Genomic DNA, 115,343 nt, shown 5'->3' with positions numbered 1-115,343 from the left:
TTCCCTTCAAAACGAAGTAATTTTTAATTTAAAGGATGGGCGAGCACCCGTCCTTTTTTTTTGAATTTTGTTAGCGTTTCATTTCTTTGTTTTTAATTAGTATTGAGTTTATTGTTAAGTTTTTTTAAACTGGTTTACCAAATTGGTTCATCAAACTGGTTTACCAAATATATGTTATTATCTTGTTAAAAAAAATTACTTTGATAATTTAAGAGTGTTTTTGTTGTGATTTTGATAAATAAAATTTCAGAAATTACACTATTAACAATAAATAAAACCTAATTTGAGAATTTCATAAAGTTATACCTGTAGCCCGCTATCATTGCGATCACAACCATATAAAATATCGAATACTCAGTATCTATATTAAACAGCATCGCACACTATAATAAAGAAATAATAATTTGCAGCTATACTTCTTTTTTCAAAAAAAAGGAATAAAAATGCCAGTCAAAGGCAAGTTTTCATACTAGTAAAGTTTTATCTATTTTAAGAAAATTCATTAAAAACAGTAAAACTATTAGCAAAGTAAATTTCTTGCTTATACCTCTATTGAAGTGATCGAAAATTACACTTATAACCTAATTGTGAATTAAGTTGAGATAATTAAACAAGTTTCAGAATTGTTAATTGAGGTGATAAATAATATGATGTGTATTTCATTTTAGGAAAGACATAAAAACAAAAAAAGCTTTCATTTTCATGAAAGCTTTTTTACCTGTGGGCCCTACTGGATTCGAACCAGTGACCCCCTGCTTGTAAGGCAGGTGCTCTGAACCAACTGAGCTAAGAGCCCCAATGGGGGTGCAAATATATAATACTTTTACGTTTCACAAAAGAAAAATCAAAAAAAAAATTAAAGAACTTCAGCTACAACAAAATTACTTCCTCCAACATAAATAAAATCATTAGCATCAGCTTGTTTTTTAGCAGCTATAAGTGCCTTATTTACAGAATTATAAACATTACCCATATACCCTTTGTCAGAAAAAACCTTAAATAAAACTTTTTCATCGAGCCCTCTAAAATTTTTTGGGCTACAGAAGTAATATGTAGCATTTTTAGGAAATAAAGTTGAGATATTATCAATATCCTTATCTTTTACAAAACCTATAACTATATGTAATCTTTCAAATTTCTGCTTTTGTAATTGCTCTAAGACAATTGAAATACCTTCCTTGTTATGCGCTGTATCGCAAATAATTTTAGGGTCTGTACCAATTTGCTGCCAACGCCCCATTAATTGTGTATTTTCCACTACATTTTTCAAACCATTTATTATACTGGTTTCGTTCACCTCAAAGCCGCGTAATGTCTTTAAAGTAGCCAGTACTCCTTTTACATTCTTCTTTTGATACGCCCCTAATAACCCGATTTTATATTTGGAAAATTCAGATTCTTCAGCAAAGATAATTTCAGAACCTTTTTCTTTGGCGACATTTTTAAATATCACAGATGTTTCTTTATTGAATTCACTGATTACTACCGGAACCTTATTCTTAATGATTCCGGCTTTTTCCCTAGCTATCTTAGTAAGGGTGTCTCCTAGAATATCAGTGTGATCAAAACCAATATTTGTAATCAAACTCACTTCTGGTTCAATAATATTAGTAGAGTCTAGTCTTCCACCAAGACCCACTTCTATAATTGCAATATCTACCATTTCATCGGCAAAATATGAAAAAGCCATACCAACGGTCATCTCAAAAAAAGAAAGCTTCTTAGCAGATAAGAACGGCTTATTTTCCTGTATAAACCGAACTACCCAATTCTCACTTACTTTTTGCCCATTTATTCGTATTCGCTCCCTAAAGTCTTTTAAATGTGGCGATGTATATAAGCCGACTTTATAACCAGCCTCTTGAAGAACCGAAGCCAATAGATGACTACTAGAACCTTTTCCATTGGTACCGGCTACATGTATACTCTTAAATTGCGTGTGAGGATCGTTTAAATGCTTGGCAAATGAAGTAATACCATCTAGTTTTGAATTGAAGGCACTTTTACCTTTATTCTGATACATTGGAAGTTGGGCAAACATCCAATCTAATGTTTCTTTATAGATCACTCTCCTAGTTTGAAATTTACGACTACAAAACCTACTTGCTTACTTGGCGCATTGCCATCTAAATTCCATTTGTGCATGAATGCAGTTTTCTTTGCCGGATCCAACAAACAAGGGTCATTATTGGTAGTACCCTTTACACCGGGTTCTGCACTAATGACTTTTCCATTACGGTCAACAATTATCTTTACAACCACCCTACCAGACTGGTTACATTCTTGCTGTACTTTTCCTTTATTCACCAATGAACGTCCATTTAACCCGTAACCACCGGTTCCACTCCCACTGCCGGGGCTACCATAGTAACTTGTAGCATAAGGATCACCGTTTGGCTGCCCTTTATCTCCTGCTTTATTATCATCACCTTCACTGCCAGACGCCGTACCGTCAGACTTATTTAGACCACCCATCATAGCATCTAAAGCTTTTCTTTTAGCTTCTTGCTCTTTACGGGCTTTTTCATCTGCATCTTTCTTTTGTTTTGCAATTCTAGCTGCTTCTGCCTTTTTCTTGTTCTCTGCCGCTTCCGCCTTTCTCTTTGCATCGGCAGCTGCCTCATCAGCCTTTCTTTTAGCTTCTTTTGCTTGATTTATTTTTATAGACTCTTCGTTTTCTTGGGTTAAAACCTTTTCTGCAGGCGCTTCTTTCTCAACCACAGCTTCCTGAACTTCTTCTAAACGCTCTTCGACGGTTTCTGCAACTTCCTGTTCTGTAGGTTCAACTGGTGGAGTATCTAAAGGTTTTGATTGTATTTTCTCTTTGGGTTGTATTTTTCCACTACCAAACTCCATCGTACCAAAATTAACGGAGATTCCGTTCTCTTCTGGTGGATCCATATAATTTAGACCGATGTAAAACAAAAGCAATAAAAGTGCACTTAACAACAATGTGGTAAGTGTCAATGATTTCTTTTTATGTTTCGTATCTAAAAATGCCATTTAATTTGGGCGCACTGCCAAAATAACCTTATAATTATTTCTATTTGCGATGTCCATAACATTTACAGCTTCTTTAATCGCAACGCTTTCTTCAGCTCTAAGTATGATAGTAGGACTATCTTGACCTGCTAAAGCCTTTTTTAACTCGATTTCAACATACTCTCCATTAATACGTTCATCGTTAACAAAGTATTGAAGATTCTTATCTATACTTACAGATACATTTTGAGTATTCGTAGATTTCCCTTTCGCTTTAGGAAGCAATAAGTCTAAAGCATTGGGTGAATTTGCGGTTAGCATGAAAAACACCAATAACAAGAATACGATATCTGTCATTGATGACATGCTAAAGTCTGGACTGACTTTATTTCTTCCTTTTAATTTCATAGTAAAAAATTAAAGAGGTTCGTTTAATAAATCTAGAAATTCCACAGCATTGGCTTCCATTTTATGAACCACCTTATCAGTTCTGTTCACTAAATGATTATAGCCCACATAAGCTATAATACCAACTATAAGACCTGCAACCGTTGTTGTCATCGCCGTATAAATACCGGATGCCAATGAACCCATTTCTGCCTGACCACCACTACTTGCCATCTCATGAAAAGCAAGAATCATACCAATAACAGTTCCTAAAAAACCGATCATTGGGGCAGCACCGGCTACTGTTGCCAAAATACTTACATTTTTTTCTAGTTTATAAACTTCTAAAGTACCTGCGTTTTCTATTGCGGTATTTATATCATCTAAAGGCTTACCTATTCTTGAAACACCTTTCTCTGTTAATCTTGCTACAGGAGAGTCGGTTTGGGCACATAGAATCTTTGCAGCATCTAATTTGCCGGTCGTTACGTAGTCCCTGATTTGATTCATAAAATTCTTATCTATTTTAGAAGCCGCATTCACTGCCAACAAACGTTCAAAATAGATATAAAGGGCTACGCCCAACATTATAAATAAAACCGATATAATAATCACACTACCCGTACCGCCATTAAATATTAAATCTATGACCGAAAGTGTTTTTTCTTCAGATAATAATTCTTCGCTCGCATCTTGAGCCAAATCCTGGAATAATAACATAATATTCTTTAAGTATTGAATTTGCCTTTATAACGATGATTTGCGAATTAAATTATCCGTGAAGAACAAAATCTCTTAATAATATAAATACGATTGCACCACTAACAAAACCTACGAATGCCAACCATGCAATCTTTTTAAGATACCAGAAAAAATCAATTTTTTCCATACCCATTGCAACTACACCTGCCGCAGATCCTATTATCAACATACTACCGCCTGTACCGGCAGAGTAAGCTATAAAGTGCCAAAGAGGACTATCTAAAGGCTCACTAAACATACCCATACTTGCAGCCACCAATGGTACGTTGTCAATTACCGCAGAACCTATACCAAAAAGCATTACAACAATATCGGTATTAGGTATAGCCTCATTAAGGGCTCCAGCTGCATTAAACAATATACCTAATGACTCCATAGCTGCCACGGCCAATAAAATCCCCAAGAAGAACAATATACTTGGCAATTCAATTTTAGACAACGAATGATGCACAGGACTATGGTGCCCTTCACTATCTTGACCCTCTTGATCAACTGAAGAAATACTAAATTTCTTATTACTGTATATTTCAGCAAAAGTTGCTACCACAGCCAATGATAACATCATGCCCACATAAGGTGGCAAATGTGTTACGGTCTTAAAAATAGGCACGAATAAAATAGCCCCTAGCCCTAAGTACAACATTACCCCGCTGTACTTAGATTTAGAATTATCGCCATCTAATTCACCATCTATTAAACCTTTAAAAACTTTGAATCTACTAGCTATAATTACAGGAACCAGCATACATACTAACGAAGGCAACAATACGTGAAGTACTAACTGACCGGCACTTACCCTATTCGCAATCCATAACATCGTAGTGGTAACATCACCAATTGGAGACCATGCTCCACCTGCATTTGCCGTAATCACTATCATACCGGCAAACCATAATTTTGTCTCTCTATCCTTAATTACTTTCTGTAATATGGTAATCAATACAATCGTCGCAGTTAAGTTATCGATAATAGCAGATAATATGAATGCCAATATCGAAAATAACCAAAGTAACTTACTTTTTTGCTTTGTTTTTATAAAGCCCTTTATTGTTGCAAAACCATCGAAATAATCAATAATTTCTACAATGGTCATAGCCCCTAGAAGAAAGAATAGAATCTCTGCTGTCTTACCTAAATGATGCAAAAGAGACTCTTCCATCATATGCATCTTATCTAGATGGCCCATTTTACCAAAACCTTCTACAAGACTTTGATGAGCAGAATCGAACCAATTTTCATAGCCATCTATTCCAAGCGCAATAAGCGCCCAAAGTATAGCCATCATAGCTAATGCAGGAATTAATTTATCTATTTTAAGATTGTGTTCTAGGGTAATGGCAAGATATCCGGCCAAAAAAACAATAACAATGATGGTTTCCATATTCGCTGGTTTTTTGAGTAACTAGTTATTAGTTGTAAATATAGGTTGTAATTCTAAAATATAAATCTTCCAAATATATCTAAAATTGTCTGTGAAATCCTAATGAATTAACAATAATACCGAAGTTATCTGACATCCAAATACTTAAATCATTAGCAAATTAAATTTAACACGTTTTTGGCGACTATTTTTTAACGCATAAGAAAATGTTAAAAATGAACCATCATTATATCACCCAAATACAATTGTTATAAAATCGTTCAAAAGCACATACATAAGTACCATATTTAACTACTATATCTTTATCTTTGAGAAGTTAACCTTTATATATATTTAGATGGATTTTTCATTAAATGAAGAACAAAAACTTATACAAGAAGCTGCACGAGATTTTGCACAAACCGAGCTATTAGCCGAAGTGATCGAACGTGATGATGCCCAAAGATTCCCCACAGAAGAAATTAAAAAACTAGGAGAACTCGGTTTTTTAGGAATGATGGTAGATCCCAAGTATGGTGGTAGTGGTCTAGACACCCTTTCATATGTGTTGGCTATGGAAGAAATCTCTAAAATTGACGCATCAACTTCAGTAGTAATGTCAGTAAACAATTCTTTAGTATGCTGGGGATTGGAAAAATTCGGCTCTGAAGCTCAAAAAGATAAATACCTTACCAAGCTTACTACAGGAGAGCAAATTGGTGCTTTTTGTCTTTCAGAACCAGAAGCGGGAAGCGATGCCACTTCTCAAAAAACAACCGCTATTGACATGGGAGACCATTATATAGTCAATGGCACTAAAAACTGGATTACCAATGGTGGTACCGCAAGTACATATATCGTAATTGCCCAAACTGACAAGGATAAAAAACACAGAGGTATCAATGCCTTGATTATTGAAAAAGGTACTCCCGGATTTGAAATTGGACCCAAAGAAAATAAATTGGGTATTAGAGGTAGCGATACACATTCTTTAATCTTTAACGATGTTAAGGTTCCAAAAGAAAATAGAATTGGCGAAGATGGCTTCGGTTTTAAATTTGCTATGAAAACTTTGGCAGGTGGTCGTATCGGTATTGCAGCCCAAGCTTTAGGCATTGCCGCAGGTGCATATGAACTAGCTTTAAAATATTCAAAAGAACGTAAAGCTTTCGGTACTGAAATTAGCAACCACCAAGCTATCGCTTTTAAACTTGCAGATATGCACACCGATATCCAGGCGGCTCGACTATTGGTTTATCAATCTGCTTTAGATAAGGACAACGGTAATGATTATGACCTATCTGGCGCCATGGCCAAATTATACGCGTCAAAAGTAGCAATGGAAACTACGGTCGAAGCCGTTCAAATACACGGTGGAAACGGATTCGTAAAAGACTATCACGTAGAACGCTTAATGAGAGATGCAAAAATAACACAAATCTACGAAGGCACTTCTGAAATACAAAAAATTGTAATTTCAAGAAGTATTTTAAAGTAAATATTAGTTAATTTTCGATTCACCCCTATTTTTTATAGGGGTGAATTTAATTATTATACAATCTTAGTTTGTTAACCTCTCAATAAAGTTAACCTTTATTGTTAGAAAGTTGTAAAAATTAGACTTTACCCCCTACTTACTTCATCCCTTTATATAATTTTAACTTAAATTTATCAATCTGATAAATTGAAGGTTTTAAAAATCCATAATTATAGATTTTTTAAGCTTTTATTTATTTCGTTGAATTTTTTATTTGAATTTGTTCTAATCATTGAATATAATTCAAATAAATTGATATTTTTGAAGAAATACCACAAAGGATGACACTGAAGAAGCAAGGATTATATCTACCGGAATTTGAACATGATAACTGTGGGGCTGGTTTTATATGCAGTCTTAAAGGGAAAAAATCTAACGACATTATTCACAAAGCGTTAGAAATACTTGAACGTTTAGAACATAGAGGGGCAGTAAGTGCCGATGGTAAAACAGGAGATGGTGCTGGGATATTAATAGATATACCACATGATTTTTTTCAGGCCGTTTGCAACTTCGACCTTCCTAAGGCTGGTGATTATGCAGTTGGTAATATTTTCTTCCCTAGAAAAGAAAACCAAAGAGATTTTTGTATTTCGGTTTTTGAAGAAAACATCAAAAAGCAAGGTTTAAAATTATTAGGTTGGAGAGATGTACCGGTAAACAGATCTATACCAGGTAGAATTGCTGCTGAAACAGAACCTTTTGTCAAACAAATATTTGTTGCAAAAGAAAGTGACGATCAAGACTATTTTGATTTTAACTTAAAACTTTTTATCGCTAGAAAAGTAACCGAGCATACTATCATAAAATCTAAGCTATCCGAGAGCAAATTCTTTTATGTACCTAGCTTATCTACTAAGATAATTATATTTAAAGGGCTACTAATGCCTTTAGATATTAGCTTATACTATTCTGACCTTATGGACTCTAGAGTGGTTACTAGATTGGCATTGGTACACCAACGTTTCTCTACAAATACTTTCCCTACTTGGGATCTGGCACAACCATTTAGATACATGTGCCATAATGGTGAGATAAACACGCTAAGGGGTAATGTTACCCGCATGTTCTCTAGAGAAGAGTTGCTTAAGAGCGACATGTTCGGAGATGAAATAAAGAATGTTCTTCCTATTATACTACCGGGCAAGTCTGATTCTGCTACTATGGATATGGTTGTGGAACTTTTATTGATGACAGGTAGATCATTACCAGAGGTAATGATGATATTAGTTCCTGAAGCATGGGAGAAAAATACAGAAATGTCTGAAGCTAAAAGGTCATTTTACGAGTATCATTCATGTATGATGGAACCATGGGATGGACCAGCTTCTATACCATTTACAGACGGAAACTTTATTGGTGCGGTCTTGGATAGAAACGGACTAAGACCATCTAGATACACAGTAACTAAAGATGATTATGTAGTTATGTCATCTGAGACAGGTGTCGTAGATATTGCTCCAGACAATGTGGAATTCCACGGAAGGTTACAGCCAGGAAAAATGTTCTTGGTAAACATGGAAGAAGGAAGAATTGTTAACGATGAAGAAATTAAAGAGAACATCGCACAAAAATTCCCATACAAAAAATGGCTGAACGACAACTTGGTTCATCTAAAGGACATTCCTTATAATGATTGTCCATTATTTTTAGGCGAAGAAAGTTTAGAAAATAGAAAATCTGTCTTTGGGTACACTATAGAAGATATTAATACCATTGTACTTCCAATGGCGAAAGCCGGTAAAGAACCAATCGGCTCAATGGGGTCAGATACACCTATCGCTGTACTGTCTCAACGCCCTCAGTTAATTTACAATTATTTCAAGCAATTATTCGCTCAGGTAACCAATCCTCCTTTAGATGGTATTCGTGAAGAACTGATTACAGATATCAGTTTAACTTTAGGTAGCGATCATAACATATTTGAATTTTCAGAATTACATTGTAGAAAACTTAAAATTCAGAATCCTGTAATTTCTAAAGAGGATTTAGATAAAATTAAAAATTACGATGTAAGTCCAGATTACAAAGTTGTCTCAATATCTATGTTATATGCCATTGAAAAAGGACATAACGGATTAGAGGATGCTTTGCAATCGGTATTGAACCAAGCATCTAAAGCAGTTGATGACGGTGCCAATATCATTATACTTTCCGATCGAAATGTCTCAGAAGATTTAGCACCTATTCCAGCATTATTGGCTTGTTCATTTGTAAACAGTGGATTACAAAAATTAGGCAAACGCTCTAAACTAAGTGTAATCATAGAATCTGCAGAGCCACGTGAAGTACATCATTTTGCATTATTATTCGGTTTTGGCGCTAGTGCTATTAATCCGTACTTGGTTAATGAAATTATTGCAGAACAAATAGAAGAACATGATATTACAGAAATATCATTTGACGACGCCATCAAAAATTACAATAAAGCTGTTGGAAAAGGCATCTTAAAAGTGATGAACAAAATCGGTATTTCAACACTTAATTCTTACCGTGGTTCGCAACTTTTTGAATGTATTGGTATCAACACCAAAGTAGTTGAAAAATACTTCCCTAATACCCCTACTCGTATACAAGGTATTGGTCTATATCAAATTGAAAAAGAAATTTCTTTGCGCCATCATAAAACATTTAGTAAAAAACACATTGATGCTAGTTTAGATTTAGAAATTGGCGGTGAATATAGATGGCGAAGAGATGGTGAAAAACATATGTTTAACCCACTATCTATTGCAAAACTTCAAAAATCAGTTCGAAATAACGAGCCAGATACGTACAAAGAGTATTCTAGTATGGTTAATGAGCAATCAAAAAACCTTATGACAATAAGAGGTCTCTTTGAATTCTCTAACTATGACCCTATTCCTCTAGAAGATGTGGAACCATGGACTGAAATTGTAAAAAGGTTTAAAACCGGTGCAATGTCTTACGGATCAATTAGTAAAGAAGCTCATGAGAATTTAGCGATCGCCATGAACCGTATTGGCGGAAAGAGCAATTCTGGTGAAGGTGGAGAAGATCAAAATAGATTTTACAAAAATTCTACCGGTGACTGGAGAAACAGTGCAATAAAACAAGTTGCCTCAGGTAGGTTTGGTGTTACTTCGAACTACTTGACTAACGCAAAAGAAATTCAAATAAAAATGGCGCAAGGTGCCAAACCAGGTGAAGGTGGTCAATTACCAGGTCCTAAAGTAAATCCTGAAATTGCCAAAACAAGAAATTCTACTCCATATGTAGGTTTAATTTCTCCACCACCGCATCACGACATCTATTCTATTGAAGATTTATCTCAGCTTATATATGATTTAAAATCTGCAAACAGAAAGGCAAGAGTTAATGTAAAATTAGTTTCTGAAGTAGGTGTAGGTACCGTTGCAGCAGGTGTTGCAAAAGCAAAAGCTGATGTTGTTCTGGTTTCCGGTTTTGATGGTGGTACTGGAGCTTCTCCTCTGACATCACTGAAACATTGTGGTTTACCATGGGAACTTGGTATTGCAGAGGCACAACAAACACTTGTTTTAAATGATTTGAGAAACCGTATAGTTCTTGAATGTGACGGCCAATTGAAAACCGGTAGAGATGTTGCCGTTGCCTGTCTATTAGGTGCAGAAGAATTTGGTTTCGCAACTGCCCCTCTAGTAGCTTCAGGTTGTATAATGATGCGTGTATGCCACTTAAACACTTGTCCTGTTGGTATTGCAACTCAAAATCCTGAATTGAGAAAGAAATTTAAGGGTAAACCTGAACATGTAGTTAACTACATGTATTTTGTAGCACAAGAGTTACGTGAAATTATGGCACAACTTGGCTTTAAGACCATTAATGAAATGGTAGGTCAGGTTCAAAAATTAGATCGTAAGAAAGCTATTGATCACTATAAAGCTGCTGGTATAGATTTAACGCCAATTTTACATCAAGTAGATGTGCCTAAAGGAACTAAATTTTATAATACGGAAAAACAAAAACACGATATAGACAAATCAATAGAGTTTGATATTATAGCAAAAGCTAATCCATCATTATTCAGAAAAGAGAAATTAACTTTAGATTACCCAATTTGTAATACCGATCGTGCAGTTGGTGCAATTATCAGTAATGAAATCTCTAAAACATACGGTGCAGAAGGATTACCAATTAACACGTTGAGATTGAATTTTACAGGTTCTGCCGGTCAAAGTTTTGGTGCATTTGCGACTAGAGGTCTAACAATGATCGTTAATGGAAATACCAATGATTATTTAGGAAAAGGACTTTCTGGTGCCAAATTAGTTATCAAAGTACCTGAAAATTCTACAATAGTACCTGAAGATAATGTAATTACAGGTAACGTTACCTTATACGGAGCTACCGCCGGTAGAGCATATATTAATGGTAAAGCTGGTGAACGTTTTTGTGTTCGTAACTCAGGAGCCAAAGCTGTCGTTGAAGGAATCGGAGATCACGGTTGTGAATATATGACGGGTGGTGTTGCTGTTATTCTTGGTGAAGTCGGAAGAAATTTTGGAGCTGGTATGAGTGGAGGTATCGCTTATGTATTAGACAACAATAAAACCTTTAAAGAGAGATGTAGCACAGAAGGTCTAAACCTTTTAGAGGTTACCGAGAATAATGATATTAAACAGTTAAAAGATTTAATTGAGAGTCATTACAACTCTACATCAAGTCCATTAGCGCAACGTATTTTAGAGAATTGGGAATCATACTTACCTAAATTCGTTAAGGTTTTGCCGGAAGAATACAGACAAGCTTTAATTAGATTAGAGCAAGAAAATTTACAAACTATTTAAGATCGGAAAATGGGAAAGATAACAGGATTTTTGGAATTTGACAGAAAAATCGAAGCATACGAACCGGTTGAGGAGCGTTTAAAAAATTATAAAGAATTTACAGTGCCGCTTCCTGAAAAGGAACTGAAAGAACAAGGTGCTCGTTGCATGGATTGTGGTATTCCTTTTTGCCATAGCGGTTGTCCTCTAGGGAATTTAATTCCTGATTTTAATGACGCCGTTTATCGTGGAAAATGGGAAAAAGCAAGTGAGATTTTACACTCTACGAATAATTTTCCTGAATTTACTGGAAGATTGTGTCCAGCACCATGTGAAGAAGCATGTGTTCTTGGTATAAATGAAGATCCAGTTTCAATAGAAAATATAGAAAAGAACATTGTAGAGACCGCTTTTAAGAAAGGATGGATTACTGCAAAACTACCTTTAAATAAAACCGGAAAAAAAGTTGCAATTGTAGGTTCGGGACCTGCAGGTCTAGCTACTGCACAACAACTGAACAGAGCAGGGCATGATGTTACTGTATTCGAAAGAGATGAAAAACCTGGTGGATTATTGCGTTACGGAATTCCAGATTTTAAAATGGAGAAAAACGTAATCGATAGACGTTTAGATGTTTTAAAGGAAGAAGGAATTACTTTCAAATGTGGAGTTCATATCGGTATAGATATTAAAGCCGATACACTTAAAGAAGAATATGACGCTATCGTATTAACGGGAGGTGCAACTATTAGAAGAAATTTACCTATTGAAGGCTCCGACTTAAAAGGTGTTGTTCAAGCAATGGATTTTTTAGGTCAAAATAACAGACGTGTAGACGGTATTACAGAATTAGGCGAAGAAATTAAAGCTACAGGTAAAGACGTGGTCGTTATTGGTGGTGGTGATACTGGTTCAGATTGTATAGGTACTTCTTTTCGTCATGGCGCAACATCAGTTTCAAATTTTGAAATTATGCCAATGTCAACCACTGAAAGACCAGAAGGTCAGCCTTGGCCTTTTTGGCCGATGAGACTAAGGACCAGTTCTTCTCATAAAGAAGGTGCTGAACGTTTCTTCAGTATTTCTACGAAAAAATTTCTTGGTGACGGTAATGGTAATTTAAAAGGATTAATAACTTCTGAAGTTGAATGGATTAAAACTCCGGGTGAACACCCAAAACTTAAAGAAGTACCTGGTACTGAAAAAGAATGGAAATGTGAACTGGCATTATTAGCTTTAGGCTTTACAGGTTCTGAAAATACCGTTGCTAGCCAGTTAGGTTTAGAAATGGATGCGAGAACAAATATCAAAGCATCTGAAAATGATTATAAAACAAATGTTGCAGGCGTGTTTGCTGCTGGTGACCAAAGAAGAGGTCAATCTCTTATAGTCTGGGCAATATCCGAAGGTAGACAAGCTGCACATCATGTAGATAAATACTTAATGGGCGAAACTGCATTACCTCTTAAAGGCGAAGGAGATTTACCTAGAGTGTAATAATACCTTATTATATCATAAAAGTCCACAACTATATATTATAGTTGTGGACTTTTTATTTTATGACATTACCTCTATCGTATACATTCATCACTAGTATATTTTAACCTCATTTACCGCATACTTTACTCTGGTTTTAAACTACTATTAGATTCTTCTCAATCATGTTAAATCTATATCCTTTTATCTAAGATATTTCAACTGTTTAAAACAACCCATTCCTTTATAGACTCTGATAAAATTTTAAGGTCATTAGATAGAGACAAGATTAATTTCCGCACAGAAAATGGAATATTCTTTTATTAACGTTAAAAAGATTATTTCTAAACCGTGAGATAGCTATTTCTATCATAATGTAATATATAGTAGTAACTTTATTCCCAGTGATCATTTTCCTTGGTATTCCAAGGTTATTTCTCTTTTAAACCTCGATTTTATTCCATAAAAAAAGCCCCTTACATTACTGTAAAGGGCTTTCGAAAAAGGCGGCTACCTACTCTCCCACTTGGTATAGCAGTACCATCGGCGCAAACGGTCTTAACTTCCCTGTTCGGAATGGTAAGGGGTGGGCCCCGTCGCCATGGCCACCTAAGTTTTGAATCGGGTTTTCCCGACCGCGGCCTTCGCCGCAATATCGTTGACATGAATGGAACAGGATCCTATAAAGGAAAGAAGCACTTATAATATAAAGTATGTTTCGGTATAAAAAGAAAGAGGTTAAAGATCGTCGTCCGCCCCTCCGCAAGGGAAGGGCGTACGTATGCGCAAGCCTGACGGGCAATTAGTACTACTCGGCTACGGACATTACTGCCCTTCTACCTATAGCCTATCAACGTGGTCATCTCCCACGGCCCTTTAAAGAAATCTCATCTTGTGGCCGGTTTCGCGCTTATATGCTTTCAGCGCTTATCCGATCCCGACATAGCTACCCAGCGATGCTCCTGGCGGAACAACTGGTGCACCAGCGGTCAGTCCAACTCGGTCCTCTCGTACTAGAGTCAGATCCACTCAAATTTCTAACGCCCGCAGTAGATAGAGACCGAACTGTCTCACGACGTTCTGAACCCAGCTCGCGTGCCACTTTAATGGGCGAACAGCCCAACCCTTGGGACCTTCTCCAGCCCCAGGATGTGACGAGCCGACATCGAGGTGCCAAACCCCCCCGTCGATATGAGCTCTTGGGGGAGATCAGCCTGTTATCCCCGGCGTACCTTTTATCCTTTGAGCGATGGCCCTTCCATGCGGAACCACCGGATCACTATGCTCTTGTTTCCAACCTGATCGACCTGTATGTCTCTCAGTCAAGCGCCCTTGTGCCATTGCACTCTACACACGATTGCCAACCGTATTGAGGGCACCTTTAGAAGCCTCCGTTACTCTTTTGGAGGCGACCACCCCAGTCAAACTACCCACCACGCACTGTTCTCTCATTGAGAGTTAGGCCCCGGACAAGCAAAGGCTGGTATTTCAACAATGACTCCACCACACCTGGCGATGCAGCTTCAAAGTCTCCCAGCTATCCTACACATTGCTTGACCAAGGTCAATACGAAGCTATAGTAAAGGTGCACGGGGTCTTTTCGTCCCACTGCGGGTAACCGGCATCTTCACCGATACTACAATTTCACCGAGCTCATGGCCGAGACAGTGTCCAGATCGTTGCACCATTCGTGCAGGTCGGAACTTACCCGACAAGGAATTTCGCTACCTTAGGACCGTTATAGTTACGGCCGCCGTTTACTGGGGCTTCAATTCAATGCTTCGCCGAAGCTGACATCTCCTCTTAACCTTCCAGCACCGGGCAGGTGTCAGGCCCTATACTTCATCTTTCGATTTTGCAGAGCCCTGTGTTTTTGATAAACAGTCGCCTGGACCTCTTCACTGCGGCCCCCCATAAGGGGGCGACCCTTCTCCCGAAGTTACGGGTCTATTTTGCCTAGTTCCTTAGCCATGAATCTCTCGAGCGCCTTAGAATACTCATCCCAACCACCTGTGTCGGTTTACGGTACGGGCTGCTTCACTCGCTTTTCTTGGAAGTCGATATGCTGGATTATCACCTTGACCGTGGTCTCGGTGTACTATCGGGGCGTTACCGCTCCCTTCAACGTACAATTCCGTCTGTACGCACCAACTTCTCGCCTCCGTCACTTTTAGCGTGAGCAGGTACAGAAATATTAATCTGTTGTCCATCCACTATCCCCTTCGGGTTCGCGTTAGGTCCCGACTGACCCCCAGCTGATTAGCATAGCTGGGGAAACCTTGGTCTTTCGGCGTGCGGGTTTCTCGCCCGCATTATCGTTACTTATGCCTACATTTTCGTTTGTAACCGCTCCAGCATCCCTCGCAGGTACGCCTTCGACGCAGTTACAATGCTCCCCTACCCCTCATATAAATATGAAGTCACGGCTTCGGTGATATACTTATGCCCGATTATTATCCATGCGGAACCGCTCGACCAGTGAGCTGTTACGCACTCTTTAAATGAATGGCTGCTTCCAAGCCAACATCCTGGCTGTCAATGCAGTTCCACCGCGTTATATCAACTTAGTATATACTTTGGGACCTTAGCCGGTGATCCGGGTTCTTTCCCTCTCGGACATGGACCTTAGCACCCATGCCCTCACTGCGCAGAAACATTTTATAGCATTCGGAGTTTGTCAGGAATTGGTAGGCGGTGAAGCCCCCGCATCCAATCAGTAGCTCTACCTCTATAAAACTATCTACACGCTGCACCTAAATGCATTTCGGGGAGTACGAGCTATTTCCGAGCTTGATTGGCCTTTCACCCCTACCCACAGGTCATCCCAAGACTTTTCAACGTCAACGGGTTCGGTCCTCCACTATGTGTTACCACAGCTTCAACCTGCCCATGGGTAGATCGCACGGTTTCGCGTCTACTACTACTGACTATGGCGCCCTATTAAGACTCGCTTTCGCTACGGCTCCGTTCCTGAAGAACTTAACCTTGCCAGTAAAAGTAACTCGTAGGCTCATTATGCAAAAGGCACGCCGTCACCCATATGGGCTCCGACCGCTTGTAAGCGTATGGTTTCAGGATCTATTTCACTCCGTTATTCACGGTTCTTTTCACCTTTCCCTCACGGTACTGGTTCACTATCGGTCTCTCAGGAGTATTTAGTCTTGGCGGATGGTCCCGCCGGATTCATACAGGGTTTCACGTGCCCCGCACTACTCAGGATACCACTATCTAAATGCTCTTTGCCTATACGGGACTATCACCCTCTATGGTCGCTATTTCCAAAGCGTTCTAGTTCATCACATCTCGAATGTCGTGGTCCTACAACCCCGCACATGCCGGAACATGTACGGTTTGGACTAATCCGATTTCGCTCGCCGCTACTATCGGAATCACTTTTGTTTTCTCCTCCTCCGGGTACTTAGATGTTTCAGTTCCCCGGGTTTACCTCCATTACTGGATGACATATCTTCAATATGCCGGGTTGCCCCATTCGGATATCTACGGATCATATCGTGTGTGCCGATCCCCGTAGCTTTTCGCAGCTTATCACGTCCTTCTTCGCCTCTGAGAGCCTAGGCATTCCCCATACGCCCTTTTCCAGCTTGTCGCCAGATCTTTAATCTATTATATCTTATTCGTACTCTTTACTTAATAAAGATTCGTGTTTCTTTCTTTTTTAGTCGATAATACACCTAAATGTATTACCTCCTGTTCCAATATGTCAATGAACGTTGAACAGTTAACAATTACCAGTCAACAATGAACAATCTAAAATTGTTTATCGTTAATTGAACATTGTCAATTGTAATGTGGAGAATATCGGAGTCGAACCGATGACCTCCTGCGTGCAAGGCAGGCGCTCTAGCCAGCTGAGCTAATCCCCCATTCTATAAGTCGGCAGTTGCCAGTTTACAGTTGACAGGTAGCACAACTTCTAAAATTTCCTTCAATATTTCAATATATGAACGTTTCGCTTATCTCTAAACGAATTCCTTTTTTGTAGTCCCAGGCAGACTCGAACTGCCGACCTCTACATTATCAGTGTAGCGCTCTAACCAGCTGAGCTATGGGACTGTCCCTACTCTTTCCTCTTAGTATAAATACCTTTTTTGGAAAAAGCAATTACTTATATATCATAATTATGGAGATTATTTTTTTCGAACAATTCTTAAAGCGAAAACATTATTAAATCAAAAGACCGGGACCGTTATTCCGATTCTTTACTTCGTCAGGGACCGTCCTTAAAGGACAATCTCTAGAAAGGAGGTGTTCCAGCCGCACCTTCCGGTACGGCTACCTTGTTACGACTTAGCCCTAGTTACCGATCTTGCCCTAGGCCGCTCCTTACGGTGACGGACTTCAGGCACTCCCGGCTTCCATGGCTTGACGGGCGGTGTGTACAAGGCCCGGGAACGTATTCACCGGATCATGGCTGATATCCGATTACTAGCGATTCCAGCTTCACGGGGTCGAGTTGCAGACCCCGATCCGAACTGTGATAGGTTTTATAGATTCGCTCCGCCTTGCGACGTGGCTGCTCTCTGTACCTACCATTGTAGCACGTGTGTGGCCCAGGACGTAAGGGCCGTGATGATTTGACGTCATCCCCACCTTCCTCACGGTTTGCACCGGCAGTCCCGTTAGAGTCCCCATCATGACATGCTGGCAACTAACGGTAGGGGTTGCGCTCGTTATAGGACTTAACCTGACACCTCACGGCACGAGCTGACGACAACCATGCAGCACCTTGCAAATTGCCCGAAGGAAAATCTATCTCTAGACCTGTCAATATGCATTTAAGCCCTGGTAAGGTTCCTCGCGTATCATCGAATTAAACCACATGCTCCACCGCTTGTGCGGGCCCCCGTCAATTCCTTTGAGTTTCATTCTTGCGAACGTACTCCCCAGGTGGGATACTTATCACTTTCGCTTGGCCGCCCAAGACTCAAGGCCCCGAACAGCTAGTATCCATCGTTTACGGCGTGGACTACCAGGGTATCTAATCCTGTTCGCTCCCCACGCTTTCGTCCATCAGCGTCAGTATATAGTTAGTCACCTGCCTTCGCAATCGGTGTTCTATGTAATATCTATGCATTTCACCGCTACACTACATATTCCGGCAACTTCACTATAACTCAAGACCAACAGTATCAAAGGCAATTTTACAGTTGAGCTGCAAACTTTCACCCCTGACTTATCGGCCCGCCTACGGACCCTTTAAACCCAATAATTCCGGATAACGCTCGGACCCTCCGTATTACCGCGGCTGCTGGCACGGAGTTAGCCGGTCCTTATTCTTACGGTACCGTCAGTAGAGTACACGTACTCTTTTTTCTTCCCGTATAAAAGCAGTTTACTACCCATAGGGCATTCTTCCTGCACGCGGCATGGCTGGATCAGAGTCTCCTCCATTGTCCAATATTCCTCACTGCTGCCTCCCGTAGGAGTCTGGTCCGTGTCTCAGTACCAGTGTGGGGGATCCCCCTCTCAGGGCCCCTACCCATCGTAGCCTTGGTAAGCCGTTACCTTACCAACTAGCTAATGGGACGCATGGCCATCTTATACCGCCCGAAGGCTTTAACCGTATCCCGATGCCGGGTCACGGTACTACGGGACATTAATCCAAGTTTCCCTGGGCTATTCCCCTGTACAAGGCAGGTTCCATACGCGGTGCGCACCCGTGCGCCGGTCGTCATCTTGTGCAAGCACAAATGTTACCCCTCGACTTGCATGTGTTAGGCCTGCCGCTAGCGTTCATCCTGAGCCAGGATCAAACTCTTCATCGTTGTTTTGTAAATATTCGTCCCAACGAAGTCCAAATCAATCCCGGCCCCGACTCTCGATTCAATTCCTTATATATACCCTTGGGCATATACTGAATTTTCATGTTTCCTTAATTCTTGTTCCTCTCATCCAGGTCCTCACCTGAACTCGATTCTTATCTCCACAATATTTCAATGAACTTCTATCCACTCCGCCCTCAAATCCCATGACTTTCCGACTTCGTTTCCCTTAGGTGTTTCCCTAAGCGGCTGCAAATATACAACTGTTTTTTAACCTGACAACTTTTATCGAAAAAAAATTATTTTCTTTTTTTTCGCCAGACCTAAACAACATATCCAAGAACCTTTTTCCTACTCCCGTTTCCGAAATCATCTTCCTCGTTTGCGGGGTGCAAATGTACACACTATTATTAATTACACAACCATTTTTTAAAATAAAAAACGAAAGTTTTTTCACCAAAACATAACTGCATGATTTTGATTAGGTTACTATATAAATAAAATCATTAAAAGTTAAGGTTTTGATAACCAATAAGTTAACCAAAAGCACTCTTTCAACACCCATATTTTCAATGCATTACAGACTAGAGTACAAAGATTAAGAAAAGAAATTCCACACTAAACCAAAGCGTATAACAAAATCGCGGTATGGATAATTTGGTGCCGCATAATAGTCATACCCGGAAAAAGCAGCATTAAAGTGTTCTGCCTTCAAATAAACCCTGGTTTGTTTTATACGGGCATTAATAAAGAAATCCAATAAAGGATACCCACCTAACTCTTCTTTATTCTGTACATAGAACTCACCAAGTATAGGATTGTAACCATTCATGTTATAACTGGAGAAATATTTAAAGGTAATACCGGTTTGCAAGTACATTGCTTTCTTAAATACATCTGAAGAAAAATATAGGGTATTTCTTGTTACCAATTGAGGCACATTTAATACTTGGGTATCTTGAGTTACATTCTGATACATAACGGTATTGTTCAATGCAAACATACCTACCTTGAATTCTTTTTCGTACTTCACCTTTAAATGCGAAACGGCACTGCCCTCTTGTAAAGGTTTTACGAATGCATTTTCCATATCATCATCAATAGTGGCATCCGAAACCGGTGCGAAATAGGTATAGTTATCTAAATTACTATACTTAACCATAAGATTACCCCAAGTTTTGGAAAGCAATTCCCCTTTTAAACTGCTAGCACGTTCTTTTTCGAACACTTCACTATTGTTCCAATTATAATTGAGATATTCACTTTGGTATAATAGATAATTGAAATTTGGCATTCTACTAGAGGTATGCAAAGAGAATCTTAATTTATTCTTCTTATTAATGGCGTACGATGCCGAGACGTTAAAAAGGTTTCCTGCTAATTCTCCTGAAATATTATACTTTAAATCCGCTTTAAAATCGAATTCCCCTATTCGCTTTTCATACTTACCAACTATCCCAAACTCTGATCCATTTAATCTACTTGGTATAACGGTACCATCTTCTTGTGTAAGTCGACTATTAAAATAATAATCATAATTATATACATTAACACCCCCTGTAAGCCTACCTAATGTTTTATTATAGAATTCAGCATTAACTTCATTATAAAAGGTTTTTAGAATTGCCTTATCATCAATAGTGCTTAAAATAGCATCACCAAACAAAGTGTCACTAGCTGTTTCCACAAATTGATAATATTTAGTTTCATAATCAAAGGTATGACCTAAAGACAAGGATGTTTTTTCGAAACGAGTAGAATCTAACTGAGTTCTCACTAATTTGTAAGTATGGTCCAAGTAATATCTTTTACCTAATATTTTATTACTTGCATCATCTAAATAAACATCTACCCTTGGTCTATTAATAAAATCCTCATCACCAGATTCAAACTGTTCTTCTTTATCGGACAGACCGCCATTTTCCTCAGAAAAAATATTCTGAGCAGCTATATGCGCCCTTAATGCATATCTTCCGTTTTTAGACAAGTAATTTGCTGTCGTAATAAAATTTCCAGATTCTATTTGAATATCATTATACTTACCAAGCGAACGAAAACCAGTATACCCTATGGAGAAATTTAACCTTCTGGAGGTATTAAATGTCAAATTCGCATCTAAGAGCTGACCTTGTTCCAAGGTTGTTTTAAAAAACAACTCGGTCATTGGCGTGGCAACATTATAATAATTAATCTGCTCTTTCTCTAAATACTTTCTATCTTTTGCCTTCGCTCCTAAACTTGGATAACTCGCTACCCTTTCAAAATCAACACCCAATTCATTGTATGCTTGACCAATATTACCAAATGGCATTAGCTCAAAATCATCCTCTCGCAAATAATTATACTTGTATTCTTTATGAATAGTTAAGGTGGTGTCTAGATATGTAGTATCTCTTTCAAAGGAAATAATTTTATAATCTTCAATAGACAAGATTATCGAATCCACTTCTATTTTATCCTTAGGGCTTAATGGTTTTGTTTTTTTATCCAAAGAAAGTGAATCATTCTTTTTTTCTGGTCTTTTAAGAGGATTTTGCCCAAATATAATTGCGGTAGTCAAAAACAATAAAACTAAAAGTATATATTTCATGAAGAGTTATTACCCTTGCAAAGTTAATTTTTTTGTTGCTAAGTAAATGTGAAAGTTTACCATAAAAAAAGCCCCTATTAGAAATAGGGGCTTTCATCAATTTAACAGATAAAGTTTATTCAAAAGGAACTACTTGATCAGATGTTTTATTTGCAACAAGAATATCATTTAAATCTATTACAGTAGTAGCTACCCCTGTAGCCGCATCGTAAGTAATCGCATCTAAATCTGCAACAACTGCAGAAATAAAAGAAGGAACAACCGGAGTTGTACCCAAATCACCTTCGTTGATATTTTCATTAATCAAAATTTCATTTTCATCGATAACAAGTTTTACACCCATATCTACCATACGTAACCCTTCAGCAATAAAAACCTCTTGCCTAGTTCTATATACTAAAGACAAGCCTTCATCATCATCTTGCATAGCCGCAATATCTTCTGCGGTTAATGACGTACCAGAAACCGAGGGCACATCAATATCACCTAATTGACGGTCCAAAACAAGACCTGCTCTACCATTTACCACTACAGCGGAATTATCAGGTCGAGAACCTTCGTCTACCTGAGAACGTTGCTCAATAGAATCATCAATACTACGCACTTCCCTTGTAGATATTAAATTTAAAAGAGCCGTCAAATTTGTTCTTGCACCAGCAATATCATCATCAGAAAGATTCGCTTCAGCTAATATCAAATAAGCTTCTTCCGCTTTTAAATAATGAACAGGTGCATCCTCGTTCGGATCTAAAAATGAATACTTAGGATCTACAAAATCAAGCGTTGGAAGAGGCTGAAGATCGTCAAACGTAGCTCTCTCGTATAATGCATCTTCAAAAGTATTACTCGGACCATTTGATTCGTCAAACATAGCCACTCTATCAAAAGAACCATCTAAAGATAATGCCGCCGTAGCTGCGGTAACAGCTTCGGACTTATTACCTAAATAATAGTTAGCTCTTGCTTTAGCCAAATAATATTCTGGCTTTGCATTTAAAGCTATTGCCGCATCCAAAGAGGTAATTGCATTTACATAATGCTCATTGGAAGTAACAGGCACACCTACTGGCTCTTGAGGCAATGCAGAAAAATACATTCCAGAAAACAAATAAGATATTCCTTCAAAATAATTAAACTCAGCCTCTATTTCAGCATTATAATTAGGATCACCTGGACCAACTTGCCCAATACCAAATACCGCTAATTCTCTTAAGCGCTGAATTTGTCTCTGAGTATCTCTCATATCTGGATCGGTAATCTGAATTAACAATCCATCCATAAACTGATTAAAAAAGGTCTGGGTATTTACATAATTATCTGAACCCAATTCTGAAAGCACCAAAGTCTCATTAAAGACATTTGCCAACTGCCTTTCAAGACCAGTAAGCCAAATCGAAGCTGAATTAGGCTGACCAACAACCGAAGCCTCTGATAAATTAGGATTCTCAACTTCTTTATAATCAACAACGTCGCCGAAGTCTCCTGTACAGCCAAATACTAAGATGGCTGTAGAAATTATTATTAATTTTTTCATTTTTACAATATTTTTTTTTAAAATTCAAATCTTAAAGAAGCTATATATGTTCTTGGAGCAGATTCTGTACCATAGGCAAACCCTCCACTAGCAAAACCATTTTGTGCCGCAATACCAGAACCTGTAGTTTCTGGATCAAAATTACCTGCTGTCCAATTAAATGGATTCGTTACGGTAACACCTAATCTGATATTACTAAACAAAGGCTTCGCAATATCTCCAAAATTATAAGAAGCACCAATATTTCTCACCTTCAAGAAATCATTGTCAAACACGAAGAAATTAACATAGTTAAAAGGAGAAGTTGTTCCAATCAATTCTTCAGGAATACCAGTATCATCCGTTCCTCTCAAATGTCTTAACAAGAAACTTAAGTCTGTAATCTTGCCTCCAAATTGGTAGTCTGCAGTTGCAAAGAAATTAAAATCACCATAGGTATAATTTAATCCCATTGACCCAAAATTAGGAGCGAAAGTATCCCCTAAAGCAGTATTAGCTTCAAATTCATAAGAACCATCATCTTGAAGTACAGCAGCCGTACCTCTTAAATAACCAAGGCTTTGCCCCTCTTCAACAACAGAACCCAATACCGTAAAACCACCGACAACAAATGGTGGGGCTCCTCCAGAATCGGTAACTAAGTTTTCATTTGTATTGTATGAGAGATTTAATGTAAGATTTTGTTTCTCCGTCTGAATAGGTGTTACCGTAAGTGCCAATTCATAACCCTTATTCTCAACCTCTCCAATATTTTGTATTTGATTCAATTGACCAGATGAAGGAGCCGATTGAGGCGTAAATAAAGCATCTTCGGTAATTCCAATATACCTTGTACCACTGAAAGTTAATCTATCTCTAAAAAAACCAAGTTCCAAACCAAATTCAGTTGTCTTAACTCTTTCCGAAACTAACTCGTCATTACCAGGATTATCGAATGTAAACGACGGACCACCCAAAAACGGATTTTGAGCAAATGTCCTATCTTGATCAAAAGGCTGTGCGAAATTAGTCGCTTCACCATAATTGGCTCTTAATTTAATCGTAGATATTGTATTACTAATAGCGGCATTCTGATAAAAATCATGGTCACTAAGGTTATACGTAAGACCTATTTTAGGCAATAGTAATGGATCAGTATTTTGTCCGGAAATGGTGTTCTTATCCAATCTACCACCAAACTCTAAAAAAGCAACATTATAAATACCAATATTTTCCAGAAAATACAAACCGTAATTAGCATTCTCCAATACAAAATCAGAAAAAGTCTGCTCAGAGAAATTGTTTAACGACCTTGTACCATCAACACCACCAGAACCATTTAATCTATTTTGCCTATCTGTAGTTCTAAAGAACTGTCCACCAAAAATACTTACAAAAGAAAAATTGTCTGTATATGCTTTATGAGTTAGATTTAAATCTGTCGTTAAAGTAAATGCCGACCTTAAAACTCTTGTAAGCTCACCTTGATCCGTTGTACCTTCGGCAACAGAACCAAGCTCTACTTGCAAAGCATTACTTAACAGCTCTTCCTGAACCGTATTTCTATTATCAATACCAATAGTTGCATTAACCTGAAAATTTTCATTAATATCGTAAATGAATTTATTTGAAGCTGTAATACGGTTGGTAGTACTTGATATATCTACTAACTGACCTATTCGGCTGTACCTTGCAAGCTCATCTTGCCATTCTGAATCCGTAAATTCATCCGTAGCACCTCTTGCAGACCCTTCTATACCAGAGAATCTAGAAAAACTTGTGTTGGCATTATAATCAAGATTAGACTCAAAATTCACATAAGAAAAAGAGCCTTGGTACCTTAATTTATCAGTTACTCGAGCAGTCAAACCAAAAGTAAATGTTCTTCTAATTTGCTCGTTAATATCATTATAGCTATCATCTTTATATAAACTTCCACCAAAATTGTATGAAAACTTATCAGACCCACCATTTAATCCAACCCTATATTGCTGTGACCAACCTGGTTGAAATATTGCTTCGGCAGTTCTATCATATCTCAAGTAATCTTCGGTCGCCTTAATAGCTCCAACACTACTTTCAAAGTAAGCAGAGCTTTTTCCATCCTTACCTTTTTTCGTTATAATCTGAATAATACCATTAGCAGCATCAGCACCGTACAAAGTAGTTGCCGCACCACCTTTAATATATTCAATTCTCTCAATTGATTCCATAGGAATATCCGCTAGAGCAGACACGTTGGCACCACCTGTAGCAATACCTAATTGCGGGTTTGAATTTAAGTTATCTACACGAATACCATCAATTATAACAACCGGTGTAGCCGATGAAGCTGCCGATATAGGTCCACGAGTACGAATAATGGCCGCTGTACCCGGTTGACCTGAACTCAACCTAACCTGTGCGCTTGGGGTCGTAGACTGTAACAACTGATCTATTTGATTCGCTGGCAACTTTTCGATTTCCTCAGAATCTAAAACATCAACGGTTGTTGACAGTTTTCTACGAGCAATACCCGAACCCTGACCTGTTACAATTACCTCTTCTAATGCTTCTGCATCTTCTTCCATTTGTACATTAATAGTACTGGACACACCAATTGTCATTGTTACTGTTTTCTGACCTAAGTAAGAAAATCTTAATTGTTCACCTTCGTTCGCATTAACGGCAAAATTACCATCAAAGTCTGTTTGAGACCCGTTAGTTGTTCCAACAACTACAACGGACACTCCCGGTAAAGGCAAACCGTTTTGATCGGTTACAACACCGGTCACTGTTTTTTCCTGTGCAAAGGAAAATGTCATGAAGAGCACCAACAAAGGTGTCAACATCCACGTCAACTTCTGTTTCATAAAATTTGTTTTTTGAATTAGCTTGCGCCAAAAGTCTTAAAATTTGCTTAGTATTCCAAAAGCTATATTAACCCAAAAAAAATATATGTTAAAAAAACACTTATTATTATTTTTTTTTCGAATAAATCGCGATTCTGTTGAAAATAAAACAATTAATTAACATTAATTTGTTATTGAAAATTCAATATTTTAAGTTAAAAAATTCTTAATGCTTCTTAAATTTTATAAAAATATTAACGAAACAGGAACTGATGAGGCTGGTAGAGGCTGCTTAGCGGGACCTGTGACCGCTGCAGCAATAATTCTGCCAGAATCTTTCCAGAATTCAATTTTAACAGATTCAAAACTTTTATCTGAACGAAAGAGAGAAATGCTCGAACCTTTGATAAAACAAGAAAGCACTTGTTTTGGAATAGTACATATTCAGCCTATAATAATAGACGAAATCAATATTTTAAACGCATCTATTTTGGGCATGCATCGGGCTATAGATCAATTGTCACAAAAACCTGAATATATAATTGTCGACGGCAATAGGTTCAAATCCTACAGAGACATTCAGCACTCTTGTATCATAAAAGGAGACTCAAAGTACTTAAGTATTGCCGCAGCTTCGGTACTGGCAAAAACAGCACGTGATGCCTACATGATAAAATTACACGAAGAATACCCTATGTACAATTGGAAGAAAAACAAAGGTTACCCTACCAAAGAACATAGAGCTGCCATTAAAAAATACGGTCCTACAAAATACCACAGAATGAGTTTTAAGCTTTTGGCAGACAACTAAAGTTTATTTAACAAATAGTATAACTTTGCATAAACTTTTCGCATGAGGCTTACTTTATTATATGCTTTAATTATTGTTTTAAGCTTATCCTGTACATCTAAAAAGCAATCTGAGAATTCTATCTTAGACCTAACTCCCAGTAACGCCACTTTAGTTCTGAAAATAAATGATTTTGAAACCCTTAGTAAAGAACTTTTTACGAATGAGATTTATAATTCTATTGAATCGCAAAAGCCGTTTGTAACTATAAAAAACATTTTATCTCCTATTTCTCATTTTTCAAATAAAACGAAAGGATTATTAGCCCTATCTGCCGATAGTACAAAAATAGATTTTACCTATATTTCAACAGATAGCCTAAATATTTCCAATCATGATAGCATAACCAACAAAAACATAGAAACGCTTTCTTTTAACGACTATAATGTCACCAGATACGAAATTGAAAAGGATACATTTTACAGTACATTTTTAGAAAAAAATTGGGTATTAAGCTCTTCTCAATCCTTACTAGAAAGCATAATAAATTCTCTTGACACTCCTTTGAAAAACGAATCCTTAAAAAGATTTTACGCTGTATCCGATGATGAAAAAGTCGCAAATATTTGGATAGATATTGAGAGAGGAAAATTGCTATTCAATAAATTACTTTCTGATAATAAAGACATTGCAGATTTCACAAGTTGGATAACCCTTGATCTAACTTTTAACGATACCGAAATTCTTCTAAATGGCGTAGCAGAATCAAATACAGACAAAAATCAGTTCCTCAATCTACTTAATGGTACTAAACCAATTCAAAATAATACATGGAACTTTACTCCCAGTAATGCAAACACATTTACATCTTTTGGATTAGATGATTTTACAAAATACACTCAAAACAAAACCCTAAACAACCATGCCACTACAAATTTAGATTCATTACTTAATACTGTAGAAGAAATTGGGATAACCAAATATGACAACGAATCTATTTTGTTTCTAAGAACATACGGTACCGCCACATTATTAGATTATATTAATGAAGAGAAGATTAGTACGGAGGAATTTAGCAGTAACGAAATCTGGGGGTTAAAATCTGATATTGAAATTTTTGACCCACTAACTCCCTTGATCGGAGAACAATCTTTTGAATACGCCAGTATTATAGAGAATACTTTTCTCTTTTCTAAATCACAGAGCACGCTAGAATCTGTTATTACCAAAATAAAAACAGAAGACACTTTTAACAACACCTCTTTATTCAAAAATGCCGAAAACAAACTGACCTCATCTGCCAGTGTATTGTCTATTTCTAATTTGAAAGGTTTTGTTTTCCTCTTAAATGAATCGGTATCCAAGACTTTAGGAGATTCTTTTGAACAGAGTAAACTGAACGACTATGTTTTTGGATCACAATTAATTGCTGATGCAGACTTTTTTCATATCAATTTTTTAATCAAAAAAAACACGAAAGAAGAGGAACAGAACTCGGTCTCTTCCGCATTTGAAGTTCAATTTGATACCGACTTGGCTACATTACCCCAATTTGTAACCAACCATAGCTCTGGCAGAAAAGAAATTATTGTTCAAGACCAAGAAAATACGCTCTACTTAATCTCAAGCAGCGGTAAAGTTCTTTGGAAAAAACAACTTAATGGAACTGTACAAGGTAAAATTCAACAGGTAGACCTTTTTAAAAATGGGAAGCTACAGTTTGCATTTACCACGAACAACGAGTTTTTAATCTTGGATAGAAATGGTAAAGAAGTTGCTCCGATTACTAAAAAATATTCCGGTGGCAATTTAAATTCTTTAGCAGTTTTTGACTACGAGGGTCGTAAAAATTACAGATTTGTAGTTACCCAAGGTAAAAAAGTTTTCATGTTTAACAGTAAAGGTGATATCGTCAAAGGCTTTACCTATAATACTGCAGAAGCCAATATTCTTGATGCCCCGCAACATTTTAGAATTGGTAATAAAGACTACCTCGTTTTTAAGCTTGAAAATGGTCAATTAAAAATTACAAATAGAGTTGGCAAAACACGAATTAACATAAAGGATAAATTCTCTTTCTCTGAAAATGAAATAAGGCTTTATCAAAATAAGTTCACTTTTACTTCTAATAATGGTATTCTATATCAAGTAGATTCTCAAGGAAAAATAAGTTCAAGTAACTTGAATCTTGCTAAAGACCATGGCATGGATGCTACTTCAAGAACTTTAGCAATAATGAACGACAATATTTTAAAGATTCGCAACAAGAAAATAGAGCTTGAACTAGGAGTATACACCAAACCCACTATTTTCTATCTTAACGATAAAATTTATGTCTCAGTAACCGATATTCAAAATCAGAAAATATATCTGTTCGATAGTCAAGCTGAGCCAATCCCTAGTTTTCCAGTATTTGGAAGTTCTGCAATTGATATGGCGGATATGAATTTAAACAAGAAGGTCGAATTCGTTTATAAGGACCAAGATAACAGCATTAAAGTTTTTAAAATACGATGACACGTTAGATTGCTTAATTTATAAATGTTTATTTGCAAACTACACACATTCCCTGAAAACACAATTTGAATTACGTATTTTTAAATAGTTATTAATCAGAACCTTAACTATATAAAAATGAAAATTAAATTACTGAACGTATTATTCTTTTTAATCGGAATCACATTCGTTACCGCACAAGACAACTGTAGCACGTTCTACCCTATGAACGAAGGTGTTTCGATGGAATACACCAATTACAATAAAAAGGGCAAAGTTGAAGGGGTTAGCACTTATAAGGTGACAGAAGCAAACCATGCTGGCGACACCACTACCGCTACCATGTCTATAAACTTAAAAGACAACAAAGGCAAAGATATTTATAGCACAAGCTACAATTTAACATGTACTGGCAATATGGTCACTTTAGATTACGAATCTCTACTACCTACTGAAATGATGGAACAGTATGGTGATATGGATATTGAGATATCCGGTAATGATATTGAAATACCCAATAAGCTAAGTGTAGGACAAAACCTTAAAGATGCCAATGTTGCCATGAAGATCAGTATGAGCGGTATTAATATGAACATGACCGTTGATATGACGAATAGAAAGGTTGAGGAAAAAGAAAGTGTAACTACTACTGCAGGCACATACGATTGTTTTGTTTTATATAGTGAAAACCGTTCTAAAATGATGATGGCTAACCAGGTTTATCCATCGAGAGTTTGGCTAGCAGAAGGTATTGGCATGGTTAAACAAGAAACCTACAAGAAAAACGGAGACGTTATGAGCAGCACGATGCTTACGGCACAAAGAAAATAATAACTTGACCAAATTCATAAAAAACCGAGGCTTACACCTCGGTTTTTTCATTTATTTCAGCTTCAAACAGTATTAGAAAATGCTTTAATAGCTTTTGTTTTACCTCATCTAAATCAACCTCCTTTTTACCTAATTCCACATTCAACGAAGTAACTGCCTTACCTTTTATTCCGCATGGGATCATCATATCAAAATAACCTAAATCGGCATTTACGTTCAATGCAAAACCATGCATGGTTACCCAGCGTGAAGCTCGTACACCCATAGCACAAATTTTACGAGCAAACGGAGTACCTACATCTAACCACACTCCGGTTTCACCTGGTGAACGTTCGGATTTTATTCCGTACTCCCCTAAGGTCAAGATGACCATTTCCTCTAGAAAACGAAGGTATTTATGAATATCTGTAAAGAAGTTATCTAAATCCAATATAGGGTAACCCACTATTTGCCCAGGACCATGATAGGTTATATCTCCTCCCCTATTTATTTTATAAAAAGTTGCTCCTTTGTCTTCTAATACTTTTTCATCTACTAGCAGATTAGAAATATCCCCACTTTTACCTAGTGTATAAACATGTGGGTGTTCTACAAAAAGAAAATGATTGGGAGTCTCTAGATTCAACTCTTCTCTTCTATTTCTTATTTTAAGATCAAGAGTTTCTTGAAACAGTTGTTCTTGGTAATCCCAAGTTTCTTTATAATCTTTAAGACCTAAATCTTGTACGCGCACCTTCTTATTCATCTTACAAAGATATGAAAAGCAAAAACCTATTTTTCTAACTCTACCTCGATGACCATAGACTCTGGATCCTTCATCATCTCCAAGAAGTTTACTTCATGAATCATAGTTTTTCCATCCATTGAGAATGTAGCTTCTTCAATATTGGTAGATTTCACTCTTCTTGGAAAATGATACTTAAATGTATATGTAGACCCAGATAAAAACATTTCGGCACTTGCCAAGCTGTCTATACTTTGTTCAAACAACTCTTGATTTAAGATAACGGTCTCACGCTTAAATGTATTTTTTTTAAAACTATAATTAACGGTAGTAGTTTCTTCTGTTGCACCACCGGGCATTGTCTTACCACCTGCAACCGGACCTATCGAACTTGCATTTTGGAAAGCATTGAACGCATCATTAACTTCTGACACTTTCTTAAAGTCTGTAAACATATTAAAATTCATGACTCTGCCTTCTGGATCTACTATCATACGTAAGCTGAAAGGTTCTAATTTTTTAAGCTTAGCTTGCTCTTCTGGCGACAACTGCGCTATACTATCCTTTTTCTCTCGCAATAAGTCTTTAAAAACCAACGTAGAATCTATTGCTTTATCCAATTCCGTAGAATCGGTTTCGGGTATCATTTGCATCATCTCATCACCATCGAAAAGAATGCTCATTTTACCTGACCCGTCTTCGTTGAAATAAATTTCTTCTGTAAAATTACAGGCAGCAATACATACTGTTATAATAATAACAGCTAATATTTTAAAAAGTCTCATGTGTTTTGGTTCTAGTTAGGATTATTCAGTATGACCAATGCAGCGATTACACCTGGCACCCAGCCGCAAAAAGTCAAAAGTAGAACAATTACAAAAGAACCGCAACCTTTACCTAGAACTGCTAAAGGTGGAAAAAAAATGGCAAGTAATACTCTTATTAAACTCATTTGATTATTATTTTGATTGATTGATGTACCTATAAGTCGCAATTGTAAACACTTTGTTACAAAATCAGCTAATTTTATTGACCAAAACGCTACCAATGCTCAGAACAATATTCTTTTTTCCTGCTTAATAGCTTCATCTCAATATAAATTTGAAGGTCAGATTGCAGACCAACAAAGCGGAAAAACCATTTACCTATCAATCATTGAAGATTACAGGAAGTTTGGTAGAATATCAATGGAACAGATTCTCAAAAAAACAACTACCGATTCTTTAGGATATTTCAAATTTACCGGAGATAATCTTTTCGATGAAAATAGAGTCTATAGAATACACTTAGATGATTGTTCTGACGCTTCTGCAAACTCTGAACACTTCTTTGGAAGCTGTGAGTATAATAAAAATGTTCTTTTTATTGCTAATAATAACGACACTATCACCTTCCCTACATCATTTGCCAATGAAGTACTTTGTGAAATTACCTCAACCAATAGTAAGTCTGCCGCATTTTTAAATATTGACATTTTAAAAGAAGAAATGGCTTTTGACTTTAGTGAATTTAGAAGTGCAGCGAACAAAAAACTGAATTCCAAAAAGTGGTTCAAGACTTTACAGAAGTATGGAGAAAATTTAAACGAACCCTTAGCTGAACTATATATTTTCGATTTTTTATCAGATAAGCGAAACGAAACATATGCCTATTATTTGAAAAATATTGAGAACACCAATTATTATGATGAACTTGGCGAAAGACTAGTGGTGAAATACCCTAATGCGTCCTTTACAGAGTTGTATTTAAACGATATAGCCACAGATCAACAAGTAGCCAATAGAAATTCGCCTAGCTCTAATTTCTGGCAATGGTTGTTACCTGCTTTGCTTATACTTTCCATTTTATTGAATATATATATAATTCTGAGACAAAGAAGACATTCACAAACCCTACAAAACCAGTCTTTAGCAAAGCTAACCGAGCAAGAAAATAACATTATACAACAAATTCTAGAAAACAAAACCAATAAGGAAATTGCTGCAATTATGTTTATCAGTGTAAGCACCGTAAAAACCCACATTAACAACGTCTACAAGAAATTAGAGATATCTTCAAGAGATGAAATAAAGCAACGTTTTCAATAATTCTTTTTAAATATCCACCTAGGTTCTAGTACTCATTTCCACCCCACGAAATCGATTTTTCTTTAACAATTTCAAGAATTTTCAGGTCTAATCTAAAAACCGAAAATCATGAAATTATCATTTCTATTAACCACTCTATTATTCAGCTTTTACTTAACGAGCTTCTCACAGCATACAAACCAAGAGGTAATCCTAGAAAACCAACAACCCTTTTTATTAGGAGAAATTACGGCGAAGACACTTTCATCTAACTCCTACCGATCATGGTATGAACAAAACTTTGAAAATTATGAAGCCGACCAAAACAAAATTGATGTTCTTAAAGACAAACTATCTTCATTTAAAATTCTAGTCTTTATGGGTACTTGGTGCGGCGATAGTAAACGTGAAGTACCAAGATTTTTTAAAATTCTAGAATCAGCAGACTTCCCTCTTGAGAACTTAAAAATAGTTGCACTAGACAAACGAAAAGAATCTTACAAGAAAAGCCCACAAGGGGAAGAGTGGGGATTGAACATCCGCAGGGTTCCCACATTTATTTTTTACAAGAACGGAAAAGAGGTGAATAGAATTATTGAAACACCAATTACAACATTGGAAGAGGACATCTTAAAAATTATTTCAGAACAAGAGTACATACCCAATTACACATCATCATTACATTTCGATTAGAATCATCAATCGATAACCTGTGTTTAATTGAGTATCTTATGCTAACTTTTAGAACCTTTACAATAGTTGTTACGTTAAGTAAACATGAAATACTCACACATGCTTTATAATTTGACCTTAGTTACTTTTCTATTAAGCTTTTTAACATCATGCAGTCAAACCGAAGAAATAAGGTCAGAACAAATAGAGAACGTTACAATTGATGAAGAAATCATCACCTACCTAGCTCTTGGCGATAGTTATACGGTTGGGGAGAGCGTTGCTTTTGAAGATAGTTTTCCCACTCAGTTAAGTACAGAAATAGAGAAAACCAAAAATCGTGTGCTCAATACGACCGTTATTGCACAAACCGGCTGGAGAACAGACCAACTTATCGCCTCTATTGGCAATCGAGAATCTGCAGATTATAATTTGGTAACGTTGTTGATCGGTGTAAACAACCAGTTTCAGTCTAGACCATTTTCTCAATATGAAGCCGAATTTGAAATATTATTGAATAAAGCTATCAGCCTAGCTGGCAATGATTCCAATAAGGTAATCGTTCTTTCAATTCCTGATTACTATTTTACACCATACGGACAAAGTAATGGTAATGAACTAATCTCAATTGAACTTGACGGATATAACAATTTTGCAAAATCTACAGCGAAAGCAAAAGGAGTTACTTTTCTTGATATTACGGATATTACCCGAAGAGGATTAGACGAAAAAGAATTGGTTGCCAATGACGGTTTGCACCCATCGGCACTAGCATATCAAAAATTTGTTGAAAGACTCTATCCTTTAGTGTCTACAAGATTGAAAGATTAAGACATATCGATTATATTTGCCAGCTAAATAAACGTCGGCATGCAATTATCGGAGCAAGAGCTTATCAGAAGAGAGAAATTAGACAAATTAAGAGCACTGGGTATCAATCCTTATCCTGCTGCTTTATATCCTGTAAATTCCACATCAGAAAGTATAAAATCTGACTATGAAGAAGGCAAGCAGGTAATTGTTGCCGGTAGACTTATGTCTCGTCGTATTCAAGGTAAGGCTTCTTTTGCCGAACTTCAAGATAGTACCGGTCGTATTCAAGTTTATTTTAACAGAGATGAAATTTGCCCTGGCGAAGACAAAACCTTGTATAACGATGTTTACAAGAAGTTGCTTGATATTGGTGATATCATTGGTATTGAAGGCGAACTTTTTACCACTCAGGTAGGTGAAAAAACGATTATGGTGAAGAAATTTACCATGCTAAGCAAATCGCTAAGACCTTTACCATTACCTAAAAAAGATGCCGAAGGCAAAGTATATGACGAATTCAATGACCCTGAATTACGTTACCGCCAACGTTATGTTGATTTAGTAGTAAACCCAAAGGTGAAAGAGAATTTTATTAAAAGAACGAAAATCACCAATAGTATTCGTGAATTTTATAACGCAGCCGGTTATTTGGAAGTAGAGACTCCTATTTTACAGCCTATACCTGGTGGTGCTACTGCTCGTCCGTTTTTAACGCATCATAATGCATTGAACATTCCTTTATATTTAAGAATTGCCAACGAGCTTTACTTGAAAAGGTTGATTGTTGGTGGTTTTGATGGTGTCTATGAATTCTCAAAGGATTTTAGAAACGAAGGTATGGACCGTACCCATAACCCAGAATTTACCGTAATGGAATTGTATGTTGCATACAAAGATTACAACTGGATGATGGATACTACAGAGAAACTATTGGAGAAAATTGCGATGGATTCTAACGGTACAACGAAAGTTACCGTTGGTGAAAACGAAATTGAATTTAAAGCTCCGTACGCTCGTGTGCCAATTTTAGAAGCTATAAAAATACATACAGGTTATGATGTTGCAGGTATGCCTGAAGACGAACTTCGCGAAACTGCCAAGAAACTAGGTCTGGAAGTTGACGAAACAATGGGTATCGGTAAACTTATCGATGAAATATTCGGTGAAAAATGTGAGCACTTCTACGTGCAGCCAACATTTATTACGGACTACCCAAAAGAAATGAGTCCGCTAACCAAAGAACATAGAGACAACCCGGCTTTGACAGAGCGTTTTGAGCTAATGGTAAATGGTAAAGAGCTTGCTAACGCTTACTCTGAGCTTAATGACCCTATAGACCAAAGAGAGCGTTTCGAAGAACAATTAAAGCTGTCTGAAAAGGGAGATGACGAGGCAATGTTCATTGATCAAGATTTTCTTAGAGCTTTGGAATATGGTATGCCCCCAACTTCTGGTATTGGTATCGGTATTGATCGTTTAGTTATGTTGATGACCAATAATGCATCTATACAAGAAGTATTATTCTTCCCTCAAATGAGACCAGAGAAGAAACCTTTACAATTGTCTGACAATGAAAAGGTAATTTTTGACATTCTAAAAGGCGAAAAGAAAATGGAACTTGACGCCCTTAAAACAAAAGCGGATTTAAGTAATAAAGCTTGGGACAAAGGGATAAAAGGGATTACGAAGCAACAGTTGGCTAAAATCTACAAAGAAGAGGACGTTCTTTTAGTGGAAATTTTATAATAGTCATTTCAAGGAACGGTAAAAAATAGTAGCTTAGAAGCTGGCAAAACCAACCAGTATGAATCTAAGTAGTAAAATAGGTCTGTTTACAGGTCCTATCATATTTTTCATTCTTATTTCTTTACCCAGTGTATTAATTTCTGAAAATGCGGATGCCGTCATAGCTGTTGCACTTTGGATGGTTATTTGGTGGGTTACCGAAGCTGTTTCTATTTCTGTAACCGCGCTACTACCATTGCTTCTATTTCCTATTTTGAAAGTGATGCCCATTGGTGATGTTGGAGCTAATTATGGCAGTCCTATAGTTTTTCTATTCTTTGGGGGTTTTGTCATGGCATTAGCTTTAGAAAAAGTTAATCTCCACAAACGTATTGCCTTAAATATCATTAGACTTACAGGTACAACGGCGAATAAAGTAGTTCTTGGTTTTATGATCGCTACCGCTGTTTTAAGTATGTGGATCAGTAATACGGCGAGTACCGTAGTCATGTTACCCATTGCCATGTCGGTTATCAACTTACTGATTCAAGATGAAGACGGATTTACAAAGCGAGACCGAAACTTTGCCTTAAGCGTGATGTTAGGTATTGCCTTTGCTGCCAACGCTGGTGGAATTGCAACTGTTATTGGCACGCCCCCAAATTCAGTTCTAATTGGCTTACTAGAAAATGAATACAATATTGAAATATCATTTTTAAAATGGATGATCATTGGGCTTCCGTTTTCCCTTATCATGATTTCCATTTGCTATTTTGTTCTGGTAAAAGTGTTTTTTCCTACTCAGGGTTTAAAATTTAAAGCTTCAAAAACCATAATTCATGAAGAGCTAAATAAATTAGGCCCTACTTCAGGGAAAGAAAAAATGGTGCTTATCATTTTCGGAGTTACTATTTTCTTATGGGTGTTTAGAACTTTGATCAATTCGATATTTCCGAGGTTAGGTTTATCTGATACCCTAATCAGCATGTTTGCCGCCATTGCGCTATTCGCACTTCCATATAATCTTAAAAGAGGAGATTTTATCCTGCAATGGAAAGACACCCAAAAGCTCGCATGGGGAATTCTTATTTTATTTGGTGGCGGACTCTCATTAGCCAAAGGCATGTCGGTTTCTGGTATCGTCGATTTAGTAGCTGAAGTTATTGGGCAAAGCGACCTTAGTATTCTACTAACCGCATCTTTATTGATTTTGTTAATGTTGTTTATGACAGAGCTGATGAGTAACGTAGCACTTGTAGCAGTTCTTGCCCCAGTAGTGGCAGGTATCGCAATTGGTCTAGGCTTACCTATTACATATTTATTGATACCAATAACCATTGCCAGCAGCTGTGCTTTTATGTTACCCATGGCTACACCACCAAATGCTATTGTATTTGCTAGCGGTTATATAAAAGTCCACGAAATGGCACGTGCAGGAGTAATTCTTAATCTTATTGCAGTGCTCTTATTAATTGGATTATTTCAATTTGTGCTGCCATTATTATTCTAGCAATTTTCTTAAATAAATAAAGCCCTTACCATAGCAAGGGCTTTATAAGCGACTAATTCAGAATTAACAAATGTTTATTCCTACTTAATAGACGCCTTTCATTCAGCATTGTTACAAATAGGCTTAAGAAATTATTAACTATTTGTTACAGATATTATTTCAATCTTTGAAAGATTACCAAACTAACTCACAAATGAAAAGAAAATTACTAGTACAATTATTGCTGTTTATGTGTGTTTTCGGTTACCAAAATGCCGAAGCCCAAATTTTTAAGAAAAAGAAAAAAAATACGGAGCAAGAATCTAAAAAACCTTCAAAAGATAAAATTCAACCTTACAATAAGGTGATCACTAAAGATGCCGTAAGCGATGCGGGACTTTTTACTACCCACGTAGTTGACGAGAATCACTTTTTTGAAATTCCAGATTCACTGTTTAACAAAGAAATGTTGATGGTAAGCCGTATTTCTAAAACTGCCTCAGGTATTGGTTTTGGTGGTGGAAAAATAAACACTCAGGTTTTACGATGGGAAAAGAAAGATAAAAAAGTATTGCTTCGCGTAGTATCACATGACGTAGTGGCGGCAGATTCTTTACCTGTACATGAAGCCGTTGTTAATTCAAATTTTGAACCTGTTTTATACTCATTCGATATAAAGGCTGTTCAGAAAGATTCACTTAACCCAACTACTGTCATAGAAGTAAACGATATTTTTACCAAGGATACCAAAGCTCTAGGTATGCCTGAAAGATTTAGAAAAAGATATAAAGTATCTCGTTTAGATGAAGGCAGAGGCTATATTGAATCTATCAAAAGTTACCCTTTAAATGTTGAAGTACGCCATGTGAAGACGTATTTAGCAAGTGCAGCACCTAGCAACCAAACCCTTGGTTCTATTTCTGTTGAAATCAACAACTCAATGGTTTTGTTACCTGAAGAACAAATGAAACGCAGATATTTTGATGAACGTGTCGGGTGGTTCTCTAGAGGTCAAGTTGATTACGGTTTAGAAGCTCAAGAGAGTAAGACCGTTAAATTTCTTGATAGATGGCGTTTAGAAGTAAAAGATGAAGATCTTGAAAAATATAAGAATGGTGAACTGGTAGAACCTAAAAAACAAATTGTCTATTATGTTGATAGAGCTACACCAAAAAAATGGGTGCCGTTCATTAAACAAGGTATAGAAGATTGGCAAGTTGCCTTTGAAGAGGCTGGTTTTAAAAATGCAATTATTGCTAAAGAACCACCTTCGGTAGAAGATGATCCAGAATGGTCTCCAGAAGATATTCGTTATTCCGTAGTACGTTATTTAGCATCACCTATACCAAATGCGAACGGACCTCATGTTAGCGATCCTCGTAGTGGCGAAATTTTAGAGTCCGACATTAACTGGTACCATAATGTAATGACGTTGTTGAGAAACTGGTACTTTGTACAAACAGCAGCTATTAACCCTGCGGCTAGAGGCGTTTCTTTCGATGATGACGTAATGGGTCGCCTAATTCGTTTTGTATCGTCTCATGAAGTCGGGCACACCTTAGGTTTACCACATAACATGGGTAGTAGTGTTGCTTATCCTGTAGATTCGCTTCGTTCTAAAACCTTTACAAAGAAATTCGGCACAGCTCCATCGATTATGGATTATGCGCGTTTTAACTATATAGCTCAACCCGGCGATGAAGGTGTCGCTTTAATGCCAGATATCGGTGTTTATGATAAATATGCAATTAAATGGGGATACAAGCCTATTTTAAACACTACTGCAGAAGAAGAAAAATCTACTCTAGACAAATGGATCATTGCACACGCAGGTGACCCTCTATACCGTTTTGGACACCAACAGGTAGGTGATATCGTAGATCCTAGCTCACAAACCGAAGATTTAGGTGACGATGCCATGAAAGCTAGTGAGTATGGTATTGCCAATCTTAAAAGGATTGTACCAAAATTAATTGAGTGGACCGCAGAGGACGGTAAGACTTATGAAGATCTGGACAAGTTATACGGTCAGGTATTCTCCCAATTCAATAGATACATGGGGCATGTCTCGAATAACATTGGCGGAGTTTATGAAAACCATAAGACCTACGATCAAGAAGGTGCCGTCTATACAGCAGTAGCTAAAGAAAAACAACAAAGAGCGATGGCCTTTCTTCATGAACAGCTATTCAATACCCCAATGTGGATGCTTGACCAAGATATTTTGGAACGCACAGAGTACTCTGGCTTCTTAGAGCAAATGCGTTCTATGCAAGTACGTACACTAAACAATGTATTAAGCTTAGGGAAGATGGCTAGGTTAATTGAAAATGAGACCATAGATAAGTCTGAAGCATATACACTTGCTCAAATGATGAGCGAATTAAGAAAAGGAATATGGTCTGAAGCTAAAAATGGCAAAGCCGTAGATACCTACAGAAGAAACTTGCAAAAAGCACATATAGATCGTTTAGCATATTTATTGACAGCTGACAATCAAGCGAAAGCTTCTGATTTCGGTGGCTACAGAAAATCAACAGTTGTCAACACTAGCCAATCTGACATTAGGACTATTGCAAGGGCAGAACTGAACATTTTAAAGCGCGATATTAGAAATGCACGAAATAGAACCTCTGATTTGATGACAAAATATCATTACGACGATGTTTTTGAGCGTATTAACGTCATTTTAGACCCTAAATAATCATACGTTTTATGATCGACAAAATGCACCTCTCGATGAACAACCAATATCATCGATGAATGAAATGTATTAACCACATTTTAAATATTCTAGACATCAAAAAAAGCCCATTACACAACAATGGGCTTTTTCATGCGTTATTCTTTTTTAGATTAGCAATGAATTTAAAACCCCCAAATCATGACAAATAAATTAAAGAGTCTTATTTACCTAGCTTGTTTCATTTGTGCATCTGTTGTATATCACCAAAACACTAATGATAACGTACAAGAAGAAATCGTAACTAATACTTATGATCAAGAAGCCGATATCGTAATCAACCCTTACAAAACAATGGAGGGAAGAGCACCGGCAAATTAAAACATTTAAAATATTTACCTACTTAAAAGCGCGGCTACCTACAGCCGCGCTTTTTTATTTGATGCATATTAGCCAGCCGTTAAACTTTTACTAAAATCAGGCTTGCAATTAAACCAATTTGAAATCTTCGTGTCAAAGTACCAAATAATAAAAACAATAAGTATGAAAAAAATTATAATCGCCATTTTAGTAATGGCAGGAATATCAGCAACGGCACAGGATCATAACATGAAAGGCAAAAGAGGTGATATGAAAGATTTATCTCCTGTACAAATTGCCACTTTACAGACGAAGAAAATGACCTTGGCGTTAGATTTAAATGAATCGCAACAGTCAAAAATCAAAACTATTCTTACCGAAGATGCTACTGCTAGAAAAGCAAAAATGGAAGAGCGAAAAGCGAACAAGGAAGATGGTAAAAAAGTTTTGACCGCAGATGAAAAATACGCGATGCAAAACGAGCGATTAGATCATAAAATTGCACGTAAAGAGCAAATGAAATCTATTCTTAATACGGATCAATATGAGAAGTGGGTAAAAATGGAAGGCAGAAAAAAAATGCGTGGTAAAGGAAAACATCGTGGCGACAAAAAAGAAAAACGCTCTTCTAAACAATAGAATTTTGACAATATTGATTGAAAAAGACTTGCTTTAAGCAGGTCTTTTTTGCATTTCAACGAAGGGTGATTTTTGACCCAAGTGTACTAAAATACAGCATTGAGGACATAATACATTCGTTCATGGATGAATTTGAGTATTTGACCAATAAATTTTACGTTAACACACTAATTAAGGTACTTAGGTATTTCAAATTCGAGACAAATTTAATTTTAACCAGCAGTCTCTATTTTGAATTTCAAGATACTAAGCCATGATAACAAAAAAATTAGGTTATTTAATATTTCTTCTAACCTTAAATCTTTTGACCGGTTGTCAACAAGAACTTTATAAGTCTAACAACAAATTCAATATTCCTGAAAAAAGTACCGAAGAGCCACTTGTTCAGTTTTTGATCGAGCCTACCAATTATAGCGCTATTCTTGAAACAGAGAATTTGGCTAAGGCTTTCGACTATTCTAAAATTGCACATAAAACCCTATGGGTAAATCAATTTAATGAAAAACGCAACATATCTCCTACTACAAGAGTCGTAACGGTACACGAAACAGCCGGCTTAAGCACTATTGCCATAGATAGCCTTTTAAAGTTTGTATCTAAAGGTGGTACTCTGTTGATCACTAAAGCTGCTAAAGACGAACGTATGTCTTACTTTTTTGGTATGACACCAGATGCAGATTGGAGCACGAACATAGAAGCCTCTGGCCTATTCTTCAACAAAGCTCTTTTTCCTGGTATGCAAGGGCGCGGTTTTGATAACAAAACGGTTCATCTTGGCTTTGACAGCTCTAATTTTTCCAGTAACATAAATGTTTTAGTTTCAGCACACAACAACCAAGATTATCCGGTGTTAATTGAAAATAGAATTGGTAACGGAAAAGTGATTTTATATAATTCATCTCAAATTCTTAAAAAAGAAATGAGAGGTCTTCTGTTTTCTGCAAGTCTACTAGGTCTAGAGGGTATACCCTACCCTATTGCAAATATCGGAACCTTGTTTCTTGATGATTTTCCTTCCGCAATGTATGATGATAACGGTAAGGCAATCAATATACAAAATGGCATAACCAAATCTGAGATGCTAAAAACCGATTGGTGGCCAAAAATGAAAGCGCTTGCACAAGAAGAAGATATTAAATACTCTGCCTACGTCACTTTCAATGCCAATGAAAAAAATACAGGCGACCCTAATTTTAAAAGTTGGGACCAAACCGGTTTGCTAGAAGGTAAAAATGAGAACGGCAAAAATAAATGGCTAACCAACGAATTTACGAATCGAGGTCATGAGCTTGGATTTCGTGGTTATAACGATCTTCCACTTTCCAAAAATTTATGGAAAGACACCGATATTATCTTAGACAACGCAAAGGCTTCTAGAGAAAAATGGGAAGACAATATTGCAAATACTCTGCCTAGTTCTTACGTAGCGCCTGACAATACGATCGATAGCCTAGGACTAATTTCTCTTAAAAAAGGATTTCCTAGTTTAAGTTTTCTTCACACCTCTTTTTTAGGCGATGTATACAAAGGTGGAAATAGGGAATTTGACCCAGACCCGTTAAACAATAGATTTTTTGATTACCCTAGATTAAGTAGTGGTTATACTATCTCTGAACAAGAGCAATGGGCCATAGAGTCTACATATTTATATACCGGTATTTGGTCTCATGTATTAAACACTAGTGATATTTTAAAGATAGGTAGCACAACAAATGCTATTGGTGAATTAAAAAAGCACATTGTTGATTACAAAAAAAGACACCCTTACATGAAGTTTCTAACTGCAAAACAGTCTACCGAAGCAGCAATGGACTGGCGTTACCAAAGTATTCGCCATTTAAGTTACGAAGGGCAATATGAAGTTTCCAGTTCCTTGAATTCTGATGAGAAAAAAGACTCTTATTGGTTAATGTACGTTGAAGAACATAATAATGTAAACGTACACGAAGCACTTTCGTTCGATCAAGCAGAATTTTCTTCAGTTCCTTTATTGAACGGATTTCTTTATAGTATTCAAACAAAATCACCTAATATAAGCGTTCCTGATATTCGACCGGAAATAAGAACTTTAATCGGCACAACTTCAACATTGATCACAAATACCAAGAGTGATTACAAATCTTACAACAAGAGTAAACAAACCATGGTTCCGCTGAAACAAAAAATCGATAGATTGATTGTTGAGGAGAAAACAGAAGAGGCAACGAACTTAATGGAAAAGTTATTTAAGGATAACAAATTCATTAACGCTCAACAGATCATCACCTATGCCGAAGGGATGGAGTCACAAGGTAAAACCGAACAACTTTGGTCTCAGTTAAACGAATTATATTTAAAAAATCCTTCTGGCTCATATGCTGATTTTTCTAGAGATATAAGCACCGTAAGTAATTACCCCTCACCTGCCATTAAAAAAATGTGGATGGAGAGACAAATGGAATGGGGACAAAATGATGAAACTATTTTAAAAGAATACTACAACAGTTTTAATACTGAAGATAACACTGAAATTATTGAACAGGTTTTAGAAGTTCTTTACACGATAGAGCCAACGGAAGAGAACAAGTTGACGTATTACGAATTTCTAGTAAACTCTAATAATGAAGATCTTCTATCAAAACTAGATATCATTGAACCTTGTAGTATTTTAAATAGAGATTTAGCTACATCAATTAGTCAAGTCTATGCAGACAAACTAAATTTCGAAAGAGCTGAGCAATGGCAAAAATGCGGTAACATTTCTCCAGAAACCGTTAAAGAATGGAAAGAAAAAACAAGAACAATAGAAAGTAAAAAGTTTTCGGATTTCGAATATTATGTAAGATACCTATTGGTAAATGACCCCGACAAAGCGTTTACAGAGTTAAGGGAAATTGAAACATGTAGACCTGACCTAATAAGAATATCTAAAAACATAGCATTTCTATTTGCCGATTATACTCAATACCAAAAAGCTTTGGATTGGAGCACTTGTACAAATACCGTACCTGTAGCTAAATTGCTAGACTGGAACTTAGAGTTTGCCAATGGTAGATACTTAAAAAAAGTTTATGCTAAGCATATAGAGAAAAATCCTAGAGATTACAACACCATGAACCACATGGCAAAAATCTTATTATTAAAAGGTGATGTAAATAGTGCCGGTGAAATTGCAGTAAACATACCACCTGCTAAAATTGATCCAGATTTTAAAATTGCATTTAACAATGAAGTAAAAGCAACATCTAAAGAAAAGCAATCTTTATACATAACCAAGTTTAAAGTGCTAATGGATGATGCCATCGTAAAAAAATCAGAAACTGAATCTCGAAAAAAGAAAGGTCATTCCATCGGGCTTACTTCAACGGCTATAGCAGATGAGTTTAACCCTACACTTTTCAATAATGCATTTCACTTTAGTTTTTATAATAAAAAGCTAGATTTTCACCAATTTTCTATTGCTCAAGGTACGGCATATACCATTTTAAAAGATACGATTGTACCTAATGATATTGGCAGAGATTTATTAGGTATAGCATATGTCTATAAAAAAGAATCTAATCAAAAAAAGCCATTTTATGTTGGCGCAAGGGTAGAGATGGATAACTTCAATAAAGTATTTTTCCATTTTAGATCTGGAATAGATTTTATCGGTGATACCAGTACATCTTCTTTAAGTGTAAAAGCTCATCCTGTTACAACAGGACCTGGGTATGATTTAAATATTTACAATATACAGGCAAAAGCGGCACAAGAGTTTGAATATTCATCTAATTTAAATCACGAGTTTTATATAAAAGCCGATTATTATACCGATAGTCAATATTATTCTATTGGTGGTACACGCGTAGAATATAACTTATTGAATTTAGATAAATTTAAACTAGGACCGTTAATTGAGGGTGCCTATGGTGTTGGTTCTGAAGATAGACGAAATGGATTCCCTTACTGGCTAACAAAAGACAGACTTTTTGCCGGTGGCGGACTGCAATTTCAACTAGGTAATGATGATTCTGATTTTAATCTGAAAAGCGATTTCTCCCTTTTTGCCGAGCAAGATGAAGATAGCTTTCAACGCTATGAAGGTGAATTATCATATAGAATCAAAAACTTCACCACTATTAACCTAAACTACTCTTACTTTACAATTGATCAGTTTTTCTCTAATGCCGTACAATTAGGTATTCAGTATAATTTTAAATAGCATTATAACTAACTTAAATAAAAGAGCCCTCATAAGAGGGCTCTTTTTATATATTCGATTATATTACGCTTTAGATATAGTAATTACATGCACTATTTCTAACTTAAATATATTTTATGAAAATTTTACAAATCATTCTTATATACTTATTAGCTCTTTTAATGCTTGCAGGAGCATTTAACCATATTTATGCACCAGAAACTTATAAAGCATTTATACCAAGTTTTATTTCTGAAAATTTAGCAAATATAGTATCCGCTGCTATCGAAGCAATTATTGGTGTTGCTTTAATTATTCCTAAATACAGAAAATGGGGCGGACTCGGTTTTGCTCTACTAATGATGTTCTTTTTGCCAATTCATATATGGGATTTAACAAAAGAAATACCTGCAATCGGTTCTAAAATCGGTGCTATAGTCCGTCTTGTTGTTCAAATACTATTTATAGCTGCCGGTTGGTGGATTTACAAATCTTATAAAGGCAAAGATTAAAATTCTATATCTCTCAACGCATTTATAGTAGCATCTAAATCTTCGTAACTCAAAGCATCATTTAAAAAATAACTTTCAAAAGCACTTGGCGGCAAGTAAACACCGCGTTCTAACATACCGTGAAAGTATTTCTTGAACGTTTCATTATTACCTTTTGCAGAAGAAGCAAAATCAACAACAGGCTCATCAGTAAAATGTACAGATATCATACTACCATAACGGTTAATTTGATATGCTACCTTTTTCTCGGTTAACACTTCTGCAATACCTTTATGTAAGTATTCTGCCTTATCAGCCAAACTTTCAAATACTGTAGGGTTATTGTTTAATTCGGTCAGCATAGCCAAACCTGCGCTCATGGCCAACGGATTACCACTTAAGGTACCTGCTTGATAAACTGGACCATCTGGAGCAAGAAAATCCATTATTTCTGTTCTGGCCGCAAAGGCACCTACTGGTAATCCACCTCCAATTACTTTACCATAAGTAACGATATCAGCTTTAATATCCAGAACTTCCTGTGCTCCGCCTTTAGCTAAACGAAATCCGGTCATTACCTCATCGAAAATCAATAGAATTCCCTCTTGGGTACAAATATCACGTAACCCTTTCATAAAAGCGTCCGTAGGTACAATACAACCCATATTACCCGCAATTGGCTCAATGATTATGGCAGCCAACTCACCTTTATTGGCTTGCACCAATTCTTTCACTCCTTCTAAATCATTATAATCTGCCAACAAGGTATCTTTTGCGGTACCCTGAGTAACACCTGGGCTGTTAGGGCTACCAAAAGTAACGGCACCACTACCCGCTTGAATCAAAAACGAATCTGAATGACCGTGATAACAACCGGCAAATTTTATAATCTTGTCTTTACCTGTAAATCCTCTTGCCAAACGAACTGCACTCATGCAAGCTTCCGTTCCACTGTTCACAAACCTTATTTTATCCATATTAGGCACCATAGAGATAGCCAGTTTCGCAAGCTCTGTTTCTATTTCAGTTGGCATACCAAATGAAGTACCGTTCTGTGCCTTTTCTACAACTGCATTAATTACAGGCTCATGGGCATGACCCAATATTAACGGACCCCAAGATGCGATATAGTCAATTAACTTGTTACCATCTTCATCATACAAATAAGCACCTTTAGCTTTTTTTACAAATATCGGATCTCCACCAACTGCTTTAAATGCTCTTACAGGTGAATTTACTCCGCCCGGTATATATTTTTTCGCCTCTGCAAACAGGGCGCTACTTCTTTGATAAATCATGCTCTTACTAAATTTTACTATTATTTGACTTTAATTGGCTGACCAATAGATAAGTCTGCACTACGTAAATTATTCAACTTCATTAATTCATCTACGCTCATATAATACTTTCTAGATAATGAATACAAGGTATCACCCTTTTGTACGGTGTGTATGTTACTCGCATCGTTTGTAACTACTGTTGTATTTTTATAATTGTTTTTTCTAGATTGTTTGTCATATTTATGCAAATCATACTTTTCTATTAAATAGATAAGTTTTTGCGGATATTTTGGATCGGTTGCATAGCCTGCCTTTCTTAAGCCTCTTGCCCACCCTTTATAATCGGTATGTCTTAAATTGAAAAGAAACGCATACCTAGATCTTGTCGTCAAGAAAATACTATGGTCTCTAAAAGAATACATGGGATGGTTATATTTTCTAAAACACTCTCCTTTTTCGTCATCATCATGAAAATCATAATCACCTTCCCAACCTTTATGACATTTTATACCAAAGTGATTGTTGGTTTTCATCGCCAATTCCCCTTTTCCGTTTCCACTCTCCAAAAGTCCTTGTGCCAAGGTAATACTTGCAGGTATACCGTAGCCCATCATCTCTAATTGCGCCGTCTCGGCAAATGTGTTAATGTAATCTGAAGGTGAATCTATACGGAAACGAACAAATTTAGAGGGTTCTGCCGGTAGACTTGCTTTTTCTTCATTCCTTGAAATATCTAAAGTTGATTTTCTACGTTCTGCCTGTACATTTTTGGTACGTAATTGGTCTGAATATTTTTTCTTGGATTTACAAGATGACAACCCGATACCCATTAACAATACCAATAAAATTATCTTTTTCATATATGTAACAAAGGTAAATTTTTCTTTTTCAGTACACTATTCATGCCAGCAATACCTTGTAAACCACCTGTATGTACTGCCATAATTTTGGTTCCTACGGCAAAAGTATCACGCTTAACCATATCGAACAACCCAAAAATCATTTTTCCCGTATAAATTGGATCTAAAGGAATACCTGTTTTTTCTTTAAACTCATTTATAAATAGAATTAGCTCTTCGGATGTTTTTGCGTAACCCCCAAAATGATAATCGGTCAATAGTTGCCAACGTGTATTGTTGACCATTTTATTAATTTCATCTTTTAAAAAATCGCCTTTCAACGCTGAAAACCCCAAAACTTTCTGATGTGGAAAAGATGATTTTATTAATCCGGATACTGTACCTCCTGTACCTACGCTACTGCACACAACATCAAATTCTTTGTCATCATTTGTGATAATCTCTTCGCAACCTTTTATCGCCAAATCATTTGTACCACCCTCTGGCACCAGATAAAACGGACCGAAGTCATTATGTAATGTATCAATAAATACTTGGCTTTTCTTTTCTCTATAGTCGCTTCTACTTATAAATTTAAAACGCATACCATCATCATATGCCCTCTTTAACGTGGCATTCGTTTTCCAAGAATTTTCTAGCTCTTCTCCACGTATAATTCCTATTGCTTTGAAACCCTTTTCCTTTGCCGCATAAGCAGTGGCGGCTATATGATTAGAATATGCCCCGCCAAAGGTTAATATGGTATGCTGATTTTCTGCCTTTGCAGCCAATAAATTGTATTTGAGCTTTCTGTACTTATTACCAGAAATGAAAGGATGCAGAAGATCTTCGCGTTTAATAACAAGGGTAACTTGCTTTTCTGCTAATAACGGATGTTCAACAAGTTGATTTATGCTTTGCAAGAAGGGCGAATTTAACGCCAAAGATATTTAATAAAGCTGAACGCTCTGCGATTTGTAAGATAATCCATGTCATTTTCATGAATGTAAGCTTCACGCTCAAAACTTAAATTTTGGTATGCCTTATACGTATCCAAATAGCAAATTGCACGAATTGCCCATTCGGTCAAATACAAAACATAAAAAGGTAGAATCAATAATTCTTGCTGCTGGCGCAAATGAATTTTCTCATGATTTATAAGTACATCATCATTTTTTAAACTTCCATTTTTTAAAAATATAAAGGGCCATAGTGAGAGCCCCACGTAATTTTTATAGAAGAAATGCCTAAAAACCAATATCATAGATTTAATTTGATAATGTTATAACAAAGATAAAGCCAAAATTACACTGTAAGAAAATTACCGGTTTTTGTTGCCAACAAAACCGTTTAATGGTGAAAACACCTTTTAAGCGCTTTAACAACTACCTTCATAACTTCTTACTTCTGGGTTATCAACAGAAAGAAGTAACTTTATACCTCAAAAAAGCGTTGATCATATGAAAGAAATAATACCTATTGAAGAAGGTGATTTTTACTGGTCTGAAAACGGCTTTAGGGTATTCACCAAACAATACCACCTTAAACGAGGGTATTGCTGCGAAAGTGGTTGCCGACATTGCCCGTATGGCTATGATCCTAAAACGAATACGCAATAAATTTTAACATAGCTCGGCATGATATTTGCAAATGTTTTTATTAGAAAAAATAAGTACTTAAAACATATAACGTTATGAAAAGCATCAAATTCCTTGGTTTACCACTACTCCTTTTAGTTTTTATTACTTCCTGCTCATCGGTCAGCGTACTTTCCGATTATGATCAAAAAGTAGATTTTAACGGTTATAAATCTTACGCCTTTTACAAAACAGGCATAGATAAAGCTCAGATATCAGATTTGGACAAGAAGCGTATTTTACGAGCTATTGAAACCGAAATGAGCTCTAGAGGCTTTGTAAAGTCTGAAACACCAGATATTTTAGTTAGCATTTTCACTAAAGAACAAGAAAGAGTCGATGTTTACAATAACAACTATGGCTGGGGCGGCGCCTGGGGATGGGGTTATAACCCATGGGCATGGGGACCTGGTTTTGGCTGGGGAGGAACTAGTGTTAGTGCAAGTACGCAAGGGTCTCTTTACATTGACCTTATCGATAATAAAACCAGCGAATTGGTTTGGCAAGGTAAAGGCGTAGGTACACTTTCAAACACTAAAAATATCGCTAAAAAAGAAGAACGTATTAGAGAATTCGTTTCTCAAATTTTAGAGCAATACCCACCTAATGCGGTTGCTTTGAAATAATAAAAGAACAACTTTAAACGAGGGCTTGTAGATAAAATCATCTGCAAGCCCTTTTTATTTATAGCAAAGGAAAATGGCTATCGTTTTTAACTTCATTCAAAACGAAGGCACTTTTAACATTACCTACACTTGGTAGAGATGCAATTTTAAATTTCGCAAAATTATAATAAGCATCTAGATTTTTAACAACTACTTTTAAGTGGAAATCGAATTCCCCACCTACCACAAAGCACTCTACCACCTCTGGATATTTCATTACCTGTTCAAAAAAATCATCCATCATGGCTCCTTTTTGGGCTTCTAATGAAACAAAACTGAAAACCGTAATACTTTCTTCAATTTTATCTTTGTCTAAAATGGCTACATAGTTTTTGATATACCCTTCTTGCTCCAACCTTTTAATACGTTCATAAACCGGAGTTTTGGTAAGCCCCAATTGTTCTGCAATAGATTTAGCAACCGTCTTAGCATCTTTCTGTAAAATTTTTAGGATTTCCCTATCTATATCATCTAATTTTTCTGTCATTACTTTTTCCTGTTTTATTATTGCTATCCGCACTTAAAAAGATCTTATTCCTTTTTAATCTACAATTAAAAGTATTATTTCCTAATTTAAACAATATTAACAATTAATAAGTCTTTAAATCATATATTTAAAAGAAACAATTTGAATCTATCGCAAAAAAATTAAGGGCATGAGTACTTCCGAATATGAAAGCAATCCTATTTTAGATAAGCTTCCTAAGCATTTAAGACAATACATTAAACCTCAAAATTATGAGGACTATACGCCTATCAATCAAGCTGTGTGGCGTTATGTGATGCGAAAGAATGTAGATTACCTAAGTAAGGTTGCACATAAATCTTATTCTGAAGGATTACGAAAAACAGGTATTTCAATTGACAATATCCCAAACATGTACGGCATGAACCGTATTCTTAAGGATTTAGGTTGGGCTGCTGTTGCTGTAGACGGATTTATACCACCTGCTGCATTTATGGAATTTCAAGCATACAACGTACTGGTAATTGCGTCAGACATTCGACAGTTAGAAAACATCGCCTACACTCCCGCTCCAGATATTATTCATGAAGGTGCCGGTCACGCCCCTATAATTGCCAACCCAGAATATGCTGCTTATTTAAGACGTTTTGGTGAAATAGGATGCAAGGCTATATCAAGCGCTAAAGATTTTGAACTGTATGAAGCTGTTCGTCATTTATCAATTATTAAAGAGGCTAAGGGCACTCCCGAAGAGGATATCGAAAAGGCAGAAAAACATATTGAATTTCTTCAAGAGAATATGGGCGAACCCAGCGAAATGGCGCTTATTAGAAATTTACATTGGTGGACCGTTGAATACGGACTTATAGGCACTTTAGAAGACCCAAAGATTTATGGAGCCGGATTGTTATCATCTATTGGCGAAAGTCAGTGGTGTATGACCGACAAAGTCAAAAAACTGCCTTACTCTATAGAAGCGGCTAAAACATCTTTTGATATCACCAAAAAGCAACCGCAACTATTCGTCACTCCCGATTTTGCATTTTTAAGTCAGGTGTTAGAAGATTTTGCCAATACCATGGCATTACGAAAAGGCGGACTTACAGGTTTACAGAAACTTATAGACTCTAAAGAATTAGGCACAATTGAACTAAGTACGGGCTTACAGGTATCTGGTAATTTTGAATCTTTGATTTCTCATGATGGCAAACCTATTTACTTTCAAACGAAAGGTAAATCTGCCCTGGCTTACCGTGAAAAAGAGTTGGTGGGGCAAGATATCAATCAGCATGAAACCGGTTTTGGCTCTCCTATTGGTAGACTTAAAGGAATCAATATTCCTATTGAAGATATGAGTCCGCGTGATCTAAAAGCCTATAAAATCTATGAAGGGGAAATTGTTTCATTAGATTTTGATGGTGGTATAAATGTTACCGGTAAAATCATAACCGGTACTCGTAATCTTCTGGGGCGTATAATACTAATTACTTTTGAAAATTGTAAAGTGACACATAAAGGCATTACACTTTTCGAATCTAACGAAGAATTGTACAACATGGCAATTGGTGAAGAAATTGTTTCCGCCTATCATGGTCCTGCAGATTTAAAGAGTTTTGACCTTTTAGACCATTCGCTAAGTACCGGAAGCCAAAATAATGAAGACGTAGGTTTAAGCGAACTGGAATCTTACTATAAATTAATTCGTGATTTTAGAGAAGGCAACAACACCATTATCTCTAGAACAAAGGTTTTTGAAGTAATACAAGAAAAATATCCGAAAGACTGGCTACTGCCTATTGAAATTTATGAATTGGCAATTTTAAGTAACGAAAAAATACTACCAGAGAGAATAAAGGCACATCTTGAAAATATTAAGCAAGATCAACCTAACCTTGGACAATTAATTGATGACGGATTAGAATTGGCAGCTATAAAATCTAAGGTTTAATAACTTGCAAACCTTCTAAAGATTCAATGGTCTGTTCTTGATACGTTAATCGCCACCCCATTGAATTAGTTAGAATATAGAATTTTTGTAATTCGCTAATCAACCTGTTTTCTGCATTGGTACGCAATGCTGAAGCTTCTACCTTTTTCATTAAAGAAGCATTTACTGTTTTCTTTATTTTATTATAGTCGGCAGCATCAAATTGGTTCAAGTAATCTGCGGTGACGTCATAATATTCAAAATCAGGATTCAGATTAATTTCTGCATCTGGTATGCTTTTGATTTTTACCGTTTTGGTTGCCTCGTCAATTTCAAAATCAATCTTACTTAAATCATAAGCGACAGTTACATCTGCATTTACCACTACTAATGCTTTTTTCTCTGCTCTCAACAACGGACCAAAAAGTTCTTTTGAGTCTTTATAATTATAGACCTCAGCAAAATGACCCTCTGTTACCACTAATTTAGAAACATTGGTTATTTCTTGCTGAATGAGCATAGAATTTTCCTCTAGAATAGATTTATCTTCTTTACTGTCATTACAAGAACGAACAATAAAAACCAATGCCAAGGTTATTATAACGCCAGCTATAAATTTCTTCATGTTTTTAATGTGTTAAATTCCATAAACGGATAATCTTTCTGTATGCGAAATATTTTTTTGCTTAGTGATGTCAAAAACTTTTGATGTGCCTCACCTACAGGATTAAAAGGTCGATGCTTTAAACCGCGTTGAATTTCATCAACGTTTTTCATGACAGTAGCCATACTTTCATCAACCCAAACACTTTTAAACTTCCCCCATATATAATCTACAGCCACTTCGTTAGGGTGTATCATATCCTTAGCATAAAAACGATAATCCCGAAGTTCATCCATCATAATTTCATAACTAGGGAAATAAGAAATACCCTCATTCAGCACCTTATGTATTGCAGAAATTAAATGAGCCTTACTTAATTGATTTTCAACAAAGCCGTCTTTTAAATGCCTAACAGGCGATACCGTAAATATACATTGTGCAGCTGGGTTTATTGAACGCACCATTTTAATAGTACGCTCTAAACTCTCTTTAACATCATCAACATTCAACAACTCTTTTGTAAAATTTGCCTGAGGTACTTTATGACAATTGGCAACAACTTTTTCACTCGCATTATTACGGTATACCCAAGCAGTACCTAAAGTGATAATGATGTGACTTGCTTTTTTTAGTTGCGCAGTAGTGTTTTGTACTGCTTCATTTAAATTGTCAATAATTTTTTCTTTGGATGGATTACTCAGCACTGAATGTGCGTAAAAACTATGCCATTGCTCATTGGCATGAAACACATCTTTTTCCGTTACCACCTCTTGATAAACTGACTTTTGAATAAGTTTTTCAATTGCCAAAGGATGAAATAAAATACCAAACGGATTCTGTAATCCCTGAAATTTAAAGTATTCTAGTTTAGCCCCAATATTCTCTGAAAAACATGAACCCAGAAGTAATAACTGACTTGAATAATCAATTGGGTTTTCAGATTTCGTTAATGGTATTTGAGTTAACAGATTCATTTAGGTCGCGCACTCTCGTTTAACTTATGAAACACTTGATATGGATAAATTTCATAAATAACATTATCCTCATTTATAGTATTTTCTGCATTCTCAAAGGCTTTTTTCTCCCATTCAGCACCTTCTTCATTTCCTAACTTGGTCATACCTTTACCCTTAAAATAAAGCGCCTCGGCAAAATTTTCATATACTTTCAAAGACATATCAAAAGAAGTAATCGCCTCTTGATAATTACCCAATTCAAAATCTGCAATACCCAAATAATACCAATCTAAGTAGTGACAGGCTTCTTGCGGAGGGTCATCAGAAAAATCTTTAAACTGCTGTTCTTTACTTAACAACAAGAATTCTTTGGCTTTTGAGAATTCATTTAATTGAAGGTAGTCTAATCCAATATAAAAATTATAAGTGTGATCCATTACATAACCATCACCAAACTCTTTTTTGGCTCTCATGAATTCAGAAATCGATCCTATGTAATCTTTTGAGAAAATACATCTCATGAAACCGCTATAATCCAAATATTTCTCGGGTGCATATTCAACGGCCTTTTCTAAAAACGGTTCTCCTAATTGATATTTTCTAGATTTGTATAGTCCCATAGCTTTTAATTGCCATAGCCAAGCGCTCTCAGGAACAATCGTAAGCGCAGAATCTAAATATTGCTGATACTCCAAAGAATGCATAGGGTTCTGAAAAGATTTCTCCACATAACCCCTAACTCGAATAGAATCGCTAGCTGACAAGACTTTTTTCTCTACCTTTTTATCATCTTTCGCAACATCTTCTTTTTTATTTGAAAGATTACAAGACGCTATAACCAATAATAAAATAAAATATCTCTTCATAAATTATAGTGTTGCAAGAATCCATACCTGATCAAAAACAGAGCATCATCAAAACGCTGGTAAGATAACCTTACCCTAAGTAACTTTTAGCCTGTGCCAATGCCTCTTCTATACCTGCCGGTTTTTTACCTCCCGCCGTTGCAAAGAAGGGTTGACCTCCTCCACCACCTTGTATATACTTACCAAGCTCACGAACAATGGTTCCAGCATTCAAATTTTTAGAAGCCACCAATTCTTTAGATATATAACAAGACAATAAAGCTTTACCATTTTGCTCCGTACCAAAAAGTAAAAACAAATTATCCTTATTACTTCCCATTTCAAAGCTTAAGTCCTTTATACCGGCAGCATCCAAGTCAATTTTCTTTGCTAGAAATTGAACTCCGTTTACCTCTTCAAGCTCAGAAAGCAGATCACCTTTTAAGTTTTTCGCTTTGTCTTTCAATAACTCGGCTACCTGCTTTTTAAGACTACTGTTCTCTTCTTGAAGACTAGAAACCGACTTCACTGGGTCTTGTGTATTGCCCAAAACCCCTTTTATTTCGGTCAATAATTTATCGTTATCTACATGTAAATCCTTCACCGCATCACCTGTAATTGCTTCAATTCTTCTTATTCCTGCAGCAACTGCCCCTTCTGACTTTATTTTAAACTGCCAGATATCCGCTGTGTTTTTCACATGCGTACCACCACATAATTCTATAGACTGACCAAAGCGAATTGTTCTAACGGCGTCTCCATATTTTTCTCCAAACAATGCCATTGCACCATCTGCAATTGCAGCTTTCATTGGTACATTTCTTTCTTCTTGAAGTTGTAAATGTCCGTCTATACGAGCATTCACAAAATTCTCCACTTCCTGTAATTCTTCTGGCGTCATTTTAGAAAAATGTGAAAAATCGAATCGTAAATATTTAGAATGTACAGAAGATCCTTTTTGTTCTACGTGTTTTCCTAAAATTTCGCGTAAAGCCTGATGCAACAAATGCGTTGCCGTATGGTTTGCTTCTGTTCTATAACGCTGTTTTTTATCAACCACTGCTTTAAAACTCTCGTCTAAATACTTTGGTAGGTTTTTAGCAAAATGTATGATTTCATTATTCTCTTTTTTGGTATCCGTAATATACACTACATCTCCATGAGTATCCTCTAAATATCCTTTATCACCAACTTGACCACCACCTTCTGCGTAAAATGGAGTTAGATTAAATACCAACTGAAACTGAGTACCGTCTTTTTTTGAAACTACTTTACGGTATTTTGTAATTTTCACTTCAACATCTAGCATATCATAACCAACGAACTCCTGTTCGTTATCGTCCTGTAAAACTTCCCAATCTTCTTTAGATATTGTTGATGCGGATTTTGATCTATTCTTCTGCTGTTGCATAGCCGCATCAAACCCCGCTTCATCTAATTGATATCCTTTTTCACTTAGAATTAGAGCAGTTAAATCTATAGGAAACCCAAATGTATCATACAATTCAAAAGCTTTACCGCCATCAACTGTTTTGCCTTTGGTATTCTTGATTATAGTATCTAATAGCAACAATCCTTGATCAAGGGTTTTTAAGAAAGAATGCTCTTCCTCCTTGATTACGTTTTCAATCAGTTGCTTTTGTTCCTTTAATTCAGGGTATGCATCACCCAAAGATTTGATAAGTACATTTACCAAACGAAACATAAAAGGCTCTTTAATATCTAAAAATGTGAATCCGTACCTTACTGCCCTTCTTAATATTCTTCTTATTACATAACCTGCACCAGTATTACTTGGTAACTGACCATCTGCAATTGAAAACGCCACAGCCCTTATATGATCACTAATTACGCGAATGGCTATATCAATTTCTTCATTTTTACCGTAATCAGAATCTGTAATAGTTTCTATTTCTCTAATTAACGGAGTAAAAATATCGGTGTCGTAATTACTTTGAACTCCCTGTAAAACCATACAAAGACGCTCAAAACCCATACCCGTATCTACATGTTTCGCCGGTAAATTTTCTAAAGAGCCATCTGCCTTACGGTTGTATTGCATAAATACCAGATTCCAAATCTCCACTACCTGCGGATGGTCTTGGTTGACCAAGCTTGCTCCAGAAACTTTTGCCTTTTCTTCTTTTGAACGAATATCTACATGGATCTCTGAACATGGTCCACAAGGACCTTGGTCGCCCATTTCCCAAAAATTATCCTTCTTGTTGCCCATGATAATTCTATCTTCGGGCACAATACCTTTCCAAAGATCAAAAGCTTCGGTATCCAATTTTAATTGATCAGCATCATCACTTCCTTCGAAAACCGACACATACAAACTGTCCTTATCAATTTTAAGAACTTCCGTCAATAACTCCCAGGCCCAGGTAATGGCTTCTTCCTTAAAATAATCGCCAAAACTCCAATTACCCAACATCTCAAACATCGTATGGTGGTAAGTATCTTTACCTACCTCCTCTAAATCATTATGTTTACCACTTACACGTAGACATTTTTGGGTATCTACCACTCTAGAACTTTTTGGCTGACTTATACCTAAAAAGTATTCTTTAAACTGATTCATACCCGCATTTGTAAAAAGCAAGGTTGGGTCATCTTTTATGACCATAGGTGCAGAAGGCACTATTTTGTGTTCTTTACCTTTGAAAAAATTCAGAAATTGTGTTCTTGTATCTTTGGAATTCATCTAAAATGCTAAGCTTTTACAAATTTTAACGGTTTATATAAAACTATCTTTATATTTGTTTGTTCCCTAATAATTGAAAAAACAAAAATAGGATAAATAACATTCATGTCTAAGGTAAAATACTATTACGACCCAGACACGCTGTCGTACCGTAAAATAGAACCCGAAAAATCTAAACGTTATAGAAATATAGCCTTCTTTATTTTGGGCTCATGCCTTTTTGGTTTTTTAGCGTTAATTCTCCTGCTTAACACTAACTTAGTCAATACACCAAGGGAACTTTCTTTATCTCGTGAAGTCAAAAATTACGAACTGCAGTACGAGCTCTTGAATAAGAAAATGGAACAAATTGAAGAGGTTCTAGGGAACATAGAAGATAGAGATAACAATATCTACCGCTTATATTTTGAAGCCAACCCTATACCAGATGAACAACGTAAAGCTGGTTTTGGGGGTATTAACCGATACAAATCTTTAGAAGGTTTCAATAATTCTGAGATGATTGTTTCTACTACAAAGAGACTGGATATCATTAAGAAACAAATGGCCATTCAATCTAAATCATTGGATGAAATTACCAAGCTAGCAGAGGAAAAAGAAAAATTATTAATGTCGATACCTGCTATTCAGCCTATCAGCAATGAAGATTTAAAACGTATGGCATCTGGATACGGATGGAGGTCCGATCCTTTTACCAAGGCCAGAAAAATGCATTACGGCATGGATTTCACCGCTCCAAAAGGTACACCCATATATGCTGCAGGTGATGGTAAAATTACGAGAGCAGACAACAACTCATCTGGATACGGAAAACATATTCGCATTGAACATGGATACGGATATTTAAGTCTTTACGCTCACTTAAGCCAATACAATGTTAAGAAAGGTCAAAAAGTAAAAAGGGGCGACCTTATAGGTTTTGTAGGAAGCACAGGTAGATCAGAGGCACCACACTTACATTATGAAGTATGGAAAGATAACGAGAGAATAAACCCTATGAATTTCTATTATGGTAGTTTATCGCCAGAAGAATTCGAAAACATGTTGAAATTCGCTAATCAAGAAAACCAATCATTGGATTAATGCAGATAGATCTCCCAGAAAAAAGATATTATGGTATTGGCGAAGTTGCCCGTGCCTTTGGCGTAAACGCTTCACTAATTCGTTTTTGGGAGAAAGAATTCGATGTACTTCAACCTAAAAAAAATGCAAAGGGAAATAGAAAATTCACCCCTCAAGACATTAAAAATCTTCAATTGATATATCATTTGGTAAAAGAAAGAGGTTTTACCCTTGATGGTGCCAAAACTCATTTAAAAGAAGAAAAGCAGAAAACACTTTCTAATTTTGATATTATTCAAAAACTGGAACGGGTTAAAGCTGAATTAAATAAAATCAAAGATCAATTATAACACAACCATTATGAAAAAAGGATTAATTGCATTAATTGTCATCGCTGTTTTAGCATTTGGACTATACCAGTGGGGCGTTGGCTTTAACAACACTGCCGTTGCATTAAAAGAAACATCTACCAAAACTTGGGCAAATGTAGAAAGTGCCTACCAACGTAGAAATGACCTCATAGGCAATCTTGTAAAAACAGTACAAGGTGCTGCAGATTTTGAAAGAGGTACTTTAACGGATGTTATCGAAGCTAGAGCAAAAGCAACATCGGTCAATATTGACCCCACTAACATTACACCAGAGCAACTGGCACAATTCAACCAAGCACAAAGTGGATTAAGTGGTGCATTAAGCAAATTATTGGTGACTGTAGAACGCTACCCTGATCTTAAAGCAAACCAAAACTTTCTAGAGCTACAATCGCAATTAGAAGGTACAGAAAACAGAATAAATGTCGCAAGAGATAGATTCAACGCAACTGTAGAACCTTACAACCTACACATTAAAAAATTCCCTAATTCTATATTGGCTGGTTTTCTAAACTTTGATGAACTAGCTTACTACAAAGCAGATGCCGGTTCAGAAGATGCCCCTGATGTAGATTTTGATTTTGAATAACAGCCTATGTCTAGAGTAGAAGATTTTTTATCGGCAACAGAAGAGCAAGAGGTAGTAGAGGCTATTCTTAAGGCTGAAAAGAACACTTCTGGAGAAATCAGGGTACATATTGAGGGTCACACCCGAAAAGACCACTACGAGCGCGCTAAAGAAGTTTTTCATTTATTGAAAATGGATAACACTAAGCAAGAAAACGGCGTTTTGATTTATGTTGCCGTAACCGATAAGAAGTTTGTTATATGTGGTGACAAAGGTATAGACAAGGTCGTACCAAAAGATTTTTGGCAAACCACTAGAAATAGTATTCAAACACATTTTGAAAAGGGAGCTTTTAAAGACGGACTCGTTGCCGGGGTTTTAAAAGCTGGCGAAGAATTAAGAAGTCATTTTCCTTGGCAATCAGATGACACCAACGAATTAAGCAATGAGATATCTAAAGGTTAGCCTTATAATTCTTTTTCTTTGGTGTACTCCGTCATGGAGCCAATTTGAGATACCCGAAAAACCGGCATTACAAACCAGTGTTTATGATTACACCAATCTTCTTACCGATCAGCAAAAAGTAGCTTTAAGCCAAAAACTGGTTCGTTATTCAGATAGCACCTCAACACAAATTGTAATTACCATCATTGCAAGTACTAACGGTGAAAACATCAATTACCTTGGTGCAAACTGGGGTCAAAAATGGGGTATTGGACAGAAAGGCAAGGACAATGGTATTCTCATAATTCTAGCTGAAAACGACAGAAAAGTCGCTATTAGCACTGGTTACGGTGTTGAAGGTTCTTTAACCGATGCACTTTCTAAACGAATCATTGAAAATGTAATTCTCCCAGAATTTAGAGTAGGAGATTATTACGGCGGACTTAACAAAGGTTCTGATGTCATTTTTCAAGTATTAAACGGCGAATTTCAAGAAGATAGAACTTTTGGTGATAACGGAGGTACTCCATTTTCATCTCTTCTACCATTTATCATATTTGTAGTAATCCTCTTCATTCTGTGGAGTCGCAAAAATGACGATAACGATAGTAATGGTGGCAGAAGACGAGGAGGCTTAAGTCCGTGGGACATGATTATTCTCAGCAACATGGGTCGCTCAAGCGGTTCTAGTGGCGGATTCGGTAGCGGCGGAGGCGGAAGCTTTGGTGGTGGCGGATTTGGAGGAGGTTTCGGCGGCGGCGGCTTTGGCGGCGGCGGTGCTTCTGGAGGTTGGTAGTTTTATTTCCAAATAATTACTCAGTCTAGTTTTATCGAAAATGTTTAATACAAGTCAATAACCATTCCCTTCTTGGGAGGGGTTAGGGGTGGGTTGTTGGTTGTTGGTTGTTGGTTGTTGGTTAAAACTCAAAAAAAATGGTCAAATAATTCTGCTGTGCAAAATATTTAACCATTTCTTATTTCTCTACTCGATGACCAGAGTTTATTCTTAAACCTGATTAACTTAATCCCATAGCAACCTACTTCTTTCTCATAAACACAGTGATAGGCACACCAGAGAAATCATATTCTTCACGAATTTTATTCTCTAAATAACGCTTATATGGCTCACGCACATATTGTGGCAGGTTACAAAAGAATGCAAACTGCGGATACGGAGTCGGTAATTGTGTACAGAATTTAATCTTAACAAACTTTCCTTTATATGCCGGCGGCGGATAGTTCTCAATTATTGGCAACATCGTTTCATTGAACTTACGGGTTATAATTTTTTTATTACGATTATTATACACTTCTACAGCAGTTTCAATTGCCTTAAAAATTCGTTGCTTAGTCAATACAGAAACAAAAAGAATAGGTACATCGGTAAATGGCTCAATGGCTTTTTTAATTTTATCGGTATAATGTTTTATGGTATTGGTCTCTTTATCCTCGACCAAATCCCACTTATTCACAAGAATTACTATTCCCTTATGGTTACGCTGAGCAAGCCAAAAGATATTTTCTACTTGACCATCAAATCCTCTTGTTGCATCCAACATTAAAATACAGACATCGCAATGCTCAATCGCTCTTACGGAACGCATTACAGAATAAAATTCCAAATCTTCTTTCACCTTCGCCTTACGACGAATACCTGCCGTATCTACGAGGTTAAATTCAAATCCGAATCTATTATATTTTGTATCGATACTATCTCTTGTAGTACCGGCGATATCCGTTACTATATATCTATCCTCACCAATCAATGCATTTATGAATGAAGACTTACCAGCGTTGGGTCTACCAACTACCGCAAATCTTGGTAAGTCACTTTCTTCCTCAACTACATCTGGCAATTTTTCTACCAAAGCATCTAGCAGTTCTCCAGATCCACCACCATTTATACTGGACAATGTAAAATACTCACCAAGACCTAAAGAATAAAATTCAACAGCATCTTCCGCTCTTTTGGCATTGTCCACTTTATTCACCGCTAAAAAAACCGGCTTTTTAACTCGTCTTAATAATTTAGCAACATCTTCATCCATACCGGTTACCCCGGTCTCCACATCTACCATAAATATTATGGCATCAGCTTCTTCTATTGCCAGTTCAACTTGCCTATCAATTTCCTTCTCAAAGACATCATCACTACCAACAACATATCCACCGGTATCGATAATTGAAAACTCTTTACCGTTCCAATCACTCTTACCATAATGGCGATCACGAGTAACACCGCTAACGGCATCAACAATAGCCTCGCGTCTTTGAATTAATCTATTAAAAAATGTTGATTTTCCTACATTAGGTCTCCCTACAATGGCAACAATAGCACCCATAGCTTAAATTTGGTGCAAAGGTAATATTTAAAGTGGCAATTACACTATATATCTTGAATAGAGAGATTTAATTGAACATTATCAAAATTTTCCAATTTATAAAATTGTTGCTTTTTAGGTGTAGATAAATAAGATTCTCCAACGTCTCTTTTGCGAATGATTTTTGCGGGCGAACCATAAGCAACAATGTTATTACCAAAATGGTCTACGACAAGAGAACCAGCTCCAATAATAGTATGTTGGCCAATTTCAATACCATTTACAATATTTGCCCCTAGACTAACCGCAGAAAACCTACCTAGTTTTAAATTTCCACCTGTACATACCGATGGCGCTAAACTTGAATATGAATCCATTATACCATCATGACCTAATGAAGAATTTGTATTAATAATACAAAAGTCATGGACAATAGAGTTTGCATTTACTATAGCACCTGGCATAAATACATTACCACAACCTAAAAGAACATCTTTTCCTAAAATAGCTTTGGGGTGGATAGTATTTATAAAACTAAAATCTGGAACTATTTTAAAAATTTTATCTACTATAAATTTTCTTACCCAATTATCCCCAATAGCTACAATACCACCAACAATATTGAAACTATCAATTAAATACGGTAAATCTTTTTCAGAACCTAGAATTTGATATCCATTAATATTAGTTCCTTTTTGCTTGAAAGAATCAACAAAACCCACAACATTATATTTACCCTCTTTTTCTATGCAATCCAAAACGACACTACCATGACCAGAGGCACCAAAAATAATTACATTTTGCATTTCATCGGGGATTTATGACATTTTATCGATAAATCAAAAATAATGTATTCTTTTCAAATTAAAGACTAAAACCTTCAATTGAGGTAAAAAATTTATGATGTCAGCTAATATTGAAAGCTTAGTTCTCATCAATACACTGATAACTAAAGCTTTCAAAAACAGACAAAGATTTTTTAAAAAAATAAAATCTAACCCCTGATTATAATGGCACTGAACTGTAACTTAGATTATTTCTATTTATTATAACCAAATCGCTTCAGTTGACGCGCATTACTACGCCAGTTTTTATTCACTTTTACATATAATTCTATATGGACTTGTTTGCCGAAGAATTTCTCCAAGTCTTTTCTAGCTTCTACCCCTACTTTTTTTAGAGCCGAACCTTTATGACCAATAATAATACCTTTTTGAGAATCGCGCTCTACCATAATTACGGCACGCATGCGAATAATATCTTCATCTTCAAAAAACTCCTCAGTTTCTATTTCAACTGCATACGGAATTTCCTTTTTGTAATTCAATAAGATTTTCTCTCGTATCGTTTCATTTACAAAGAAACGTTCTGGCTTATCCGTTAATTGGTCTTTTGGATAATATGCCGGTGACATTGGCAACAATTCTATAATACGCTCAAAAACACCTTTAACATTAAAATTAGATAATGCAGAAATAGGATGCAACTCTACACTCGGCAGCATTTCTTGCCAATACTGAACCTGCTCTTCCAACAATTCTTGCGTAGCGGTATCTACCTTGTTCAACAATAATAAAACAGGAATTTTACTATTTTTAATTTTCTCAAAGAAAGCCTCATCTTTCAATGCCTTCTCACCTATTTCAACCATATACAAAAGTACATCGGCATCTTCGAATGCAGATTTCACAAAATCCATCATACTGCTTTGAAGTTGATATGCAGGTTTTATGATACCTGGAGTATCAGATAAAATAACCTGGAAATCATCCCCATTCACAATACCCAAAATACGATGTCTCGTAGTTTGTGCCTTTGAAGTAATAATGGATAATTTTTCACCCACAAAAGCATTCATCAATGTTGACTTACCTACATTAGGATTTCCTATTATATTTACAAATCCGGATTTATGATCTCCCATAATTTTATCTTTTAACGCATACGCGGTTTTGATAGATTTCTATCATACATAACAATACTACCGGCTACTGCCACATTAAGGCTTTTAACCGATTTAAAACGAACTAAATGGTGCGATTTTTCACAAGCTTTATTCGACAGTCCGTGATCCTCTGCCCCAAGTAAATATACACATCTTCTAGGATGCTTAAATGTTTCTAAGTCTACCGCACTTTTTATCATTTCTACACCAACCAGCATAGCACCTTTCGGTAAATTATCATAGAACGCATCAAACGTTTCGTAATGAAAATAAGGCATAGCCTTCACCGCATGGTGCGTATCACTTGCTTGTTTGGCATATCTATTACCAATGGTGAAGATAAAACTAGCTCCAAGATTTTGTGCCGTTCGCCACAACACTCCCAAATTTTCAGGTGTTTTTCCGTTTTGGATACCAATACCAAAAAATTCATGTTCAAAATTATCAGTGCTCACTCTTTAACTTCTGAAAGTATTTCTTTGCTTCTTTATTAACCTTTGGAGCCAACAAAAGTACGGCAATCATATTAGGTATCACCATTAGTGCGTATGACAAATCAATTAAATTCTTTACCAACTCCAATGATGCTACTGCAGCGAAGACAATCATTATTACAAAATACCAGTTGTAAAACTTACCGATTTTAGCATTGGTCAAGAAAGACAATGATTTTACACCGTAATACGAATAAGTAAACAAGGTAGACAATGCAAAAGCAGTAACAATAACCATTAATAATACATCTCCCCAACCAAATAAGGTTTTTTTAAAGGCCGATAACGTCATTACTATTCCGCTTGAGTCTTCTAAATACGCTCCACTTAATATGATTACAATTGCGGTAAACGTACATACTAAAATGGTATCAATAAACGGACCCAACATGGCAACCAACCCTTCACGAATTGGTTCATCATTCTTAGATTGCCCATGGTACATAGGCGCACTACCTAAACCAGCTTCGTTAGAAAACATTGCCCTACGGACACCTATAATTACAAGACCCCAAAATCCGCCCGTAGCTAAAGATTTAAAATTCCAAGCTTCTACAAATATCATTTTCAAAGCCGGCATTATTTGACCGGAATTCATAGCCATTACCGCTATTACAGCAATTAAATATACAGCTACCATGAACGGAACTATTGCAGATGCAACTTTCGCTATCTTGGTTAATCCGCCGAAGATTACAAATGAGGTTATGACAGCCAATATAAGACCTATAGTCCATTTCCAATTCTCGTCACTCATATCCATGATGGTAGCCCCAGGATCAACTACGCTCATGAATGTTTCCGTAAACTGGTTAGCAGTGAACACACCTAAAAATCCAAACAGTCCACAAACTGCGAAAAATATAGCTAAAGGTCTAGCCTTTTCACCTAATCCTTTAGTTATATAATACATAGGTCCACCTTGCAACTTACCATCCGAATCCGTTCCGCGATACATAATTGCCAAACTACAGGAATAAAACTTTATACACATACCGATCAATGCAGTCATCCATATCCAAAAAACCACACCTGGCCCGCCATCATGTATTGCGATCGCAACTCCTGAAATATTTCCTAAACCAACTGTTGCCGCAACAGCTGCTGACAAAGCTTGAAAAGAACTAACATCTCCCTTGGAGTCTTTATTATCATATTTACCCGCAGTAATTGCGATTGCATGACCAAAAAAACGATAAGGCATTAGTTTTGAATAAAAGACAAGAAAGAGTCCACCGCCTATTAATAAAAGAAACATTGGCCACTCAGTATATGGCAATGCGCTTGCTATAAAGTCATTAATTGTATCCATAGAATTGTAAAAAACCGAAGTTATGGATTTAATGTTTTTTAAAAGATAATGCTCTTAAAAAATATTATTTAAATAAGTTTGGAATTAAGAGAAAATGTGTTGTATATTTGCAGCCCGTTACAAATAGTAGCGCACCTTTATTTCGTCAGCTTAATGACCTGAAGTCGCAAGACAAGTGAGATAAAAACCCATATCGCGGGGTAGAGCAGTAGGTAGCTCGTCGGGCTCATAACCCGAAGGTCGCTGGTTCGAGTCCAGTCCCCGCTACTAATAAAATCAAGCCTTTCAAGAAATTGAGAGGCTTTTTTTATGCTTGGGTACAACATAGGTACAACATTTCTTTGTTTTGCTAATCAAAATAAAAATTATCATTATTTGACATTAAAAACAGTCAATAGCAATTATTTGAGTACTACTCCCAAAGATTTTAAATTGTAAGTCCCCGATTTTCAGCTTACTTGGTTCAAACCATTACAAATTAAATTATTGTTAAACTCAATAAAAATTTTAAATTTTTATATATTTGTGCTAATGAAAAAAGTATCTCAAAAAATAATGTCAATCTTGATGGCGTTCGTAGTGTTATTCTCTACGATGTCATTTACCATTGATTTGCATTACTGTGGAGATACTATGGTCGATTATTCTTTCTTTCATAATGTGGAAACTTGTGGAATGAAAAAAGAGCAAGTTGTATCAACTTGTGAAAATCCAGAAATGAAAAATAAATCCTGTTGCTCAGATGAACAAATCATCATCGAGGGACAAGAAGATTTAAAAAATAATTTCAGCACACTCACATTTGAGCAACAGATTTTTGTTGCATCATTCCTTTACTCTTACATCAATCTTTTTGAAGGAACGGCATCAGAGGAGGTTCCTTATAAAGATTATCCACCACCATTTGTCATACGGGATGTGCAAGTCTTGCACCAGACCTTCTTAATTTGATTTATTAAACATTCGTGATTCGCCCTTCGATAACTATCGACTAGGGCTCAATTTGTTGTATTTGTATTTCTGTGTTTCAGGATTTCAAATCATTCGTAAATGTTTAATAATCAAAGTATATGCTTAATAAAGCTATCAAATTTCTTATCGAGAATAAGCTCGTTGCAGCTCTATTGTTTTCCCTGTTTGTAAGCTGGGGAATTATAAGCACTCCATTTAATTGGAATACCGGAATTCTACCATCAAATCCTGTTGCCGTAGATGCAATACCAGATATAGGAGAAAATCAACAAATAGTATTTAGCAAATGGGTTGGTAGGTCTCCTCAAGATATAGAAGACCAAATTACGTACCCTTTAACAACCACTCTTTTGGGAATACCTGGAGTTAAAACTATTCGTAGTTCATCTATGTTCGGCTTTTCTAGTATTTACATCATTTTTGAGGAGGATGTTGAATTTTACTGGACTAGAAGCCGAATTCTTGAGAAAATAAATTCTTTACCAAATGGTTTGCTTCCCGATGGTGTCAACCCCACATTAGGACCTGATGCTACAGGATTAGGACAAATTTATTGGTACACTTTAGAAGGTCGAGATAAGGATGGTAATGTAACCGGTGGATGGGATTTACAAGAACTACGAAGCATTCAAGATTATTATGTTAAGTATGGCTTGGCTTCTGCAGGTGGTGTTTCTGAGGTTGCATCAATTGGTGGTTATGTGCAAGAATACCAAATTGATGTTGAGCCTGAAAAAATGCGTCAATATGGTATTGGATTAAGTGATGTCGTTAAGGCGGTTAAAAGGTCTAATCAAGATATTGGTGTACAGACTTTAGAAATGAATCAAGCGGAATATTTAGTTCGTGGCTTAGGTTATGTGAAATCTATTTCTGACCTAGAAGATGCTGTGGTTACTTCAAAAAACTTTACCTCAATTCATATCAAGGATATTGCGAATGTACATTTAGGCCCCCAAACGAGAAGAGGTATTCTAGATAAAGAAGGAGCTGAAGTTGTAGGTGGCGTTGTGGTTGCTAGATATGGTGCCAATCCATTAGAGGTAATTAACAATGTAAAAGAACAGATTGTAGAAATTTCATCAGGTTTACCCTCAAAAGTATTGAAAGATGGGAGAACATCTCAGTTAACAATTGTCCCCTTTTATGATCGTACAGAGCTTATTCAAGAAACCTTACATACGTTAAACGAAGCACTTACGCTAGAAATTCTTATTACTATTCTTGTAATTATAGTTATGGTGTTCAATCTACGTGCATCTATACTTATTTCGGGTTTATTACCGGTTGCAGTATTGATGGTCTTCATTGCCATGAAATTGTTTAATGTAGACGCAAATATCGTTGCTTTATCTGGAATTGCGATCGCTATAGGTACTATGGTAGATGTCGGGGTAATACTCGCTGAGAATATGATTCGGCATTTAGAAGATGAGAAACTGCGCTTTCAAGCAAATGGTGTAGAGTATACAACCAATGAAATTATATATAACGCAACGGCAGAAGTATCAGGGGCAATATTAACAGCTGTTCTAACAACGATTATTAGTTTTTTACCCGTATTTACAATGATAGGTGCAGAAGGTAAACTTTTTCGTCCGCTAGCATTTACCAAAACAATGGCATTAACGGCATCTTTGGTAATTGCACTTTTCTTGATACCACCAATCGCCGCATTTCTTTTTAGAAAGCGAAGTTTAAAAACAGCAACAAAATTCGTTATTAATGGGTTATTAATAATTCTAGGTTGTATCGCCATTTTTTATGGCTATTGGTTGGGCTTATTGTTAATTGCTTTTGGTGCTGTGGCTTTTTTAAAGATCAGGTCTTTTATATCATCGAAACAAGAGAATTTGACAAACATCGTACTATCAACGTTAGCGATTGTAATCTTACTTGCAGAATACTGGAGACCACTTGGGTTTGATCGTAGCATTATCATGAATTTGATTTTTGTTTCTATTATTTGTTTCGGTCTATTGGGAGTATTTACCGTTTTTAAAAAGTATTATGACCAAATTCTTCGCTGGGCTTTAGAGAATCGACTTCTTTTCTTAACGATACCAACAGTGATTTTAATACTGGGGGTTCTCATTATGAGAAATACTGGCAAAGAATTTATGCCTGCTCTTAATGAAGGCTCTTTTCTTTTGATGCCTACTTCTTTACCGCATGCTGGTGTTGAAGAAAATAAACGTGTTTTGCAACAACTAGATATGGCTGTTGCCAGTATTCCAGAAATAGAGACTGTGGTTGGCAAATCTGGTAGAACAGAATCTGCGCTTGACCCAGCTCCTTTATCTATGTACGAAAACATGATTCAGTATAAGTCTGAATATATGAGAAATAGTAATGGATTAAGGCAACGTTACAAGGTTAACGATGACGGATTGTTTGTCCTTAATAATGACAAGTATATCATCAACCCGAACAATGACATAAATGATGATGCAATTTATGAAGCTTCAAAACTAAAAACTACAGCTACTAACAGAGATTTAATTGCTGATGATGACGGAGAATATTACCGAAATTGGCGACCAGAAATAAACAGTCCAGATGATATTTGGAATGAGATAGTTAAGGTAACCAAATTTCCAGGTGTAACATCTGCCCCAAAATTACAGCCTATTGAAACTAGACTTGTAATGTTACAGACCGGTATGCGAGCTCCAATGGGTATTAAGGTAAAAGGTCCCGATTTAAAAACTATCGAAGATTTCGGTTTGCAATTGGAAACCATTTTAAAGGAGGTGAATGGTGTAAAGAAACAAGCTGTTTTTGCAGATCGCATCGTTGGTAAGCCCTATTTACTAATTGACATTACGAGGAAGCAATTAGCCCGTTACGGATTAACCATAATGGACGTTCAAGAGGTATTACAAGTAGCGGTTGGCGGTATGTCTCTTACGCAAACGGTAGAAGGAAGGGAACGATATGGAGTAAGAGTTCGTTACCCAAGAGAATTAAGGTCAAACCCAGAAGATTTGAAAAATATCTATGTTCCCATTAAAAACGGTACACAAGTGCCACTTGGTGATCTTGTAGATATAAGATATGAACAAGGACCACAGGTTATTAAAAGTGAGGACACCTTTTTAATAGGTTATGTATTGTTTGATAAATTAGATGGTTTCGCTGAAGTTAATGTTGTAGAAAGTGCACAAGCTCGAATTGAACAAAAAATCGAAAATGGTAGTTTAATAGTTCCGCAGGGTGTCAGTTATCGCTTTACCGGAACCTATGAGAATCAGCTAAGGGCAGAGAAAACACTTTCAATCGTAGTGCCTATGGCGCTGTTAATTATTTTCTTGATATTATATTTTCAGTTTAAATCGGTAGCCACATCATTAATGGTATTTACAGGAATCTCGGTTGCATTTGCTGGTGGCTTTATTATGATCTGGTTATATGGTCAAGATTGGTTTTTCAATTTTAGTTTATTCGGAGAAAATCTACGGACACTTTTTAATATGAAAACCATTAACCTAAGTGTAGCTGTCTGGGTTGGTTTTATTGCACTGTTCGGTATAGCTACTGACGACGGTGTTGTTATGGCCACCTACCTGACCCAAACATTTGATAGAGAAAACCCTACTGATAAAAAAGGGATTAGACAAGCAACTTTAGAAGCTGCAGGCAAGCGAATAAGACCTTGTTTAATGACAACCGTAACTACCATATTGGCACTACTGCCTGTATTAACATCTACAGGAAAGGGAAGTGATATTATGATACCGATGGCCATTCCCATATTTGGAGGAATGATCATAGATATAACTTCCTATTTTTTGGTTCCTGTTCTGTATAGCTGGAAAAAGGAGTATGAACTTAAAAAAGTATACAAATGAAACAGTTAAATCTAGTTATTTGCTTATTCCTTCTAACTGCATTTGTTAATGCCCAAGAATTACAGTCTTTTATACAGGAAGCTGAAAGTAATAGTCCAGAGATACAAGCATACAATCTTCGCCATAACATAGCTGAAGAAAAAGTGAACGAAGCTAATTGGATTCCGAATACGGAATTTAGCGCTGGCTATTTTGTAAGTGAGCCAGAAACTAGAACGGGAGCTCAACGGGCACGTTTTTCAGCAAAACAAATGCTGCCTTGGTTTGGTACTATCACAGCTAGAGAAAATTACGCGAGTTCAATAGCTAATGCCGAATATGTAGAAATCGTAATCGCCAAGCGTAAACTAGCACTTTCCGTCTCTCAGTCGTATTACAGCTTATACACAATTAAGACAAAACAAAAAGTGCTTGACGAGAATATAGAGCTACTTAAGACCTATGAAAAATTGGCACTTACTTCCGTAGAAGTTGGCAAAGCTTCAGCGGTAGATGTGTTGCGATTGCAGATTAGACAAAACGAATTGCAGCAACAAAAAGAGGTGCTGGAGGAAACCTATTTGGGAGAGCAAACTTCCTTCAACAAGTTGCTGAATCGAGATGGAAATACAGGTGTAACCATTCTCGAAGCATTGATGTTGCCCAGCGAAGACATCTTTTACGATGAAAATAACCTATCACTTAATCCAGAGTTGCTTAAATATGACAAACTCTATGAATCCATAGCACAATCAGAACTGTTGAATCAAGCCGAAAGCAATCCTATGATTGGTTTTGGATTGGATTATTTGCCAGTTTCTGAGCGTCCCGATATGAATTTTAGTGATAATGGGAAGGATATTTTAATGCCGATGGTTTCGGTCTCTATCCCCATTTTCAATAAGCAGTACGATTCTAGAAGCAAGCAAAACGAATTGAAACAGTTAGAAATCAACGCTCAAAAAGAGAATCGATTGAATGTTTTAGAATCCGCTTTCGCGAAAGCGCAATCGCAACGTAATCAATCCAGAATAGCATACAATACACAAGCTAAAAATTTAAAGCAAGCTAAAGATGCTGAGCAAATTCTTATTAAAAACTATGAAACAGGCACTATCGATTTTAACGATGTACTGGATATACAGGAGCTTCAACTCAAATTTGAGTTGAATCAGGTGGAATCCATACAAATGTATTACATACAATCTGCACTGATTAATTACCTAATTAACTAACCGATGGAAAAGAAATTATTCATAAAAAATATGGTGTGTAATCGCTGTATTAAAGCAATTCAGAGGGATGTTGAAATATTAGGTATTCAATTAAAGCATATTCAATTAGGCTCTATAATCTATGAAGAGAGGTCTAAAGATGATTTTAATAATATAAAAACGATTTTAGAAAATAATGGTTTTGAAATTCTACTTGCTCAAGACCAGCAACTAGTAGAACAAATTAAAATTGAACTCATCAAGTTACTGCAAAAACTGCCTTTACAATTGGAAAAAACTCTCTCTAAATATTTAGAAAGCACGATGAGTATCGAGTACTCAAAAATCAGTAAGATTTTTTCATTTAATGAAAGTATAACTATAGAAAAATACTTTATCAAGTTAAAAATAGAAAAAGTAAAAGAGTTGATACAATTACAAGAAAACAACTTTACAGAAATTTCACAACTACTTGATTATAGCAATGTCAATCATTTAAGTAGGCTATTTAAGAATGAAACTGGTATGAGTTTAACGGAATATAAGAATAGTCAAAAAAGCATAAGAAACGCCTTAGACCAAATTAGGTAGATAAGAACCATAATTGTGATACAAAAAGCTTTAAATCAAGAGTAATTTCGTGTCTACAAAATAAAAGCTAAAATGAAAACTAAAATAATTTTGTTGTTTCTAATTGGGTTAACTACAGGTGTTTATGCACAAGACACACAAGGAAATATAGATAACCTTCCAGTAAGAGAACACACTATTACCTTGCGTGAGGCTACTGTGAATAAAGCAGGCAAAGATGTTGTGGGAATGACCGTTAACGGGACAATTCCCGGTCCAACTTTAGAGTTTACAGAAGGTGAATATGCAATAATATATGTAAAAAATGAAATGAGTGTAGAAACCTCAGTGCATTGGCACGGACTTTTACTTCCTAACTTTTACGATGGTGTACCGTACTTAAATACACCACCTATAGAACCAGGACATACACAGAAATACGAATTTCCTATCAAACAATCTGGAACCTATTGGTACCATTCCCATACAATGTTACAAGAACAAAGCGGCGTATACGGTTCCATTGTTATTCAGCCTAAAGAAAAAGTGTTGGATTATGACAAAGAATTGGTGTTGGTCTTATCTGACTGGACGAATGAAAAGCCGATGAACGTTCTGCGTAATTTAAAGCGTGGGAATGAATGGTACAGTATTAAAAAAGGAACAGCTACACCTTTAAATCAAGTAATTGCGCGTGGCGCTTTTGGAGCACAACTCAATTTTTGGAGGCAACGTATGGAAGGTGCAGATATAGCAGATGTATATTATCCTGCATTTTTAATTAATGGAGAAGAAAGCATTGACTATCCAGAATTTAAAGCTGGTGAGAAAATAAGACTGCGAATGATTAATGGAGGAGCTTCTACCTCTTTTTGGATGACGTTTGGAGGAGAGATACCTGTACTGGTTTCTTCAGATGGATTAGATGTGGTTCCTGTCGAAAGAAATAAAACTTTTATAGGAGTAGCCGAAACGTATGATTTTATTGTCACGGTACCAAAAGAAGGTAAGATGGAATTTAGAATTACTGCACAAGATGGTTCTGGTACAGCCTCTGCTTTTATAGGTAATGGTACAATTTTACCTGCAATGGATGTTGCTCGACCAGATAAAATCGGGATGATGCAGAAAATGGCTAAAATGGATATGAAAATGGGTGCACACGCCTTAAAATTTCAGCCAGGTAAGGATGAGCGTTTTGAGATGAAAGAGGAATACGGGATGCAGATGGATAAAATGGAAGGAATGAAAATGGATGGAGAGATGAAAATGGATCATTCTAAAATGAAAGGTATGAAGATGGATCATTCAAAAATGTCTGGAATGGATATGAATAAGCCAAAAGATACTACAGAAATGGGTAAGATGGACCATTCTAATATGGCAGGAATGGATATGAAGAAAGACAAAACAATGTCTGGAATGAATATGAAGAAAGAGAATTCTATGCCAGGAATGAAGATGGAGGGAATGGATCTATTTGCCGAATACAATTATGATTATTTGAAGTCGCCCAGCAAAACAACATACGACAAAGATGTTCCCGTTAAGGAAATATTACTAAATCTTACTGGTAATATGAATCGTTACATCTGGAGTATGAATGGTGTACCACTATCTGAGGCTGATAATATCAAAATAAATAATAAGGAGGTAACGCGCATTACATTCAATAACCTGACGATGATGCACCACCCAATGCACTTACACGGTCACTTCTTTAGAGTACTTAATGAAAATGGAGAGTACTCGCCATTAAAGCACACGGTAAATGTGCCCCCAATGGAAGAAATGACTATCGAGTTTTATGGAAATAATGGCGATGAGGCTGGAGACTGGTTTTTCCATTGCCACATTTTATATCATATGATGGGTGGTATGGCAAGAGTAGTGTCTTATGATACGCCACGAGACCCAAGAATGGATGAATTTCCAGCTTCTAAAATTATTGAAGAAACAGATAAATGGTATTCTTGGGGATTGGTAGATGTGGCGTCGCATACTACTGGTTTTAATTTGATGACCTCTAATATTAGAAATCAATTTAATGCCTCTTTTGAATATGGATGGAATGAAAATCTGGAAGGAGAATTTACGTATGAACGGTATCTACACGATTATTTAAGAGTTTTTGGTGGTGTTAATATTGAGAATTCAACACGTGATAGCTTAGATAAATTTAGTACCACAGCAGTTGTTGGAGTTAGATATTTAACACCTTATTTATTCAATTTAGATGTGCGCGTTGATAATAAATTAAGACCAAGAATTGGTGTAGGTCGCAGTATAATGATTTTCCCTAAGCTGTCTGTATTCGGCTACTATGAATACCAAATAGATTTAGGTTTCGTAGATGATTTACCAATGAACCAAGATTATCTGTCCGAAACAGTCTGGAGCGCAGGAGCTGAATATATGCTATCAAGAAATTTTTCTCTTATGGCGAGTTACGATAACCGTTTTGGAGCTGGCGGAGGATTATCAGTAAGATTTTAAATAATTTAATAACCTAAAATAAATAAAAATGAAAACAATTAAAAGAAGTATTGGAACCGTAGCCTTAGTCGCTACAATGATTTTAACCGTGTCTTGTAAAGATGCTAATAAGAATGAAGCACCTTCGTCTGCTAGCAATGAAGTAATCCAAGAAAATATGGATAGCTCAAAAAATATGGCAATGAATAATTCTCAAAACGCAATGGCAGAAGCTATTTTAAAAGATTATTTCAATCTTAAAGATGCGCTAGTAGGAGATGATAATGACAAGGCTAAGATGCTTGGTGGAACACTTGCTAAATCACTTGGCAATCTTGACAAGTCAACATATTCTGAAAGTCAACAAAAGGAATTAACAGACATCATTGAAGATGCAACAGAACACGCAGAGCATATTTCTGAGAGCGATATCAAACATCAACGTGAACATTTTAAAATTTTGAGCAAGGACATTACAGATATGGTTGCCATAACAGGAACAGCGACAAAGTTGTACGAGCAATTTTGCCCAATGTATGATGGCGGTACAGCTTGGTTAAGCACAAAAGAAGAAGTGAGAAACCCATATTACGGAAGCTCAATGTTGAAGTGTGGTAAAGTACAGCGAGAAATCAACTAAATGAAGGTTTTTAAGGCAATAGCTTGGATAGCGTTAATCTCATTCGTAGTGATACAATTCTTTCCAACGGATAGGAATGAAAGCTATACCACACCTACAACTGATTTTATGTTGGTAAACAAAGTACCGACTGAAATTGAGAACCAGCTCAAGGTGTCTTGCTATGATTGCCACAGTAATAATACTGTATATCCTTGGTATAGCAAAATTCAGCCAGCAGCTTGGTTTTTAAAAGACCATATTAAAGAAGGAAAAGCAGAATTGAATTTTAATGAGTGGAGCAATTATTCTGATAGAAGAAAGAAAAGTAAGTTACGGTCTATCATTAAACAGATAGAAAGTGGCGAGATGCCTATGAATAGTTACACGCTTATTCACAAGGATGCTATACTATCAGAAAACGATAAAAAGGTCGTCATAGATTTCATCACAAAATTGAAGGATAGTATAAAATAAAGCCCTGACTAGGAAAGGATGTTTTTTTAACATTGATTATGGAACTTTTCCTTTTCAGGCACAAATTAAAGTCCTATTAAGAGAAAGGAATATTTTTATTGGTTGGTTAGTAAACCCTTTCTCTTTTTTAGGCAAAAGAAATATTATGAAACAATGCTGTAAAACAGGAAATAATAATTCATCAAACGCACTTAGCAGACTGTTGAACTACATTCTATATGGAGTACTTCTCATCATCTTATCGGGTGCGCTTTTCTTGCAATTAAAATAATATACTATACTATGAAACACACCTATCATATTCAAGGAATGACCTGTAACGGTTGTCGAAATCACGTAGAGCAGACACTTTCTAAAGTGGAAGGTGTGTCTAATGCTTCGGTAAATTTAGAAAAAGCAGAAGCGACGATTGAAATGGAATCACATATCCCTATTGAAACGTTTCAAAAAGCGATGCAAGATGATGATGGCTCATACATAATTCACAAACTTGGAGAGCATCATAAAATGGAAGAAACCAAAAAGGAAAAACCTAAAGGCAAAGGAACTGGCACTTTCTACTGCCCGATGCATTGCGAGGGCGACAAAACATACGACCAGCCTGGCGATTGCCCAGTCTGCGGTATGGATTTGGTGGAAGAAGTCAATCTTTCCGCAACCACTACAGAACAATGGACGTGCCCTATGCACCCAGAAATCGTAAAAGATGAAGCTGGAGCTTGCCCTATTTGCGGAATGGATTTAGTACCGATGGAAGCAGATAGTTCAGCAGAAGAAAAGACCTATAAAAAGCTATTGAAAAAATTCTGGATAGCTGTTGGGTTCACGTTGCCCATTTTTATAATCGCAATGAGCGAGATGATTCCCAGCAATCCATTGTACGATGTAATGGAGCAAAAATGGTGGAACTGGATTCAGTTTGGGCTGTCAATTCCTGTAGTGTTTTATGCCACGTGGATGTTCTTTGAGCGTGCCTACCGAAGCATCAAAACTTGGAATCTCAATATGTTTACGTTAATAGGAATAGGTGCTGGTGTGGCGTGGCTATTTAGTGTGTTCGGAATGTTGTTTCCAGACTTTTTCCCTGAACAGTTTAAAACCGAATCAGGAGCTGTTCACGTTTATTTTGAGGCAGCAACCGTGATACTTACATTAGTATTGATGGGTCAAGTTTTAGAAGCGCGGGCACATAGCAAAACAAACTCCGCAGTAAAGGAATTATTAAAGCTTGCTCCTAACAAAGCCATACGTGTTGTAAATGGTAGTGAGGAAGAAGTCAGTATCGACCAGATAGAAAAAGGCGACATACTTCGAGTAAAACCAGGAGATAAAATACCAGTAGATGGCAAGATTACAGAAGGCGAAACTACTGTAGATGAATCGATGATTTCGGGAGAACCTATTCCAGTTAATAAAACTACAGATGATAAAGTAAGTAGTGGTACAATTAACGGTAATCAGTCTTTCTTAATGGAAGCCGAAAAAGTCGGTAGTGAGACCTTGCTTTCTCAGATTATTCATATGGTAAACGATGCCAGTCGCAGTCGTGCACCTATTCAGAAGTTGGCAGATACCGTTTCAGGATATTTTGTACCTGTAGTGGTTATAATTTCACTTATAACATTTGCAGTTTGGGCGATTTGGGGACCAGAACCAGCCTATGTGTTTGCTCTTGTAAATGCTATTGCGGTATTGATAATCGCTTGTCCTTGTGCATTGGGATTGGCTACACCTATGTCTGTAATGGTAGGTGTTGGTAAAGGAGCGCAAAACGGTGTGCTGATTAAGAACGCTGAAGCACTCGAAAAAATGGATAAGGTAGATACTTTAATCGTAGATAAGACAGGTACGATTACCGAAGGAAAACCTACGGTAGAGAAAATGGGCTCGTTTTTAGACCGCTTTCGCGAAAGCGATATCACTCAACTTATAGCTTCATTAAATAGTTCAAGCGAACATCCTCTTGCAGAGGCTACCGTAAAATATGGTAAAGAACAGAAAACGGAAATCTATAAAGTAGAAGGATTCAGTGCAGTTACAGGAAAAGGAGTTGAAGGAACTGTTAATGGTAAAAAGCTTGATTTAGGTAATGATAAGATGATGGAATATGCAAAGGCAACTATTTCCACCGTTATGAGAGATAAAGCACAATCTTTTCAAAAACAAGGAAAGACCGTTTCGTACTTATCTGTAGATGGCGAGGTAGCTGGTTATGTGGTTATAGGCGATAAAATCAAAGAGACTAGTGCAAAAGCCATCAAGGAACTTCAAGACAAAGGTATTGATGTGATTATGCTTACAGGCGATAATCACGACACGGCGCAAGCCGTTGCAAGTGAATTAAATCTTGCCAACTTTAAAGCAGGAATGTTACCAGAAAGCAAACTTGATGAAGTTAAAAAACTTCAAGAAAATGGACACGTAGTTGCGATGGCTGGCGATGGCATAAATGATGCGCCAGCACTTGCCAAAAGTGATGTAGGTATCGCAATGGGTACTGGTACTGATGTGGCTATCGAAAGCGCAATGATAACGCTAGTAAAAGGCGATTTACACGGTATTGTAAAAGCAAGAAACTTAAGTCATAAAGTAATGAGAAACATCAAGCAAAATTTATTTTTTGCATTGATATATAATACACTAGGTGTTCCTGTAGCCGCAGGAGTATTGTTTCCGGTTTTCGGAATATTATTATCGCCTATGATTGCTGCATTAGCAATGAGTTTTAGCTCGGTTTCGGTAATTGCAAATGCACTTAGACTAAAAACAAAATCAATTAATTAAAAAACTAAAAGCCATTAGAAATGAAATCACAAAACGAAAATCACAAAGAAATGAAAAAAGGGAATTACTCAAAGTTTATAGGAATGCTTTTAGCATCTTTTATTGCGATGTACATTACAATGTATTTAAATACTTATGCTATAGACCACGTATATTTTAGTCTAACTCGCTTTTATATGAGTTGTTTGGGCATCGCAGCTATGGCAATAATTATGTTTGTTGCTATGCGTGGTATGTATCAAAGTAAGAAGAAAAATATTGCAATAGTTCTTGGAAGTATCGTTCTATTTGTAGGTGCGTTAGGACTGGTACGTGACCAAAAATCAACTGTGGGCGATGTACTCTGGATGAAAGCTATGATACCGCACCACTCGATAGCAATATTAACCAGTGAGCGTGCAAATATTCAAGACCCAGAAGTGAAAAAATTAGCCAATGATATCATTAAAGCTCAAAAGAAGGAGATAGAAGAAATGAAACAAATGATTGACCGATTGCAAAACCAGAAATAGAGCGTTCGAGCAGTCTTTTCGCTATATCTTTTGTTTGCAGAAATAGCAAAAAAAGGATGCCGCTACAATCCCTAACACACATCGTGCTACACATTAAACAATTTTTATTATGAACAAAAACATATTATATATAGCAGTCGCAGTAATAGTGGGATTATTTGCAGGCTGGCTCATTTTCGGAAATTCTGAGATTGATGTTGACGCAAGCAAGGATTCGTCTAATATGTCAGATTCCCACAACCACTCTAGCGATACGGCAAACCAAATGTGGACTTGCTCAATGCACCCACAGATTATGCAACCAGAAGCAGGCGATTGTCCCATATGCGGGATGGATTTGATTCCTGCGGAAACAAGTGCCGAAGGTCTAGCGATGAACGAAATCAAAATGACAGAAAACGCTATGGCACTTGCAAATATTCAAACGACCATAGTGGGTAGTGCTCAGGCGTCCGATGACGATGGAATGATATCCCTATCTGGGAAGATTGCCGAAAATGAAGAAAATAACGCTGTTCAAGCTAGTTATTTTGATGGTCGTATTGAAAAATTGAACGTCAATTACGAAGGACAAAAAGTAAATAAAGGCCAATTGTTGGCTACTATTTATGCACCCAACCTTGTAGCGGCTCAACAGGAATTAATTACAGCGGCCTCTTTAAAAAAGTCGCAACTCGATTTGTATAAAGCGGTACGTAATAAATTGAAAAACTGGAAATTATCGGCCAAGCAAATCGATGCTATTGAAGCATCAGGAAGTGTGCGAGATAATTTTCCAATCTATGCTGCCGTTTCCGGAACTGTGGCCGAAGTGATTGCCAAAGAAGGCGACTATGTAAAACAAGGTCAGCCCATACTTAGGGTAAGTAATTTGAATTCGGTTTGGGCAGAATTTGATGCCTACGAAAATCAGATTTCAAATCTAAAGGAAGGCCAAAATATCAAGATTGTAACCAATGCCTATCCTAACAAAGAGTTTGATGCCAAAGTTTCATTTATTGACCCGGTATTAAACAATGCAACAAGAACCGTTACTATAAGGGCAACACTAGAAAATACAGAAGGCCTATTTAAGCCAGGAATGTTCGTGAACGGAAAGCTTAAAGTATCATCAGAATCGAATAACGACCTAATTTCCATACCTGCAACTGCGGTTATGTGGACGGGAGAACGCTCTTTAATCTATGTAAAAACGAATCCTAACGAACCCGTTTTCGAAATGCGCGAAATCGTGATTGCGAATCGAAATGGAGAAAATTTTACAGTAAAAGGAGGACTTGAAAATGGCGATGAAATCGTGACTAATGGAACATTCTCAGTCGATGCCGCTGCTCAATTACAAGGAAAAAAATCGATGATGAATAAGAGCAAAAAAGAAACGTCGGATATGCCATTGTCTCAAATGAAAATAGACTTACCATCAAGTTTTCAGAAGGAATTTGAAAAAGTGCTCACATCCTATCTTCAAATGAAAGATGCATTTGTCTCAAACGATGCTAACCAAGTTTCCGCTTTTGCAAAAGAGACATCCAAGACCTTAAAATCTATAGATATTAGTGGTTTAGGAAAGATGGAGCAAGCACACTTAAATAAAACTATTAAAATGTTTGACGCCATTGTAGAAAATGATAATCTGGAAAATCAACGTGACCATTTTGTAATTCTGAATGAAAATATAGTGCCTATTGCTATGAATATTGAGAATGTTGATCCCATTTTATATTTGCAAAAATGTCCTATGGCAAATAAAAATAAAGGCGCTGTTTGGCTAAGTAAAGATAAGGATATTCGAAATCCATATTATGGAGATGAAATGTTGACTTGTGGAAGTATCATTAACATAACTAAGTAAACTGTCAAAGAATAGAACATAAATTTTTCAAATAGTCCAGATTAAAATAGTTTAAGCTAAAACCTTAGGAAAGATAAATTTTTCTAGGATATAAAAAGAACCAAACTATAGAATTAAAGAAATAAATGTTATAGCACACTAGCAAATGAAAAAAATAATTAAAGAATTTATTGGCACAATTTTGGTTAAGTTACAACCCGAAAAAGTGGAAACATTAATAAAAAAAGGTATAAGCTTTAATGTCAAAAACGGACTTAGTTTAAGTGAGCGATTCATGCGTTCGGCACTTTTGAAAAATGCTGAAAAAAATAAAGATTTCAACATGTTGGCAGAGTATCATGAAAATTTTTGGAAAGAAACAGGTAGAAAATATTTTTCTGAGAAAGAGAATGTTTTACAAGATTTTTTCTTGTCCAAAAGCTTACTCGTATTTGAGGAGCTTCAAGACTTATTGAAAGATACATCTCAAAATTTCCATACCATGGTAGAGATTGGAACAGGTACTGGAGATGTACTAAATTATTTGACAACAGAATTTCCGGGAATCGATAGATTTGTAGGAATAGATTTAAGTGTTGAACAAATAGATTTCAATAAGAAAAAGTACGAGCAAAACATTAAAATTGAATTTGTAGCGACAGATGGATTTGATTGGATTAAAGAAAATGGAACCAAAAACATGATCATTTTTACCTCAGGTGGTGTCCTTGAATATTTTTCGGAACAAAAATTACAAAAATTCTTTTCTTATTTAAACAAATTAGGAACTTCCATCTTTATTGCAATTGAGCCCATTGGAGCAAATATTGATTTTACCAAGAATCCAACTTCTCAGCCTTATGGTGTAGAGCGATCATTCTCTCATGATTACGTAAGACTTTTTAAAAATGCGGGTTTTACTTTATGGTACGAGTCTAAGGCACCAGGTAAAATGCATGAAGATTATTTTGGAATTTTCGGAGCGATTAATACTTGATTATTAATCTTTAAATAATAAGGAAATTGGTGCTTAATCCTGAATAATAGTTGGGATAACTATAAAGTGTGGTGAAAAAAAATGATAAAACTATATTTAGCAAATAGTTATTTCATCAATAGATTAACTCATTATATTAGATAATAAGTACCAACTTATAATTAGAAATTACCGATGACCACAAAAATGATTGACTTTTTAAGAAAGTATGAAATATGGATTTTTTTATCTCTCGCACCTTTACTTAATTTTGTAATCACTTACTTGAAAAGTAAGGGACTAATAGATTTTTTTCCTTATACCAATGGTCGCTTTTATGCACTAATGTTCTTATTACTTTTTATTGTAAAAATCACAAAAGGTACTGAGGGAATCAAGAATTTGTTTAGACCTATGCTAGTTTGGAAAGTACACCCAAAGTGGTATGTATTTAGCTTACTGTTCGCATTTACCATAGGTTTAATAACTTTAGTAATTGTAGCTTTTTATAATGGAGATATGTCCATTCTTGATTTCGAAATTTATATACCTACCTTAAAATTCACTTTATTTCTTTTGTCTTGGGCTTTTCTCGGTGAAGTAGTATGGATCGGCTAAGCATTTCGTGAACTTTCAAAAATTACCAAACTATTTTACGCAACTCAGGTTATCGGCTTTGTATGGTCTTTATGGTGGTTACCTTCCGTTTTAATTAATGTCGGAGTAATAGAAGATTTACCAGTATGGCCATTGTTTTTAAATATGATGGGCGCTGCTGGTATGTGTGCTATTGTATATTCAAAAACCAGAAGTGGAATATGTGTATTGGTAATACAATCGATGTTAAATATGTCTCTTGTTTTGTTGCCGATTTCACCAGATGCGGGTGACCATACCTATACTATATTTGCGGTTCTTTACTTTATAATAATGTTGGTCTTTATGTATTTTATGCCACCAAAGATAGATTCTAATTCATTGAAATTGTAGTCTTTCTTATTAATCAATTAATTTAAAAAATTTTAAATATTATCCGTCAGCACATACCCCAACATTCCGCGAAGAGCTTCATTTCGGGAAAAGCGCTTCCCTACAATAGTCTTGGACACAACTTCAAAGCTTCCGTTTTCCATTCCACTTGCCCGCTGATTCCCGAAAAAAATCGGGGAGCGGTCAAACTGCATTCCAAACTTCACCTTTAAAGTCAAGTCCGCTTTAAATCCTATATTATAAGAATAAATAGTTTTCATAATCCGTTCAGCACATCCCCCTACATTCCGTAAAAAACTCCATTTTGGGAAAAGAGCTTCCCTATACATATCTTGGACACAATCCCCAATTTCAGCTTTCCATTCCGTTAACCCTTTCCGCTATGCTGGAAAGAAACACTTTATTCCAAGCCAAAATTGTGATTTAAGTCCGCTTTTCAACGGAAAGTCATCACTTCGGTTTTCTTAACAGGATTTTCGGCGAAGTCTTCTTGAGCCTTCACTCGAAAATCCTTAAAAACCAAACCGCTGTCTTACACATTTTAAGGGGTTTATAATGGATAAAGCCTTTGTTGTTTTTCGGGCCGTCGAAAAACAGGCAGAACATAACCAATTCTAGATTAAACCCAGCTACTTATTTCGCTTAACTATCGGTACGCTCAAACGCAACTGCGTTTAAAAGAATTGCTAATGCCCTTATGGAACTTGTCAAGACTATACAAGTTTTAGTGAAAAATAAGGTTTCTACTTCCTTGAAATTCCAAGGAATTTACTACGTCGCAAACACACCTGATTTATTCCCGAAAAGTCTTGACAAAACCCACTCTATCCATTGTGCGGTGCACAGAAGAAAAGAACAAACACCCCTTAAAATTTAATTCAGTTTAAAACAAATAAGGGAAATATAAACCAGTCTGTAATAAAGCAGACACAAATCTTTTTATTATGAGTACTATTAAAAATTACGTACAGTTAATTGGAAACGTTGGACAAGAACCAACCATTACGAACCTTGAAAGTGGAAAGAAAGTAGCCCGTTTTTCACTCGCCACAAATGAGTATTACAAAGATGCCAAAGGCGAAAAACAAACTGACACTAATTGGCATACGGTAGTTGCTTGGGGCAAGACTGCGGAAATTGTAGAGAAGTATGTCATTAAAGGTAAAGAAGTTGGAATATCGGGAAAACTTAAAACCCGAAGTTATACAACCGATAAAGATGAACAACGCTACGTTACCGAAGTGGTAGCCGATGAAATTCTATTACTTGGAAACAAAGACGACAAGTAAATCTTAAAATGAAAGAGGGCGTAACCGTCGAAAGATGCGCCCTCTTTTTCATTATTCACACTTTAAATAATATGTACAATGAAAATACAAGTTAACGAAATCAAAGAAGGATTGCAACATTTTCACGGAACGGAAATGTTCTATCAAATCCCATTATTAAGAACACGTTTTACAGACGGTTTAAAATACCTTGCTAACGTGGCAGAATGTTTTTGGCTCATTACCGACACGTCCGTAATTGCAAAAAGTCTGATGAACCGAAGCGAATTTATTACAATCGACTTTAAAAGATTGTCCGAAGAAAAACAGGATTATTCTGGTTATGAAGCGGAGATAATTTACAGCGATGGCAACGACAATATTTTGGAAAAACACGGTTACAGGGCAACCGATTTTCCACTCGATGAACTGCGGTTATTTTTTGTAAATGATACGCTGATGTTACCGAGCGAATACTAAAATTTTGAAGTTATGATTTACATTAAATTTCAAGATTTGAGCGAGGAAAAACAAAAGGAACTCTTACAGGTTTCGAGAGAACACGTTACACATCTTTATGGGGAATCCATAAAAAAATATGTGGAAGAAACTGGTGCAAATTATGAAAACTTGATTGATGAGGAAATGATTAAAAATCTATACTCATACAGTTATGTTTTCAATATCTGAAACTTTAAAGTTTTATAAAACACCTCTGAATTTTTAGAGGTGCTTTTGTATGTAATTAGTATCAAGTCAATAAAAAAACGTATCTTTATTTCGCTGAAATTCAGCATTCAAAATTACGTAGGGTTATCCACTTTTCGACTTTCGCCGATAACCGTACACATCGAAAAATAACATATCGGAAAATCATTTTCCCTGAAAATGGCAATCGGCTTTTTAGCCGGGTTGTATGGATTTTTGTCACGCTTGCGCGTGACGAAAAGGAATAGCAAGAGGGTAACACGCTGCGCGATGTTTCGGATTCCTTTTCGTTTTCAAATAGCTGATTATCAGCGATTTGAATATATATTAATTTCCTGACAATCAGAGATTTGCGACAAACGAGCTGTAAATGCCCATTTTTAGTAAAGATTTTGCGACAAATAGGCGAAATATGGACTCATTTATTGGAATTAGATTTAAAAAGGAAACTGCAAAACGTTTCCAGACTTTCTCACGCACTTACTTCAAATCGCACACCGAGGCAATGTCCACGATGCTTGATTTTTTCTTCTACAATGAAATCTCGCCAAAGGAAAAATTGGGTCCGACGGGGCGAACCATCGAAGCCAAATTACTTAAAAGAATCAATGCTGTAATTGCCATAATGAGGGATGTGGAAAAGACACAAACCAAACCTACGGTAGCGATGATTCAATCTCTTTTTCAGACAGAAGAACCAAATGAAAAGCCTCTGATTGTGGAAAAGAAATATGCCAAAGAGAAAAAGGAAGTACGCTTTCGTGAAAAGAAAAACCCAAGTAATCAACTTTAAATTTTTGAGCTATGTACATCACAATAACACCTCAAAAATTAGGCGGCACTTATAGTCAGGGTTCAGCGGATTTTGTAGGCTATTTAGACAAAGAAAATCAAGGTTTGGAACAACAAGATGTAGAACACTTTTTTAACCTATATGGCGATGAAATTTCCGCTGAAGAAGTGGTCAAAGAAATTGATGGAAATACCGCAAAATTAAAAAAGAAAGAACCCAAGTTTTATTCGATTACGGTCAGTCCTTCAAAGTATGAATTACGAAAACTAAAGAACAATAGCCAAGATTTAAAAACCTACACGCGTGAGCTGATGAAGGATTATGTTGCCAGTTTCAACCGTGAAATTAATGGGCGACCTATAACTATTGATGACATAAAATACTATGCGAAAATTGAACATCAACGAACCTTTAAAGGCACAGATATTCAGGTAAAAGAGAACCAACCTTTCGCGACAGAAATACTTCAGCTAAAAACAGAAATCCGAAATATTCAAGATGGACGAGCAAAAGGGAATATTAAAAAGATGAACAGGGAAATTGCCAAACTGGAACGCCAAGCACCGCATCAACAAAATGGAAAACGCATTGTCCAAGGAATGTCAAAAGATGGAAACCAAAGTCATATCCATATTATCGTAAGCAGAAAGGATGCTTCCAATTCGGTAAGTCTTTCGCCTGGTAGTAAACACAAAGCTTCTGAAGTAGAGATGCACGGCAAAAAGGTAAAGCGAGGTTTTGATAGGGATGCCTTTTTCGTTAAAGCGGAAAAGACGTTTGACAAAACTTTTGGATATAAACGCAATTTTGCCGAGACCTATAAAGCAAGAAAAGATTTTGTTAAAAACCCTAACCTCTATTTTGCTGCCTTGATGAAACTACCAGCTAACGAAAAGGCATTGGCTTTTAAAATGATTACAAAAACAGGCTTGCCAGTAATACCTAGTATTCCTTTAAGCCAAGCACAAATTGCGCTTCGGGTTTTCAAACGGTTAAGACGTGGTGCAGAAATAGCAATTAAATCAAGTTCCATCGGAATATAAGTAGTATGCAGATAGATAATATCATAACGACACTTTCAATTATTGGTTTTACCAGTACTGTTTTCTATGCGATGTTTCGGGTAAGTAAGTTTGCGTTTCTTTTGAATATCGCAATACTGTCATTTTTCGTATTCTATGTTGCTGCTGGAAATGAATTAACATTCATTTTGTTGTATCTAGTTTGTCCGATACTATTAATTAATACAGGACTATACGTTTTTCTGCATAAAACTGAAAATTCGCAAAATGGCGATAGTAAATACCAAGTCAACTTTGCTACGAGCAAAGGGAATTTTAAATTGGATAATATTAAACGTGGCGCATCCGTCATCGGATCCGCTGGAAGCGGAAAAACCGAAAGTGTCGTTTACGGATTTCTTAAACACTTCCAAAAAGAAGGCTTTTGCGGAATCATTCACGATTACAAAGATTTTGAATTGACCGAAATGGCATATCCACTTTTCAAGGATAGCGATATTCCATTTAAGGTCATTTCCTTCGATAAAATCATCCATAGGGTAAATCCTATTGCGCCACGCTATTTAGAGAACGAGGAAAGCGTCAATGAGGTGTCAAGGGTGTTAATCGAAAACCTTTTAGAGCAAAGAGAAAGCGGAACAACTGGCACGACAAAATTCTTTAACGATGCTGCAGAGGGGTTGATTGGTGGTTTGATTTGGAAACTGAAAACGGAATATCCAAAATACTGTACGTTACCCCATTTGATAGCTGTTTATCAATTCCTTGATACAAAAAGCCTAATCCAGTTTCTGGAAACCAACACCACCTCAAGGGCGATGGCAGATGCTTTTATTAGTGGCAAAGATTCTGAAAGACAGACTGCTGGTGTAAAAAGCACCTTGGCCAATGCGCTCAAACGAATTAGTACCCAACGTATTTTTATGGCATTGTCCGCAGACGAAGTGCCATTGAATATTAATAGCGAGGAAAATCCATCAGTAATTTCAATAGTGAACAACCCAAAATTTGAAACCTCCTATTCGCCCGTCATCGCTACCATCATTCATACTATTACCAAGCAAATGAGCGTGCGGAATTCAAAACCATCATTTCTATTAATGGAAGAAGCACCAACCATACGACTGTTGAATATGCACCGTATTCCGGCAACATTACGTAGTTATAACATCTCAACTATTTATGTGATGCAAGACAAAATTCAGAATGATATGATGTATGGCGATAAAGCAAGTAAAGCGATTTTGAGCAATTTATCCTATCAATTCTTCGGTAAGGTCAATGACCCAGATACCGCTAAATATTACGAACGCTTTTTTGAAATTATTAAAGACCCAACCAAGAGTATCAGTCGAGGACATAACCTTGATTTTGATACGCGTATTACTACGGGCGAAAAGGAAATTCCAAAGATTAGAGCTGATGTTTTCTTCAGGTTGAAACAAGGCGAATTTATTACTTACGCGGATGGAAAGGATAAGAAAATTCAATTTAAATTGGATGATATTCAAAGAGAATTACCAAAGGAATCGAAACAGTTTGCACAGGCTGATTTAGCAGCTAATTTTGAACGGGTTTATGATGAGGCGCGTTCGATATTTGAAAAGCGACTGTATGTGAGTTAAAGTAGCGACGTTCTTTGTACTCTTAGCAAAAAGCGGATTTTGTAAAGAGTGTGGCATTTTTGAAGCATACTTTAATGAGTTTGACTGCAATAACGAAACGAAGCACAACAAGTATAATGTTAAGAGTACATTTAAACAATCGTTTAATTATACTTTTTTAGTTCCGTAAAAGGTGAATTACCGGAACTACTAAAAAGAACGACAAATTGAACTGGAAGCGAATATGTTAGCAACATTTTCAAGTCATTTCGTAAAACGACCGTTTTAAAGAACTAAAATCTATGTATTTTATTTCTTTACTAACTCCACTTCATCTTCTGCAATCGCACCGCATTCAATATAGCTAGCAACGCCACCCCCACATCCGCAAAAACGGCTTCCCACATTGTGGCAAGTCCACCAGCACCAAGAATAAGAACTATAATCTTTACACCAAATGCCAAACCAATATTTTGCCAAACAATTTTTCGGGTAGAACGCCCAATTTTAATTGCTCTTGCGATTTTTGAAGGTTGGTCCGTCTGGATAATGACATCCGCCGTTTCAATGGCAACATCGCTACCCAAACCGCCCATCGCGATACCTACATCACTTGCTGCCAATACCGGTGCATCGTTGATACCGTCGCCTATGAAGGCAACCTTCGTATCTGGTTGTGCTTTGAGCTTTTCGACTTCGTTCAATTTATCTTCCGGTAATAGACCGCCCTTAGCCCAATCTATGCCCAATTCTTTTGCGACCTGTTGAGTTATGGAATCCTTATCGCCCGAAAGCATAATGATTTTGGAAATCCCAGAATCCCTAATTTGCTTTATGGCTTGGTGCGCATCTTCCTTTAGTTCATCGGCAATGGTCACATAGCCCGCAAATTTTCCATCAATGGCGACCATGACGATGGATTCCACAATGTCATTGGTTGCAGATGGAGCTTCGATGTTATTTGAGGTCATCAAAGCCTTATTCCCTACCAGAACAGTCTTACCATTAACCGTTCCCAATAAGCCTTTTCCAGCAACCTCAGAAACATTCGTGGCATCTAAATCTGCACCTTCAGCTTTATATTCCAGAATTGCTTTTGCAATAGGATGGGTAGATTGTTCTTCCATTGCCATCAAGTATTTCATAAATACCGCTTCCGAGAAATTGGAACTGTTTATTACTTCCTTAATCTTGAAAACACCTTTGGTCACGGTTCCCGTTTTGTCCATTACCACAGTAGTCACTTTGGTCATTGCATCCAAAAATGAAGCTCCTTTAAATAGTATACCGTTGTGCGAGGCTGCACCCAGACCACCGAAATAGCCGAGAGGAATCGAGATGACCAATGCACAAGGACACGAAATCACGAGAAATATTAAAGCTCTGTACAGCCAATCACGAAACACATAATCATCCACGAAAAAGTAAGGCAAGAATGTCAGACCGATAGCGAGAAAAACAACGATAGGCGTATAAATCCTTGCGAACTTCCTTATAAATAATTCCGTCTTTGATTTTCTTGCAGTCGCATTCTGTACCATATCAAGAATTCGTGCAATGGAACTATCTTTAAACTCTTTTGTGGTCTCGATTTCGATTACACCATCGAGATTTATGCTTCCGGCAAAAACACTATCTCCTTTGGCGATAGTATCGGGTTTGCTTTCGCCTGTTAAAGCTGCGGTATTAAATGAACCTTTATCAGAAAGCAGAATACCATCGAGTGGTACTTTTTCGCCCACACGCACCTGAATCTTTTCGCCTATCTGAACAGTCTCGGGATTGACCGAAATGAAATCGCCATCACGGTTTACCAAGGCTTCATTAGGGCGCACGTCCAATAATGCTTTTATATTTCTTTTAGCACGGTTAACAGCAGCATTCTGAAACAGTTCTCCAACGGCATAGAAAAGCATTACCGCAACACCCTCGGGATATTCGCCTATGGCAAATGCGCCCAAGGTTGCAATGGACATTAGAAAAAATTCTGTAAAGAAATCGCCATTCTTGATACTGTTCCATCCTTCTTTTATGACTGGAAATCCAACTGGAATATAGGCTACCGTATACCAGACAACACGAATCCAACCCTTAAAAAATGGAAAAGCATCGAAATAATCAATGGCGATTCCTGCTATCAACATTACAAAGCTAAAAATCGCTGGTAAATAAGTTCTGAAATTGGAGGCTTCTTCTGGACTGCCGTGATTGTGTCCGTCATCGTGATTGTGCCCGCCTTGGTGTTCCTTTGGGTCTAAATCCCGTAAGTTTACTTTTTTCTTTTTCATGAGTGTAATTTCCTAATTATTTTGATGCAACAGAAGTGCATTTATTGCCTGCTGCATTTGTCACAGATTCCCTTCAAAACCAAATTTGCGTCTTCGGCAACGTAACCGTCCGGGAGGTTGATATGTGGAATCTTATGTTCAGTCAGACAGACCGTCTCATTGCAGTTGCTGCAATGAAAATGAAGGTGTAAATCCTGTTCAATCTCACAGTTACAACCGGGCTCACATAAGGCATACTTGGTTGTGCTAGTGCCATCGTCTATCTGGTGTACGATTCCTTTTTCCTCAAAGGTTTTCAGCGTTCGGTATAACGTAGTCCTGTCAGATTTCGCGAAAGCGTTCTCAATATCCGTAAGGGCGACCGCAATTTCCTTTTCGGCCATATATTTATAGATCAAGATGCGCATTGCCGTAGGACGCACATTTTTATTTTCCAATGTTTTTTCTATTTCCTTCATGCTTTATTATTAATTGCCGTGACCTCCTTCTTCTTCGCTATTCTTTGCTTTTGCCAAAAGGGTAAAAGAATCCTTTAAAACAATTTCCATAGAAGTAATGTCCTGCGTTTCATCGACAAATTCGAACGCAACAAAACCTTCTTCCTCGTTACCTTTTGTGATTTCGAGCATTTCAAAATCATTCATCGGGTTTTCACCTTCTCTCCGTTTTCCGAGGGATTTAAAAATATACTGTTTTGCTTCAAATCGAACTATGGCTTCTTCTGGAACGGCATATCGTTCCTGCGCTTCCACTTCAATAGCTGCATTGACGAACATTCCTGGCAATAAGTCTTCATTTTTTTCCTTTAAATGACCGTGAATCGTAATAGACCTATCGTCACGCACGTTGCTTCCAATGAGAAATACTTCGGCTTCCATCCATTCTTCCGGTGCATTTGCCAGTCTAAAGCGAATGCGTTGCCCATTACGAATCAAGGGAATATCATCTTCATATACCTTAAGTTCTACATGTAAATCTGTTGCATCGGTAATATCCATTATTACATCTTGGGGATTGAAATATTTTCCTGTGTTGATATAAACATCCCGAACCACACCATTTATGGGCAAATACACATTCACGACAGTTGATAGATTACCATTTTTTACACTTGTTGGGTTTATACCTATCAATCGAAGTTTACTTTCAAGCGACTTGATGTTTGCCTGATTGGTCAAATACATACTTTTCGCCTTTTGGAATACTTTTGTTGATGTTACATTTTCATCGTTCAAGGTTTGCTGACGGTCAAAATCTGCTTTGAGATAATCATTATTTGCCAGAGCTTCCAAATATTCCCTTTGGAACTCGATAAATTCTGGATTTTCCACACTTGCTATTACCTGACCCTTTTTAATTCTGCTACCAGGAAGCATTTCGGTATATTTCAAAAATCCCCCGTACAGTACTGTAACTGAAATATTGCCCTGTGGTGGCACATCAATCATTCCGTTTACCGAGATTTCGTGTCCTATTTTTCGTTTTTCAACCTTACCAATGACAATGTTGGTCTGTTCCATTTGCGCATCGGTCAGTTCAACTTGATTTTCTTCTCCTTTGTGGTCATCTTCAACCATTGGTTGTGCATTATCCTTACAACCTGTTGACATTAAAGCGACGATAAAAAAGATTGTTATATATATATTCTTCATTTTATTGATTATTAGCGATGAGTTCTTCGATTTTTATGAGTGTTTGATTGTACTGGTTTACAAAATCCAAATATTTCACTTGAATAGTCATTGCCCTGTTAAGCCCTTGGATGTATTCGATATACCCAACTTCCCCTTCCTGAAATCCACGTTGGGAATTTTTCAACAGCAATTCCGCTTGCGGCAAAGCATTGTTTTTGTACGATTCCAGATTTGTTTGCTCCGTTTGAAGCGTTTCCCATAAGGTATCAAACTGGGTCTGCGCTCTGTTTTTTATAGCTTCCAATTGTGCTTCGTTCTCCATTTTTTGGATTTTGGCAGCTTTGATTTTCGCTGTGTGTGGTTTTAACCAAATTGGGATACTCAAACCCAATTGCACACCTGTAAATCTATCTCCAGAATCGAATACTGTTGGTGTTCCGTTTGCGGTTTCGCCATTGCCTATAAAGGATTGATTGAAATAACCCAATGTGATATCTGGTAATAGTTTTGAAACAGCCACGGATTTTTCATTTTCGGCAAGTTCGATTTGCTTTTGGTAAAAAGCGAGCGTTGGATTATTTGAGATTGCTGTGGAATCCTTCAACTGGGGTAACATTTCAGTTTTTACTTCTAAATTTCCTACATTGATATCAACCAAACTATCTGTATTCATCAGATTTTGCAATTGTAGTTGATGGTTTTTAAGGACAGAAGCGTTATCCAAAATCATAATCTGAATATCTGCCAGTTCCACATTGGCTGTTGCCTGCTCCAATGCATTGCTTTCGCCTGTTTTATAACGCAAGTTCGCGGCGTAGGCAAACCGTTCATAAATGCTGTCCTGTTTTTGCAGTACCATTTGTTTGCTCTTGATATACCACAATTCGTAATACGTGGATTTAACTTGGGCAATCAAATCATTTTTTAGAACCGCTTCATTCAGTTCGCTTGCCTCAATTTTGGTTTTTACCAATTTATTTTGGCTTCCATAAAGTGTTGGGAACGCAAACTTTTGACTAACGCTAAAACGTGTATCATTATCTGCAATGCTATTGATTTGTCCATATTCCAAACCAAAATCAGTTTTAGGTAAATCGAAACTACTGCCTTTCAATGCCTGCTGCTGTTCTGTCTGCAAACGTGACACCTTGATATTGGGATTGTTTTTTAATGCTGTTTCAATTACTTCATCAATATTTTGATAGACTTTTACTTGAGAAGTTGTCTGCGCATTTATGGAAAAGGCACTTCCGAATAATGCCATCAGCATAACAAGAGCTGTCTTATTAGGTTTCATCTTTAATTTTTTTTCAGAATAATAATAGAGGATTGGCAATACCACGAGTGTTAAAAAGGTTGCTGTAATCAAACCACCAATCACTACGGTTGCCAAAGGTCGCTGTACTTCTGCGCCAGAAGTTTGGGAAATTGCCATTGGCAAAAACCCTAGAGAGGCTACGGAAGCGGTCAAAATTACAGGACGTAAACGGGTCTTTGTGCCTTGATAGATGCGTTGGAAAATATCTGAAATTCCGTCTTTTTTAAGTCGGTTAAATTCCGCAATTAAAACGATACCATTTAGGACCGCTACACCAAACAAAGCAATAAATCCAACTCCTGCAGAAATACTAAATGGCATATCTCGAAGCCAAAGTGCAAACACACCCCCAATGGCTGATAATGGAATTGCCGTAAAAATGAGCACACCTTGTTTGATTGACCCAAACGTAAAGTATAACAGAATAAAAATGAGCAACAATGCGAGTGGAACTGCAATTGCCAAACGTTCTCGTGCTTCCACAAGATTTTCAAACTGCCCTCCATACGAAATAGTATAGCCTGGTTTCAGATTGATTTGTGAATCGATTTTTGAACTTATTTCATCAACAACGCTTTCCACATCCCGATTACGCACATTGAAGGCTACGATTATTCGTCGTCGTGTATCATCTCGTTGAATTTGGTAAGGTCCATCTTTTATGGAAACATTTGCTACCTGTTGCAAGGGAATCTGTTGGCCATTGGCACCATTGAGATACAGATTCTGGACATCGTGAAGGTCTGTTCTGTTTTTATTTTCCAAACGTACTACCAAGTCAAACTGCTTTTCGCCTTCATACACCAAGCCTGTGGAAGCTCCAGCGAATGCAGCTTGAATCGTATTGTTTACCGATTTTATATCCAATCCGTATTTTGCAAGTTGTCCACGATTGTAGTTGATGACTATTTGTGGCACTCCCGTGACCTCCTCCGTATAGACATCCACAGCACCTTCCACCGTTCCTGCCAATTTTCCGATTTGGCTTGCATAGGTAGAAAGTTGATTTAAATCTTCGCCATAAATCTTGATGGCGACATCTTGACGCACACCTGTCATCAACTCATTAAAACGCATTTGAATCGGTTGTTGAAAACCAAAGGTAACACCAGGAATAACTTCAAGTGCTTCAGCCATTTTATTTGCCAAATCTTCCCTGTTGGATGCCGAAACCCATTCTGATTTATCTTTAAGAATTATCATTAAATCGGCAGCCTCAATCGGCATCGGATCTGTTGGGATTTCTCCCGAACCAATTTTAGATACGACTTGTTCCACCTCTGGAAAATTATCCAAGAGGATTTTTTCAGCTTTGGTAGTCGCTTTTATTGTATTTGAAAGGGAACTTCCCGTAATAACTCGTGTTTCTACCGCAAAATCGCCTTCTTCAAGTGTTGGAATAAATTCGCCACCCAAGCTTTGGAACACTAAAAAAGCGGTGACGAAAAGTGCAATGGTACTACCAACTACAATAATTCTTGTACGCATTGCCCAATGTATGATTGGTTCGTAAATGCAATAAAAGAAGTCCATTATTTTATCGGAAATATTCCGCTTGTGTTCTGTTTTTTTGCTCAAGACCAATGCCGACATCATTGGAATGTAAGTCAGCGACAATAAGAATGCTCCCAAAATAGCGAAACTTACCGTTTGCGCCATCGGTCCGAACATTTTGCCTTCCGTTCCCACCAAGGCTAAAATAGGTAGATATACAATTAGGATGATGATTTCTCCGAAAGCTGCTGAATTTCGAATTTTACTTGCAGATTGATACACTTCTTCATCCATTTCAGCCTGCGTCAATTTTCTGGAAATTTTTAACGCCCCTAAATGGAATAGGGTCGCTTCCACAATAATGACCGCACCATCCACAATTAAACCAAAATCAACTGCTCCCAAACTCATCAGGTTTGCCGAAACACCAAAAATATGCATCATACTAAACGCAAATAGTAAAGCGAGAGGAATAACGGATGCTGTAATCAAACCAGCACGCCAATTGCCCAACAATAAAAGTAAAATGAAAATCACGATAAGCGCACCTTCCACAAGATTCGTGGTAACTGTACCAATGGCATTGTCCACCAATTTAGTTCTATCCAGAAAGGGTTCGATAACCACACCTTCGGGCAAGGTTTTGCTAATGGTTTCAATTCTATCTTTTACATCCTTTATTACTTTGGCGGAGTTAGCGCCTTTCAACATCATAACAATCGCACTAACCACTTCGCCTTCGCCATTTCGGGTTGTTGCGCCATAACGAATCGCCTTTCCTGTTTGAACTGTTGCAACATCACTTATCAAAATAGGAATGCCACTTTCTGTCTGCTTTACAAGAATATTCTTGATATCTTCTATCGAACCAACAAGGCCTTCGCTTCTAATAAAAAGTGCTTTGTCATTTTTTTCAATATAAGCACCGCCAGTATTTTGATTGTTATTTTCGAGTGCGCTGAAAAGGTCGGAAATGGAAACACCCATACCGTTCAAGCGTTCTGGACGAACTGCAATTTCATATTGTTTTAGATAGCCACCAAAACTACTGACGTCTGCAACGCCTTTCGTTCCCAATAGCTGGCGTTTAATGACCCAATCTTGTATCGTCCGAAGCTCTGTTGCTGTGTATTTGTCCTCATAACCAGGCTTTGTAGCAATGACATATTGATAAATTTCACCAAGTCCCGTAGTCAATGGTGCGATTCCTGGCTTACCGATGCCCTCTGGAATTTGGGATTGAGCATCCGCCAGACGTTCGTTTACCTGTTGTCTTGCCCAATACACATCTACATTCTCCTCAAAAACAATGGTTACAACCGATAATCCAAAACGTGAAAAAGAACGAATTTCATCGATTTGGGGAATGGTTGCCATTGTGAGTTCAATGGGAAAAGTGATTAATCGCTCAACCTCTTGGGCTGCAAGTGTTGGCGAGGTCGTAATGACCTGTACTTGATTATTGGTAATATCCGGAACGGCATCTACAGGAAGCTGTTGCAATGAATAAGCACCCGTGATAATCAAGGCTAGAGTGAGTAAACCAATAACCAGCTTATGGGTTATGGAATACCTAATAATTTTATTAAGCATAGAAAGAATTTAATACAGTTAAACATCACGGAATTATGCCAAAAAATTGCAATTGTCCGCAGCGGAGTGTGACCTTTCTCGGTCAAAATCGGATATAGTTATCCTAGTGTAAAACTGACTATGCCTTTGGAGGCTGGAAAAGAGAGTGTGAAATGTCATTGCCGAAGCTATCGAAATGCGCAAATTTTTCCTTGAAATTCATAAGAATCAAGGGTTCGAACGAAATAATGTTGGATTCGATGGTATGGATATGGCAGCAATGGCAATTGCAAAATGGGGAACACAGGTCGGTTGCGCCATGGTCATGATTTCCATCCATCGCGATTACATTTTCGATTTCCGCATCATCACTTGACATCTTCCCATCATTACACGGAATGAAATTGAGTGCCAAAAAATATAGCGATAATATGATTGCGATTGATTTCACTTTCCAAAGATAACAAGAAATTCATGCAACTGTGTTGCAAAGCTTTACTATGCTATGAGTTCCTAAAAAAAGAAAGTTGTACGGGACTGCATTTAATTTCTAAAGTTCAAATAAGGGTATTTCCACAGAATTTAACTAGTACGTTTAAACCCACCTTTATTTAGACTTTCAAAATTGCAGATTTAGTCTACTTATAACGACCGTTTAAATGGACCTTTCTCAACATTATTTAGTAACTATTTACAAATAGCACTTTTAATAGAAAGTTTTTGCATAGAGGACTATTACATAAAAGGTGCAAATAGTGAAGTAATCTCTTCTAGATAAAATTAACGATAAAATCTATTTTAGACAGAGTTCAGTTTACACCATCATTCATGGACTAACCGATTGTAATAGGATACAAATTCCACAACATCCTCATCGCTGATTTCATCCGAAATTTGTTTAGATGAGATGACCATATCTTTGATATTAATTTTCAAAATATCGTTGAGTTCTATTAAGTCTGATTGGTTATGACCAAAAGCGGTATAGGCTTCAATTTTACCTTTTATAATACTCTTGAAAATATCCAGCGCTATAAACGCGGTATCAGGGATATTATTGTTATGGACCTGTTCATTATCCATAGCTTAAAAAGGCCCTTTTTCCCTCGGTCTTTTACTGGTAACTTTCCATTGACCGTTTTCTTTAACCAACTTGAAAATTCCAGTTTTCCCATCGTAGGTGCTGCTGTATTTTATCCAGGCAATTTCGCCATCAACAGCTTCATCTAAAATTTCCACTTCGATGTTTTTATCAGAATCCGGTATCATATTCTGTACAGTAATCAAACTGGCATAGCCTTCTGTAGTAGTATGTTTTTTTAAAGCTGATTCATCTTTTGAAAAAAAACTTCCCGCAACTGCCTTGGCAGTTTCAGAAGGGGATTTTGTTGTGCTTTCTGAACAAGAAAGGAACAACAGTACAAGCGAGCAAATGACGATTTTTTTCATAACAATTTTAATTTGGGTTATTGATATACTTATGCGATACCTTCAATTTTAAATCCCTTTCCCCATTTTTCTCATTCAGCTCAACCACTAATCTACGGTCATTAATTATTGAAAATTTAGGCATTACATAAACTAATTTTACAACTTCGCCCTCAGCTATTCTGGACGGTACGTTGTGCTTAAAAATGGGTTCTTGAAGCAGCTTTTGTAACGATTTTCTTTTGCCTTTTTGTCTTGTTTCTAGCGAGAGATTTAAGAAATTTAAGTCGTAATCCAAACTCGATTTATTCTCAATCTGGATAACAAAGTAGAGTTCTTCCTTATCAAAAACTATATTCTCAACACTCAAAACGATGCTTTCATTTCGTTTTTGTATCGTACCTATTCGTTGCTTTCTTTCAAGAAGATAAGAAGAGAATTTTGTGTAGTAAAATCTGCTGTTATCTACTAAATTCTCAACTTCAGTTACTTCGGTAGTATCAATGATGATAGGTTTTTCATTGCCTATACTACTTGATTGTGACACGAAATAATTGAGCTTCGATAGCTGCTTTCTATATCTTATAATATACGAAAAAATTGCCCCATTTCTATTGATTATCAATAAATTACTTTCTTTCCCAGGGGTTGCCTGAAGCAATCCAAAGTACTGTTCTTTTTCACGATTGTAGGTAAAGACAAAATTATCCGAACCAGTTACACCTTGCCTAATAGGTTCTGGAAAGAACAGCGCAACGTTTTTGGTGTCGTTGGCATAAATGGTGTCGAGAACTTTGGTTGTTTGTGCTTTCGCGAAAGCGGAAATACATATGACTGCTATTATTAAGACTGAATTTTTCATAAGAGTGCGTTTTTAAATACCCATTATAGGCCTCATAATTTTGGTTTTAAGATTAATTTGTAATTGTTCAAAACCGTAACTTTTACGTTACGATTACTACGTCTAAGAACTTTTGTAATTCCACCTACTTGCGGAACGGCAGGTATGTTAATGTCGCCAATAATGTCGTCAAGAACTTCGGTGGTGGCTTCTGCTCGAAAGTTATTTTCCACATAGATACCTTCACTACCATCCAACAAATCAAAAGCTTTGAGTTTGGTGGGATGATGCTTTATGTTTTCAATCTCAATCAAGGCACGGTTGGGTTGAAAGCTTGTGAATCCGAAAATGAATGTGTTCTTTGGTATCTGTTTGCCATTGATTAGTGCAGACTTGGTCAGGCGCATTCTTAATCGGGTATTTGCCATAACTATTTGGTCGCCGTCAACGACCACGTAAATAGTTTCATCTGTAGTGCCTAAAATTGAAAATTCATTTGGTTTTGGCGATGCAGCAAAGAACAGTTGATGTTCTAGTCCTAATTCTTTAGCTTCAATCTTTTGTTCTCGTTTTATTTCGGCTGAGTCAATCTGTTGTACATTTTTTTGAGTAACTTTCTTTTGTCCAATATTTTGATACTGCTTTTCGGAATATTGAATTTTACCAGCATTGTAAATACTATCTATAATGCGTTCTTTTTCAAGTTCCGGAAGGTCAGGGTCATAGAAGCCTAAAGAATCAATTAGTTTTTCGTCATAGATACTCGGTGCATTGGTTTCCCTTGCTACCTTCAAATCGTTGATGGCATCTAGTTTGGAATCGTATTCTTTTTGGTTTTCATCCAAATCTGGAACTAAGGTCTGTTCTAGATTATCATTTTCGCTTTCATCATCGCCCATAACCATCATAGAATAGGAAATCAGGAATATGAGAATCACAGCCAATACAGCTGCAAAGACAATTTTATTTTTTTCTATCTTCATCTGTACGTTTTTTTAAAGTGTTTTCGAAATAGTTTGTAATCAACAATCCGTGCGGATTATTTGGAAAGTTCCGGTCAACCGTTATCAGGTTTCCGGTAGAAACCAACTCATATTTATCGATAATAGTCCCTCTGTTGATTTCAAAAATGGTCGTTGTGGTAAAGCTATATGATCCCTTGTTTTCTTCTATTTTGGAATCGATGCTAACTACCTTTTCTACCAAAGAATACTGTAACAACCGGTTGTAGACACCATCCGCCTTTTTTTGTCGGTATAGGTTATCCACGGAACTATTGCCGAGCCAAAGCGCCTTTTCTAGATTGCGTTCATAATTGCTGGCATCGATATTATAGAAGTAGTTGTGGAACAGGTCTAAATGTGCTAAAGCTTCAACCTTAAAATTCTCTTTTTGCGTAACGAGCTTCAGCGGAATAATACTGCCATCGGTATTTATGGCGAAGGCGCTATTAAGTGCTTTTTGATTGGTATTGAACGCTATCCAAACCGAAAAGGTGCTGGACAGAAAAGCGCAAACAATAACTGCTATTACTATAAATCGGTTCACTTTTAGAACGGCATATATGTTTTTGTATGGTGTTTTCATAATTCTATCTTTAATCTACTTTAAGCCGTAAATAACCTAAGTGTAAATGATGTGGCGCGTTTGTATAATTTGAATTTCAGAAAAACAATGAAACCAACTGACCCAAGTTGAACGACTGGCGCAAAAAAGCCCTGGCCAACATCTGTCCCAAAAAGGTTTGTCCAGAAATTAGTATTGATTTCCGTATAGAGGGCATTCACAAATACATTGACCAAAAAGAAGGCTGGCACCAACATATAAACGGCAGCGTACAATTTGAAAAATGTGTAGGCAAGCGAGCGGAACTTTTCAAAAACGGCCAAACTTATAACCAACGGAAAGAAAGCTTGCATTATTCCAAGTAAAAAGTAGCGTTCTGCAAGAAATAATGGGTAGATGAACAAATCCAGAATCCAAAGGAAAAAACTAATGATAAATGCAAATATTTTGAATCCGTAAAGCGGTGTAACTAAGGCTTCGTATAAAAGCGTCATAGCTGCTTGCGCTACCTCAATGATACTTACATCTTCCTCAATAGGAATATCTTGCATCTGCAATGGCAATAAGGCTGGTGCGGTGCCTCGATATTGTCCTTCTATGGAAACCAATATACTATCGAAGAAACCTAATACTTGTGTAGAAAAGATGACCAGCACGACAATGGCAAAGTTCTTCATCAATTCCTCTGGGCTTAATCCCCAAGTATACCCATATTTGTCCGCAATGCCCTCGTTATACTTTTTAAGGATATTGACCAGAAAAAACAATATAGCAAGCGTTTTCATTCCTGCAATAGTGTATTGTGAGAAACTGCTGTTCTGGATGGTTTGAAACACCGTATCGATGTATTCCAACCCAATCCCTAAAAGTATAGTTGCGGTCATTTTTAGTATTCTGTTTCGCGATTATTTATTTTATCCTGCATTTTTCTGAAGGAAATAATGTCCCTATATCGTTTGGTTCTTGTGTTAATATTGGAAACCATTTCCTTAGATTCCTGTTTTTTCTGTTCTAACACTTCAGCACGTTCTGCATCAGACATTTTTAGATTATCACTTGATAAAATTTCTCCCATAAAATCATCCGTGTCTAAAGAGTTTTGGACTATAGCATCAAAAGATTCCGCAACCCGTGTGACTTCCTCTGGTTTGATGTAAGGCGAGTTCAGAATATCCTGCAAATCGTTTTGCATTACATTGATAAGGCGTTGATTGTTCTGTGCAATTTCCTGAACTGCCCTAAGCTGTTGTACCACACTTGATACCTTTTCTATACTTTCTTTTGCATCTTTTAAGAACTGTACTGACTTAATCATTTGAGCCGTCTGCTTTCCAGATTCTACAAGTTGTTTTATCAAACTGACAAAATTTGTATTGTCATAAGTGGGCATTCCCTGTGCTTTGATATTTAAGCTGAACAGTAATGCCATTGCGAGTACTAAGATTTTTGCTTTCATATTATTACGTTTTAGATGTGAATTGAATTATTGCTTTTTCCATATCGTGATGCTCATCGTAGAGCTTCATTATTTCTTCATTTTCCTGTCCATCGGTCAAATAAGCCGCATAAACTTCCTTCGGAACTTCGAGCCTAAAAATGTTACTTTCCTTTCCTATTTTGATGAACATTTCGGTGTATTTGCGAGGACCGGAAAGATTGTTTTTGATGGACTTTAATTGGTTTAAATCGTGGCTAGATAGATTGAGTCTTTTGACTAATTCGTCATAGCCTTTTTCATTATTCAAGCTGTAAACAACTTGTGTGTTTTCTAGGATGCTGGCGGAAGTAGAATTGTTAGGAAGCTGATTAATAGATTGTAGAATAATCCCAATCGCACCATTCTGTTTACGAATGGCTTGATAGTAGAATTCTACGCTTTCCAATACGTTATCAAACTTTAGTTGTTTAGCAAACTCATCAAATAGAATGATACCCTTTTCAGCTCTGTTCTTCCAAATGGTTCTTTGGATGGCTGACTTAATCAGCTTCAACATAACGGACAGGATTTCCTTATTGTCCTTCACTTCATCCAGTTCAAAAACAATCAATCGTTTATCCTCGATTTTATAGGTCTGGTCTTCGCTAACTTCAAAAAGGAAGCTGTATAGACCATCGCCGACATATTCAGACATTACGTGCAAGAAGCTCGTAATATTGAAGTAGTCGGGATGGATTTTTAGGTTATCAAGAAGATTTTCTTGATTCCTTTCTATAAAATCATAGAAGCCTTCCAAAGAATGATTCTCAGAAGTGCTATCATAATAATGTTTCAGTATTTTCTTTACGGAAACCGATTGTGCTTTGGTTACTTTTAAATCTGAGGCGAACAGTTCAAAGAGAAACACGGATAAATCCTCTAGCCGTTCTGGTGTGAGGTCATTTATATCGCTAATATAAAAAGGGTTGATACCTAAGTTTTTTCCGCTTTCGTAGCGAAGTACTGTATATTGTTCAGGATAGAGCTTTGCGAATTTGGTGTAAGAACCACCTAAATCAATGATGACTAACCGAACACCACTTTCAAAATACTGGCGTAGAATGTTATTCGCCAAAAAGGATTTCCCTTCCCCTGTTGGCGCAAAAATGGCAAAGTTCCGAGCCTTGATGCGTTTCTTCTTTTCGTCCCAAACATCCTTTAAAACGGGAATGTTATGTTCACGGTCGTTAAAGATGATTCCTGTAGTGTCGCTTTTGTAGTTGGTGTTATTGATGAACAGGCACAAAGCGTGCTTTAAATCGGTTACATACAAATCGTTGTTTGAGAAATTGGACGAAAAACAGCAGTAACTGTTCAGGATATAATTCTTTCGTTCTTCGCCTCTAGGGTAATACGGAATGATATCCAGTTCCTTAAACTCGGTCTTTATTTTAGAACCGATTCGGCTTAGGTTTTCAGGATTTTTATCCCAGAAAACAATGTTTAAATGACCACGAATTATCCGTGCATTATCATCCGCATTGATTTGGTCAAGGATATGCTGAATTTTGCCAAGTACTACTTTATTTTGCGAACCGAAGTTTGAACTCTTGTTGAGTTCCTCAATTTTCTTATCTAGCAGCTTGCGCCATTTCTGTTTGTCATCCAAATACAAAATTTGGTTGACGATATGGTTTTCGTTAAACGTAAGCCCTAAGCCATCAATAAACCCTTGATGAAACACAAAATCGTCAGAAGTGAATTTCTCGTTGGTTTTGCTACTCTGTACACTTTCGCCAAAGCACAGTTCGCTATTGATGGCCAGGGCATCAAAATGGTTTTCGCCAATATTGACGCTTTTCTTTTCTAATAAAATATCGGTATCAAAGCCTTCGTTAAAGCCATTGAAATAGCTCTTGGTTAAATGTTGGATTTCCTTTGTATCCATCGGAAGGAATTCCATTTTACGACTGTTATTGATGAAGGAAACCGAATCGCTAACCGAGTTGACGAAACTTTGCACGTTATCATCCAGTTCCTGCACGATTCCTTTTGAAACGTTACGGAACGGATTCACATATTTTGAGTTATTGAGTGCCTTGTTCTTTGTCAAAGTAAAAAACAGGTAACACTTATGTTCTATATGTCCGCGACCTTTAAAATGCTCGTGTGTGGCTTTTTCCAAAAAGGTGCTATTTGGTAATTGTTCCGATGTATAAGTTTTCTTCAGGTAGATATCTTGCTTATGAATTACTGTGCCAACTGGTAAAGATTTTAGGGCTTGAAACCAAGCACCGTGCATATCCTCAAAGTCATTTTCAGAAAGCGAATAGATTTCTGGTAGATTCCCTTTATAACACAAAACCACATTGCCATTATTGGCAAATACCATATTATCCTGAATATCTGCTATGGGTTGATATGCCGAAAGGTTAATCTTGTTCATAATCGAAGCCAGAGTTTTGTTTATTACTTATAATTTGTGGGAAGACTTTTGCCACCTGAAACAGTTGTGGATTATTGCTAATTCTCGTGAGCGCGATATATAAAGCAGCGTTGAAAATGGCAACACCTATGATTATTCCAAAACTGAACGAGAAGATGATAACCATTAGCGAAGCGAGAATGGACATCATCATTAGGGCAAACAAGGAAATTGGCAGCCCAAAAATGACAGCCTTTTTCCTTATGTTTTTATAGGGTTCGAATTTTTTCATAAAGCTTTGATAACAAAGCCCTCGATGAGGGTTCATTAAACAACGATTGAGATTAAATAAGTAAATATGCCGACAACCGCACCTGCGATTAAAACAAAGACAAGAACGCGGGTAATCCCTTTTTTAAGGTCTGCATTTTCCCCAAAGAAGTGTCCTGCATTAAATAGGAAACCTACTAGGAAAATAACCCCAAGTAGAATTGGAAAAATGGTTCTGATGGTATCGCCCACATCATTAACAGAATCTTCGATTCCCCCAATTTGAGCAAAAAGTGATGTTGAGAGCAGCGACAAAAAAGTTGCCAAATAGATTGATTTTTTCATAATAAAAGGTTTAGAATTTTTATTCATTTTAGCTTTCTGAAATTTACATATATTTGTACATAAATAACTGAAAATCAATTATTTGTGAATAAAATATTATCTGATATCAATTGAATTTAATTGTTATTATTTGGCATCAAATGCTATGGATTCTGAAAGGGAAGTTGTTGATAACGTGAAAATTGAAAATGAAAAAAGTGCTTAAAAACGTTAGTTTTGTCTTTTTGCTTCTGAAAATGTGCATCATTTTTGGACAGGAAACGAGTGTTCAAAAACAAATACTAATTGATGTTGGACACGGTGGAAAAGATTCTGGCGCTATCGGTATAAATAGAATCCAAGAAAAAGATGTTGTACTCAATATTGCTAATGCCATTTTAAAACTAAATAATAGTTTAGATAAGCCTTTGGATATTTATTTGACACGATATAGCGATACACTTATTTCTTTGTCGGATAGAACAAAATTGGCTAAAGCCTTGAATGCTGATTTGTTTGTGTCGTTACATTGTAATCATTCAGATAATCCGAATGCTAGGGGTGTTGAAGTTTATGTGGCTGATAAGCAATCTAAGTATATAGATGATTCCACTTGGTTCGCTTTTCAGTTGCAGGAAGTGTTCAAAAAGGAATTGGGTTTTGAGAGTCGTGGTGTAAAGTTTGCGAAATTTCAGGTGTTGCGCGAAACTGTTGATTATTGTCCAGCGGTGCTATTAGAGCTTGGTTTCTTGTCGTCTGATGACGAAGCTAAGTATTTTAGCAAGATAGAAAAACATAATGATACCGCTCTCGCGATATTGAAATTCATTATTAAAATTAAATAGTTATGGCAGAGTTGTATGTTGAGGTCGTTAAAATTTTAAAGGGAATTTCCAATGTATCATTAAATGAGATTGTTTTATTCTTTAAAAACCTCACAAAAAAGTAATTTACTTTTTATGACAAATAAAATCCATTTTGATTTTAAAATTATCTAAAAGACCTGTATCACTTTTAGTTCTTAAAATTTTAATATACTCTTCTAACTCTATTTTTATTTTTTCATGAAATAAATGTCTGTTTACAATTACAAAACCGTTATTTTTCAGAATTAAATCTCCTACAGACCAAACCTTTGTATCTCGACCAGTTTGACCTTGATGTAAAATTCCACAACGAAAATCTTTATAAAATTTTACTGCATCAAGTTCTGTTTTAAAGTACTCCTTGAAGTTTTTCCTGTTTTGTAGAAATTGTATAAATAAGGCTTTACTTTTGCCTGATGAATTGGATATACCTTCATAAAACGATTGAATAGTCTCTAGTAATAAGCAATCTAGAGCTAAAACTGCAAATCCATATTTTTTGTCAATGGCATTTTTATCACTCTCTAATTTGATTAATTGGTCTGCAGGTTCTATGAATCTATCCGTAAGCCTTTTTTCTAAATAACCAATTGCTATCATCCAATCATCATTTTCATAATCTGATAGATTCAATTTTAAATAGTCTTTATAACCTATACCTTTAGCTATTTCCATTTTCACCTATTACTAAATCATAAAAATTTTGTAGAACAGTACTCTTTAATTCTTCATTATTAGATTTCTTTAAAAGACATAGATTATCTAATATCATATTTACCATTAATGGTGTGAATATTTTAGGTCCTTTCGATATAAAAGGGCCATCTGATTCCAACAAAATTTGTTGATTAGGTATACAATCAATAATTTTTTGACCATTTTTAGATTTCGTCATTTGATAATTTACTGAAATATAATAGCCTCTTGAAATTGCTTTTTCAAGATTTTGAAGAGAACCTGAATACCAATGTAAAATAATTTTTCCTGGAAAATTCTCACCTAATACTTCAAGAACATCACTTTCCGCTTTTCTACTATGAATCGTGATTATTTTATCTCCACTGGCAGCGCAAGCATTAACAATACTCTCAAAAACTTGTTTTTGTTTTTTATAATCTAAAAGTGATTTATTGGAATTGTCCAATCCTATTTCTCCGATATATTTGGTTTTATCAATTATTTCGATAAATTTTTTAATTTCTCTATAGCGCTCTCCAACTAATTCTGGATGTAAACCAAGGGCTGCTCTTATATATTTAGTGTTTTTTGTTATGTTTTCAGTATAATAAAAAACTTCGGGACTGTTAGTTACGGCAATAGTATATACTTTAGATTTTTCTATTTGTTTTACAACATCTAGGGGGTCGGACATTAAATCTAAATGAAAATGAGTGTCATGATATTTCATTCTAAGAATTCTTTTACTTCCTTCATGCCACGTTGATATACATTGATATACTCATCAAGTTCATTTCTATTTTCGAAAGGTAAAGGACCTGAACTTAGAATGTCGAACATTATATTTCTTGTTGATTTGGTTTCGAGGCGTTTGAGAGATAGTTTGAATGCCCTAATATCACTTCCTGAAACTAATTTTTGTGACGGAACACTTTGAGTTATATTATGAACATATTCAGTTCCTATTATTCCACCTTTTTTCTCAGCAGCTTGTCTTATAATGCAAGGAACACAATATCCACATTGGATACCTGGCCTCATCCCAGAGTATCTACTATTTTCTGAATGAGAGCAGGAAAGTGTTTCTGCGTTAAGGCTTTTAAGAAGATTTTGATTATCACACTCAATCATCATTTCGCCTTTCGTCATCCATTGATATGGGTTGATAATTTTATTATTTATTCCTAATTCAAGAATAACTTTTTTAAAAGTAGACAAGTAATATGGATGGGTAGTTCTTGTGCTATGGCTACTTAGTCTAGTTCCTGTCAAGGGAACATTTAAGGAAATTAAACCGTTTTCTGGAACTATGAAATCAATTTTTTCATCTAGAGTATTTGCTATAATTAATCCAAGACATAAAAACAAAAACGACCTAGCCCTCGAGGTTTCTTCTTTTGTTGCATTTTTATGTTGTTGATTAGGTTGTAAGTAAAATTGATAATTTGTAAAAGAATCATCGCCATATTTCTTCCTCAAAGTATCATACAATTTAGTTTGAGCACTCTTGTCTGCACCTCTCTTATAGTGACTAACAAAAGACACCTTATTCTTGCCTTCTATTAAATCAATCGCCCCAATGAATGAATCCATTCCTCCTGAAAACAAAGCGACTTTTTCTATTTTTTTAGGATTACTATCATTAAGAAGTTTAATTTGTTTTCCGTCTTCTATTATTTTTTGTCTAAAACAAATCTCCCATTTATCTCCACTTAAGAATGAAAGTAATTTTTCTAAATCTTCTTTTGCATTTTCCCATTTTTCAAGAGAGGTGACAGGCATGTAAAGTTTAAAATGACGACTCCATTCTTGGAAGCCATATATTTTTCTAGAAACAACTTGGTCAGTTGTATAGACCCCAAGAGATAGGTGCAACAAATCCTCAACAGTATCTCTAGGTTCAATTTTAGATAATCTAAATTCTTTAAATATATTAGTTCCAAATGCGGATGGAATATCTGGTAATTGAACCGTATTTAGAATATATTTTTCCTCAGAATTAGATATTTTCTTATCAAAAATATCTTTTTCATTATTTTTTATTATTATGTGCCAAATACTCATTTTTCTAGTGTTGAATATGCGAGTTCAAATATGTCCTCAATTAGTTTACGTCCTTTACCTTGAGCTAAATCTATTTTCGAAATGTCTGTTTTTTTGAATTCACTTTTCACTTCATCTCTGATGAAAAAGCGCATTTCATTTTCTAATTTTATTGCTTCACTTTCGGATAAATCGTTTCGTTCGAGGGCAATTCCCGCTTCGTACACCCATTTTTTAAAAATATATGCACTAACAAACTCAATTACTGTATCTGATAATGTTTCAGAATCAATATTATCAAGTGACTCAATATCTTTTCCACTATCAAGAATTTTTTCGTAAAGCTTATCGAATGCTATCATTACGGCAGCGCGAGCTATAGCCTCATCATTAGTACTACCAGTTGGAGCTATTCTATCAGCAATCTTTGCCATGACCTCCTCACTAGATTTGCCAATGCAATCTGAGAGGTTATATTTCTGTAAAGTTTCATTTAAACCATCTTTTGAAACGTCCGATAAGAATCCAAGATAGCTTCTACCAACATTAATTCCCGCTATTGATGCTTTTGTAGCGGCTTTGCTACCTCCTGATGACTTTATATAAGATTTTGCAAAAGTTTTAAAGCTAGAACCGCCACCTCCATTTGAAATTCTTGTAAGAATACTTTTTGTTCCAGTCAATTTTTGGGATGGAATCATATCAGTTGTTGAATCTGACGTTACATTTGGAGTATCTTCAGCTTGTTGACTGTTTTCATCGTCTTGTTCCGCTTCTGGAGAGCTATCCGGACTGTTTGCCCAACTAGGCAATAATGGTGTTTTTCCCTTTGGTCCTGTACCTGATGCAGAAGTTCCCATAATCTATTTTATACTTTTTAATTTACGCTTAGCAATTGCTGCCAAACGTTTATTAGTTGAACTTTGACTCCAATCTTGTATCATTTTAATTACCGTTGATTGATGGGAAGTACCTTCTGATATTTCTTGTAACCAAGTTGTAATACTCAGAGGCAAAACTTGATGAGGTAACTTGTCTATTAAACTTAATAATTGTGAAATGAGTTCTTTTCTAGCATTACAGAAGTCAATCAAACGTTTTATAGACGGTGACTCACCTGACTGTTCACCTTCATTCTTCATCTTATCTGCAAGTGATTCAAATATAGCTGAAGAATCTCCTTCACTTAGAGAGCCTGATTCCTTTAAAGCTAAGCTTCTTATCGTTTCGGAATCATTAAGGATTTTAATATACAAATCTTGAGCTTGGGAACTCATTCTTTGAATGTTTGTTCCTGATACAGATAATTTATCTCTTGAATAGTAGAAATAGGACTGCAAGTTTACATCCGATAAGTAAGGCTCCGATGATAACCATTTTCTAATCCAAGAATCTTGTAGATAACTTTGATATTCAACAGGTAATTCCTCATATTTCTCGTCATCATCTTTAAGCGCAACTTCTTCCATCAACTTTAATTCGAGAATTATGCCCTGATTTTTTGCTTGTTGCTGGTAAAAACTTTTAAAAGTTTCTGATTTGAAGTATTCTAACAACATTAGTTTTGCTAATATACGTTTGTCAAGATTCTCTCCTTTTGACTTTGCCATTTGATGTCTTAGCAAAAGTGTATTTAAAAACCTTTTTGTTTGTCTTGGATTTCCATTAAGACCTACAGCTAGAACAGAGACTAATTGAGCAGAAAGAAGTAAAGCTTCCTTTAAGTCATCATTTACATGATTTATAAAACTACCAGCATTTTCGAGCCTAAATGTAAAACCAAATTGGTCTTTATTTTTTTCTTCTAATACCCCGATTCTTATATGCTCAAATTCACCAACATCAGTATACAGGTTTGTAAATAATAAATTAACATAGGTTGTCAATTCTAAATCACTAAGTGGAGGTATTCGTATTGGGTACTGTATAAGTTTTTCAAGATAATCACGTCCTACTTCTGTATTATCTCCAGGAATTTCAGGAAACCTTCTTCTAACAGCATGTTTAATAAGTCGTTCATCTGCTCCAATTATAAAAGCTGTTTTTTTTGCAAATAAAAATAGTTTTATTGCCTCAAGAGTTCCTATAACTGTATCGTGAGAACACCTATCCAAATCATCAATGAAGACTACTATTTTTTCAATATTGGTTTCTTCAATTAATTCCTCAAATGATAAATGAAATTCTTGAATATCATTTTTTAGAATTTCATCTGGGTCAGTATTTTCGTTTTGCTTTTTTATATAATCTTCGTAATTCGCATTGGACAGTTTCCCTAAAATATCTGAAGTAGTAGTTAATGCAAGACCAGCTGGTCCCATCAACATAAATCCTGCTCCGTGTTTTACTGCCGATTGCCCTATTTTTAACAAATCTATTTTTTGAAGTAGTTTTGCTGCTATTTTTAATGCCTTGTCTTGAGGTTTTCTTTTTTTGATAATTTCATTAACTATCTTTCCCATTAGTACTGTTTTGGTGTCCTCATAGCCTTCAAATAGCCATCCATTAAAATTTATGACTAGGACATCTTTGTCTTCCGAGTAGGTTTCTTCAACCATTTTCATAAGACTAGATTTTCCGCTTCCCCAATCACCAAATACTCCTATGCTGCATGGAAGTAAACGTGTATTATTTACAATACTTGTAACTGCATTCACTAGATGTTGATAGTCTATGAAGTCAGAATTAGTTTCATTATCATTCCACATATATTGATATTGTTTTTTAAATAAAAAAAGCCAATGAAAATCCATTAGCTTTATAAAATCGATGGCTGGTCTTATTGCCTATAAATATATTGAAATTTTAACATAATTTCTTACGGATTTCCTCAATTAGCTACATTTTTTATAAGATTATGCTCTCTTATCCCTGCATTTTTTATCAAATGCTATCAAATTAAACAGTTCTCGCATTCGACTACGAACTCGGTTACCATAGCGTTCTTCCAATTCTTCGGCATTTAGGTTGGTGGTCGCGTGGGTTTTGACTTTGTGTTTGGTTTCGAGGTAAAGTTCGTATCGGGAAAGTAATACTTCGCCCATTACGTTTAAGTCTTTGCCATAAAACCGTCCGGCAGGCTCAATACCCAAATCATCAAAGCAGTAGAATTTAGTATTGCCGTAATCCTCAATGGTTTTAAAGCCCAGGTGGTTAAAACTAAAGGCGACATTTCTGCACGGAATCATTTCGTATGGTCGTTGCAGCGGTACGATGTGTCGCAATAATTTCATTAAACTTGTCTTTCCACAGCCTACTGGTCCAGATAGCAAAATGCCCTTGTCAATATCTATTTCATACTTTTCACAATTGTCCTTGTCCTTGATGAAATAGTGGCAAAGCTTTCGGACGATTGTGATGTCTTCATCGTAGATTCTGAAATTTTTTCCGAATAATTGTCTGCCTTTGGCATTCAAGTAAATCAAGATTTTATCAAAATCGTAGAGAACACTTTTGCCATCAAATTTTCCTAGCGAATATTCCACGCCACCTTCGGTAATTTTAGAGGGGTTGTCCATAGTCTTTGTTTTTAGTGGTTCGCAAGTTGTCCTTTATTTGGGACGCCTCTTTAAAGTTTGGTTTGTTTTCCTCAGCAAAAAGTTCAGTCCTATCCATCCAATTTGTGGCTACGGCGCGCCAATCTCTAATCAGTTTTCCATCGCTAGTTTTCCAATTGCGAGTTTCATAATGCTCAAAGAATTTTTTTCCTTCATCAGCATTAAAACCTTTTTCAATAAAAAAATCAATAACGACCTGCCAGCCCTTTGGTTGTTTTATATTGTTTTCTTGTTTGGTATTGTTTATAGTAGATACCAATGCTTGTCCATCTGTGGGACGGTGTAAGTCCACAGCTTGTCCGTTTATGGGACGGTGCTGTTCCGTAGGCGGTACACCGTTGGGACGGTACTGTTCCGCAACCTGTTCTAATATGGGATTGTACCGTCCCATATCCGGTTCATCACTTGTCCCGATAATGGACATCTTGATTTTACTGCCCTTGTATGGATTGTTAGAAGGAAAGTAGCTTAGGTAGTCCCAAGCATTTAAATCGGTCACACATCTGTGGTATGTGGATTTTGAGCCTATTTTAGACGCAAGCATCAAATCCCTGCGGTTCACGTAAAATTCATCCGCAAATCTAGAGCTGTTCCATTCTTGGAACAGCGCCATATACAAACTGATATGTGTAGGATTGAGCCGGTCATCAAAAAAGAACTTTTCAAAAGCCGCATTGAGTAGCTTTATATAGTTCATCGCCTAAGAATTAAGACCGTGCTGCACACGGTTGGCGGTCATTATCGTTTGAATTTCTTCAGAATCATAGTAAATGATTCCCCCAACTTTGGTGTAAGGCAATGTACCATTGATACGAAGATTTTGTAAAGTGCCTGGACTTACTTGTAATAAATCCATAACCTCGGAAGATTTGAGGTATTTCTTGAGCTTTCCCTTGGCCTGATTGGTCAATATTTTTTTAATGTCATCGAGTAATTCTAGTTTGAATTCCCGAAGGTCGTCTGTGGTAATAATACTTGTCGGCATAATAAAACGGGTTTAATGGTGAGGGACTATCCGAGTTTGATCTTTTAATTGATAGCCCCTGACCTGATTTGACTTTCGTTCTACAAATTTGAATAGGTTTATCGGATTTTATTCCCCAGTACGACCGTAGTACGGGCAAAATTTAACATATTGAAATTTGATGTGTTCTGTAGTGTTTTGAAGGTCATAAAATAGAAATCACACGCCAAATCATAGTAAAATAAATGAAAAAAGTATTCAAAATCGAAAGACCGTAGGTCTACCGTAGTACGGTCTTATTTTAACATTTTAAAATTAAGTTTAAGGAAGTCATTAAACGCTTATTCTTCGCTCTTTTTTATTTCGATTTGAAGTGCTATCGAAAGGTCGTCAAGAAATAGAGTTCTACTATTTTTCCGATTTTTAATGTCCTGAAATGTTTTGTAAATGTCTTTTGGCTCAAAAGCGAATACCTGCTGCAATCGCTTAGAAACTTTCATTATACTTTGATTATCCTGCTTGCCTAAGCCTTTTGCACAAAGCGCATAGACCAATTCAACCCAATCCGTATTAGAAAATGGCCACTGTATTTTTTTTAGAGATGTAGCTGGAATTAGTAGACCGTTTGAACCATTCTGAATTCGAGTTTTTTTTTCATCGAGATAAACTATTAAAGAGTTGAACGCCTTGAACTTTCCTAAAAGCATATCTCTTGGTGTGCAAAATTCTGGGTCTTGAAAATAGAATTTTGAGGTAATAATGCGAAAAGTGTTAATATGATTTCTTGTGTAATACTCTTTATCAAAATGAACGGCGTCTGAATCAATATAACGTCCAAAATCAATATTATACAAGAAGAATCGATTAAGCTTGTTGATTTTCTTTTTAATATATTTTAACTGATAATTTTTACCCGCCTTCGGGAACTGTGTTTCAAAAGAATGTATCTCTGAAAAATAAATTAGTTCTATCAGTGGAATTTGCTTGGTTTCCTTGAAGAATATTATTTCGTCCTTTATGGTATTAAATCCTTCTCTAAGAATTTTTTTCTTAAAGGTGCTGAGTAAACTGCTGCATAATGCGATGGATTGATACGCCCTTTCCAAGATGTCATCATTTTGAATTCTAACATCATCCAAATCTTTTATCAGCTTTTTTGATAATAATTGTAAATTCATAAGAAGGCGTATTAAAATTGTAAAACATATTAACGTGTTTTAATTGAAGGTTTCAAAAGGGATATTTTCGTGATTTAAACTAGATTAAATCGCACCCATATTCTAAAAAAATCAAGTTTAGCAAGGGTTGTAATGGAATTCTTGTTAATTTACTTTTTTTATAAAATAAAGTCAAGAAAATGTGACGTACTTAATTACGGAATATACCGTATTTTTCTACGGAACTACAGTCATTCATTGTAAACCCTAGGATTGAAGTCTATGGTAGCTATTACTTTTTCTTCCGGAATCGTTTTAAAAATTCAGTTCTATTTTTCACGCCACTCTTTTTAAAAATATTGGAAGCGTGTTTTGATACTGTACTTTCCGCGATGAATAAATCTTTAGCGATATTTTTGTAGCTCAAGTTACTCAAAATGGAAACTGCAACCTCGATTTCACGCCGGGTCAAATCTTCATAG

93 protein-coding genes, 4 tRNA genes and 3 rRNA genes (1 of these 100 only partly in view) are annotated in these 115,343 nt (G+C 36.4%); 44 read left to right on the top strand and 56 right to left on the bottom strand.

Features of this window, described 5'->3' with window-relative positions:
- Positions 1-721: 721 nt before the first annotated feature.
- The 6 genes from SJY30_RS18040 to nhaD all read right to left on the bottom strand — a co-directional run bounded on the left by SJY30_RS18040 (position 722) and on the right by nhaD (position 5,512).
- A tRNA-Val gene (locus tag SJY30_RS18040) sits at positions 722-796 on the bottom strand.
- A gap of 60 nt (positions 797-856) precedes the next feature.
- On the bottom strand, positions 857-2,068 hold the full coding sequence (locus tag SJY30_RS18035; RefSeq protein WP_396633485.1) for a bifunctional folylpolyglutamate synthase/dihydrofolate synthase: 1,212 nt from the start codon (positions 2,066-2,068) through the stop codon (positions 857-859).
- On the bottom strand, positions 2,065-3,003 hold the full coding sequence (locus tag SJY30_RS18030) for an energy transducer TonB (protein ID WP_396633484.1): 939 nt from the start codon (positions 3,001-3,003) through the stop codon (positions 2,065-2,067). The genes SJY30_RS18035 and SJY30_RS18030 overlap by 4 nt, the downstream gene beginning before the upstream one ends.
- Complete coding sequence (locus tag SJY30_RS18025) at positions 3,004-3,390, bottom strand: biopolymer transporter ExbD (RefSeq protein ID WP_276473435.1); 387 nt, start codon at positions 3,388-3,390, stop codon at positions 3,004-3,006.
- A gap of 9 nt (positions 3,391-3,399) precedes the next feature.
- A complete protein-coding gene (locus tag SJY30_RS18020) occupies positions 3,400-4,089 on the bottom strand; it encodes a MotA/TolQ/ExbB proton channel family protein (protein ID WP_276473434.1) in 690 nt (229 codons plus the stop codon).
- Positions 4,090-4,141: 52 nt separating this feature from the next.
- Positions 4,142-5,512: a sodium:proton antiporter NhaD gene (gene nhaD, locus SJY30_RS18015; RefSeq protein WP_396633483.1), complete on the bottom strand. Its 1,371-nt coding sequence runs from the start codon at positions 5,510-5,512 to the stop codon at positions 4,142-4,144.
- A gap of 337 nt (positions 5,513-5,849) precedes the next feature.
- On the opposite strand from nhaD, the gene SJY30_RS18010 reads away from it, so the two are divergent.
- The 3 genes from SJY30_RS18010 to SJY30_RS18000 all read left to right on the top strand — a co-directional run bounded on the left by SJY30_RS18010 (position 5,850) and on the right by SJY30_RS18000 (position 13,294).
- Positions 5,850-6,989, top strand: coding sequence for an acyl-CoA dehydrogenase (locus SJY30_RS18010; RefSeq protein WP_396633482.1), 1,140 nt, complete (start codon positions 5,850-5,852; stop codon positions 6,987-6,989).
- A gap of 320 nt (positions 6,990-7,309) precedes the next feature.
- Positions 7,310-11,818: a glutamate synthase large subunit gene (gene gltB / locus SJY30_RS18005; protein ID WP_396633481.1), complete on the top strand. Its 4,509-nt coding sequence runs from the start codon at positions 7,310-7,312 to the stop codon at positions 11,816-11,818.
- A gap of 9 nt (positions 11,819-11,827) precedes the next feature.
- Positions 11,828-13,294: a glutamate synthase subunit beta gene (locus SJY30_RS18000; RefSeq protein WP_396633480.1), complete on the top strand. Its 1,467-nt coding sequence runs from the start codon at positions 11,828-11,830 to the stop codon at positions 13,292-13,294.
- A gap of 480 nt (positions 13,295-13,774) precedes the next feature.
- Here SJY30_RS18000 and rrf read toward each other — a convergent pair.
- The 8 genes from rrf to SJY30_RS17960 form a co-directional block, all read right to left on the bottom strand.
- Positions 13,775-13,886: ribosomal RNA gene (gene rrf, locus SJY30_RS17995) — 5S ribosomal RNA — on the bottom strand.
- A gap of 168 nt (positions 13,887-14,054) precedes the next feature.
- A 23S ribosomal RNA gene (locus SJY30_RS17990) occupies positions 14,055-16,882 on the bottom strand.
- Between the two features lie 201 nt (positions 16,883-17,083).
- Positions 17,084-17,157: transfer RNA gene (locus tag SJY30_RS17985), tRNA-Ala, on the bottom strand.
- A 116-nt stretch (positions 17,158-17,273) separates the two neighbouring features.
- Positions 17,274-17,347, bottom strand: a tRNA-Ile gene (locus SJY30_RS17980).
- 185 nt (positions 17,348-17,532) lie between these two features.
- A 16S ribosomal RNA gene (locus tag SJY30_RS17975) occupies positions 17,533-19,059 on the bottom strand.
- The 16S, 23S and 5S rRNA genes sit together here with 2 tRNA genes alongside, the layout of an rRNA operon.
- A 595-nt stretch (positions 19,060-19,654) precedes the next feature.
- Positions 19,655-21,646 (bottom strand): putative porin, encoded by a 1,992-nt coding sequence (locus tag SJY30_RS17970; RefSeq protein WP_396633479.1) that lies wholly within the window; start codon positions 21,644-21,646, stop codon positions 19,655-19,657.
- A 115-nt stretch (positions 21,647-21,761) separates the two neighbouring features.
- Positions 21,762-23,180, bottom strand: coding sequence for a hypothetical protein (locus SJY30_RS17965; RefSeq protein WP_396633478.1), 1,419 nt, complete (start codon positions 23,178-23,180; stop codon positions 21,762-21,764).
- 17 nt (positions 23,181-23,197) lie between these two features.
- The gene (locus tag SJY30_RS17960; RefSeq protein WP_396633477.1) at positions 23,198-26,011 is read right to left on the bottom strand and encodes a TonB-dependent receptor domain-containing protein; all 2,814 of its coding nucleotides are present in this window, start codon (positions 26,009-26,011) and stop codon (positions 23,198-23,200) included.
- 208 nt (positions 26,012-26,219) lie between these two features.
- Here SJY30_RS17960 and SJY30_RS17955 point away from each other — a divergent pair, with 208 nt between their 5' ends.
- From SJY30_RS17955 to SJY30_RS17945, 3 genes are all read left to right on the top strand, one after another.
- Positions 26,220-26,801, top strand: coding sequence for a ribonuclease HII (locus SJY30_RS17955; protein WP_396633476.1), 582 nt, complete (start codon positions 26,220-26,222; stop codon positions 26,799-26,801).
- Positions 26,802-26,843: 42 nt separating this feature from the next.
- Positions 26,844-29,297, top strand: a complete 2,454-nt coding sequence (locus SJY30_RS17950) for a ribonuclease HII (RefSeq protein WP_396633475.1) — start codon at positions 26,844-26,846, stop codon at positions 29,295-29,297.
- Between the two features lie 117 nt (positions 29,298-29,414).
- A complete protein-coding gene (locus SJY30_RS17945; RefSeq protein ID WP_396633474.1) occupies positions 29,415-30,107 on the top strand; it encodes a hypothetical protein in 693 nt (230 codons plus the stop codon).
- Positions 30,108-30,138: 31 nt separating this feature from the next.
- Here the strand turns inward: SJY30_RS17945 and lipB are convergent, their stop codons facing one another.
- From lipB to SJY30_RS17930, 3 genes are read right to left on the bottom strand one after another with little or no spacing between them, the layout of a single operon-like run.
- Entirely contained in the window at positions 30,139-30,852 is a 714-nt protein-coding gene (lipB, locus tag SJY30_RS17940) for a lipoyl(octanoyl) transferase LipB (RefSeq protein WP_396633473.1), read from the bottom strand.
- A 26-nt stretch (positions 30,853-30,878) separates the two neighbouring features.
- A complete protein-coding gene (locus tag SJY30_RS17935; RefSeq protein ID WP_396633472.1) occupies positions 30,879-31,616 on the bottom strand; it encodes a hypothetical protein in 738 nt (245 codons plus the stop codon).
- An 11-nt stretch (positions 31,617-31,627) separates the two neighbouring features.
- A complete protein-coding gene (locus SJY30_RS17930) occupies positions 31,628-31,783 on the bottom strand; it encodes a YqaE/Pmp3 family membrane protein (protein WP_073240341.1) in 156 nt (51 codons plus the stop codon).
- 16 nt (positions 31,784-31,799) lie between these two features.
- On the opposite strand from SJY30_RS17930, the gene SJY30_RS17925 reads away from it, so the two are divergent.
- From SJY30_RS17925 to SJY30_RS17880, 10 genes are all read left to right on the top strand, one after another.
- Positions 31,800-32,918, top strand: coding sequence for a helix-turn-helix transcriptional regulator (locus tag SJY30_RS17925; protein WP_396633471.1), 1,119 nt, complete (start codon positions 31,800-31,802; stop codon positions 32,916-32,918).
- Positions 32,919-33,026: 108 nt separating this feature from the next.
- Positions 33,027-33,590 (top strand): thioredoxin family protein, encoded by a 564-nt coding sequence (locus tag SJY30_RS17920; protein WP_396633470.1) that lies wholly within the window; start codon positions 33,027-33,029, stop codon positions 33,588-33,590.
- A gap of 84 nt (positions 33,591-33,674) precedes the next feature.
- Entirely contained in the window at positions 33,675-34,400 is a 726-nt protein-coding gene (locus tag SJY30_RS17915; protein ID WP_396633469.1) for an SGNH/GDSL hydrolase family protein, read from the top strand.
- Positions 34,401-34,439: 39 nt separating this feature from the next.
- Positions 34,440-36,128, top strand: coding sequence for a lysine--tRNA ligase (gene lysS, locus SJY30_RS17910; RefSeq protein WP_396633468.1), 1,689 nt, complete (start codon positions 34,440-34,442; stop codon positions 36,126-36,128).
- 58 nt (positions 36,129-36,186) lie between these two features.
- Entirely contained in the window at positions 36,187-37,617 is a 1,431-nt protein-coding gene (locus SJY30_RS17905) for an SLC13 family permease (RefSeq protein WP_396633467.1), read from the top strand.
- Positions 37,618-37,810: 193 nt separating this feature from the next.
- Positions 37,811-40,300, top strand: coding sequence for a zinc-dependent metalloprotease (locus SJY30_RS17900; protein ID WP_396633466.1), 2,490 nt, complete (start codon positions 37,811-37,813; stop codon positions 40,298-40,300).
- Between the two features lie 180 nt (positions 40,301-40,480).
- Entirely contained in the window at positions 40,481-40,660 is a 180-nt protein-coding gene (locus tag SJY30_RS17895; RefSeq protein ID WP_396633465.1) for a hypothetical protein, read from the top strand.
- A 162-nt stretch (positions 40,661-40,822) separates the two neighbouring features.
- The gene (locus SJY30_RS17890; RefSeq protein ID WP_396633464.1) at positions 40,823-41,278 is read left to right on the top strand and encodes a hypothetical protein; all 456 of its coding nucleotides are present in this window, start codon (positions 40,823-40,825) and stop codon (positions 41,276-41,278) included.
- 253 nt (positions 41,279-41,531) lie between these two features.
- Entirely contained in the window at positions 41,532-45,461 is a 3,930-nt protein-coding gene (locus tag SJY30_RS17885; protein WP_396633463.1) for a DUF2194 domain-containing protein, read from the top strand.
- Positions 45,462-45,577: 116 nt separating this feature from the next.
- Positions 45,578-45,952: a hypothetical protein gene (locus tag SJY30_RS17880; RefSeq protein ID WP_396633462.1), complete on the top strand. Its 375-nt coding sequence runs from the start codon at positions 45,578-45,580 to the stop codon at positions 45,950-45,952.
- On the opposite strand, the gene hemL is transcribed toward SJY30_RS17880, so the two are convergent.
- From hemL to SJY30_RS17860, 4 genes are read right to left on the bottom strand one after another with little or no spacing between them, the layout of a single operon-like run.
- Positions 45,949-47,229 carry a glutamate-1-semialdehyde 2,1-aminomutase gene (gene hemL / locus SJY30_RS17875; protein WP_396633461.1) on the bottom strand — a complete coding sequence of 427 codons (1,281 nt, stop codon included), beginning with the start codon at positions 47,227-47,229 and terminating at the stop codon, positions 45,949-45,951. The two genes, SJY30_RS17880 and hemL, sit on opposite strands and share 4 nt — an antisense overlap.
- Positions 47,230-47,249: 20 nt before the next feature.
- Entirely contained in the window at positions 47,250-48,071 is an 822-nt protein-coding gene (locus SJY30_RS17870) for a glucosaminidase domain-containing protein (protein ID WP_396633460.1), read from the bottom strand.
- A complete protein-coding gene (locus tag SJY30_RS17865; RefSeq protein WP_396633459.1) occupies positions 48,068-48,973 on the bottom strand; it encodes a 1-aminocyclopropane-1-carboxylate deaminase/D-cysteine desulfhydrase in 906 nt (301 codons plus the stop codon). The genes SJY30_RS17870 and SJY30_RS17865 overlap by 4 nt, the downstream gene beginning before the upstream one ends.
- Positions 48,974-48,984: 11 nt before the next feature.
- A complete protein-coding gene (locus SJY30_RS17860; RefSeq protein WP_396633458.1) occupies positions 48,985-49,314 on the bottom strand; it encodes a hypothetical protein in 330 nt (109 codons plus the stop codon).
- A 196-nt stretch (positions 49,315-49,510) separates the two neighbouring features.
- Between SJY30_RS17860 and SJY30_RS17855 the strand changes: the two genes are divergently transcribed.
- Both SJY30_RS17855 and SJY30_RS17850 read left to right on the top strand, forming a co-directional pair.
- A complete protein-coding gene (locus SJY30_RS17855) occupies positions 49,511-49,669 on the top strand; it encodes a DUF5522 domain-containing protein (RefSeq protein ID WP_166637489.1) in 159 nt (52 codons plus the stop codon).
- 74 nt (positions 49,670-49,743) lie between these two features.
- A complete protein-coding gene (locus tag SJY30_RS17850; protein ID WP_396633457.1) occupies positions 49,744-50,313 on the top strand; it encodes a DUF4136 domain-containing protein in 570 nt (189 codons plus the stop codon).
- Positions 50,314-50,371: 58 nt separating this feature from the next.
- Here the strand turns inward: SJY30_RS17850 and SJY30_RS17845 are convergent, their stop codons facing one another.
- Entirely contained in the window at positions 50,372-50,839 is a 468-nt protein-coding gene (locus SJY30_RS17845; protein ID WP_396633456.1) for an Lrp/AsnC family transcriptional regulator, read from the bottom strand.
- Between the two features lie 169 nt (positions 50,840-51,008).
- On the opposite strand from SJY30_RS17845, the gene SJY30_RS17840 reads away from it, so the two are divergent.
- On the top strand, positions 51,009-52,766 hold the full coding sequence (locus SJY30_RS17840; RefSeq protein ID WP_396633455.1) for an aromatic amino acid hydroxylase: 1,758 nt from the start codon (positions 51,009-51,011) through the stop codon (positions 52,764-52,766).
- Here the strand turns inward: SJY30_RS17840 and SJY30_RS17835 are convergent.
- The 4 genes from SJY30_RS17835 to alaS all read right to left on the bottom strand — a co-directional run bounded on the left by SJY30_RS17835 (position 52,756) and on the right by alaS (position 57,857).
- Positions 52,756-53,370: a DUF4230 domain-containing protein gene (locus tag SJY30_RS17835; RefSeq protein ID WP_396633454.1), complete on the bottom strand. Its 615-nt coding sequence runs from the start codon at positions 53,368-53,370 to the stop codon at positions 52,756-52,758. The genes SJY30_RS17840 and SJY30_RS17835 overlap by 11 nt on opposite strands.
- The gene (locus SJY30_RS17830) at positions 53,367-54,323 is read right to left on the bottom strand and encodes a GSCFA domain-containing protein (RefSeq protein ID WP_396633453.1); all 957 of its coding nucleotides are present in this window, start codon (positions 54,321-54,323) and stop codon (positions 53,367-53,369) included. Before SJY30_RS17830 ends, SJY30_RS17835 begins: the two co-directional genes overlap by 4 nt.
- The gene (locus SJY30_RS17825) at positions 54,320-55,171 is read right to left on the bottom strand and encodes a tetratricopeptide repeat protein (protein WP_396633452.1); all 852 of its coding nucleotides are present in this window, start codon (positions 55,169-55,171) and stop codon (positions 54,320-54,322) included. The genes SJY30_RS17830 and SJY30_RS17825 overlap by 4 nt, the downstream gene beginning before the upstream one ends.
- Positions 55,172-55,241: 70 nt before the next feature.
- Positions 55,242-57,857 (bottom strand): alanine--tRNA ligase, encoded by a 2,616-nt coding sequence (alaS, locus tag SJY30_RS17820; RefSeq protein ID WP_396633451.1) that lies wholly within the window; start codon positions 57,855-57,857, stop codon positions 55,242-55,244.
- A gap of 105 nt (positions 57,858-57,962) precedes the next feature.
- On the opposite strand from alaS, the gene SJY30_RS17815 reads away from it, so the two are divergent.
- The 5 genes from SJY30_RS17815 to SJY30_RS17795 are packed head-to-tail and all read left to right on the top strand — an operon-like array spanning position 57,963 to position 61,098.
- The gene (locus SJY30_RS17815) at positions 57,963-58,940 is read left to right on the top strand and encodes a M23 family metallopeptidase (protein WP_396633450.1); all 978 of its coding nucleotides are present in this window, start codon (positions 57,963-57,965) and stop codon (positions 58,938-58,940) included.
- The gene (locus SJY30_RS17810) at positions 58,940-59,269 is read left to right on the top strand and encodes a MerR family transcriptional regulator (protein WP_396633449.1); all 330 of its coding nucleotides are present in this window, start codon (positions 58,940-58,942) and stop codon (positions 59,267-59,269) included. Before SJY30_RS17815 ends, SJY30_RS17810 begins: the two co-directional genes overlap by 1 nt.
- Before the next feature lie 10 nt (positions 59,270-59,279).
- On the top strand, positions 59,280-59,879 hold the full coding sequence (locus SJY30_RS17805) for a LemA family protein (RefSeq protein ID WP_396633448.1): 600 nt from the start codon (positions 59,280-59,282) through the stop codon (positions 59,877-59,879).
- Positions 59,880-59,885: 6 nt separating this feature from the next.
- A complete protein-coding gene (locus SJY30_RS17800) occupies positions 59,886-60,323 on the top strand; it encodes a TPM domain-containing protein (protein ID WP_036156472.1) in 438 nt (145 codons plus the stop codon).
- Positions 60,304-61,098: a TPM domain-containing protein gene (locus SJY30_RS17795; RefSeq protein ID WP_396633447.1), complete on the top strand. Its 795-nt coding sequence runs from the start codon at positions 60,304-60,306 to the stop codon at positions 61,096-61,098. The genes SJY30_RS17800 and SJY30_RS17795 overlap by 20 nt, the downstream gene beginning before the upstream one ends.
- 241 nt (positions 61,099-61,339) lie before the next feature.
- Here SJY30_RS17795 and der read toward each other — a convergent pair whose 3' ends face one another.
- The 5 genes from der to SJY30_RS17770 all read right to left on the bottom strand — a co-directional run bounded on the left by der (position 61,340) and on the right by SJY30_RS17770 (position 66,374).
- Positions 61,340-62,644, bottom strand: coding sequence for a ribosome biogenesis GTPase Der (gene der / locus SJY30_RS17790; RefSeq protein ID WP_036156478.1), 1,305 nt, complete (start codon positions 62,642-62,644; stop codon positions 61,340-61,342).
- A gap of 44 nt (positions 62,645-62,688) precedes the next feature.
- The gene (locus tag SJY30_RS17785) at positions 62,689-63,429 is read right to left on the bottom strand and encodes a NeuD/PglB/VioB family sugar acetyltransferase (RefSeq protein WP_396633446.1); all 741 of its coding nucleotides are present in this window, start codon (positions 63,427-63,429) and stop codon (positions 62,689-62,691) included.
- A 233-nt stretch (positions 63,430-63,662) separates the two neighbouring features.
- Complete coding sequence (gene era, locus SJY30_RS17780; RefSeq protein WP_396633445.1) at positions 63,663-64,547, bottom strand: GTPase Era; 885 nt, start codon at positions 64,545-64,547, stop codon at positions 63,663-63,665.
- Positions 64,548-64,558: 11 nt separating this feature from the next.
- Positions 64,559-65,023, bottom strand: coding sequence for an RNA methyltransferase (locus SJY30_RS17775; RefSeq protein ID WP_396633444.1), 465 nt, complete (start codon positions 65,021-65,023; stop codon positions 64,559-64,561).
- Positions 65,013-66,374, bottom strand: a complete 1,362-nt coding sequence (locus SJY30_RS17770; RefSeq protein ID WP_396633443.1) for an alanine/glycine:cation symporter family protein — start codon at positions 66,372-66,374, stop codon at positions 65,013-65,015. The genes SJY30_RS17775 and SJY30_RS17770 overlap by 11 nt, the downstream gene beginning before the upstream one ends.
- Before the next feature lie 194 nt (positions 66,375-66,568).
- Between SJY30_RS17770 and SJY30_RS17765 the strand changes: the two genes are divergently transcribed.
- From SJY30_RS17765 to SJY30_RS17705, 13 genes are all read left to right on the top strand, one after another.
- Positions 66,569-66,641 (top strand) — tRNA-Met (locus tag SJY30_RS17765).
- A gap of 264 nt (positions 66,642-66,905) precedes the next feature.
- Complete coding sequence (locus SJY30_RS17760; protein WP_299323151.1) at positions 66,906-67,325, top strand: HYC_CC_PP family protein; 420 nt, start codon at positions 66,906-66,908, stop codon at positions 67,323-67,325.
- A gap of 119 nt (positions 67,326-67,444) precedes the next feature.
- Positions 67,445-71,197: an efflux RND transporter permease subunit gene (locus tag SJY30_RS17755; RefSeq protein WP_396633442.1), complete on the top strand. Its 3,753-nt coding sequence runs from the start codon at positions 67,445-67,447 to the stop codon at positions 71,195-71,197.
- Positions 71,194-72,411, top strand: a complete 1,218-nt coding sequence (locus tag SJY30_RS17750; RefSeq protein WP_396633441.1) for a TolC family protein — start codon at positions 71,194-71,196, stop codon at positions 72,409-72,411. Before SJY30_RS17755 ends, SJY30_RS17750 begins: the two co-directional genes overlap by 4 nt.
- Positions 72,412-72,414: 3 nt before the next feature.
- Positions 72,415-72,981 (top strand): AraC family transcriptional regulator, encoded by a 567-nt coding sequence (locus SJY30_RS17745; protein ID WP_073240373.1) that lies wholly within the window; start codon positions 72,415-72,417, stop codon positions 72,979-72,981.
- Between the two features lie 72 nt (positions 72,982-73,053).
- On the top strand, positions 73,054-75,456 hold the full coding sequence (locus SJY30_RS17740) for a multicopper oxidase domain-containing protein (protein WP_396633440.1): 2,403 nt from the start codon (positions 73,054-73,056) through the stop codon (positions 75,454-75,456).
- A 28-nt stretch (positions 75,457-75,484) separates the two neighbouring features.
- Positions 75,485-76,075 (top strand): DUF3347 domain-containing protein, encoded by a 591-nt coding sequence (locus SJY30_RS17735; RefSeq protein ID WP_271855606.1) that lies wholly within the window; start codon positions 75,485-75,487, stop codon positions 76,073-76,075.
- Positions 76,076-76,531 (top strand): heme-binding domain-containing protein, encoded by a 456-nt coding sequence (locus SJY30_RS17730; protein ID WP_396633439.1) that lies wholly within the window; start codon positions 76,076-76,078, stop codon positions 76,529-76,531.
- Between the two features lie 282 nt (positions 76,532-76,813).
- Positions 76,814-79,315, top strand: coding sequence for a heavy metal translocating P-type ATPase (locus tag SJY30_RS17725; protein WP_396633438.1), 2,502 nt, complete (start codon positions 76,814-76,816; stop codon positions 79,313-79,315).
- Between the two features lie 20 nt (positions 79,316-79,335).
- Positions 79,336-79,827 (top strand): DUF305 domain-containing protein, encoded by a 492-nt coding sequence (locus SJY30_RS17720; protein ID WP_396633437.1) that lies wholly within the window; start codon positions 79,336-79,338, stop codon positions 79,825-79,827.
- Positions 79,828-79,936: 109 nt separating this feature from the next.
- On the top strand, positions 79,937-81,679 hold the full coding sequence (locus tag SJY30_RS17715) for an efflux RND transporter periplasmic adaptor subunit (RefSeq protein ID WP_396633436.1): 1,743 nt from the start codon (positions 79,937-79,939) through the stop codon (positions 81,677-81,679).
- 145 nt (positions 81,680-81,824) lie between these two features.
- On the top strand, positions 81,825-82,655 hold the full coding sequence (locus tag SJY30_RS17710) for a class I SAM-dependent methyltransferase (protein WP_396633435.1): 831 nt from the start codon (positions 81,825-81,827) through the stop codon (positions 82,653-82,655).
- A gap of 174 nt (positions 82,656-82,829) precedes the next feature.
- Positions 82,830-83,252, top strand: a complete 423-nt coding sequence (locus tag SJY30_RS17705; RefSeq protein ID WP_396633434.1) for a hypothetical protein — start codon at positions 82,830-82,832, stop codon at positions 83,250-83,252.
- 404 nt (positions 83,253-83,656) lie between these two features.
- Here the strand turns inward: SJY30_RS17705 and SJY30_RS17700 are convergent, their stop codons facing one another.
- Positions 83,657-83,884, bottom strand: coding sequence for a hypothetical protein (locus SJY30_RS17700; RefSeq protein ID WP_396633433.1), 228 nt, complete (start codon positions 83,882-83,884; stop codon positions 83,657-83,659).
- A 684-nt stretch (positions 83,885-84,568) separates the two neighbouring features.
- On the opposite strand from SJY30_RS17700, the gene SJY30_RS17695 reads away from it, so the two are divergent.
- The 5 genes from SJY30_RS17695 (at position 84,569) to SJY30_RS17675 (ending at position 89,040) form a co-directional block, all read left to right on the top strand.
- A complete protein-coding gene (locus SJY30_RS17695; RefSeq protein ID WP_396633432.1) occupies positions 84,569-84,913 on the top strand; it encodes a single-stranded DNA-binding protein in 345 nt (114 codons plus the stop codon).
- 78 nt (positions 84,914-84,991) lie between these two features.
- Positions 84,992-85,372: a DUF6876 family protein gene (locus tag SJY30_RS17690; RefSeq protein WP_396633431.1), complete on the top strand. Its 381-nt coding sequence runs from the start codon at positions 84,992-84,994 to the stop codon at positions 85,370-85,372.
- Positions 85,373-86,012: 640 nt separating this feature from the next.
- Positions 86,013-86,393, top strand: a complete 381-nt coding sequence (locus SJY30_RS17685; RefSeq protein ID WP_299323047.1) for a BfmA/BtgA family mobilization protein — start codon at positions 86,013-86,015, stop codon at positions 86,391-86,393.
- An 11-nt stretch (positions 86,394-86,404) separates the two neighbouring features.
- On the top strand, positions 86,405-87,436 hold the full coding sequence (gene mobB, locus SJY30_RS17680; RefSeq protein WP_396633430.1) for a MobB family relaxase: 1,032 nt from the start codon (positions 86,405-86,407) through the stop codon (positions 87,434-87,436).
- A 5-nt stretch (positions 87,437-87,441) separates the two neighbouring features.
- Positions 87,442-89,040, top strand: coding sequence for a type IV secretory system conjugative DNA transfer family protein (locus tag SJY30_RS17675; protein ID WP_299800748.1), 1,599 nt, complete (start codon positions 87,442-87,444; stop codon positions 89,038-89,040).
- Positions 89,041-89,339: 299 nt separating this feature from the next.
- On the opposite strand, the gene SJY30_RS17670 is transcribed toward SJY30_RS17675, so the two are convergent.
- From SJY30_RS17670 to SJY30_RS17610, 13 genes are all read right to left on the bottom strand, one after another.
- Positions 89,340-91,307, bottom strand: a complete 1,968-nt coding sequence (locus SJY30_RS17670) for a heavy metal translocating P-type ATPase (protein ID WP_276493808.1) — start codon at positions 91,305-91,307, stop codon at positions 89,340-89,342.
- Between the two features lie 41 nt (positions 91,308-91,348).
- On the bottom strand, positions 91,349-91,765 hold the full coding sequence (locus SJY30_RS17665; RefSeq protein ID WP_073240391.1) for a Fur family transcriptional regulator: 417 nt from the start codon (positions 91,763-91,765) through the stop codon (positions 91,349-91,351).
- Positions 91,766-91,774: 9 nt separating this feature from the next.
- Complete coding sequence (locus SJY30_RS17660) at positions 91,775-92,959, bottom strand: efflux RND transporter periplasmic adaptor subunit (protein WP_396633429.1); 1,185 nt, start codon at positions 92,957-92,959, stop codon at positions 91,775-91,777.
- A 1-nt stretch (position 92,960) separates the two neighbouring features.
- Positions 92,961-97,346 (bottom strand): CusA/CzcA family heavy metal efflux RND transporter, encoded by a 4,386-nt coding sequence (locus tag SJY30_RS17655; RefSeq protein WP_299800745.1) that lies wholly within the window; start codon positions 97,344-97,346, stop codon positions 92,961-92,963.
- Positions 97,347-97,464: 118 nt separating this feature from the next.
- A complete protein-coding gene (locus SJY30_RS17650) occupies positions 97,465-97,776 on the bottom strand; it encodes a DUF6660 family protein (RefSeq protein ID WP_073240394.1) in 312 nt (103 codons plus the stop codon).
- Between the two features lie 371 nt (positions 97,777-98,147).
- Positions 98,148-98,408, bottom strand: coding sequence for a hypothetical protein (locus tag SJY30_RS17645; protein WP_073240395.1), 261 nt, complete (start codon positions 98,406-98,408; stop codon positions 98,148-98,150).
- A 3-nt stretch (positions 98,409-98,411) separates the two neighbouring features.
- Positions 98,412-98,774, bottom strand: coding sequence for a hypothetical protein (locus SJY30_RS17640; RefSeq protein WP_276493804.1), 363 nt, complete (start codon positions 98,772-98,774; stop codon positions 98,412-98,414).
- Positions 98,775-98,781: 7 nt separating this feature from the next.
- Positions 98,782-99,615, bottom strand: a complete 834-nt coding sequence (locus tag SJY30_RS17635; RefSeq protein ID WP_073240397.1) for a DUF4138 domain-containing protein — start codon at positions 99,613-99,615, stop codon at positions 98,782-98,784.
- Positions 99,616-99,647: 32 nt separating this feature from the next.
- Positions 99,648-100,577, bottom strand: coding sequence for a conjugative transposon protein TraM (traM, locus tag SJY30_RS17630; RefSeq protein WP_396633428.1), 930 nt, complete (start codon positions 100,575-100,577; stop codon positions 99,648-99,650).
- Positions 100,558-101,181 carry a conjugal transfer protein TraK gene (locus tag SJY30_RS17625; protein ID WP_396633427.1) on the bottom strand — a complete coding sequence of 208 codons (624 nt, stop codon included), beginning with the start codon at positions 101,179-101,181 and terminating at the stop codon, positions 100,558-100,560. The genes traM and SJY30_RS17625 overlap by 20 nt, the downstream gene beginning before the upstream one ends.
- Positions 101,182-101,201: 20 nt before the next feature.
- Positions 101,202-102,044, bottom strand: coding sequence for a hypothetical protein (locus SJY30_RS17620; RefSeq protein ID WP_396633426.1), 843 nt, complete (start codon positions 102,042-102,044; stop codon positions 101,202-101,204).
- 2 nt (positions 102,045-102,046) lie between these two features.
- Positions 102,047-102,616 (bottom strand): conjugal transfer protein, encoded by a 570-nt coding sequence (locus SJY30_RS17615; RefSeq protein WP_396633425.1) that lies wholly within the window; start codon positions 102,614-102,616, stop codon positions 102,047-102,049.
- Positions 102,617-102,620: 4 nt separating this feature from the next.
- Positions 102,621-105,023: a TraG family conjugative transposon ATPase gene (locus SJY30_RS17610; RefSeq protein ID WP_396633424.1), complete on the bottom strand. Its 2,403-nt coding sequence runs from the start codon at positions 105,021-105,023 to the stop codon at positions 102,621-102,623.
- A gap of 86 nt (positions 105,024-105,109) precedes the next feature.
- On the opposite strand from SJY30_RS17610, the gene SJY30_RS17605 reads away from it, so the two are divergent.
- On the top strand, positions 105,110-105,277 hold the full coding sequence (locus tag SJY30_RS17605; RefSeq protein ID WP_396633423.1) for a hypothetical protein: 168 nt from the start codon (positions 105,110-105,112) through the stop codon (positions 105,275-105,277).
- Between the two features lie 52 nt (positions 105,278-105,329).
- Here the strand turns inward: SJY30_RS17605 and SJY30_RS17600 are convergent, their stop codons facing one another.
- Positions 105,330-105,617, bottom strand: coding sequence for a hypothetical protein (locus SJY30_RS17600; protein WP_215932671.1), 288 nt, complete (start codon positions 105,615-105,617; stop codon positions 105,330-105,332).
- A gap of 188 nt (positions 105,618-105,805) precedes the next feature.
- Here SJY30_RS17600 and SJY30_RS17595 point away from each other — a divergent pair, with 188 nt between their 5' ends.
- On the top strand, positions 105,806-106,441 hold the full coding sequence (locus tag SJY30_RS17595; protein WP_396633422.1) for an N-acetylmuramoyl-L-alanine amidase: 636 nt from the start codon (positions 105,806-105,808) through the stop codon (positions 106,439-106,441).
- Between the two features lie 105 nt (positions 106,442-106,546).
- Here the strand turns inward: SJY30_RS17595 and SJY30_RS17590 are convergent, their stop codons facing one another.
- The 10 genes from SJY30_RS17590 to SJY30_RS17545 form a co-directional block, all read right to left on the bottom strand.
- Entirely contained in the window at positions 106,547-107,137 is a 591-nt protein-coding gene (locus SJY30_RS17590) for a hypothetical protein (RefSeq protein ID WP_396633421.1), read from the bottom strand.
- The gene (qatD, locus tag SJY30_RS17585) at positions 107,124-107,870 is read right to left on the bottom strand and encodes a Qat anti-phage system TatD family nuclease QatD (RefSeq protein WP_396633420.1); all 747 of its coding nucleotides are present in this window, start codon (positions 107,868-107,870) and stop codon (positions 107,124-107,126) included. Before qatD ends, SJY30_RS17590 begins: the two co-directional genes overlap by 14 nt.
- Positions 107,867-109,204: a Qat anti-phage system QueC-like protein QatC gene (gene qatC / locus SJY30_RS17580; RefSeq protein ID WP_396633419.1), complete on the bottom strand. Its 1,338-nt coding sequence runs from the start codon at positions 109,202-109,204 to the stop codon at positions 107,867-107,869. Before qatC ends, qatD begins: the two co-directional genes overlap by 4 nt.
- The gene (gene qatB / locus SJY30_RS17575; RefSeq protein ID WP_396633418.1) at positions 109,201-110,043 is read right to left on the bottom strand and encodes a Qat anti-phage system associated protein QatB; all 843 of its coding nucleotides are present in this window, start codon (positions 110,041-110,043) and stop codon (positions 109,201-109,203) included. The genes qatC and qatB overlap by 4 nt, the downstream gene beginning before the upstream one ends.
- Positions 110,044-110,046: 3 nt before the next feature.
- Positions 110,047-111,936, bottom strand: a complete 1,890-nt coding sequence (locus SJY30_RS17570) for a P-loop NTPase fold protein (protein ID WP_396633417.1) — start codon at positions 111,934-111,936, stop codon at positions 110,047-110,049.
- 102 nt (positions 111,937-112,038) lie between these two features.
- The gene (locus tag SJY30_RS17565; RefSeq protein WP_396633416.1) at positions 112,039-112,701 is read right to left on the bottom strand and encodes an ATPase; all 663 of its coding nucleotides are present in this window, start codon (positions 112,699-112,701) and stop codon (positions 112,039-112,041) included.
- Positions 112,685-113,437: a hypothetical protein gene (locus SJY30_RS17560; RefSeq protein ID WP_396633415.1), complete on the bottom strand. Its 753-nt coding sequence runs from the start codon at positions 113,435-113,437 to the stop codon at positions 112,685-112,687. The genes SJY30_RS17565 and SJY30_RS17560 overlap by 17 nt, the downstream gene beginning before the upstream one ends.
- Positions 113,438-113,440: 3 nt before the next feature.
- Entirely contained in the window at positions 113,441-113,725 is a 285-nt protein-coding gene (locus SJY30_RS17555; protein WP_396633414.1) for a helix-turn-helix domain-containing protein, read from the bottom strand.
- A gap of 320 nt (positions 113,726-114,045) precedes the next feature.
- Complete coding sequence (locus SJY30_RS17550; RefSeq protein WP_396633413.1) at positions 114,046-114,882, bottom strand: RteC domain-containing protein; 837 nt, start codon at positions 114,880-114,882, stop codon at positions 114,046-114,048.
- 271 nt (positions 114,883-115,153) lie between these two features.
- Positions 115,154-115,343, bottom strand: the 3' end of a protein-coding gene (locus SJY30_RS17545; RefSeq protein ID WP_396633412.1) for a response regulator transcription factor. The gene runs 236 nt beyond the window's last position; only the last 190 of its 426 coding nucleotides appear in the window; its start codon lies off the right edge, out of view; the stop codon is at positions 115,154-115,156.

It is taken from the genome of Maribacter sp. R86514 (genome assembly GCF_044597005.1).
In the GTDB taxonomy this organism is placed as follows: domain Bacteria; phylum Bacteroidota; class Bacteroidia; order Flavobacteriales; family Flavobacteriaceae; genus Maribacter.
The sequence above is the reverse complement of the archived record's forward strand: the minus strand, read 5'-3'. Positions and strand labels throughout refer to the sequence as shown.

Coding starts and splice junctions, on each gene's coding strand:
- SJY30_RS18030 (WP_396633484.1), bottom strand. CDS start 3,003: ATGGCATTTTTAGATACGAAACATAAAAAGAAATCATTGACACTTACC.
- SJY30_RS18025 (WP_276473435.1), bottom strand. CDS start 3,390: ATGAAATTAAAAGGAAGAAATAAAGTCAGTCCAGACTTTAGCATGTCA.
- SJY30_RS18020 (WP_276473434.1), bottom strand. CDS start 4,089: ATGTTATTATTCCAGGATTTGGCTCAAGATGCGAGCGAAGAATTATTA.
- nhaD (WP_396633483.1), bottom strand. CDS start 5,512: ATGGAAACCATCATTGTTATTGTTTTTTTGGCCGGATATCTTGCCATT.
- SJY30_RS18010 (WP_396633482.1), top strand. CDS start 5,850: ATGGATTTTTCATTAAATGAAGAACAAAAACTTATACAAGAAGCTGCA.
- gltB (WP_396633481.1), top strand. CDS start 7,310: ATGACACTGAAGAAGCAAGGATTATATCTACCGGAATTTGAACATGAT.
- SJY30_RS18000 (WP_396633480.1), top strand. CDS start 11,828: ATGGGAAAGATAACAGGATTTTTGGAATTTGACAGAAAAATCGAAGCA.
- SJY30_RS17970 (WP_396633479.1), bottom strand. CDS start 21,646: ATGAAATATATACTTTTAGTTTTATTGTTTTTGACTACCGCAATTATA.
- SJY30_RS17965 (WP_396633478.1), bottom strand. CDS start 23,180: ATGAAAAAATTAATAATAATTTCTACAGCCATCTTAGTATTTGGCTGT.
- SJY30_RS17960 (WP_396633477.1), bottom strand. CDS start 26,011: ATGAAACAGAAGTTGACGTGGATGTTGACACCTTTGTTGGTGCTCTTC.
- SJY30_RS17955 (WP_396633476.1), top strand. CDS start 26,220: ATGCTTCTTAAATTTTATAAAAATATTAACGAAACAGGAACTGATGAG.
- SJY30_RS17950 (WP_396633475.1), top strand. CDS start 26,844: ATGAGGCTTACTTTATTATATGCTTTAATTATTGTTTTAAGCTTATCC.
- SJY30_RS17945 (WP_396633474.1), top strand. CDS start 29,415: ATGAAAATTAAATTACTGAACGTATTATTCTTTTTAATCGGAATCACA.
- lipB (WP_396633473.1), bottom strand. CDS start 30,852: ATGAATAAGAAGGTGCGCGTACAAGATTTAGGTCTTAAAGATTATAAA.
- SJY30_RS17935 (WP_396633472.1), bottom strand. CDS start 31,616: ATGAGACTTTTTAAAATATTAGCTGTTATTATTATAACAGTATGTATT.
- SJY30_RS17930 (WP_073240341.1), bottom strand. CDS start 31,783: ATGAGTTTAATAAGAGTATTACTTGCCATTTTTTTTCCACCTTTAGCA.
- SJY30_RS17920 (WP_396633470.1), top strand. CDS start 33,027: ATGAAATTATCATTTCTATTAACCACTCTATTATTCAGCTTTTACTTA.
- SJY30_RS17915 (WP_396633469.1), top strand. CDS start 33,675: ATGAAATACTCACACATGCTTTATAATTTGACCTTAGTTACTTTTCTA.
- lysS (WP_396633468.1), top strand. CDS start 34,440: ATGCAATTATCGGAGCAAGAGCTTATCAGAAGAGAGAAATTAGACAAA.
- SJY30_RS17905 (WP_396633467.1), top strand. CDS start 36,187: ATGAATCTAAGTAGTAAAATAGGTCTGTTTACAGGTCCTATCATATTT.
- SJY30_RS17900 (WP_396633466.1), top strand. CDS start 37,811: ATGAAAAGAAAATTACTAGTACAATTATTGCTGTTTATGTGTGTTTTC.
- SJY30_RS17895 (WP_396633465.1), top strand. CDS start 40,481: ATGACAAATAAATTAAAGAGTCTTATTTACCTAGCTTGTTTCATTTGT.
- SJY30_RS17890 (WP_396633464.1), top strand. CDS start 40,823: ATGAAAAAAATTATAATCGCCATTTTAGTAATGGCAGGAATATCAGCA.
- SJY30_RS17885 (WP_396633463.1), top strand. CDS start 41,532: ATGATAACAAAAAAATTAGGTTATTTAATATTTCTTCTAACCTTAAAT.
- SJY30_RS17880 (WP_396633462.1), top strand. CDS start 45,578: ATGAAAATTTTACAAATCATTCTTATATACTTATTAGCTCTTTTAATG.
- hemL (WP_396633461.1), bottom strand. CDS start 47,229: ATGATTTATCAAAGAAGTAGCGCCCTGTTTGCAGAGGCGAAAAAATAT.
- SJY30_RS17870 (WP_396633460.1), bottom strand. CDS start 48,071: ATGAAAAAGATAATTTTATTGGTATTGTTAATGGGTATCGGGTTGTCA.
- SJY30_RS17860 (WP_396633458.1), bottom strand. CDS start 49,314: ATGATATTGGTTTTTAGGCATTTCTTCTATAAAAATTACGTGGGGCTC.
- SJY30_RS17855 (WP_166637489.1), top strand. CDS start 49,511: ATGAAAGAAATAATACCTATTGAAGAAGGTGATTTTTACTGGTCTGAA.
- SJY30_RS17850 (WP_396633457.1), top strand. CDS start 49,744: ATGAAAAGCATCAAATTCCTTGGTTTACCACTACTCCTTTTAGTTTTT.
- SJY30_RS17845 (WP_396633456.1), bottom strand. CDS start 50,839: ATGACAGAAAAATTAGATGATATAGATAGGGAAATCCTAAAAATTTTA.
- SJY30_RS17840 (WP_396633455.1), top strand. CDS start 51,009: ATGAGTACTTCCGAATATGAAAGCAATCCTATTTTAGATAAGCTTCCT.
- SJY30_RS17835 (WP_396633454.1), bottom strand. CDS start 53,370: ATGAAGAAATTTATAGCTGGCGTTATAATAACCTTGGCATTGGTTTTT.
- SJY30_RS17830 (WP_396633453.1), bottom strand. CDS start 54,323: ATGAATCTGTTAACTCAAATACCATTAACGAAATCTGAAAACCCAATT.
- SJY30_RS17825 (WP_396633452.1), bottom strand. CDS start 55,171: ATGAAGAGATATTTTATTTTATTATTGGTTATAGCGTCTTGTAATCTT.
- alaS (WP_396633451.1), bottom strand. CDS start 57,857: ATGAATTCCAAAGATACAAGAACACAATTTCTGAATTTTTTCAAAGGT.
- SJY30_RS17815 (WP_396633450.1), top strand. CDS start 57,963: ATGTCTAAGGTAAAATACTATTACGACCCAGACACGCTGTCGTACCGT.
- SJY30_RS17810 (WP_396633449.1), top strand. CDS start 58,940: ATGCAGATAGATCTCCCAGAAAAAAGATATTATGGTATTGGCGAAGTT.
- SJY30_RS17805 (WP_396633448.1), top strand. CDS start 59,280: ATGAAAAAAGGATTAATTGCATTAATTGTCATCGCTGTTTTAGCATTT.
- SJY30_RS17800 (WP_036156472.1), top strand. CDS start 59,886: ATGTCTAGAGTAGAAGATTTTTTATCGGCAACAGAAGAGCAAGAGGTA.
- SJY30_RS17795 (WP_396633447.1), top strand. CDS start 60,304: ATGAGATATCTAAAGGTTAGCCTTATAATTCTTTTTCTTTGGTGTACT.
- der (WP_036156478.1), bottom strand. CDS start 62,644: ATGGGTGCTATTGTTGCCATTGTAGGGAGACCTAATGTAGGAAAATCA.
- SJY30_RS17785 (WP_396633446.1), bottom strand. CDS start 63,429: ATGCAAAATGTAATTATTTTTGGTGCCTCTGGTCATGGTAGTGTCGTT.
- era (WP_396633445.1), bottom strand. CDS start 64,547: ATGGGAGATCATAAATCCGGATTTGTAAATATAATAGGAAATCCTAAT.
- SJY30_RS17770 (WP_396633443.1), bottom strand. CDS start 66,374: ATGGATACAATTAATGACTTTATAGCAAGCGCATTGCCATATACTGAG.
- SJY30_RS17760 (WP_299323151.1), top strand. CDS start 66,906: ATGAAAAAAGTATCTCAAAAAATAATGTCAATCTTGATGGCGTTCGTA.
- SJY30_RS17755 (WP_396633442.1), top strand. CDS start 67,445: ATGCTTAATAAAGCTATCAAATTTCTTATCGAGAATAAGCTCGTTGCA.
- SJY30_RS17750 (WP_396633441.1), top strand. CDS start 71,194: ATGAAACAGTTAAATCTAGTTATTTGCTTATTCCTTCTAACTGCATTT.
- SJY30_RS17745 (WP_073240373.1), top strand. CDS start 72,415: ATGGAAAAGAAATTATTCATAAAAAATATGGTGTGTAATCGCTGTATT.
- SJY30_RS17740 (WP_396633440.1), top strand. CDS start 73,054: ATGAAAACTAAAATAATTTTGTTGTTTCTAATTGGGTTAACTACAGGT.
- SJY30_RS17735 (WP_271855606.1), top strand. CDS start 75,485: ATGAAAACAATTAAAAGAAGTATTGGAACCGTAGCCTTAGTCGCTACA.
- SJY30_RS17730 (WP_396633439.1), top strand. CDS start 76,076: ATGAAGGTTTTTAAGGCAATAGCTTGGATAGCGTTAATCTCATTCGTA.
- SJY30_RS17725 (WP_396633438.1), top strand. CDS start 76,814: ATGAAACACACCTATCATATTCAAGGAATGACCTGTAACGGTTGTCGA.
- SJY30_RS17720 (WP_396633437.1), top strand. CDS start 79,336: ATGAAATCACAAAACGAAAATCACAAAGAAATGAAAAAAGGGAATTAC.
- SJY30_RS17715 (WP_396633436.1), top strand. CDS start 79,937: ATGAACAAAAACATATTATATATAGCAGTCGCAGTAATAGTGGGATTA.
- SJY30_RS17710 (WP_396633435.1), top strand. CDS start 81,825: ATGAAAAAAATAATTAAAGAATTTATTGGCACAATTTTGGTTAAGTTA.
- SJY30_RS17705 (WP_396633434.1), top strand. CDS start 82,830: ATGACCACAAAAATGATTGACTTTTTAAGAAAGTATGAAATATGGATT.
- SJY30_RS17700 (WP_396633433.1), bottom strand. CDS start 83,884: ATGAAAACTATTTATTCTTATAATATAGGATTTAAAGCGGACTTGACT.
- SJY30_RS17695 (WP_396633432.1), top strand. CDS start 84,569: ATGAGTACTATTAAAAATTACGTACAGTTAATTGGAAACGTTGGACAA.
- SJY30_RS17690 (WP_396633431.1), top strand. CDS start 84,992: ATGAAAATACAAGTTAACGAAATCAAAGAAGGATTGCAACATTTTCAC.
- SJY30_RS17685 (WP_299323047.1), top strand. CDS start 86,013: ATGGACTCATTTATTGGAATTAGATTTAAAAAGGAAACTGCAAAACGT.
- mobB (WP_396633430.1), top strand. CDS start 86,405: ATGTACATCACAATAACACCTCAAAAATTAGGCGGCACTTATAGTCAG.
- SJY30_RS17675 (WP_299800748.1), top strand. CDS start 87,442: ATGCAGATAGATAATATCATAACGACACTTTCAATTATTGGTTTTACC.
- SJY30_RS17670 (WP_276493808.1), bottom strand. CDS start 91,307: ATGAAAAAGAAAAAAGTAAACTTACGGGATTTAGACCCAAAGGAACAC.
- SJY30_RS17665 (WP_073240391.1), bottom strand. CDS start 91,765: ATGAAGGAAATAGAAAAAACATTGGAAAATAAAAATGTGCGTCCTACG.
- SJY30_RS17660 (WP_396633429.1), bottom strand. CDS start 92,959: ATGAAGAATATATATATAACAATCTTTTTTATCGTCGCTTTAATGTCA.
- SJY30_RS17655 (WP_299800745.1), bottom strand. CDS start 97,346: ATGCTTAATAAAATTATTAGGTATTCCATAACCCATAAGCTGGTTATT.
- SJY30_RS17645 (WP_073240395.1), bottom strand. CDS start 98,408: ATGGATAATGAACAGGTCCATAACAATAATATCCCTGATACCGCGTTT.
- SJY30_RS17640 (WP_276493804.1), bottom strand. CDS start 98,774: ATGAAAAAAATCGTCATTTGCTCGCTTGTACTGTTGTTCCTTTCTTGT.
- SJY30_RS17635 (WP_073240397.1), bottom strand. CDS start 99,615: ATGAAAAATTCAGTCTTAATAATAGCAGTCATATGTATTTCCGCTTTC.
- traM (WP_396633428.1), bottom strand. CDS start 100,577: ATGAAGATAGAAAAAAATAAAATTGTCTTTGCAGCTGTATTGGCTGTG.
- SJY30_RS17625 (WP_396633427.1), bottom strand. CDS start 101,181: ATGAAAACACCATACAAAAACATATATGCCGTTCTAAAAGTGAACCGA.
- SJY30_RS17620 (WP_396633426.1), bottom strand. CDS start 102,044: ATGACCGCAACTATACTTTTAGGGATTGGGTTGGAATACATCGATACG.
- SJY30_RS17615 (WP_396633425.1), bottom strand. CDS start 102,616: ATGAAAGCAAAAATCTTAGTACTCGCAATGGCATTACTGTTCAGCTTA.
- SJY30_RS17610 (WP_396633424.1), bottom strand. CDS start 105,023: ATGAACAAGATTAACCTTTCGGCATATCAACCCATAGCAGATATTCAG.
- SJY30_RS17600 (WP_215932671.1), bottom strand. CDS start 105,617: ATGAAAAAATCAATCTATTTGGCAACTTTTTTGTCGCTGCTCTCAACA.
- SJY30_RS17595 (WP_396633422.1), top strand. CDS start 105,806: ATGAAAAAAGTGCTTAAAAACGTTAGTTTTGTCTTTTTGCTTCTGAAA.
- SJY30_RS17590 (WP_396633421.1), bottom strand. CDS start 107,137: ATGGAAATAGCTAAAGGTATAGGTTATAAAGACTATTTAAAATTGAAT.
- qatD (WP_396633420.1), bottom strand. CDS start 107,870: ATGAAATATCATGACACTCATTTTCATTTAGATTTAATGTCCGACCCC.
- qatC (WP_396633419.1), bottom strand. CDS start 109,204: ATGAGTATTTGGCACATAATAATAAAAAATAATGAAAAAGATATTTTT.
- qatB (WP_396633418.1), bottom strand. CDS start 110,043: ATGGGAACTTCTGCATCAGGTACAGGACCAAAGGGAAAAACACCATTA.
- SJY30_RS17570 (WP_396633417.1), bottom strand. CDS start 111,936: ATGGATTTTCATTGGCTTTTTTTATTTAAAAAACAATATCAATATATG.
- SJY30_RS17565 (WP_396633416.1), bottom strand. CDS start 112,701: ATGGACAACCCCTCTAAAATTACCGAAGGTGGCGTGGAATATTCGCTA.
- SJY30_RS17560 (WP_396633415.1), bottom strand. CDS start 113,437: ATGAACTATATAAAGCTACTCAATGCGGCTTTTGAAAAGTTCTTTTTT.
- SJY30_RS17555 (WP_396633414.1), bottom strand. CDS start 113,725: ATGCCGACAAGTATTATTACCACAGACGACCTTCGGGAATTCAAACTA.
- SJY30_RS17550 (WP_396633413.1), bottom strand. CDS start 114,882: ATGAATTTACAATTATTATCAAAAAAGCTGATAAAAGATTTGGATGAT.